Annotated in this window: 107 protein-coding genes and 1 tRNA gene (1 of these 108 cut by a window edge); 49 read left to right on the forward strand and 59 right to left on the reverse strand. The window is 35.3% G+C overall.

Going from position 1 to position 115,343, the window contains the following annotated elements; genetic code table 11:
• Both AAC069_RS03660 and gdhA read right to left on the reverse strand, forming a co-directional pair.
• Window positions 1-689 carry the beginning of a T9SS type A sorting domain-containing protein gene (locus AAC069_RS03660; RefSeq protein WP_339919148.1) on the reverse strand. It extends 1,600 nt beyond the left edge of the window, so the window shows 689 of its 2,289 coding nt (coding positions 1-689); the start codon lies at window positions 687-689; its stop codon lies off the left edge, out of view.
• A gap of 136 nt (window positions 690-825) precedes the next feature.
• A complete protein-coding gene (gdhA, locus tag AAC069_RS03665) occupies window positions 826-2,169 on the reverse strand; it encodes an NADP-specific glutamate dehydrogenase (protein ID WP_339919149.1) in 1,344 nt (447 codons plus the stop codon).
• Between the two features lie 276 nt (window positions 2,170-2,445).
• Between gdhA and AAC069_RS03670 the strand changes: the two genes are divergently transcribed.
• The gene (locus AAC069_RS03670; RefSeq protein WP_339919150.1) at window positions 2,446-3,249 is read left to right on the forward strand and encodes a glutamate dehydrogenase; all 804 of its coding nucleotides are present in this window, start codon (window positions 2,446-2,448) and stop codon (window positions 3,247-3,249) included.
• Between the two features lie 94 nt (window positions 3,250-3,343).
• Here the strand turns inward: AAC069_RS03670 and AAC069_RS03675 are convergent, their stop codons facing one another.
• Window positions 3,344-4,486 (reverse strand): cystathionine gamma-synthase, encoded by a 1,143-nt coding sequence (locus AAC069_RS03675; RefSeq protein ID WP_339919151.1) that lies wholly within the window; start codon window positions 4,484-4,486, stop codon window positions 3,344-3,346.
• Window positions 4,487-4,588: 102 nt separating this feature from the next.
• Here AAC069_RS03675 and AAC069_RS03680 point away from each other — a divergent pair, with 102 nt between their 5' ends.
• Both AAC069_RS03680 and AAC069_RS03685 read left to right on the forward strand, forming a co-directional pair.
• Window positions 4,589-5,332, forward strand: a complete 744-nt coding sequence (locus AAC069_RS03680) for a DUF3298 domain-containing protein (protein ID WP_339919152.1) — start codon at window positions 4,589-4,591, stop codon at window positions 5,330-5,332.
• Between the two features lie 94 nt (window positions 5,333-5,426).
• On the forward strand, window positions 5,427-5,870 hold the full coding sequence (locus AAC069_RS03685; RefSeq protein ID WP_339919153.1) for a hypothetical protein: 444 nt from the start codon (window positions 5,427-5,429) through the stop codon (window positions 5,868-5,870).
• Window positions 5,871-6,125: 255 nt separating this feature from the next.
• On the opposite strand, the gene AAC069_RS03690 is transcribed toward AAC069_RS03685, so the two are convergent.
• On the reverse strand, window positions 6,126-6,581 hold the full coding sequence (locus AAC069_RS03690; protein ID WP_339919154.1) for a DinB family protein: 456 nt from the start codon (window positions 6,579-6,581) through the stop codon (window positions 6,126-6,128).
• 77 nt (window positions 6,582-6,658) lie between these two features.
• On the opposite strand from AAC069_RS03690, the gene AAC069_RS03695 reads away from it, so the two are divergent.
• The 5 genes from AAC069_RS03695 (at window position 6,659) to nadD (ending at window position 10,332) form a co-directional block, all read left to right on the forward strand.
• On the forward strand, window positions 6,659-7,015 hold the full coding sequence (locus AAC069_RS03695; protein ID WP_339919155.1) for an arsenate reductase family protein: 357 nt from the start codon (window positions 6,659-6,661) through the stop codon (window positions 7,013-7,015).
• Window positions 7,008-7,931 (forward strand): EamA family transporter, encoded by a 924-nt coding sequence (locus AAC069_RS03700; RefSeq protein WP_339919156.1) that lies wholly within the window; start codon window positions 7,008-7,010, stop codon window positions 7,929-7,931. The genes AAC069_RS03695 and AAC069_RS03700 overlap by 8 nt, the downstream gene beginning before the upstream one ends.
• Before the next feature lie 173 nt (window positions 7,932-8,104).
• Window positions 8,105-8,965 carry a YicC/YloC family endoribonuclease gene (locus tag AAC069_RS03705; RefSeq protein ID WP_074720573.1) on the forward strand — a complete coding sequence of 287 codons (861 nt, stop codon included), beginning with the start codon at window positions 8,105-8,107 and terminating at the stop codon, window positions 8,963-8,965.
• A gap of 102 nt (window positions 8,966-9,067) precedes the next feature.
• A complete protein-coding gene (gmk, locus tag AAC069_RS03710) occupies window positions 9,068-9,640 on the forward strand; it encodes a guanylate kinase (RefSeq protein ID WP_339919157.1) in 573 nt (190 codons plus the stop codon).
• A gap of 110 nt (window positions 9,641-9,750) precedes the next feature.
• A complete protein-coding gene (gene nadD, locus AAC069_RS03715; RefSeq protein ID WP_339919158.1) occupies window positions 9,751-10,332 on the forward strand; it encodes a nicotinate (nicotinamide) nucleotide adenylyltransferase in 582 nt (193 codons plus the stop codon).
• On the opposite strand, the gene AAC069_RS03720 is transcribed toward nadD, so the two are convergent.
• Window positions 10,333-11,229 (reverse strand): LysR family transcriptional regulator, encoded by an 897-nt coding sequence (locus tag AAC069_RS03720; RefSeq protein WP_339919159.1) that lies wholly within the window; start codon window positions 11,227-11,229, stop codon window positions 10,333-10,335.
• Window positions 11,230-11,316: 87 nt separating this feature from the next.
• On the opposite strand from AAC069_RS03720, the gene AAC069_RS03725 reads away from it, so the two are divergent.
• The 4 genes from AAC069_RS03725 to AAC069_RS03740 all read left to right on the forward strand — a co-directional run bounded on the left by AAC069_RS03725 (window position 11,317) and on the right by AAC069_RS03740 (window position 15,419).
• Entirely contained in the window at window positions 11,317-12,087 is a 771-nt protein-coding gene (locus AAC069_RS03725; protein WP_339919160.1) for a type 1 glutamine amidotransferase domain-containing protein, read from the forward strand.
• Window positions 12,088-12,176: 89 nt separating this feature from the next.
• Window positions 12,177-13,334 (forward strand): iron-containing alcohol dehydrogenase, encoded by a 1,158-nt coding sequence (locus AAC069_RS03730; RefSeq protein WP_339919161.1) that lies wholly within the window; start codon window positions 12,177-12,179, stop codon window positions 13,332-13,334.
• A gap of 287 nt (window positions 13,335-13,621) precedes the next feature.
• The gene (locus AAC069_RS03735; RefSeq protein ID WP_339919162.1) at window positions 13,622-14,617 is read left to right on the forward strand and encodes an NAD(P)H-dependent glycerol-3-phosphate dehydrogenase; all 996 of its coding nucleotides are present in this window, start codon (window positions 13,622-13,624) and stop codon (window positions 14,615-14,617) included.
• Window positions 14,618-14,666: 49 nt separating this feature from the next.
• Window positions 14,667-15,419 carry a DUF6503 family protein gene (locus AAC069_RS03740; RefSeq protein WP_339919163.1) on the forward strand — a complete coding sequence of 251 codons (753 nt, stop codon included), beginning with the start codon at window positions 14,667-14,669 and terminating at the stop codon, window positions 15,417-15,419.
• Window positions 15,420-15,540: 121 nt separating this feature from the next.
• Here AAC069_RS03740 and AAC069_RS03745 read toward each other — a convergent pair whose 3' ends face one another.
• The 3 genes from AAC069_RS03745 to AAC069_RS03755 all read right to left on the reverse strand — a co-directional run bounded on the left by AAC069_RS03745 (window position 15,541) and on the right by AAC069_RS03755 (window position 17,593).
• Window positions 15,541-15,948, reverse strand: a complete 408-nt coding sequence (locus AAC069_RS03745; protein WP_339919164.1) for a hypothetical protein — start codon at window positions 15,946-15,948, stop codon at window positions 15,541-15,543.
• 155 nt (window positions 15,949-16,103) lie between these two features.
• Window positions 16,104-17,123, reverse strand: a complete 1,020-nt coding sequence (gene pheS, locus AAC069_RS03750; protein WP_339919165.1) for a phenylalanine--tRNA ligase subunit alpha — start codon at window positions 17,121-17,123, stop codon at window positions 16,104-16,106.
• A gap of 113 nt (window positions 17,124-17,236) precedes the next feature.
• On the reverse strand, window positions 17,237-17,593 hold the full coding sequence (locus AAC069_RS03755; RefSeq protein ID WP_339919166.1) for a hypothetical protein: 357 nt from the start codon (window positions 17,591-17,593) through the stop codon (window positions 17,237-17,239).
• 226 nt (window positions 17,594-17,819) lie between these two features.
• On the opposite strand from AAC069_RS03755, the gene AAC069_RS03760 reads away from it, so the two are divergent.
• A complete protein-coding gene (locus tag AAC069_RS03760) occupies window positions 17,820-18,335 on the forward strand; it encodes a CvpA family protein (protein ID WP_339919167.1) in 516 nt (171 codons plus the stop codon).
• Between the two features lie 36 nt (window positions 18,336-18,371).
• Here the strand turns inward: AAC069_RS03760 and AAC069_RS03765 are convergent, their stop codons facing one another.
• From AAC069_RS03765 to AAC069_RS03800, 8 genes are all read right to left on the reverse strand, one after another.
• A complete protein-coding gene (locus tag AAC069_RS03765) occupies window positions 18,372-19,115 on the reverse strand; it encodes a tetratricopeptide repeat protein (protein ID WP_339919168.1) in 744 nt (247 codons plus the stop codon).
• 39 nt (window positions 19,116-19,154) lie between these two features.
• Window positions 19,155-20,903, reverse strand: a complete 1,749-nt coding sequence (locus AAC069_RS03770; RefSeq protein ID WP_339919169.1) for a BatD family protein — start codon at window positions 20,901-20,903, stop codon at window positions 19,155-19,157.
• An 87-nt stretch (window positions 20,904-20,990) separates the two neighbouring features.
• A complete protein-coding gene (locus AAC069_RS03775) occupies window positions 20,991-21,770 on the reverse strand; it encodes a tetratricopeptide repeat protein (RefSeq protein ID WP_339919170.1) in 780 nt (259 codons plus the stop codon).
• Window positions 21,771-21,823: 53 nt separating this feature from the next.
• Window positions 21,824-22,858 carry a VWA domain-containing protein gene (locus tag AAC069_RS03780; protein WP_339919171.1) on the reverse strand — a complete coding sequence of 345 codons (1,035 nt, stop codon included), beginning with the start codon at window positions 22,856-22,858 and terminating at the stop codon, window positions 21,824-21,826.
• A gap of 146 nt (window positions 22,859-23,004) precedes the next feature.
• Window positions 23,005-24,006, reverse strand: coding sequence for a VWA domain-containing protein (locus AAC069_RS03785; RefSeq protein ID WP_339919172.1), 1,002 nt, complete (start codon window positions 24,004-24,006; stop codon window positions 23,005-23,007).
• The gene (locus AAC069_RS03790; RefSeq protein WP_339919173.1) at window positions 24,006-25,634 is read right to left on the reverse strand and encodes a hypothetical protein; all 1,629 of its coding nucleotides are present in this window, start codon (window positions 25,632-25,634) and stop codon (window positions 24,006-24,008) included. The genes AAC069_RS03785 and AAC069_RS03790 overlap by 1 nt, the downstream gene beginning before the upstream one ends.
• A 95-nt stretch (window positions 25,635-25,729) precedes the next feature.
• Window positions 25,730-26,593 (reverse strand): DUF58 domain-containing protein, encoded by an 864-nt coding sequence (locus AAC069_RS03795; protein WP_339919174.1) that lies wholly within the window; start codon window positions 26,591-26,593, stop codon window positions 25,730-25,732.
• Window positions 26,594-26,675: 82 nt separating this feature from the next.
• The gene (locus tag AAC069_RS03800) at window positions 26,676-27,680 is read right to left on the reverse strand and encodes a MoxR family ATPase (protein ID WP_091091272.1); all 1,005 of its coding nucleotides are present in this window, start codon (window positions 27,678-27,680) and stop codon (window positions 26,676-26,678) included.
• Between the two features lie 212 nt (window positions 27,681-27,892).
• Here AAC069_RS03800 and AAC069_RS03805 point away from each other — a divergent pair, with 212 nt between their 5' ends.
• The 5 genes from AAC069_RS03805 to AAC069_RS03825 all read left to right on the forward strand — a co-directional run bounded on the left by AAC069_RS03805 (window position 27,893) and on the right by AAC069_RS03825 (window position 32,804).
• Window positions 27,893-28,765, forward strand: coding sequence for an aldo/keto reductase (locus tag AAC069_RS03805; RefSeq protein ID WP_339919175.1), 873 nt, complete (start codon window positions 27,893-27,895; stop codon window positions 28,763-28,765).
• Between the two features lie 75 nt (window positions 28,766-28,840).
• The gene (locus AAC069_RS03810; protein WP_339919176.1) at window positions 28,841-29,593 is read left to right on the forward strand and encodes an SDR family NAD(P)-dependent oxidoreductase; all 753 of its coding nucleotides are present in this window, start codon (window positions 28,841-28,843) and stop codon (window positions 29,591-29,593) included.
• 76 nt (window positions 29,594-29,669) lie between these two features.
• Window positions 29,670-30,809 (forward strand): ATP-binding protein, encoded by a 1,140-nt coding sequence (locus AAC069_RS03815; protein WP_339919177.1) that lies wholly within the window; start codon window positions 29,670-29,672, stop codon window positions 30,807-30,809.
• Window positions 30,810-31,532: 723 nt separating this feature from the next.
• Window positions 31,533-32,258, forward strand: a complete 726-nt coding sequence (locus AAC069_RS03820; RefSeq protein WP_339919178.1) for a metallophosphoesterase — start codon at window positions 31,533-31,535, stop codon at window positions 32,256-32,258.
• A 48-nt stretch (window positions 32,259-32,306) separates the two neighbouring features.
• On the forward strand, window positions 32,307-32,804 hold the full coding sequence (locus AAC069_RS03825) for a DUF6646 family protein (RefSeq protein WP_339919179.1): 498 nt from the start codon (window positions 32,307-32,309) through the stop codon (window positions 32,802-32,804).
• An 85-nt stretch (window positions 32,805-32,889) separates the two neighbouring features.
• On the opposite strand, the gene AAC069_RS03830 is transcribed toward AAC069_RS03825, so the two are convergent.
• From AAC069_RS03830 to AAC069_RS03840, 3 genes are all read right to left on the reverse strand, one after another.
• Window positions 32,890-34,443: an aldehyde dehydrogenase family protein gene (locus AAC069_RS03830; protein WP_091091289.1), complete on the reverse strand. Its 1,554-nt coding sequence runs from the start codon at window positions 34,441-34,443 to the stop codon at window positions 32,890-32,892.
• Between the two features lie 284 nt (window positions 34,444-34,727).
• Entirely contained in the window at window positions 34,728-35,267 is a 540-nt protein-coding gene (locus tag AAC069_RS03835; RefSeq protein WP_339919180.1) for a 3-hydroxyanthranilate 3,4-dioxygenase, read from the reverse strand.
• Between the two features lie 177 nt (window positions 35,268-35,444).
• Complete coding sequence (locus AAC069_RS03840) at window positions 35,445-36,554, reverse strand: endonuclease/exonuclease/phosphatase family protein (RefSeq protein ID WP_339919181.1); 1,110 nt, start codon at window positions 36,552-36,554, stop codon at window positions 35,445-35,447.
• Window positions 36,555-36,721: 167 nt separating this feature from the next.
• On the opposite strand from AAC069_RS03840, the gene AAC069_RS03845 reads away from it, so the two are divergent.
• The 3 genes from AAC069_RS03845 (at window position 36,722) to AAC069_RS03855 (ending at window position 38,864) form a co-directional block, all read left to right on the forward strand.
• Complete coding sequence (locus AAC069_RS03845) at window positions 36,722-37,723, forward strand: LD-carboxypeptidase (RefSeq protein WP_339919182.1); 1,002 nt, start codon at window positions 36,722-36,724, stop codon at window positions 37,721-37,723.
• Window positions 37,724-37,728: 5 nt separating this feature from the next.
• Window positions 37,729-38,088 (forward strand): YraN family protein, encoded by a 360-nt coding sequence (locus tag AAC069_RS03850; RefSeq protein ID WP_339919183.1) that lies wholly within the window; start codon window positions 37,729-37,731, stop codon window positions 38,086-38,088.
• 119 nt (window positions 38,089-38,207) lie between these two features.
• Window positions 38,208-38,864 (forward strand): aspartate kinase, encoded by a 657-nt coding sequence (locus AAC069_RS03855; protein WP_091091305.1) that lies wholly within the window; start codon window positions 38,208-38,210, stop codon window positions 38,862-38,864.
• Window positions 38,865-38,920: 56 nt separating this feature from the next.
• Here AAC069_RS03855 and mfd read toward each other — a convergent pair whose 3' ends face one another.
• Window positions 38,921-42,295 (reverse strand): transcription-repair coupling factor, encoded by a 3,375-nt coding sequence (gene mfd / locus AAC069_RS03860; protein WP_339919184.1) that lies wholly within the window; start codon window positions 42,293-42,295, stop codon window positions 38,921-38,923.
• The gene (locus AAC069_RS03865; protein ID WP_339919185.1) at window positions 42,288-42,899 is read right to left on the reverse strand and encodes a hypothetical protein; all 612 of its coding nucleotides are present in this window, start codon (window positions 42,897-42,899) and stop codon (window positions 42,288-42,290) included. Before AAC069_RS03865 ends, mfd begins: the two co-directional genes overlap by 8 nt.
• A 315-nt stretch (window positions 42,900-43,214) precedes the next feature.
• Between AAC069_RS03865 and AAC069_RS03870 the strand changes: the two genes are divergently transcribed.
• Window positions 43,215-44,165 carry an L-threonine 3-dehydrogenase gene (locus AAC069_RS03870; RefSeq protein ID WP_339919186.1) on the forward strand — a complete coding sequence of 317 codons (951 nt, stop codon included), beginning with the start codon at window positions 43,215-43,217 and terminating at the stop codon, window positions 44,163-44,165.
• Window positions 44,166-44,401: 236 nt separating this feature from the next.
• On the opposite strand, the gene AAC069_RS03875 is transcribed toward AAC069_RS03870, so the two are convergent.
• The 5 genes from AAC069_RS03875 to AAC069_RS03895 form a co-directional block, all read right to left on the reverse strand.
• The gene (locus tag AAC069_RS03875) at window positions 44,402-45,655 is read right to left on the reverse strand and encodes an NAD(P)/FAD-dependent oxidoreductase (RefSeq protein WP_339919187.1); all 1,254 of its coding nucleotides are present in this window, start codon (window positions 45,653-45,655) and stop codon (window positions 44,402-44,404) included.
• A 251-nt stretch (window positions 45,656-45,906) separates the two neighbouring features.
• Entirely contained in the window at window positions 45,907-46,170 is a 264-nt protein-coding gene (locus tag AAC069_RS03880; RefSeq protein WP_339919188.1) for a hypothetical protein, read from the reverse strand.
• A gap of 29 nt (window positions 46,171-46,199) precedes the next feature.
• Window positions 46,200-48,071 carry a M1 family metallopeptidase gene (locus AAC069_RS03885; RefSeq protein ID WP_339919189.1) on the reverse strand — a complete coding sequence of 624 codons (1,872 nt, stop codon included), beginning with the start codon at window positions 48,069-48,071 and terminating at the stop codon, window positions 46,200-46,202.
• 60 nt (window positions 48,072-48,131) lie between these two features.
• On the reverse strand, window positions 48,132-49,757 hold the full coding sequence (locus AAC069_RS03890; protein ID WP_339919190.1) for a S8 family peptidase: 1,626 nt from the start codon (window positions 49,755-49,757) through the stop codon (window positions 48,132-48,134).
• Window positions 49,758-49,830: 73 nt separating this feature from the next.
• Window positions 49,831-50,691, reverse strand: a complete 861-nt coding sequence (locus AAC069_RS03895) for an MBL fold metallo-hydrolase (protein WP_339919191.1) — start codon at window positions 50,689-50,691, stop codon at window positions 49,831-49,833.
• Between the two features lie 259 nt (window positions 50,692-50,950).
• Between AAC069_RS03895 and AAC069_RS03900 the strand changes: the two genes are divergently transcribed.
• From AAC069_RS03900 to sufD, 5 genes are all read left to right on the forward strand, one after another.
• The gene (locus tag AAC069_RS03900; protein WP_339919192.1) at window positions 50,951-51,280 is read left to right on the forward strand and encodes an iron-sulfur cluster assembly accessory protein; all 330 of its coding nucleotides are present in this window, start codon (window positions 50,951-50,953) and stop codon (window positions 51,278-51,280) included.
• A gap of 111 nt (window positions 51,281-51,391) precedes the next feature.
• On the forward strand, window positions 51,392-52,840 hold the full coding sequence (sufB, locus tag AAC069_RS03905) for a Fe-S cluster assembly protein SufB (RefSeq protein WP_339919193.1): 1,449 nt from the start codon (window positions 51,392-51,394) through the stop codon (window positions 52,838-52,840).
• Window positions 52,841-52,916: 76 nt separating this feature from the next.
• Window positions 52,917-53,306, forward strand: a complete 390-nt coding sequence (locus tag AAC069_RS03910) for a four helix bundle protein (RefSeq protein ID WP_339919194.1) — start codon at window positions 52,917-52,919, stop codon at window positions 53,304-53,306.
• Between the two features lie 43 nt (window positions 53,307-53,349).
• On the forward strand, window positions 53,350-54,102 hold the full coding sequence (gene sufC, locus AAC069_RS03915) for a Fe-S cluster assembly ATPase SufC (protein ID WP_339919195.1): 753 nt from the start codon (window positions 53,350-53,352) through the stop codon (window positions 54,100-54,102).
• Window positions 54,103-54,181: 79 nt separating this feature from the next.
• Window positions 54,182-55,498: a Fe-S cluster assembly protein SufD gene (sufD, locus tag AAC069_RS03920; protein WP_339919196.1), complete on the forward strand. Its 1,317-nt coding sequence runs from the start codon at window positions 54,182-54,184 to the stop codon at window positions 55,496-55,498.
• A gap of 263 nt (window positions 55,499-55,761) precedes the next feature.
• Here the strand turns inward: sufD and AAC069_RS03925 are convergent, their stop codons facing one another.
• The gene (locus tag AAC069_RS03925; protein WP_339919197.1) at window positions 55,762-57,108 is read right to left on the reverse strand and encodes a serine hydrolase; all 1,347 of its coding nucleotides are present in this window, start codon (window positions 57,106-57,108) and stop codon (window positions 55,762-55,764) included.
• A gap of 157 nt (window positions 57,109-57,265) precedes the next feature.
• Here AAC069_RS03925 and AAC069_RS03930 point away from each other — a divergent pair, with 157 nt between their 5' ends.
• The 6 genes from AAC069_RS03930 (at window position 57,266) to AAC069_RS03955 (ending at window position 61,197) form a co-directional block, all read left to right on the forward strand.
• Complete coding sequence (locus AAC069_RS03930; protein ID WP_339919198.1) at window positions 57,266-58,480, forward strand: cysteine desulfurase; 1,215 nt, start codon at window positions 57,266-57,268, stop codon at window positions 58,478-58,480.
• Window positions 58,481-58,491: 11 nt separating this feature from the next.
• The gene (locus AAC069_RS03935) at window positions 58,492-58,935 is read left to right on the forward strand and encodes a hypothetical protein (protein ID WP_339919199.1); all 444 of its coding nucleotides are present in this window, start codon (window positions 58,492-58,494) and stop codon (window positions 58,933-58,935) included.
• Window positions 58,925-59,344 carry a SufE family protein gene (locus AAC069_RS03940; RefSeq protein WP_339919200.1) on the forward strand — a complete coding sequence of 140 codons (420 nt, stop codon included), beginning with the start codon at window positions 58,925-58,927 and terminating at the stop codon, window positions 59,342-59,344. The genes AAC069_RS03935 and AAC069_RS03940 overlap by 11 nt, the downstream gene beginning before the upstream one ends.
• Before the next feature lie 70 nt (window positions 59,345-59,414).
• Window positions 59,415-59,738 carry an SUF system Fe-S cluster assembly protein gene (locus AAC069_RS03945; protein WP_339919201.1) on the forward strand — a complete coding sequence of 108 codons (324 nt, stop codon included), beginning with the start codon at window positions 59,415-59,417 and terminating at the stop codon, window positions 59,736-59,738.
• A gap of 81 nt (window positions 59,739-59,819) precedes the next feature.
• Entirely contained in the window at window positions 59,820-60,326 is a 507-nt protein-coding gene (locus tag AAC069_RS03950; protein ID WP_339919202.1) for a DUF2480 family protein, read from the forward strand.
• Window positions 60,327-60,348: 22 nt separating this feature from the next.
• The gene (locus AAC069_RS03955; protein ID WP_339919203.1) at window positions 60,349-61,197 is read left to right on the forward strand and encodes a DUF3078 domain-containing protein; all 849 of its coding nucleotides are present in this window, start codon (window positions 60,349-60,351) and stop codon (window positions 61,195-61,197) included.
• Window positions 61,198-61,394: 197 nt separating this feature from the next.
• Here the strand turns inward: AAC069_RS03955 and AAC069_RS03960 are convergent, their stop codons facing one another.
• Window positions 61,395-62,285, reverse strand: a complete 891-nt coding sequence (locus tag AAC069_RS03960) for an SDR family oxidoreductase (RefSeq protein WP_339919204.1) — start codon at window positions 62,283-62,285, stop codon at window positions 61,395-61,397.
• Between the two features lie 121 nt (window positions 62,286-62,406).
• Here AAC069_RS03960 and AAC069_RS03965 point away from each other — a divergent pair, with 121 nt between their 5' ends.
• Window positions 62,407-62,562 (forward strand): hypothetical protein, encoded by a 156-nt coding sequence (locus tag AAC069_RS03965; RefSeq protein WP_339919205.1) that lies wholly within the window; start codon window positions 62,407-62,409, stop codon window positions 62,560-62,562.
• A 77-nt stretch (window positions 62,563-62,639) separates the two neighbouring features.
• Here AAC069_RS03965 and hflX read toward each other — a convergent pair whose 3' ends face one another.
• Window positions 62,640-63,890, reverse strand: coding sequence for a GTPase HflX (gene hflX / locus AAC069_RS03970; protein WP_339919206.1), 1,251 nt, complete (start codon window positions 63,888-63,890; stop codon window positions 62,640-62,642).
• Between the two features lie 257 nt (window positions 63,891-64,147).
• On the opposite strand from hflX, the gene AAC069_RS03975 reads away from it, so the two are divergent.
• Together AAC069_RS03975 and AAC069_RS03980 are read left to right on the forward strand one after the other, a co-directional pair.
• Entirely contained in the window at window positions 64,148-65,794 is a 1,647-nt protein-coding gene (locus AAC069_RS03975; protein WP_339919207.1) for a DUF6377 domain-containing protein, read from the forward strand.
• A gap of 276 nt (window positions 65,795-66,070) precedes the next feature.
• Window positions 66,071-68,185 (forward strand): glycoside hydrolase family 97 protein, encoded by a 2,115-nt coding sequence (locus AAC069_RS03980; protein ID WP_339919208.1) that lies wholly within the window; start codon window positions 66,071-66,073, stop codon window positions 68,183-68,185.
• Window positions 68,186-68,260: 75 nt separating this feature from the next.
• On the opposite strand, the gene AAC069_RS03985 is transcribed toward AAC069_RS03980, so the two are convergent.
• The 9 genes from AAC069_RS03985 to AAC069_RS04025 all read right to left on the reverse strand — a co-directional run bounded on the left by AAC069_RS03985 (window position 68,261) and on the right by AAC069_RS04025 (window position 78,603).
• Window positions 68,261-68,722, reverse strand: coding sequence for an FKBP-type peptidyl-prolyl cis-trans isomerase (locus AAC069_RS03985; protein WP_339919209.1), 462 nt, complete (start codon window positions 68,720-68,722; stop codon window positions 68,261-68,263).
• A gap of 100 nt (window positions 68,723-68,822) precedes the next feature.
• Complete coding sequence (locus AAC069_RS03990; protein WP_339919210.1) at window positions 68,823-69,206, reverse strand: hypothetical protein; 384 nt, start codon at window positions 69,204-69,206, stop codon at window positions 68,823-68,825.
• A 9-nt stretch (window positions 69,207-69,215) separates the two neighbouring features.
• Window positions 69,216-69,572, reverse strand: a complete 357-nt coding sequence (locus tag AAC069_RS03995; protein WP_339919211.1) for a helix-turn-helix domain-containing protein — start codon at window positions 69,570-69,572, stop codon at window positions 69,216-69,218.
• A 2-nt stretch (window positions 69,573-69,574) separates the two neighbouring features.
• On the reverse strand, window positions 69,575-69,868 hold the full coding sequence (locus AAC069_RS04000) for a type II toxin-antitoxin system HigB family toxin (protein ID WP_339919212.1): 294 nt from the start codon (window positions 69,866-69,868) through the stop codon (window positions 69,575-69,577).
• 184 nt (window positions 69,869-70,052) lie between these two features.
• Window positions 70,053-71,405 carry a DUF5689 domain-containing protein gene (locus AAC069_RS04005; protein WP_339919213.1) on the reverse strand — a complete coding sequence of 451 codons (1,353 nt, stop codon included), beginning with the start codon at window positions 71,403-71,405 and terminating at the stop codon, window positions 70,053-70,055.
• Between the two features lie 18 nt (window positions 71,406-71,423).
• A complete protein-coding gene (locus AAC069_RS04010; RefSeq protein ID WP_339919214.1) occupies window positions 71,424-74,261 on the reverse strand; it encodes a TonB-dependent receptor in 2,838 nt (945 codons plus the stop codon).
• A gap of 510 nt (window positions 74,262-74,771) precedes the next feature.
• On the reverse strand, window positions 74,772-75,986 hold the full coding sequence (locus AAC069_RS04015) for an MFS transporter (protein ID WP_339919215.1): 1,215 nt from the start codon (window positions 75,984-75,986) through the stop codon (window positions 74,772-74,774).
• Between the two features lie 243 nt (window positions 75,987-76,229).
• Window positions 76,230-77,270: a Gfo/Idh/MocA family oxidoreductase gene (locus AAC069_RS04020; protein ID WP_339919216.1), complete on the reverse strand. Its 1,041-nt coding sequence runs from the start codon at window positions 77,268-77,270 to the stop codon at window positions 76,230-76,232.
• Between the two features lie 265 nt (window positions 77,271-77,535).
• The gene (locus AAC069_RS04025) at window positions 77,536-78,603 is read right to left on the reverse strand and encodes an NADH:flavin oxidoreductase/NADH oxidase (protein WP_339919217.1); all 1,068 of its coding nucleotides are present in this window, start codon (window positions 78,601-78,603) and stop codon (window positions 77,536-77,538) included.
• A 351-nt stretch (window positions 78,604-78,954) separates the two neighbouring features.
• On the opposite strand from AAC069_RS04025, the gene rseP reads away from it, so the two are divergent.
• Entirely contained in the window at window positions 78,955-80,298 is a 1,344-nt protein-coding gene (rseP, locus tag AAC069_RS04030; RefSeq protein ID WP_339919218.1) for an RIP metalloprotease RseP, read from the forward strand.
• 103 nt (window positions 80,299-80,401) lie between these two features.
• Window positions 80,402-80,475, forward strand: a tRNA-Asn gene (locus AAC069_RS04035).
• A 244-nt stretch (window positions 80,476-80,719) separates the two neighbouring features.
• On the opposite strand, the gene AAC069_RS04040 is transcribed toward AAC069_RS04035, so the two are convergent.
• On the reverse strand, window positions 80,720-81,118 hold the full coding sequence (locus AAC069_RS04040; protein WP_339919219.1) for a DUF2452 domain-containing protein: 399 nt from the start codon (window positions 81,116-81,118) through the stop codon (window positions 80,720-80,722).
• 643 nt (window positions 81,119-81,761) lie between these two features.
• Here AAC069_RS04040 and AAC069_RS04045 point away from each other — a divergent pair.
• The 6 genes from AAC069_RS04045 to AAC069_RS04070 all read left to right on the forward strand — a co-directional run bounded on the left by AAC069_RS04045 (window position 81,762) and on the right by AAC069_RS04070 (window position 89,696).
• Window positions 81,762-82,286: a hypothetical protein gene (locus AAC069_RS04045; protein ID WP_339919220.1), complete on the forward strand. Its 525-nt coding sequence runs from the start codon at window positions 81,762-81,764 to the stop codon at window positions 82,284-82,286.
• A gap of 1,271 nt (window positions 82,287-83,557) precedes the next feature.
• On the forward strand, window positions 83,558-83,953 hold the full coding sequence (locus AAC069_RS04050; RefSeq protein ID WP_339919221.1) for a (deoxy)nucleoside triphosphate pyrophosphohydrolase: 396 nt from the start codon (window positions 83,558-83,560) through the stop codon (window positions 83,951-83,953).
• The gene (locus AAC069_RS04055; RefSeq protein WP_339919222.1) at window positions 83,946-87,380 is read left to right on the forward strand and encodes a DUF3427 domain-containing protein; all 3,435 of its coding nucleotides are present in this window, start codon (window positions 83,946-83,948) and stop codon (window positions 87,378-87,380) included. Before AAC069_RS04050 ends, AAC069_RS04055 begins: the two co-directional genes overlap by 8 nt.
• Before the next feature lie 174 nt (window positions 87,381-87,554).
• A complete protein-coding gene (locus AAC069_RS04060; RefSeq protein ID WP_339919223.1) occupies window positions 87,555-87,878 on the forward strand; it encodes a hypothetical protein in 324 nt (107 codons plus the stop codon).
• Between the two features lie 104 nt (window positions 87,879-87,982).
• The gene (locus tag AAC069_RS04065; RefSeq protein WP_339919224.1) at window positions 87,983-89,098 is read left to right on the forward strand and encodes a PQQ-dependent sugar dehydrogenase; all 1,116 of its coding nucleotides are present in this window, start codon (window positions 87,983-87,985) and stop codon (window positions 89,096-89,098) included.
• Window positions 89,099-89,240: 142 nt separating this feature from the next.
• Window positions 89,241-89,696, forward strand: coding sequence for a cytochrome c (locus AAC069_RS04070; protein WP_339919225.1), 456 nt, complete (start codon window positions 89,241-89,243; stop codon window positions 89,694-89,696).
• Window positions 89,697-89,938: 242 nt separating this feature from the next.
• On the opposite strand, the gene AAC069_RS04075 is transcribed toward AAC069_RS04070, so the two are convergent.
• Window positions 89,939-92,023 carry a TonB-dependent receptor gene (locus AAC069_RS04075; RefSeq protein WP_339919226.1) on the reverse strand — a complete coding sequence of 695 codons (2,085 nt, stop codon included), beginning with the start codon at window positions 92,021-92,023 and terminating at the stop codon, window positions 89,939-89,941.
• Window positions 92,024-92,336: 313 nt separating this feature from the next.
• On the opposite strand from AAC069_RS04075, the gene AAC069_RS04080 reads away from it, so the two are divergent.
• The 5 genes from AAC069_RS04080 (at window position 92,337) to AAC069_RS04100 (ending at window position 97,966) form a co-directional block, all read left to right on the forward strand.
• Complete coding sequence (locus AAC069_RS04080; protein ID WP_339919227.1) at window positions 92,337-93,362, forward strand: hypothetical protein; 1,026 nt, start codon at window positions 92,337-92,339, stop codon at window positions 93,360-93,362.
• Window positions 93,363-93,372: 10 nt separating this feature from the next.
• The gene (locus tag AAC069_RS04085; RefSeq protein ID WP_339919228.1) at window positions 93,373-94,227 is read left to right on the forward strand and encodes a polysaccharide deacetylase family protein; all 855 of its coding nucleotides are present in this window, start codon (window positions 93,373-93,375) and stop codon (window positions 94,225-94,227) included.
• A gap of 367 nt (window positions 94,228-94,594) precedes the next feature.
• Window positions 94,595-96,031 carry a circularly permuted type 2 ATP-grasp protein gene (locus AAC069_RS04090; protein WP_339919229.1) on the forward strand — a complete coding sequence of 479 codons (1,437 nt, stop codon included), beginning with the start codon at window positions 94,595-94,597 and terminating at the stop codon, window positions 96,029-96,031.
• Between the two features lie 31 nt (window positions 96,032-96,062).
• Window positions 96,063-97,016: an alpha-E domain-containing protein gene (locus tag AAC069_RS04095; protein ID WP_339919230.1), complete on the forward strand. Its 954-nt coding sequence runs from the start codon at window positions 96,063-96,065 to the stop codon at window positions 97,014-97,016.
• Window positions 97,017-97,021: 5 nt separating this feature from the next.
• Complete coding sequence (locus tag AAC069_RS04100) at window positions 97,022-97,966, forward strand: transglutaminase family protein (RefSeq protein WP_339919231.1); 945 nt, start codon at window positions 97,022-97,024, stop codon at window positions 97,964-97,966.
• Between the two features lie 81 nt (window positions 97,967-98,047).
• On the opposite strand, the gene AAC069_RS04105 is transcribed toward AAC069_RS04100, so the two are convergent.
• From AAC069_RS04105 to AAC069_RS04195, 19 genes are all read right to left on the reverse strand, one after another.
• Window positions 98,048-99,337 (reverse strand): peptidoglycan DD-metalloendopeptidase family protein, encoded by a 1,290-nt coding sequence (locus AAC069_RS04105; RefSeq protein ID WP_339919232.1) that lies wholly within the window; start codon window positions 99,335-99,337, stop codon window positions 98,048-98,050.
• A 23-nt stretch (window positions 99,338-99,360) separates the two neighbouring features.
• Entirely contained in the window at window positions 99,361-100,131 is a 771-nt protein-coding gene (locus AAC069_RS04110; protein WP_339919233.1) for a DUF4292 domain-containing protein, read from the reverse strand.
• A 7-nt stretch (window positions 100,132-100,138) separates the two neighbouring features.
• The gene (locus tag AAC069_RS04115) at window positions 100,139-101,482 is read right to left on the reverse strand and encodes a tetratricopeptide repeat protein (RefSeq protein ID WP_339919234.1); all 1,344 of its coding nucleotides are present in this window, start codon (window positions 101,480-101,482) and stop codon (window positions 100,139-100,141) included.
• Window positions 101,483-101,559: 77 nt separating this feature from the next.
• Window positions 101,560-102,576, reverse strand: a complete 1,017-nt coding sequence (locus tag AAC069_RS04120) for a sugar phosphate nucleotidyltransferase (protein WP_339919235.1) — start codon at window positions 102,574-102,576, stop codon at window positions 101,560-101,562.
• An 88-nt stretch (window positions 102,577-102,664) separates the two neighbouring features.
• Window positions 102,665-103,099 carry a dUTP diphosphatase gene (dut, locus tag AAC069_RS04125; RefSeq protein ID WP_339919236.1) on the reverse strand — a complete coding sequence of 145 codons (435 nt, stop codon included), beginning with the start codon at window positions 103,097-103,099 and terminating at the stop codon, window positions 102,665-102,667.
• Between the two features lie 143 nt (window positions 103,100-103,242).
• Entirely contained in the window at window positions 103,243-104,700 is a 1,458-nt protein-coding gene (locus AAC069_RS04130) for an oligosaccharide flippase family protein (protein ID WP_339919237.1), read from the reverse strand.
• A 38-nt stretch (window positions 104,701-104,738) separates the two neighbouring features.
• Window positions 104,739-105,236 carry a hypothetical protein gene (locus AAC069_RS04135; RefSeq protein ID WP_339919238.1) on the reverse strand — a complete coding sequence of 166 codons (498 nt, stop codon included), beginning with the start codon at window positions 105,234-105,236 and terminating at the stop codon, window positions 104,739-104,741.
• Between the two features lie 10 nt (window positions 105,237-105,246).
• Entirely contained in the window at window positions 105,247-105,651 is a 405-nt protein-coding gene (locus AAC069_RS04140) for a GNAT family N-acetyltransferase (RefSeq protein ID WP_339919436.1), read from the reverse strand.
• A 150-nt stretch (window positions 105,652-105,801) separates the two neighbouring features.
• Window positions 105,802-106,245 carry a DUF547 domain-containing protein gene (locus tag AAC069_RS04145; RefSeq protein WP_339919239.1) on the reverse strand — a complete coding sequence of 148 codons (444 nt, stop codon included), beginning with the start codon at window positions 106,243-106,245 and terminating at the stop codon, window positions 105,802-105,804.
• A gap of 203 nt (window positions 106,246-106,448) precedes the next feature.
• Window positions 106,449-107,309 (reverse strand): ATP synthase F1 subunit gamma, encoded by an 861-nt coding sequence (gene atpG, locus AAC069_RS04150; protein WP_339919240.1) that lies wholly within the window; start codon window positions 107,307-107,309, stop codon window positions 106,449-106,451.
• Between the two features lie 84 nt (window positions 107,310-107,393).
• Window positions 107,394-108,971, reverse strand: coding sequence for a F0F1 ATP synthase subunit alpha (atpA, locus tag AAC069_RS04155; protein WP_331580502.1), 1,578 nt, complete (start codon window positions 108,969-108,971; stop codon window positions 107,394-107,396).
• A 38-nt stretch (window positions 108,972-109,009) separates the two neighbouring features.
• A complete protein-coding gene (gene atpH / locus AAC069_RS04160; protein ID WP_339919241.1) occupies window positions 109,010-109,543 on the reverse strand; it encodes an ATP synthase F1 subunit delta in 534 nt (177 codons plus the stop codon).
• 4 nt (window positions 109,544-109,547) lie between these two features.
• A complete protein-coding gene (locus tag AAC069_RS04165) occupies window positions 109,548-110,048 on the reverse strand; it encodes a F0F1 ATP synthase subunit B (protein WP_091085691.1) in 501 nt (166 codons plus the stop codon).
• 85 nt (window positions 110,049-110,133) lie between these two features.
• Window positions 110,134-110,325 (reverse strand): ATP synthase F0 subunit C, encoded by a 192-nt coding sequence (gene atpE / locus AAC069_RS04170; RefSeq protein WP_074720412.1) that lies wholly within the window; start codon window positions 110,323-110,325, stop codon window positions 110,134-110,136.
• Window positions 110,326-110,359: 34 nt separating this feature from the next.
• A complete protein-coding gene (gene atpB, locus AAC069_RS04175) occupies window positions 110,360-111,514 on the reverse strand; it encodes a F0F1 ATP synthase subunit A (protein WP_091085840.1) in 1,155 nt (384 codons plus the stop codon).
• A 119-nt stretch (window positions 111,515-111,633) separates the two neighbouring features.
• Window positions 111,634-112,026 (reverse strand): hypothetical protein, encoded by a 393-nt coding sequence (locus AAC069_RS04180; RefSeq protein ID WP_339919242.1) that lies wholly within the window; start codon window positions 112,024-112,026, stop codon window positions 111,634-111,636.
• A 66-nt stretch (window positions 112,027-112,092) separates the two neighbouring features.
• Entirely contained in the window at window positions 112,093-112,320 is a 228-nt protein-coding gene (locus AAC069_RS04185) for an AtpZ/AtpI family protein (RefSeq protein WP_091085685.1), read from the reverse strand.
• Window positions 112,289-112,696 (reverse strand): polymer-forming cytoskeletal protein, encoded by a 408-nt coding sequence (locus AAC069_RS04190; RefSeq protein WP_339919243.1) that lies wholly within the window; start codon window positions 112,694-112,696, stop codon window positions 112,289-112,291. The genes AAC069_RS04185 and AAC069_RS04190 overlap by 32 nt, the downstream gene beginning before the upstream one ends.
• 2 nt (window positions 112,697-112,698) lie before the next feature.
• Window positions 112,699-115,332, reverse strand: coding sequence for a tetratricopeptide repeat protein (locus AAC069_RS04195; protein ID WP_339919244.1), 2,634 nt, complete (start codon window positions 115,330-115,332; stop codon window positions 112,699-112,701).
• Between the last annotated feature and the right edge of the window lie 11 nt (window positions 115,333-115,343).

The following is a 115,343-nucleotide window of genomic DNA, read 5'->3' on the forward strand; positions in this document are numbered from 1 at the left end:
TTTACATTTCCCGAATTATTAACTGCAATTAGCTCCGTTCCAAAAACTTCTATACCAGACCAACTTCCGGTTGTCACCAACTCCCATTGCTTGTAGTCATTTAAATTTTTACTTGAAATTGCAGCACGTCGAACGCCATTATCAGTGGCAGCATAAATAGATCCGTTATGAACTGCCGTTTGTCTGACACTTATTTCTGCACCTTCATCGCCAATGAAATAGGTATCACCAAAAAGCATACTTTTTAAATCAAATTGAACAATACCAAAGTCACAGGAAACATATACAATCCCATCAAACTCCATGAAATGATTTACTTTTTTCATGTTTGCAGGAAGTTGTTTATTGATAATATCAACCACTTTCAACATGCTACCATCAGATTCATTGATCACGATCATAAGTCCGTTTTCATAACCGATTAATGTTTTATTAAAAATAGCGCTATAGTAAAGAGAGCTTATCGTTTGGCCTGAAAGCCCATCAACTGTATTGGTTGTTTTTATTTGATTGTCAGTTGTGTTTTTCGAAAACAAAGCATTTTCTGAGGCAGCAAAGATTGTAGTAGAAGAGGCTGAAACATCTTTAATCTCATTATATGAAAAATAGCCCTGCCACAACAAATTATTTTGGGAAAAACCCATTTGGGTGAGTAGTAAAATTAGAAGGCTATAAAATATTTTTTTCATTATAAATGGTACTTATGATTCACAAATATAGCACAAACGAAAGTATTCGGTTTTTGTTCTAATCAAAAAAAATGCCTTCTACCCAATCTCGAAGTATCGAGATGGCAGAAGGCATTTAATTTATTTAAAAAAAGATTTATACCACTCCTTGAGCAAGCATAGCGTCAGCTACTTTTACAAATCCAGCAATGTTAGCTCCTTTTACGTAGTCAACATATCCTGAAGCATCCTTACCGTACTGCACACATGAAGCATGAATAGCAAGCATAATTCCTTTTAATTTTTCATCTACTTCTTCAGAAGACCAGCTTAATCTTAAAGAGTTTTGAGACATCTCTAAACCTGAAGTTGCAACTCCACCTGCATTAGATGCTTTTCCTGGAGCAAATAACAATTTAGCATTTTGAAACACTAAAACAGCATCTGGTGTTGTAGGCATGTTAGCTCCTTCAGCCACACAAATACATCCGTTTGCCACTAAAGCTTTAGCTTCGTCTTCGTTCAATTCATTTTGAGTTGCACAAGGTAATGCAATATCACATTTCACTTCCCATGGACGTTTCCCTGCGAAATATTTAGCGTTTGGATATTTAGTAACATAGTCACTAATTCTTCCTCTCAATTCATTTTTAATTTCCATCACGTGTGCTAGTTTATCAGCATCAATACCGTCAGCATCGTAGATGTATCCAGCCGAATCCGACATAGTTACTACTTTACCACCTAATTGAGTTGCTTTTTCAGTAGCATATTGTGCAACGTTTCCTGAACCAGAAACAACAACTGTTTTACCTGCAAAACTATTTCCTTTCGTTTCTAACATACTTTGTGCAAAATAAACTGCTCCGTATCCTGTAGCTTCAGGTCTGATTAATGAACCTCCGAAAGAAATTCCTTTACCAGTTAAAACTCCTGTAAATTCATTTCTTAGTCTTTTATATTGACCAAACATGAATCCAACTTCTCTTCCTCCAACACCGATATCACCAGCAGGTACATCCGTATTTGCTCCAATATGCTTAGACAATTCAGTCATGAAACTTTGGCAAAAACGCATTACTTCATTATCTGATTTCCCTTTTGGATCAAAATCAGCTCCACCTTTTCCACCACCCATTGGCAATGTAGTTAAGCTGTTTTTAAAAGTTTGTTCGAAAGCCAAGAACTTCAAGATGCTTAGGTTCACAGAAGGGTGAAAACGAAGTCCTCCTTTATATGGTCCTATAGCAGAGTTCATTTGAATACGGTATCCTCTATTTACTTGAGTAGCCCCTTTATCATCAATCCAAGCTACACGAAACATAATGATTCGATCAGACTCAACCATTCTCTCCAAAAGCATTTTGTTTTGGTATTTTTTATTTTCTTCAATGAAAGGAATTACTGTTTCAGCAACTTCTAAAACTGCCTGCAAAAATTCTGGCTCGTTTGGGTTTTTTTTAGTAACCTCTTCAATAAAAGTAGTAATACTTTGTGACATGATTCTTAGATTATTAACGTTTAAGAAAACGTTTTCGTTAGTGACAACAAAGATACGAGTTCTTAGAATATTTCTTAATAATATTTCACTATATCTTGGTGAATTATCTTTTTATCAATCATTCTTTAAAAAATCAGGATTTGAAGTTGCCTTTTATTGAAAAACGTTGTACTTTTCTTAAGCAATTTAGCTTTTAATTATTTATTTTTAAATTTATTTTTAAGGGATGAATGATGTTTTTTATATATTTGTCAGGACTTGAAATTTTAACCAAAAATGCTCAAACACCTCTCTATTTTTTTATTTGTCTTATTTGGCTTTTCATTTAATTCAAATGCGCAATTCGGATTTTCGCATGAAGTAGGGATTATAGCTGGTCCAGTAGCTTTTCAATCGGACTATGGACAGCGATATGATTTAAATACAAATGCCGGGAATACCGGTATAGGAATTGGGATTATTCATTATATAAATTTTTCCTATACAGCAGAATGTAACTGTTATACCCCTGAAACATATTTTAACGATCACTTCAAACTTAGAAGTGAATTGTCTTATAATAAAACTAGCTTAGAACATTTTGGAGAATGGGTAACTCCCGATCGCACTAGTCTTGGCGCAAACCAATTGAGAGCGATGAAAGGAAGCACAGCAGTTACTAATATAGGTATGCAACTAGAGTATTTTCCGTTTAGTATTCGCGACTTCACCTCAAGAATAGGTAGTTTGGGACCGTTTGTAAGTCTTGGAGGTCAATTTAGCTACTACAATGCCGAAGCCCATTCTACATTAGGACCTTTAGGTACACCGCTTACTACATTTCCAAAATATTTAACTCCAACTGACAATCGCCCTTATGGATTTTCGACCGAAGGTGGTACGGTTTGGTCTGTCGTTACCAGTGTAGGGACCCGTTATAAATTAACCCCATTACGAGATTTAATGATCGATTTGAGATTTCAATATTTTTTCTCCAACTGGGTAGATGGTTTAAATCCGAATCCTGCTATTTACAAAGAAAACAAAGCCAACGACTGGTTAGTCTGGCTTAATGTTGGATACATTTACTACTTGCAATAGCCATAAAGCATTTATAAATAAAAGCCCAATTCTAAATTTTAGAATTGGGCTTTTATACTTAACACTCGGCAACTACGAAGAACTAGTCTAGAATTTATGCTAGTGCTCGTTTTAAGTCTTCGATTAAATCGTCTGCATCTTCAATACCTACGCTTAATCGAACTAAATCATCAGTAATTCCAATTTCCTTTCTTTTGTCTTCCGGAATCGATGCGTGGGCCATCATTACCGAGTAATTTGCCAGCGACTCTACTCCACCTAAAGATTCCGCCAAAGTGAATATTTTTATTTTTTCAAGAAAATCAATTGCATCTTCTTTTTTACCTGATACAAAATTGAAAGAAACCATTCCGCCAAAACCACGCATTTGCTTTTTAGCAAGCTCATGAAATGGATTAGTTGTCAAGCCAGGGTAATACACCGTTTTAACTTTTGGATGATTGTTCAAAAATTCAGCTATTTTTTCTCCATTTTCACAATGTCTTTGCATTCTTAAATGCAATGTTTTTATTCCTCTCAGTACTAAAAAGCTATCCATGGGCCCCAATGTAGCTCCAGTTGCAAATTGTTGAAAATGCATTTGTTTCCCTAATTCTTCGTCTTTCATAATCAAAGCTCCCGCCATAACATCAGAATGTCCTGCAAGGTATTTTGTTGCTGAATGCATAACGATATCTGCACCTAAATCCAATGGATTCTGTAAATACGGTGTTGCGAAAGTATTATCAACGGCAAAAAGCACTTTATTCTGTTTTGTGATTTTAGCAATTGCTTCGATATCTACCAATTTCATCATAGGATTCGTTGGCGTTTCAACCCAAACTAATTGAGTGTTTTCATTAATCAATGACTTGAATTTTTCCATGTCATTCATATCTACAAAATGGAATATTATCCCTGAATCTCTATATATTTTTGTAAACAATCTATAAGTTCCTCCGTACAGGTCATCCATAGCAATAACTTCATCACCTGCTTTCAATCCTCGCATCAAACAATCTGTTGCCGCTAACCCAGATGAAAAAGCTAATCCTCTTGCACCATTCTCTAAACTCGCCAAAGCATTTTCTAAAGCCGACCTTGTAGGGTTTGCAGTTCTACTGTATTCATAATCCCCAATAGGTTGCCCCGGACTTGTTTGTGCAAATGTAGTCGTTTGATATACTGGTGGCATAACCGCCCCTGTACTTGGATCATGCTGCTGCCCGCCGTGTATTGTTTTAGTATTGAATTTCATGTCTTTTAATTTTCAATTTTGATGGTTTTACAAACTTACCCATTAATTTATTCTTAGAAAGGTGCAAGTTGCTACCTTTGTATTTAATTAACACATTTTGAGATGAAAAACTACATCCTTTTTGCATCCGTATTCTTTCTTTTTGCCCGTTGTGAAAAAGAACTGGTTTTTGAAAATCAGACTTTTGAGAAAAAAACACGTTTGGCCTGCAAGGATAATTGTCCTCATATCAGTGTGCGAATTCCTATTGCCAAAGACGTCCCAATAGTCGCCGACAGCATCAATAAAAAAGTATTCTCTGTTTTAAAACAGATCGTGTACTTTGGAGAAAAGCCTTACACTTCGACTGACTACAAAGGATTAGTCAGTTCGTTCATCGATTCGTACGAGCAATTACAAAAGGATTTTCCAAAAGATTCCTTTGGTTGGGAGGCGAAGATTGATGGCGAAGTAAAATATGTGTCTGAGAGCATCATTAATATCGAAATTAAACACTACACCTATACGGGCGGAGCTCATGGCTATCAAGGAATCCGTTCTTTACTGTTTGACCCTAATACCGGGAAAACAATCTTGCAGCATCAGTTATTTAAGGATAGAAATGCCTTTAAGGCTTTCGCCGAAAAGGAATTCAGAAACAAATATAAAGTTCCCGAAAAAGGATCTATTAATCAAACGGGATTAATGTTTGAAGATGATACTTTTCATTTACCTCAAAACATATTTTATACCGATAAAGGACTGCTTTTATTTTACAATCCCTATGAAGTTGCCTCTTATGCTGAAGGAACAAAAGAATTATTGTTGACTTATAAGGAAGTCAATGACTATTTGAATTTGAAATAATTTACGTTTTAATACTTGGTTTTAAAGTTATTGGAGGAATGAAAAAACACAAACTTGAAAGGTTTCGAGCTCTTAGAAATTAAAACAAAAATCTATGAGAAAAAGTTTGTTTAAGATATTGCTTATTGTACTGAGTCTCTCAATATTTGTTACATCGTTGACTTTCGATGCGTTTTCATATAAATATCAAGGTGTACAAATTATGACGTCATTATCGTGCTTTTTGATGGGCAGTATTGCTATTTTAGGTGGCGGTCTCCTAGAGTGGATAATTTGGCTGGCAAATCCTTTATGTCTTATCACAATGTTTTGTTTAATAATGGATAAAGCTATAGCTGTAAAATTCGCTTTTATAGCAGGGTTTCTTGCGATTTCATTCTATTCTTGGGATTCTATACTTGCAGCAGAAAGCGGGACTTCTGGAAAAATTTTATCAATTAGGCAAGGTTACTACATTTGGGTCGCAAGTATAATTGTCTTAGCATCTGGAACTTATATCTATTTTAAAAAGTATAAAGAAATAAAATATACTGACTAAGATACGTACCCCGAACATTTATTTGTGATTTTAGCAGTAAACAGCACCAATATTTTATTACGTTTAATTTCCAAATATCCAAAACACGAAACTCCCACAAAACACCTAGCCCCGATTGAAGTGGAAACCCTCTTGCACTCCGCCCTATTTTATCTGGTAGAAAAGAGCGACCAGCGGAAGCTCCTTTTATAGCTTAGAAAAAAAGGGTGGAGCGTGAGAGGTTGTAATGAAAAGCGGGATTAGCTCCTAATTCTCCTAAATAAATTTACGGATGCTCATTATAATTCCAATGTGCAGCCCTTCGTGAAAGTCGTTGAAAGCGATCGCATCTGAAGCGCTTTTTAGCACAATCCCGGCAGATGTTGGGTATTCCTGATAATTGATAAAGATTTTACTTTCTAAATCGGTTTCCGTTTGATTGATGGTTTCAAGAAGTAACAGCTTGAGTTCATCGACCTCAGCTTGAGTTGCTATATGTTCTGGCTTGCTTCCTTTTTTATATTTCTCAACCATTTCGTCTGAAATCATCATAGGAATTCCAGATAGTTTGTAAACCAACATCTGTTGAACGACAACTACATGGGCAATATTCCAAATCAAGTTATTGTTGTATCCTTCCGGAATTTTATTCAATTGTTCCAATGTATACCCCCCCAGCATTTGAGAAAGTATGTTTCTACTTGTTCTGGTAACGTCTAGTGTTTGCTGCATTTTTCTAATTTTTTGATAAAAATAATCATTTTCCGTCTCAAATGAATTTTCTTTGCACAAAGAAAATGCATCTTATTATGAACAAAATATATTACATCGCTTCCTGCGATACTTGTAGAAAAATTATAAAATCATTGCCAAAAGGAAATGACCTTGTGTTTCGTGACATCAAACAAGACCCACTAACAACAGACGAACTAGAGGAAATGTACCAACTTTCAGGAAGTTACGAAGCCTTGTTTAGTAAAAAAGCCCAATTGTATAAGTCGATGAATTTGAAAGACAAATCCTTGACTGAGGAAGATTATAAAAAATACATTTTAGAACATTACACTTTTTTGAGCCGACCTGTTTTTGTCATTAACAATGCTGTTTACGTGGGTGGAACTCAACAAAACATGCTTCAAGTAATGAAAGCGTTGGCTAATGTCTAAAAGGAATGTAGCGCTGTTTGGCGCTACCATTGTTTCCGTAATTTACGGGGTTACTTTTACCATAGCAAAAGACGTAATGCCACAGTACATCGATGCTTATGGTTTTATTTTATTAAGAGTAAGTGGCGCTATGCTTTTGTTCTGGCTTTCTTGGCTTTTTATGCCAAAGGAAAAAATAGCCTTTAACGATTTTCCGCGTATTATTGCTGCTGCATTCTTTGGGGTTGCCTTTAACATGCTTACTTTTTTCAAGGGATTAAGCCTTACTTCTCCTATCTCGGCATCTGTAATAATGGTGACCACCCCAATGATTGTACTCGTTCTTTCGGCTATTATCATGAAAGAACGTATGCGAAAACGCATGGTGATAGGGATTATTTTAGGATTGATAGGAACGGGATCTCTTATATTATACGGCCGTTCCATTGGTAGCGCTACAAATGCAAGTCTCGGTAATATACTGGTTTTTGTAAATGCCGTTTCCTATGGTTTTTACTTGATAATCGTAAAGAAATTAATGGATAAATACAATGCGTTCACCTTTGTGAAATGGATTTATTTATTCGGTTTTTTAATGGTATTGCCTTTTGGCTGGAGCCAATTTGAAGCAACAGATTGGGCAGTAGTACCCACATTGGTGTATTGGAAAATAGGATTTGTAGTGGTCATCTCCACCTTTATTACCTATTTGCTAAACCTAATTACCATGAAAGAATTGAAACCAACAACCGTTGCTGTTTTTATTTATCTCCAACCGCTTTTTGCTACGATATTTGCCATTGGTTTAGGTAAGGACGAATTGAGTCTGGTGAAAATAATTTCGGCGCTATTGATATTTGTGGGTGTATATATGGTGACGTCCTCCCCCCAGCCCCCTCCGAAGGAGGGGGAGACTAAACTTGAAAAAATTGGGTAGAAATAATTCCCTACATAATTACAGCTATTTTTAAAAATAAAACTGCCTTTTCATTAAGATCTGAAATCTATATTTTTACATCTTGAAAAACCAAATGGTTACAGCGCTCGGATTCCCCCTTCGGGGGTTAGGGGGATTTTTTTTACTACCTTTGAACTCTTTTAGAAAAATATATGATACAATCAATGACAGGTTTTGGTAAAGCAACTATTCAATTACCAACCAAAAAAATAACAGTAGAAGTAAAATCTTTAAACAGTAAAGGTTTAGATCTAAACGTGAGAATGCCTTCTCTTTACCGCGAAATGGAATTGGGTTTACGCACTCAAATTGCGTCTACGCTTGAAAGAGGAAAAGTAGATTTTTCTATTTTTATCGAAAGTACCGCTGAACAAACAACTACCAAAGTGAATGTGCCAATCGTAAAAGCATATATCAATCAATTGAAAGCCGTTTATGCAGATGCTGATGAAACAGAGTTGATGAAAATGGCAGTGAGAATGCCGGATGCTTTAAAAATTGAGCGTGACGAAATTGATGAAAATGACTGGGCTCAAATTAAAATCGTAATCGAAGAAAGCTTAAATAACATTAAGACTTTTAGAAGAGACGAAGGGCTTTCACTAGAAAAAGAATTTCAATTGCGCATCGGGAACATTCGTCAATATATGACTGAAGCTTTAGCATTAGATCCAGAACGCGTTCAAGCTATAAAAGACCGTTTACAAACTGCTATTGATGAGTTGAAAGTAAATGTAGATGAAAATCGTTTTGAGCAAGAATTAATCTATTATTTGGAGAAACTAGATATCACAGAAGAGAAAGTACGTTTGACAAATCACCTAGATTATTTCTTAGAGACTATAAACGGAACGGAAGCTAACGGTAGAAAACTAGGTTTCATTACTCAGGAGATGGGGCGTGAAATTAATACGATGGGATCTAAATCCAATCATGCACAAATGCAGAAATTAGTCGTTCAGATGAAAGACGAATTAGAAAAAATCAAGGAACAAGTTTTGAACGTGTTGTAATATTCAATTCTAGAGAATCGATATAACAGCTCTCGATTTACAACGTTAAATTATACCTGCAAGGTTTTTTAAATCCTTTCAGGAAAGCATAAAAATAGTACAATGAACAAAGGAGGAAAATTAATCGTGTTTTCGGCACCTTCAGGATCCGGAAAAACGACCATCGTCAGACATTTATTAAACCAAGAAGGTCTGAATTTAGAATTCTCAATTTCAGCAGCTTCTCGTGATCCTAGAGGCGAGGAAGTAAGTGGAAAAGATTACTATTTCATGTCTACTAAAGAGTTCAAACAACACATCAAGAATGACGACTTTCTGGAATGGGAAGAAGTATACAGAGACAATTTCTACGGGACTTTAAAAAGTGAAGTAGATCGCATCTGGGCCAAAGGAAAAAATGTAATTTTTGATATTGATGTCGTTGGTGGACTTCGTATTAAACACAAATTCCCAGAAGAAACACTCGCTGTATTCGTAAAACCTCCCAGCGTAGATGAATTAAAAAGAAGACTAAAAGAACGCTCCACTGAAAGTGAAGATAAAATCAATATGCGAATCGCTAAAGCTTCCGTTGAGTTGGCTACTGCCCCGCAATTTGACGTTATTATAAAAAACTATGATTTGGCTATTGCTCTTGAAGAAGCAGTTGAGCTAGTACGGAATTTTGTAAAATAAAAACTATTACGCAGAGACTCACAAAGAAAAAAAAGAGACACGCTAAATAGTATCTTTTACTTTGTGCGTCTTAGGGAGTACTTTGCGATTCTCTGTGAAACAAAATATTTATGAAAATAGGATTGTATTTCGGAACTTTTAACCCCATCCATGTTGGGCATCTAATTATCGCCAATCATATGGCTGAAAATGCCGACTTAGATCAGGTTTGGTTAGTTGTTACCCCACATAACCCTTTGAAGAAAAAAAGCACCTTGCTTGATGACTACCATCGGCTACAAATGGTGCATCTTGCTACCGAGGATTTTCCCAAATTGCAACCCTCTGATATTGAATTCAAATTGTCGCAGCCTAATTATACGGTAAACACACTAGTTCACCTGGAAGAGAAATTTCCCGATCATGAATTTTCATTGATTATGGGAGAGGACAACTTAAAGTCCTTGTATAAGTGGAAAAATTACGAAGTCATTTTGCAAAATCACGCCATCTACGTCTATCCACGTATTTCATCTGAACCTGAAAATCTAGAACTGAAAAATCACCCGAAAGTACAATTAATCAATGCTCCTATAGTTGAGATTTCTTCTACTTTTATTCGAAACAACATTAAAGAAGGCAAAAATATTCAGCCCCTTTTACCCGCTAAGGTTTGGGAATACATTGATCATAATAATTTTTACAAGAAGTAATCACTCCAATACCTTTTTCAATTCTGCTTCAATAATTTGAAAAGCGGCAGTAAGAGTATCATTTTTACCCGATAACAAAAAAACTTCCGTAGCGGGCATTTGCTTACTATCCCATATCTTTTGTAATTTTTTATCGTAAATAAATGCCTTCGCATTGCAATTCCACACTACTGAAACTCCTGTGTTTTTTGAAAGCGCTTCCATCATCTCATATTCAGAAGGAACAATGTAATTAGGAATCATCGATGGCCGCTTCTTGTTAAAAACATATAGCCAAAATAACTTTATATGCGGGATCCCCGAATCATGGCTGTACCACTTTTGTTTGTTTAACCAATGCTCCACTTCAGTGAAATCTTTGACTTTGATTTTAGACTTTACTTCTGAGACATCAATATTTGGAGAACCTATGATTATCTGTTTGATCTCTCCCAACTTCTCCTGAACGGTATCGAAGGTGTCGTACTTTTTAGTTACAACTGCAAAATTTAGTTTTTTTGTATCAACCAATTCAAAAAGCATTTCGTTTTCATGAAAACTAAAATCAATATAATCAAATTTAGAAAGTAATGAACTTCCTACGCTACTGAATAGGTGTTTAGAAATCCCTACAGATATTAACTGATTCGTGTTCACTGCTTTGGCTCGAAAACCATTTTCCACATTTTCTAGCCGGTCTAAAGCTTCAATGATTAAGTTATTGAGTAACTTAGCGTATTCTGTTGGCTCCACCCCCTTGGACTTTCTGTTAAACAATTTATAACCGACATGCGCCTCCAGCATTGACATTTGTTGACTAACAGCTGGTTGACTAATAAAAAGTTCTTTAGCAGCAAGAGAAAAGTTTCCGTTTTTATAAACAGATTTGAACGTTCTGTACCATTCTAGATTAACCATGATATAAATATATTTATCACAAACATAATTTAAATTATTTTTACTAATAACATATTCGCCGTAAATTTGTATAATCAAAATAACAAAATGAAAAAAGTCGCATTATTTGCATTAATAGTATTAACGGTAGGTTGTTTTACAGCAACTGCGCAAAAAACAAAAAAAACAAAGATGAAAAAAGTATTATTCGTTCTAACTAGTCATTCAGATTTAGGGAACACGGGAGAAAAAACAGGATTTTGGGTTGAAGAATTTGCAGCACCATATTATGAGTTAGCAGATAAAGGAGTTGTAATTGATATTGCGACGCCACTAGGAGGTCAGCCACCAATTGACCCTAAAAGTGATGACCCATCTGCAGCAACAGAAGACACTAAAAGATTTGACAAAGACACAGAGCTTAAAGCAAAATTAAGCAAAACGCATAAATTAACTGAAGTAAAAGAGTCTGATTATGATGCTGTATTTTACCCTGGAGGTCACGGACCATTATGGGATTTAGCAACAGATAAAACTTCAATTGATTTAATTTCTGCTTTTTATTCTAATAAAAAACCGGTAGCATTTGTTTGTCATTCACCTGCAGCGCTTAAAAATGTAAAAGTGAACGGAGAATTCTTAGTAAAAGGAAAAAAACTGACTGGTTTTTCTAATACCGAAGAAGCAGCAGTAGGATTAACAGACGTTGTTCCGTTTTTATTAGAAGACGCTTTACAAGCAAACGGAGCTACGTATTCAAAAGTAGAAGATTGGCACCCTTACGCAGTAGAAGATGGTTTATTGATTACAGGTCAAAACCCAGCTTCCTCTAAATTAGTTGCTGAAAAATTATTGCAACAATTGAACACAAAAAAATAATTAACAATTAAATTATAAGGCTCTAATTGACCATGATTCTAATTTAGAACGCTGGTTTTAGGGCCTTTTAATTACTTAAAACAAGTAAGATGTTAAACTTCGAATTATATAACCCTACCAATTTAGTTTTTGGAAAAGGACAAATAGAAAAGTTAGGAGATCTTGTACCAAAAGGAGCTAAAATATTATTAGCTTACGGTGGTGGAAGTATCTTTAAAAACGGAATTCACGAACAGGTAATCAATAACCTTAAAGGACACGAAATTGTAGAATTTAGCGGAATTGAAGCTAATCCACATTTTGAAACTTTAATGAAAGCGGTTGCTATTGTTAAAGAACAAAAAATCGATTTCATCCTTGCAGTAGGTGGCGGATCTGTAATTGATGGTGTGAAATTTATTTCTGGAGCCGTTAATTATGATGGAGATCCGATCGAGATTTTACAAAAGCGTATCTTGATTAAAGAAAATGCAGTGCCTTTTGGAACAGTATTAACTTTGCCTGCAACAGGAAGCGAAATGAATTCTGGAGCGGTTGTTACAATCGAGTCTACTAAAGAGAAATTAGCTTTTGGTGGTTCTGCTTTGTTTCCAAAGTTCTCTATTTGCGACCCAACAGTAATTCAATCTTTACCAAAAAGACAATTACAAAATGGTGTTGTTGATGCGTACACACACGTTATGGAGCAATACTTGACTTATCCACACGAAGGATATTTACAAGATAGAATTGCAGAAGGAATTCTACAAACTTTAATCGAAGTTGGTCCTAAAGTCGTTGAAAACCCAAAAGATTATGCTTTAGCATCTAACTTTATGTGGAGCTGTACTATGGCATTAAACGGATTGATTCAAAAAGGAGTTCCAAGTGATTGGGCAACGCATATGATTGGTCATGAGTTGACTGCTATGTACGGAATTGATCATGCACGTACTCTAGCAGTAATTGCACCTAGTTTATACAAAGTTATGTTTGAAACCAAAAAAGGAAAATTGGCACAATACGGGAAACGTATTTTCAATTTAACCGGAACTGAGGACGAAATAGCAAACGAGGCAATCAATAAAACAGTTGAATTTTTCCATACTATGGGAATGGATACTAAATTATCTGATTATACAAAAGACTATGATAAAACCGCTGATTTTATCGTGAATCGTTTTGACGAAAGAGGTTGGAAAGGTTTAGGCGAAAAGCAAAATATTACTTTAGATAAAGTAAAATCTATTGTTGAAATGAGTTACTAGTTACATAGGGTGAAAATCCAGCTTAAAATAAAAAGGCGTTCTTGAATTAAATTCATAGGACGCCTTTTTCATAACACCAAAACAAAACTAACTAATTCCAAATTCATAAATAACTTAATTAATAGTAAGTTACAACGTTAAAAAAATAGCTATATTGTATTAAATTATAAAATATTTAATTTTTTTATAATTTTTGCTTTTTTTACTTAACAAAACTTTAGTATCAATACTTATTTTTTGTTTAATTAATCCATTTTTAAGTACTTTTGGTTAAATTTAATAAACAGATGAGCGGGAAAATAAAATTTGCAGTTATTGGTGGTGGAAGCTGGGCAACAGCGATAACAAAAATGTTATGTGTCAATCTTAATGAGGTTTCTTGGTATATGCGAAATGAACAAGCGATTGAACATATCAAAACATACAAACACAATCCGAATTATTTAAGTTCCGTTGAATTTGATACAAAAAAATTAAAGTTAACAAGCGATATTAACGAAGCTGTGGCTTATGCCGACTACATTATCTTCGCTATACCATCCGCTTTTTTAAATGGCGAATTGGAAAACTTGGCTGTTTCCTTAGAAAACAAAGTGATATTCTCTGCAATCAAAGGAATTGTTCCTGAAACGAGTATGATAGTAGGAGAACATTTTCACTTTAAATATGATATCCCTTATCATAACATTGGTGTAATTACAGGTCCTTGTCATGCTGAAGAAGTAGCTTTAGAGCGCCTATCTTATCTAACAATTGCTTGTGGTGATGCCGAAAAAGCTAAAGTAGTAGCCGAACATCTATCTGGAAATTACATTAAAACGAAGATTACTGATGATATCATTGGAACTGAATATGCCGCGATGCTTAAAAATATTTATGCCATAGCAGCAGGAATTGCCCATGGCTTAGGTTATGGTGATAATTTCCAATCGGTATTAATGAGTAATGGAATACGGGAGATGAAAAAATTCATCAAGAAGGTCCATAAAATGAAGCGTAACATTAATGACTCAGCTTATTTGGGTGATTTATTGGTGACTGGATATTCTGTTTTTTCAAGAAATAGGATGTTTGGAAATATGATCGGAAAAGGATACACCGTAAAAAGCGCCATGATGGAAATGAGCATGGTTTCTGAAGGATATTACGCTACTAAAAGTGCTTATAAACTAAATCAAGGTTATGGCGCTAAAACGCCTATTATCGATGCCGTTTATGAGATTTTATATGAAGGAAAAGATGCTAGAGCCGTTTTCAAGAAATTGACGGACCAACTGGATTAAAACCGATTTCTTACTCTTCTAACCCAACTCCATTTAGCACTATAAGAATATGACAAGAAGTTTTCCTAAAGCAAGTATATCTTTTGTTAGCAGCACTATACTTTCATTATGCCTTTTAGTATTCTGCAAGACTTCTGCTCAAGAAATTAGCGCAAAACAACTATTGGAACGAGCGATTCATTATCACGACCCGCAGGGCAACTGGGATCGTTTTGCAGGAAAACTAACTGTAGCTATGACCATGCCAACAGGTACTGAACGCTTAAGTGAAATAACTATTGATTTTCCAAATCAGCATTTTAAACTTAGTACTATTAAGAACGACAAAACTGTTGAATACAGTGTCACTAATAGTAAATTTTTATTGAGTCTGGATGGTAAAAGTAACTTTACTGAAGAGGAAATAAAAACTTTTAACCTTACCGAAGCGCGAACTAAATTCATGCAAAACTACTATACTTACTTATATGGTTTACCTATGAAGCTTAAAGACCCCGGAGCCATTATTGATTCAGTAGTTGAGAGAAGAGAGTTCTTAGGAAAAGAGTATCTTGTTTTAAAAGTAAAATATGAAGAAGGCGTAGGTAAAGATTCCTGGTTCTTCTATTTTGATCCTACAACTTATGCTTTAAAAGTATATCAGTTTTACCATGATGAAACTAAAAAAGACGGTGAATATATCCTTCTGAGTGACGAAGAAACTTTTTATGGAATCAAAATACCTAAAGTTAGAGCTTGGTACGTCAACAAAGACGGAAGCTATTTAGCTACAGATACCCTTACAAAGATTAGTAAATTATAAGAAAGTCAGCTGCTATTTTCACCAGTACAACTTTCCCCCCAGCTAATTTTAAAAATAAAAAGCAGCTATCTCCTTTAAATTAGGGCATAGCTGCTTTTTTTTATTGTTATTTAAGAAACAGTTATCTAACGATAACACCATCTACAAATAAAAGAGGAACTTCTTCAACATCCTTTTCAGTAATAGAATTAGCTTTAAAGATAAATTTCTTATCGAATAATTTATTTCCAATGAAAAAGGTCACCATGAACTCATTGTTGAGCACTAAAACACTTTTTTCTAACATTTCGATTTTCACCACCGAAACCGGAGGCACTTCCACAAAAGCATGGCGCAACAATGATGTTTTTTTCATTTCACCATCGATAGTTCCAAATGCTTTAGAAACAACCATAACACTTTCAATAAGAAAATCACTGTCGTTTACTAAGTAAGCGTACCAAACCTTTTCCATAAAGTCGTCACTCCATTCTTGGACTGCGGCCACGAAAACGTTCTCTACTTCAGGGATTATAATGTCTTTTTTCATTGCTAATTTTTTGCCTCGATATCTCGAAGCACTTATATTGTATAATTCAGTATTCCTAGCCCAGATAGAAGTGAAAATCCTTTTCTTGTTTTTCTTTAAAACAAGAAAAGACTGTAACGAATAGCTGGAAATAGCTCCAAATTCTTCTTTTAATTTTAAATAGTAGCTTTAAATTGCTCTAAGAAACGAATGTCATTTTCATAAAACATACGAATATCACCAATTTGGTAGTTCAACATAGCGATTCTTTCAATTCCCATTCCGAAAGCGAAACCAGTGTATTCTTCTGGGTCGATACCACAATTTTTAAGGACATTAGGATCTACCATACCACAACCACCAATTTCTAACCAACCGGTTCCTTTGGTAATTCTATAATCAGTTTCGGTTTTTAAACCCCAATAAATATCAATTTCGGCACTAGGTTCCGTGAACGGAAAATAAGACGGACGCAAGCGTATTTTTGATTTTCCAAACATCTCTTGGGTGAAATGCAATAAGGTTTGTTTCAAGTCGGCAAAAGAAACATCTTTATCAATGTACAAGCCCTCTACTTGGTGAAATATACAGTGAGAACGCGATGAAACTGCCTCGTTACGAAAAACTCTTCCCGGAGAAATCGTTCTAATAGGTGGTTTGTTTTCCTCCATGTAACGCACTTGTACAGATGAAGTATGCGTACGCAACAAAATATCTGGATCAGTCTGAATGAAAAAAGTATCTTGCATGTCACGTGCCGGATGGTATTCCGGAAGGTTTAATGCAGTGAAATTATGCCAGTCATCTTCAATTTCCGGCCCTTCAGAAACATTAAAACCAATATTAGAAAAAATATCAATAATCTGGTTTTTTACTAATGAAATAGGATGACGGGAACCAATTGTTATTGGTTCAGACGAACGTGTTAAATCACCATAAAAACCTTTAGTTTCTTCTTTGTTTTCGAATGCTTCCTGAATGCTTTTTACTTTTTCTTCTGCCGAAGTTTTAAGTAAATTGATTACTTGTCCAAATTCCTTTTTTTGGTCATTAGGAACATTCTTAAATTCGGCAAAAAGCTCTTTTAAAAGACCTTTACTTCCAAGAAATTTAATTCTAAATGTCTCTAATTCTGCTTTATCTTGTGTTGAGAATGCTTGCGCTTCCCCAATATATTCTTTTATCTTGTCTATCATTTTCATCCAATAATTGAGAGTGCAAATTTACAAAAATTTGTTTCAGGTTTAAAGTTTAAATTTCAAAGTTTAGCCTACAGCTTATTAATTCATGTTTTTTTATCAAAAAGTGATTACTCAATCAACTGTCTTTCGATAAAATAACTCACGATAGCTTCTTTCATTAACACTGATTGCTCTCCTGCTTTAAGTGTTGGCAGCTCCTCTTTAACGCGATAATGCGGCCAACCTTCATCATCGAAAAATTCGAATTCATAGAATCCATAAGGCTCTAATAACCGGCAAATCGCGATATGCATTAGGTTTAATTTTTCGTCTTTTTTATATTCACGGTGTACTTTCCCGAGTTCTTGTACCCCAATCAAATAAATGATGGCGTCTAAATCTAGGTCTTCTCCTTGTGAAAATTGATTGGAAAGTATATCTACAAGCTGTTCCCAGCGTTCTTTAAGTTGGTTGTCTCTTGACATTTTTTTAGAAAATAAAATAAAGAATAAAGAGAAAAGACTTCATTCTTTGAGTTTGAAAAATTTGATTTTGACAAAGATAGCAACTACGTTTTTGACTTCGGGATTTTCTATTCTCTATTTTCTTTATTCTTTTAATGACTTTTATCTTTTGCGTTCTTTTATCTCTGTTCTTCCCTCTATTTTCTATATTCTTCTATCTTTGCTTAATTCTCTTTATTCTTTAACTATGAGTTTTTTAGATATTGTTTTGGGTGCATTACTTCTATATGCTTTATTCAAAGGCATGAAAAATGGGCTTTTTATTGAACTGGCTTCGTTAATTTCACTTATTTTAGGAATCTACATGGCTATAAAATTCTCTTATATGATAAGAGCAATGCTTGCCAATCACGTTTCTTGGTCACCAAAATATATTGAAATAATCGCTTTTGGCCTCACTTTTATTGGAGTAGTATTGGTTGTTCATGTATTGGCAAAAGTTCTGACCGGCATTATGGACTTTGCGTTCTTAGGTATATTCAATAAACTGGCTGGAGGTGTTTTTAGTATTCTAAAAACCATTTTGCTTTTAAGCGTTGTAATTAATCTTTTTCAGAAAATCAATATAAACAACATGATTGCAAAAGAAGAGACGCTCAATAAATCATTGTTTTACAATCCCATTCAAGACGTTTCAAAATACATTTACCCTTCCTTAGAAAAGTGGTATACTGATTTTAGAGAAACGAAGAAGTCAGAGTAGTATTTGACTTTAAAGTATTTGAGTAGTACAGGAAAACTACTTCACTTCTTTGATAGCACTATTTTCAATCCAACCTTCGGTACCGTCCGTTAACTGGACTTTTTTCCAACTGTCTACTTTTTCTTCTACGTACACTTTTGTTCCTTCATGAAGTACAAAAATAACGGGACTTCCTTTTTGTGGTTCACTTCTTACCTCTGCAATTTCGGCAAAAACAATCGCTGGCTTTTCATTATCGTAATGGCTTTTTTCGAAAACAGCAGCTGCAACTACTATGAAAATGAAAACAACAAGTGCAAACATGACAAAAAACGAAACCCTTTTTACTACCGTAGTTTCGGAAAAATAATACCCTAAGAAAGCAAGCAAAAATGAAATTGCTAATCCTACAGCAATCCAAGCCCAGGTATTGTAATGGTAAATTGCGGTGAAATCACGAAGCAATTTTGCAAACCCCACTTTTGGAACCACCTTTACTTCATCAATGGTTCGTTTTTGAGCAAACCTAAGGTTATTTTCAACCATACGGTCATTTGGACTCAATACTAAAGCTTTCTCGTAGCTGTAAATTGCCGGCGCTACCTTATTCAATTTATAGTAGCAGTTCCCAAGGTTAAAATACAATTCTGAAGAATGCTGGTTCGTTTTCAGCACACTTCCATAAGCATCAATAGCTTGCTCGTATTTTCCTGCTTTGTATAAATCATTCCCCATTTCAAAGCCATTTTGAGCAAAGAAAACTTGAGTTGTCAGTAATAATATATAAAAAATATTCTTCATTTTTCGGATGGTCAATTACAAATTATTTGTTGTCAATTTTTATATCTGCTTTTCCAAATCAGAAATTATCGACACTGCTTTATCATAATCTTTTTGGATGGTAGCACTTGATGAAGGTGCATATCGCGCAATTTCACAATTCTCAGTCAACGCGATAAAATCATCCACCGCAACAGGGTTTGCATTCCTTGTCAACAAAAGTTCTTTGATATTATCTTTACTCATCTCTGAAGTTTCAATATGTAATTTGGCTTTCAAAAAGTTGTGCATTGCCTTTTCAAGGGCAACATAAAACGGCTCTTTATTATTAATCTGCTTTTTAGCTTCTGATAAATATTTCTTTGCCAGTTTATTATTTCTTCTTATCCTATTCCCTACTACATCTCCATCAATTGCTTCTTTTTTCTTCTTAAGCAATACAATTATCGGTAGCATCAAGAAAGGAAAAAATAATAATCCATAGAACAATTGAGAACCAAAGAAATCATCCTTAGCAACCGCCACCAGATTTGTCTTTAATTTAATAAACTTAAACTGCTCTGTAGCTGAAATTTTATTTTTACCGTTTTCTGAATTCGAAGCAGTGGCGTCAGTCGCAGTGGGCCCATCTAAAATAGTAATCATAATCTCCGGAGAGCTTATGGTTTTGTACTTTCCTGATCCAAGGTCGAAATAAGAGAACTGCATTGGTTTTATCGGATAATTTCCTTTGTACTGCGGTATAATCGCATAACTGTCAGAAATTTTTCCCGATGTTCCCGCCAATGTGGTGTTCACGTTTTCACTGTGAACTGCATCATACATTTCTAATGCATTTGGAACAACCGGTTTTGGCAAATTAAACAACTTCATATTCCCTTTTCCAGTAACACTTACAATCAAGTCAAGGCTTTCCCCATTTTTCAAACTTGTTTTTGTTGGCGTCACTTTAAAATCAAAATTCCCTACAGCGCCTGAAAAATCAACTGGCTTCCCTGCTTCAGGAAGTGCTTTTACATTTATTGTTTTAGCACCTGCAGATACTCTTTTACTATCATCCGCTATAATAACACGGCCATAAACGTCCCTGCGGTTCGTAGGTAACTGCACATCGATATCCAATGACAATGGCTCTATAGTTAGCTTACCTGATTTTTGTGGGTATAAAACTGCTTTTTTAAGTACAATATAACGATAACGTTCCCCTTTGAACATTCCTTCTTCGGCGACTAATTGTTTAATCTCAATATTTTGACTCCAAAAATCATTGTATTTTGGTTTGTTCAGCTCTCTAAAATTGCTTATCCCAATATTATTACTGAAATACAGTTTATAAACTACCGTTATAGGCTCATTTACATAAGGATTTGTCTTAGAAATATCAGCAATTAAATACAAATTATTGTCTGCAGAAATACTGGTATCGTTAGGGTCTCTAGGCTGTTCAACCGCAGCGGTAACATTTATTTTTACTGGAGTAGTTTTATAAACCTGTCCATTGTATTCAATAGTAGCCTGCTTGATGGTAAGGTTTCCTTTTTGATTGGGTACAAGGTAATATGAGTATACCTTTTCAAAAGTACTTCTTCCGTTTATCCATGACTGACTCACTTGTTGACTCGGCCCTGCAATAACTCTGAATCCGTCAAAAGAAGGTTCATTAAAATTATCTCCATCGATGTTCATAGCAAAATCAACCCGCAGTCTTTCGTTTAGGCCGAGCGTGGTTTTACTCACTTTAGTCTCAAATTGTACTTGAGCTATAAGTGCTTGAAAACTTAACAGTATTAAAATTAAATATCTTTTCATCTTTTATCCAACCCTTATCTTTCCTTTCGGATTTATTTTATTCTCTGTTTTATTGTTGTAATTTATTCTTCCTTCAGATAAATTTAATTACCAGTCTTTTTCTGTTTTCACTGGTTTTCCTTGCACTTTTTGGGCATTAACTTTATCCTGAATTTTCTTTTCTTCATTATTCACTGCATCCAAAAGATTTTCTAATCGTTGTTTAGAAATCCCACCAGGTTGCGGTTTTGGTTTCTCCTGATCTTTGGGTTTATCATCTTTATTATTCCCATCTTTTTTATCCTTATCCTTGTCATCTCCCTTGTCATCTTTCTTATCCTTATCTTTATCTCCTTCTTTCTTGTCTTTGTCTTTCTTGTCCTGATCCTTTTTGTCTTTGTCCTTTTTATCTTTATCGTCTTTATTCTTATCGTCCTTAGGCGGATTTTCTTTCAGCATTTTTTTTGCCAATGCATAATTGTATCTTGTTTCGTCATCAGAAGGATCATTGCGTAGCGCATTTTTATATGCCTCAACAGCCTCGGTATAATTTTTTTCTTTCATAAATACATTCCCTATATTATGAAAAGCTTTGTGTTTCTGAGGTCTTGATTTAGTACTTTTAATAGCTTTGGCGTAAGCGAACTTAGCTTCAGATACTTGATTTTGCTTATAAATGGCGTTTCCTAAATTATAAGGTGCAACAGTCCTATTTGGGAATTTTGAATTTGAAATTCGATAATCAGCTTCTGCATCTACAAATTTACTGTCTGCATATTCTTCATTTGCCTTAGCTAAACTTTTATCTTTCTCTTGTGCAAATACGCCTCCCAACCCTAAAAAGAGAACTGAGAAAGAGATAAATATGTATTTTTTAAGATTCTTCATTTTTATTAAATTATGCTATTCCTTACAAGTTGAATCCCTGAAAGAACAGACATTTATTTTTCTTCATTAAATAAATTCAATTTCTTCACCCAGCTCGTTTTCTTTTCCAACAAAAACAAATCTAAAAACAGCAACACAAAAGCGAATCCTAGAAACCATTGAAACTGTGATTGGAAATCGGCCATTTGCGTGGACTCAAATTCGGTTTTTTGAATTTTATCTAAGGTGTTCTTAATGTATGCTATCACTTCTTTAGTATTATTCCCATTGATATAGCCGCCTTTGGTCGCTTTAGCGATCGTTTCCAGACTGGCACGATTCAATTTTGTCACAACAACTTCATCATTGTTGTCTCTTTGATAACTTTCTACAATACCATTTTTCTTCAAAGGAATCGTTCCTCCTTTTTCGGTTCCTATCCCTATAGTAATGATTCTCATTCCCTGCTTATTCGCTTCTTCCGCCGCCGCTTGGGCACCTTCAGAATGGTCTTCTCCGTCAGAAATTAGAATCAGCAACTTAGAGGTTTTGCTCTTATCGTCAAAATAGGTTGAAGACAGTTTTATCGCTTCATCTAGCGAAGTTCCTTGTGAAGACACCATTTCAGTGTTCATACTTTGCAAAAACATTTTTGCAACACTGTAATCCGTAGTAATTGGCAATACCGGAAAAGCGCTACCTGCGTAGGCCACAATCCCTATTCTATCATTCCCTAATTGATTGATAATTTGCGAAACAATCTGCTTACTTTTTTCTAATCTACTCGGAGCAACATCTTCTGCAAGCATACTTTTGGATACATCCATCGCAAAAACGATATCAATTCCTTCTCGTTTTACCGTTTCCATTTTAGTTCCAATTTTTGGATTTACCAATCCAAAAATCAATCCCGTCAAAGCCAAAATAATCACAACCAGTTTAAAAACAGGTTTAAAAACGGAAGATTCCGGACTCAATTTTTTTATTAATTCCAGATCCCCAAATTCCTTTTTCTTTTTTCTTTTCCAATATAAATTGAAAAGGAACAATACCACCACTAACGGCAGTATAAAAAGTAAGTATAAATATTTTATTTCGTCTAATTCCATTTTTAATATTCAGTTTGCAGTATTCAGTTTGCAGTTCCCAAAAAGTGATAATCATTCACTTTTATCCTCTAAGCAAATTAGTAATAGTTACTCTTTAATTAAATTCCAGCTTTCACATCCAGTCAACCTCTCCTTCGGAGTGGATCCTATATAAAGCTTTTGTAAACTGTATTCCTTAATCCGATCTCGGCTAATAATAAGAAACCCGCAAGCCAAACAAAAGGCCTGTATTTCTCATCGTAATCATAGAATTTTAATTCCTCAATTTCGGTTGTCTCCAGTTTATTGATTTCGCCATAAATTTCAGCCAACTTGCTATTACTTGTTGCTCTAAAGTAACGTCCCTCCGTTTTATTTGCGATACTTTTCATCAATTTTTCATCAATTTCGACTTTCATCATTTTGAATAAAAATTGACCGTTTGGTCCCACCGCGTATGGAAATTCTGCCATTCCGTTTGTCCCAATACCTATTGTATATACTTTTATACCATATTGTTTAGCTATATCTGCTGCTGTTTCCGGTTCAATAAAACCTGAATTATTTACACCATCTGTCAGCAGGATAATCACTTTACTTTTGGCTTTACTGTCTTTCAAACGGTTAACCGCTGTAGCCAGTCCCATTCCTATTCCTGTCCCATCCTGTAAAACCGTATCGTATTTTATACTCTTGATGGCCTCAAGAACAACGGCTTTGTCGCTGGTAACTGGAGTTTTTGTATAGGCTTCAGAAGCATAAACTACAAGCCCTATTCTGTCATTAGGCCTTTCATCTGCAAAATCAGCTGCCACTCTTTTCAACGCTTCCATTCTGTTAGGCTTCAAATCTTTGGCAAGCATACTTCCTGACACATCGACTGCCATAACGATATCTATCCCTTTTGTAGTTTTAGTTTTATTGCTTATGTCAACCGTTCTAGGTCTAGCCATAGCCACAATCAAAGAACTCAATGCCGCTAACCTTAATACGCTCAAATAAGGTTTTAGCTTTGCTAATAAAGATTCAGAAGATTTAAATCCCTTAATTGAACTTATTTTTAAGGTCGCTGATTGATCGTTCCTTTTCACAAATAGCCAGACTATAGCTACTGGAATTAAAAGAAACAACCAGAAAAACTCAGGATTTAAAAATGTGATATTTCCCATTATTTACTTAATTGTATTAATTCGACAGAGCTCAAAACTCGGTCTGATATTTCATTCGCATACGAATCCCCTTCTTCATGGAAAATCATGATTTGTTGTAATCCGCCTTCTTGACTGAATAGCACTATTTCATAATAGAGCTTTTCGCTACTTTTAGAATTGACATTGAATCTTGAAAATGTTCCGTATGATTTTAAACCCGTTACACCTTCTTTAGTGTCAAAATCTTCTTGTTTCACAATCATATTTTGCGCACCTTGAGACTCCAATGTCTGTAAGGTAACCTCCATCGATTTTTTCAAATCAATTTCTGCTTCTTGTTTGTATTTAATGGTAGAAACCATCAGGTAAAAATTATCAACAAAACTACCGTAGGCAAAAGATTGCATTTCTTTAACTAGCTGCAGACCGTTTTTAGGGAGCGATTTTGTTAAATCAATTCTTCTAAGCACTTTTGGAGTTTCGATAGTAACTCCGGGATTTCCGTAGGTACTTCTTATCCATTCGGCTTCAAGTAATTCTTTTGTAGGGTGTCCAATAATAGTATCTTTTACAAAGTCGAATCCTTTAGTAACAATGAAATAAGTTGTCGTTGCTAGCAATAAGAAAACAACCGAAGCGACTGCAATAAGTATTCGTCTGCTTCTCTTCTTCTTTAATTGAATTTGAATCTGTTTTTGTTTTTGTGCCTCATTCAATAAAGTATCCTCTTCAATTTCAACTTCCACAGGAATAGAGCTGTCCAGCGTAAGAATCGCTTTTTGTATTTTATTTCGATCTGCTGTAATTTCGTACTCTACCGGTTTAGATTTGGCAAATTTTACTAAATCGGCTTGTTTTAAAACACGTTCCAAATTCTCTATCGTCTCTGGCGAAACCGTCATTTTCTTTCTCACAGAAGCTGCTCTAAGACCCAGGATCAACTCCGAAGTAGTGCTTTCCATCGCCGGAATATCTATCGCCTCTTCAATATAATTACGAGCAATATCCGTCAATTCACTATAGTAAGCTTTCACTTCTCCTTTTTGCCAAAGTTCCTTTTGTTCTAAGGTATTCAGTAAGCTGGTTGCTTTTTCTATTGGTGTTTTGTAAACCTCTTCTTCAATTTTTTTCTTTTGTTGTTTTTTAACAAACCAATACACTAATACTCCTATCCCAAGAATTAGCGCTAGTATCAAAAGGTATTTCCACCAATCGCCAATCGAACTCTTTACGGGAACGATGTCTTTAATGTCGTACATCTTTTGTTTTAAAGTGTCTACCTGAACATTGGCCACTTCAACCGAAATTGAATCCGTCCTGTACGGCTTGCTGTTGATCAGAATCTTTATACTCGGAATCGTATATTTTCCAGAATCAAACTGTGTTAACCCATATTTTTTTATTAATTCATACCGATCATTATTTTTGATCGTGTCAATAGGATAAGACCGAATTACTTCGAGAGCTCCAATGTTTTTAAGTTTTGGAAAATCAACTTTAGACAACGTATCCACTGACGTTTTTACCGTTAATTTAAACTCAGCGCCAATTTTGTTCTTAGTTGTATCTATACTAGTTACCACTCGTTTTTGCTGAGCAAAAAAAGCAGTGGAAAAAAGCAATAATAGTAGGTAAACTTTATTCATTTTTTATTTTCAGTTTGAGGCAAATAATTTTTGATTTCAGATTAACGATTTATGATGTTTTACACTTAGAATTAAAATTCCAAAACCGTTAATGATTACCTCGATTTAAAATAGCCTAATAATTTGGTTACATAACTTTCGTCGACTCTGGTATTTACGACTCCAGCACCTGACTTACTGAATGTTTCCTTGAAATAAACTAATTGGTCATTATAATATTTCTCGTAGTTGAATCGAACCGTTTTCGAACTAGTGTCAACCAATTGTGTTTCTCCTGTTTCAGCATCGATCATTGGTACCATTCCTATATTCGGCATTTTTTGTTCCCGAATATCATACACCCTAATTCCTGTGATGTCATGTTTTTTAGATGCGATTTTCAACGTATGTTCATAATCTTCCGACATGAAATCAGAGATAACAAATACAATCGCTTTCTTTTTCTGAGTGCTGGATAAAAATTTTAAGGCTTGAGCTATATCCGTTTTGCGGCTTTTTGGTTCAAACTCTATCAATTCACGAATGATACGCAAGACGTGCGACCTACCCTTCTTTGGCGGGATATATAATTCAATTTGGTCTGAAAATAAAATCAACCCTATTTTATCATTATTCTGTGTTGCCGAAAAAGCCATGGTTGCAGCAATCTCCGTAACAATATCTTTTTTGAATTGGTTCTTAGAACCAAAACTTTCCGAACCTGAGATATCTACCATCAACATCATTGTCAACTCACGCTCTTCTTCAAAGACCTTTACATGAGCTTCATTGTAACGCGCCGTAACATTCCAATCAATATTACGAATATCATCTCCATATTGATATTGACGTACTTCGCTAAAAGTCATTCCGCGCCCCTTGAATGAGGTGTGGTATTCCCCTGAAAAGATATGATCGCTCAATCTTCGGGTTTTAATTTCTATTTTTCGTACTTTCTTTAAAAGCTCTTTTGTATCCATTCTATAATTTGTTTAAAGTTTAAAAGTTTAATGTTTCAAACTTGTCATTTAACAACCTGAAACTTTAAACATTAAACAAACTTTAAGGTACTTCAACTTCATTTATAATTTTATTGATAATATCAACAGAGGTAATATTTTCAGCTTCTGCTTCATAAGTAATACCAATTCTGTGACGCAATACATCATGAACAACGGCACGAACATCTTCTGGGATTACATAACCACGTCGTTTTATAAAAGCATAACATTTGGCCGCATTAGCTAAATTGATACTACCACGTGGCGAAGCACCAAAACTGATTAACGGTTTCAAGTCGGCTAGTTTATATTTCTCTGGGTAACGAGTGGCAAAAATAATATCAAGAATGTATTTCTCAATTTTCTCATCCATATAGACTTCACGAACCGCTTCTTGTGCACGTAGAATTTGTTCTACAGAAACAACTTGGTTTACTTTCTCGTAGCTTCCTTTTAAGTTTTGACGAACAACCATACGCTCTTCATCCATTTTAGGATAGTCAATAACCGTTTTCAACATAAAACGATCGACTTGTGCTTCCGGAAGTTGGTACGTTCCTTCTTGCTCAATTGGGTTTTGAGTTGCCAAAACTAAGAAAGGTCTGTCTAATTTAAAAGTAGTATCACCAATAGTCACTTGCTTTTCCTGCATCGCTTCTAATAATGCAGATTGCACTTTAGCTGGCGCACGGTTAATCTCATCTGCCAAAACGAAATTAGCAAAAATAGGTCCTTTTTTTATGGAGAATTCATTTTGCTTAATATTGTATATCATTGTTCCTACAACATCTGCTGGCAATAAATCTGGTGTAAATTGTATTCTACTGAATGATCCGTGTACCGCTTGGGAAAGCGTATTAATAGCTAGCGTTTTTGCTAATCCTGGAACACCTTCCAGTAAAATATGTCCTTGTCCAAGAAGTCCAATTAATAATCTTTCAACCATGTGCTTTTGACCCACAATCACTTTATTCATTTCCATTGTCAAGAGGTCGATAAATGCGCTCTCTCTTTCTATTTTTTCATTGATTGCTCTAATGTCTAAAGTCGATGTATTTTCTTCCATATCGTTATATTTAAAACCTTGAATTTAATGCCTTATATTTGAGAGTGCAAATTGAATTATTTTTTAGAGGTAAGATGTTAAAAAATGGTTAAAACTTCGAACAAAGCCCTAATTTTAAGGACGAATTATGATACAATTTTTATATTTTTAAGAACTTTGAAAAATATACTTTGAAATAAGAAAAATACGAGTTTCAGTAAAAAATAAAAACCATGAGCAAAACGACATTATCACCTATAATTGCAGGCACTATGAATTGGGGAGTTTGGGACAAAAACCTAACCCCAAAGGAAATGGAAAGTATGATCCATGTCTGTTTAGAAAATAAAATTACCACCTTTGACCATGCCGATATTTACGGTGGTTACACTACCGAATCCGACTTCGGAAAAGCATTTTCTTCGAGCAACGTAGCGAGAGAAAAAATCCAGCTTATTTCCAAATGTGGGATTCAAATGCTGGCTGAAAACCGAGACAACAAAATCAAACATTACGACTACTCTAAGTCACACATTATCTGGTCAGTTGAACAATCGTTAAAGAATTTACAAACTGATTATTTAGATGTATTTTTGTTACACAGACCTAGTCCGTTGATGCAAGCAGATGAAATTGCCGAAGCAGTAGAAAAACTAAAATCAGAGGGAAAAATAGTCGACTTTGGACTCTCTAATTTTACCAGTTCTCAAACTGAATTGATTCGTCAAAAAACAGAAGTGAGCTACAATCAGGTACAGTTTTCGGCAACAAATTTTGAACCTATGATTGACGGCAGTTTTGATTATATGCAACTAAATAAAATTCGCCCGATGTCTTGGAATCCGTTAGGATTTGTTTTCAGGAAAGATATCCCGCAAACACATCGACTAAAAAAAATATTGGCAACCTTGGTTTCAAAATACCATTTGGGTGCTGACACAATTTTACTTTCCTGGGTTTTACAACATCCAGCCAAAGTGCTTCCTATAGCAGGAACAGTAAATGTTGCCAGAATACAATCGTTGATGAAAGCAGTCGAACTAGATCTTGAAAAAGAAGATTGGTTTGCCATCTGGGCAGAAAGTATGGGAGAAGATGTGCCTTAATTTAAGTGCCAATTGTAGTTATAAAACAATAAAAATGAAATCCAACAATACTGATTTCGACACAAATAATAAACCATGAGTAAAACAGCCTTAATAACCGGTGCAACCAGCGGAATCGGTAAAGCGACCGCACAAATATTAGCAAAAAACAACTATAAAATTATCCTGTGTGGAAGACGCGAAGACCGAATGGCAGAACTCGAAAAGGAACTTTCAGAACTGACAGCGGTACATACTCTACTATTTGATGTGCGTGATAAAAAAGCGGTGTCAGAAAGCATAGCTTCTTTACCTATAGCTTTTTCTACTATAGACATTCTTATCAACAATGCTGGTAACGCACATGGATTAGACCCTATTCAAACTGGCGATTTAGACGATTGGGATGCCATGATCGATATCAACGTAAAAGGCTTGTTATATGTTTCGAAAGCCATCATTCCCCAAATGATCGAAAGAAAATCAGGTCATATCATCAATATTGGTTCCACTGCCGCAAAAGAAGTGTATCCAAACGGAAATGTCTATTGTGCCACAAAACATGCGGTTGATGCCTTAAATCAAGGCATGCGAATGGATTTAAACCCCTTCGGAATAAGAGTGGGCGCTATCCATCCCGGAATGGTGCAAACTGAATTTAGCGAAGTGCGTTTTAAGGGAGATACAGATAGAGCTGAAAAAGTATATCAAGGTTTCACACCCTTACAACCAGAAGATATTGCTGATATTATTCATTTCGTGGTATCCAGACCCTATCATGTTAATATTGCCGATTTAGTGGTAATGAGTACTGCACAGGCTTCTTCGACGATTGTAAAAAAGAATTAAAGCAACGCATGTAAGGCAATTAAATTTTAGTTTTTTAAAGATTTTTATCTAACGGGTCAATAAATAATAAAATAGAATGATCAATAAGCGCCTTTTAATTAAAAACCTGCTCGCTCAAAATGATGAGAGTAGCTTTTATGACAAAAAGCGCCAATTGAACTTGCATACTCGTGAAGGAAAAGCAAAGTTTTTAAAACACATTTGCGCTTTATCCAATTCCAACCCTGCCAATAATTCTTACATCGTGGTAGGAGTCGAAGATCAAGATAATGAAATCGTGGGGGTAGATTTTTTTGATGACAGCCATATTCAGAATTTAGTAAATGCCTATTTAGAAAACCCACCTAAGATTCAATATGAAAATGTCCCTTTCCCAAACTTACCAAAAGACAAGGTGATTGGATTAGTGACGGTAAAACCAAAAAATAACATCTCGTATTTTAAAAAAGGGATTCATACTATTCTGGTCAATAGCGTCTTTATAAGGCATGGCAGCAACACGATGCCGACGGAAGAAAAAATTAAAAAGAATTTTCAAAACTCAGAAACCGTAATTGGCATAGAGAATAATGCTCGAAACAACATCAAATACACCTTGGACGGCGTATTTGATTTTATGAATTTTCGCCACAAAGACATGGCACCCAAGTACAAGGTCTTCAAAGAATTATTTGTGATTTGCTGGGCCGGAACTCCAAAAAAAGTAAGAGATAAAACATTTTTGTCCCGTGTTGACATCGAACTGATAAATGAGCAAATTAAATTGTTTTATTCCGATCAAGATGTGGTTACCATTACTTATGATGAGGATACTTTTACCATTACTGAATATCTTTCTTTGGGCCTGAATGACAAGACGAGTTATTATCCCCTGGAGAAACAAACTATCTATTTTTATGAAAATGGGTACTACAAAATAGAAAACGAGATGCTTTTCCAACCACCGGAATTCAGCCGAAAAATGCTTTACCACATTTACAATTCTAATCTTGCTGTTTTAGCAAAACTAAAAAAAGGACTCACATTAACAGCGGGTGAACAAAAGGATCTGGAAAATGTGCCCTCGACATTTATGATTTGTTACCTCAACGGATTTGATGAGGCTAAAGAAAAACTAGAGGAAGCTAAGCCTTTTTTAAAACCTTTTCCTCACATTTATTTATCCTTTAAAGAAGCAATGCGAATTTTGAGAAAGATGAAGTACGATGTGAAGTAAAAATTAAGTCATTTTACAAAAACAAATATACCGTATCGTATTTAGATACTTGCGCCCTAAATACAGTGGTGATTTAAAAGCCTTTCTAATTTGAAAAAGTAAACTAGGGCTTGTAGGAAAACATCAGTAGTACTACTGATGCTTCTTTAAAAGGACTTCCTTCTATTGCTCCGTTTTAAAAATGACAGGCAGCCATAAAAAGGTCATTAATAAAGCTGGCTACCATTCGAATAATTAAAAGCGACAAGACGATAAGTGTATTCATTGTAGAAAGTTTTTTTGTAAAATTACTTCAAAATACCACAGCAAACAATCACTAAATTTAGTGATATTTACGCAATTCAAAAATAGCTATTTTATTTCAGAATCAACTCATTAAAAACAAATCTATCGTAAAATACAACTATTTCGTCCATGCAATTTAGCTAAACTTTTATGTTAGCCCGCTTCCTCCGTTTAAATTTTTATCGTTTACTATTGAGGCACGATTTACTCTCGCTAAAGATGGAAACCGTTGCATCTGCTACAAATTACGATAGCTCAATAAAATACTTCAAACACAATCAACGATCTTTTACTTGTTATACTGTTTTCTGCTCCACTTTAATTTTAAGATAAAAAAATAATTAAAAATTCTCTCTTCCCAACTCTTTTCCTTAATTTTATGGATTAGAAAAAAAACACTCTTGCTGTTTTTTATAATCCCGATTGACCAAACACAAAATGAGAACATTAGTTATAGGAGATATACACGGAGGCTTACGTGCACTGCACCAAATCATGGAAAGAGCCAAGGTAACTGCCGAAGATTCCTTGATTTTTTTAGGGGATTATGTAGATGGCTGGAGCCAATCTCCACAAGTCCTCGATTACTTAATTGAATTGAATAGCACAAACAATTGTGTCTTTATCCGGGGAAATCACGATGAATTATTATTGCATTGGTTAAAAGATAGTAAAGACAACCTCATGTGGTACAAGCATGGTGGCGAAGCAACTGTACTAGCTTATGAAAAAGTAGATGCCGTTACAAAACAATTGCATGTTGACTTTTTACTTTCGTTAAAAGACTACTATTTAGATGAGAAAAACCGCCTTTTTGTTCATGCCGGATTTACAAACATGAATGGAGTTGCTTATGAATTCTTTCCAAAATTATTTTACTGGGATAGAACCTTATGGGAAACTGCTCTGTCATTAGACCGAAGTATCAAACCCAATGACATGCTCTATCCGAAGCGATTGACTTTGTATGACGAAATCTACATAGGCCATACGCCAGTGACTCGCATAGGTAAAACAGAACCGGTACAAATGGCTTGTGTCTGGAACGTGGATACAGGAGCTGCTTTTAAAGGTCCTTTGACCATAATGGACGTAAATACAAAAGAATTCTGGCAAAGTGAGCCCTTGAACGCTTTGTATTTTGACGAAAAAGGGAGAAATTAAAATTTAATAAACTAATTTTGTCTCAATAGTTTAAAAATATTGACACATATGAAAAAAGTAATCACATTATTATTACTATCGTCCGTTTGGCTTACAAATGCACAAGCCTTTAAAGGAAATGGAGATGTGAAAGGTCAAGTAGGTCTAAATCTACAAGACGGAGGAACAGGAATTTTCATTTCTTCTGATTTTGGAATTGGCGAAAACATGTCCTTAGGGCTTACGGCTAATTATTTATTATCTGTTAACGAAGACGAATTGGGAAATATTCCAGATTTTGGTCAACGGGTAGATTTTAAAGCACGATTTAACGCTAATTTAGGAAATGTATTGAAAATGGAGCCAAATATGGATATTTATCCAGGCTTGGATTTAGGTTTACATAACTTTGGCGCACATCTTGGTTTCCGTTATTTCTTTACCGAAGGTTTTGGATTATTTGGTGAAGCTGGAGTACCAATAGCTAAATACGACAAAAACATAACTGGATTTGACCATTTGAACAATCAGTTTGTTTTCAATATTGGAGCATCGTTTAATTTGTAGCACAATACAATTACTACATTTTTACAATAAAAAAAGGCAATTTGAAATTTTCAAATTGCCTTTTTTAGTTTATGTGTTTTAAGTACTACAAATCAAATTTGATTCCTTGTGCCAAAGGCAAAGAAGTTCCATAATTGATTGTATTGGTTTGACGACGCATATACACTTTCCATGCATCTGAACCTGACTCACGCCCACCACCTGTTTCTTTTTCTCCTCCAAAAGCACCACCGATTTCAGCACCAGAAGTCCCGATGTTTACATTGGCAATACCACAATCTGACCCTGCAACAGATAAGAAATGCTCTGCTTCTCTTAAATTGTTAGTCATAATCGCAGAAGACAATCCTTGTGCTACTCCGTTTTGAACGTCAAGCGCATTTTCTACAGTTCCTGAATATTTCAATAAATACAATACTGGAGCAAAAGTTTCGTGTTGTACGATTTCAAATGAATTGTCCGCTTCTGCAATTGCAGGTTTCACGTAACATCCACTTTCGTACCCTTCTCCTGAAAGAACACCACCTTCAACAAGAATTTTACCACCTTGTTCTACTACTTTAGTCAACGCTCTATTGTACATTTCAACCGCATGCGTGTCGATTAGTGGTCCAACGTGATTGTTTTCGTCTAATGGATTTCCGATGCTTAGTTGCTTGTAAGCTGCCACAACAGCGTCTTTTACTGTATCATAAATACTTTCATGAATAATTAAACGGCGAGTTGAAGTACATCTTTGTCCTGCAGTTCCTACTGCTCCAAAAACAGCACCGATAACTGTCATTTTTATATCAGCATCTGGCGTAACAATGATTGCATTGTTTCCACCTAATTCCAATAATGATCTTCCTAAACGACCTGCTACTGTTTGCGCAACGATTTTCCCCATACGAGTAGAACCTGTTGCAGAAATTAACGGTACACGTTTGTCATTAGTCATCATTTCACCTACTTTGTAATCTCCGTTGATTAAACAAGAGATTCCTTCTGGAAGGTTATTTTCTTTAATTACCTCAGCAATTATGTTTTGACAGGCGATTCCACAAAGTGGTGTTTTCTCTGATGGTTTCCAAACGCAAACATCACCAGCGATCCAAGCCAAAGCGGTATTCCAAGCCCAAACAGCTACTGGAAAGTTAAACGCTGAGATAATCCCAACAACTCCCAATGGATGATATTGCTCATACATTCTATGTTGTGGACGCTCAGAATGCATTGTTAAACCATGCAATTGACGAGAAAGACCAACTGCAAAATCACAGATATCAATCATCTCCTGAACCTCACCATATCCTTCTTGTAATGATTTCCCCATTTCGTAAGAAACCAATTTACCTAAAGCATCTTTATTTTCACGTAATTTTTCTCCAAACTGACGCACGATTTCACCACGTTGCGGTGCTGGCATCAATCTGAATGTTTTGAAAGCTTCAGTAGCGGACTGCATTACTTTTTCGTAATCTGCCGCTGTCGAAGTTTTAACTTTCGCTATCAATTGACCATCTACAGGAGAATAACTTTCAAGGATTTCTCCATTTGAAAAATGATTTAATCCTGTTGAAGTTCCTTCATTTATGTCCTTTATGCCCAATTGTGCCAAAGCCTCTTTCATTCCGAATTGATTTGCTATTGTTATCATTGTAACTTTTTTGGTTAAAATTGTTATATTATTTTTTTGTAAAGATATTGTTTAAAGACTTACTATACAAAATTCATCCTGTAAAATATCGTTAAGAATAGGGTATTATTGTTAAAAACCAGATCCTTTATGCAATTCTTCGCGATTAAAAAAAATAGATTTATGTGTACGTGATTTCATAGCCCCGGTAGTAGCGGCATCCTTTTGTGGATTTCTTTAGGCCACAAAAGATAAAGCGAATGACGGGAAGTGGCTCCTAACTAAAAGAGAATCCTTTATATACTTTACTCTTTAGTCATAAATCGAGGGTCCGTTTCCATCACTGTCCCGCATTTTTCGCAGGTTCTCAGTGCTTCTGATTTATAGAAACTATCAAAATGAGGCATAAAGTCTTTTTCGATATCGTTTAGCTCAAAGTACACTTCATGTAATTTATGATTGCAGCTCTCACAAAACCATAGCAAACCGTCCGTATAGCCTTGCCCTGCCCTTTTTCGTTCAATAACCAAACCTATAGAGTCCTCTGAACGCACTGGAGAATGAGGGACCTTTGCAGGATGTAGGTACATATCACCCGCATGTAACTCCAATACATTACGCTCGCCATCCTCTTGTGTAATGACTTTTATCGAACCTTCTAATTGATAGAACAACTCTTCAGTCTCGTTATAATGAAAATCTTTTCGGGCATTAGGGCCCGCAACAATCATGACAATATAATCACCGGAATCCCTATATAAATTTTTATTTCCAACAGGCGGTTTCAGCAACTGACGGTTTTCATCAATCCATTTAGTAAGGTTGAAAGGTTTTGAAATTGCCATTTTATTTGAGTTGTTAAATTAATGTTGCGCTAAGTTACTAAAAAGTCTCAAGCAGTAAAGTTTATAAAATCATAAACTATGGGCATAATTACGAAATGGATCTGCTAATGTTAATGGGGACGAGAATTCTATTCTCAAAATTGGGGCTGAGCCTGCAAGATATCAACTACCTATCCTTTATTTCACCTCTTTTATTAAGTAAATATAAACCGGAAAATGATCACTGAAACCAATTTCCGTAGCCGAATGACGTTTTGGATATCCCTTATACTGACCAGAAGTTTGTATTAAAAAAGACTTGTTATATATCCCCGCTTTCCAATAGTTAAAAGAAGAAAAATTATTCTGAATCAGCGATTGCGATACCATTATTTGGTCAAAGATATCCCATGAATCCCGAAATGCGATTGTCCCTAAACCTTTCTTAGCCATATCCTCAAAGGGGTTATATATTCCTAATGGAGGAACATCTGCTTTATTGGCTTTAGCACCAAGGGCAATTTTCACACTTCTATTATAAGGTCCATCATTTAAATCTCCCATGGTCAACACCTTTGCGTTTGGATTTATCCGCTGCAGAGAGTCTATTATTTTTCTATTTAATGCTCCTGCTGCTTCGCGAAACGGACTTGATTTTTTCTCTCCACCGGAGCGTGACGGCCAGTGATTGACAATAATATTAATTTCTTCTCCATCCAAAAAACCCGTGACTAATAGCTGATCTCTCGTAAAGACACGATTATTATAATTGCTTATTTGTAAAGTGTCATCCGTTTTTTCTTCCACTTCTAATTTGGCACCCACTTTTTTAACGACTTCTTTTCGGTAAACGATTAGCGGGATATTGGTATAAGTTGTAGGACGGAAATATTGTTTTTGATACAATAACGCAACGTCGATTCCTCTTTTGTCTGGCGAATCAAAATGGATGATTCCGTACTCTTTATTAACAATTTTTGATTCTTTGATTAAATCTTCCAGAACGCCTCTATTCTCAATTTCAGAACAACCAATGAATGTAGGTGAATTTGTATTTTCCGCCGAGCCGATTTCCAGTAAAACCCGAGAAAGATTCTGCAGTTTTTGATTGTACTTTTTGGAAGTCCAATGCTGTGCTCCTTTGGGCGTCCATTCATCGTCATTTGTAGCGGGATCGTTTATGGTATCAAAAAGATTTTCAAAATTATAGAATGCAACGGTATGTATCGCATATTTTTTTTGTTGGCAAAATCCATCAACTACAGGTACAATAAAAAATAACACTAAAATCAATCGCGTAACTCTCATATTTGACCTCTGAAAAATTAATTTTAATCCTCAATACCAGCAACTCTTTGAGTAAAAATACTTCATTTTAAGAACAAACTTCAAATTATTTTTGAAATTCATTATCTTTGATTTTTAGTCAATTTGATTGACTTCCATTATTTTACACATCCTCGAAAAACAAAAATATGCATACTACCCGATTTTGGTCTATAAAAAGTAGTTTTGGTTTTTATAAAGCCCTACTTTTATTTTTTGTTTTACAATCATTCAACAGTCAAGCCCATACACCAATGACAACACCACCCATTTTACAAAAAGGAGATACGATTGCAATTTTGGCAACAGCCAGAAAAAATATTGATGACAACTTGCAACCTGCCATAGATTTATTACATAGCTGGGGACTAGAAGTTGTTATTGGAAATACAATTGGCTTAGACGACAATCAATTAGCGGGCACTGATACCCAAAGAGCAGCCGATTTTCAGAAACAATTAGACAACCCAAATATTAAAGCAATCTGGTGTGTAAAAGGAGGTTATGGTACGGTTCGAATCATTGACTTATTGGATTTTACCAAATTTAAACAAAGCCCAAAATGGATTGTTGGTTTTAGCGACATCACCGTTTTACACAATCATTTAAATACAATGGGATACAAAACCATTCATGGAATTATGCCTGTCACTTATCCACGAGCAACTACGGAGGCAGTTGAAAGCCTAAAACTGGCATTGTTTGGCAATCCCATCCGTTACGAGATTGCTCCCGACCCTATGAATCGCTTCGGAACCGCTTCAGGCGAATTAGTAGGTGGAAATTTATCAATCTTGTATAGTTTGTTAGGTTCTAATTCAGCTATAGATTGTACAGATAAAATCTTGTTTATAGAAGATTTAGATGAATACTTGTATCATATTGACCGCATGATGATGAATTTAAAACGCAATGGTTGTCTCGAAAGTATAAAAGGTATAATTGTGGGTTCTATGTACAAGATGCGAGACAATGATATTCCCTGGGGAAAAAATGCCCTTGAAATCATAGAAGATGTCACTAAGCAATACAAAATTCCCGTTGTCTATAATTTCCCGGCAGGACATATCCGCGACAATAGAGCGTTAGTTTTAGGAAGTGTTGTTCATCTTGAAGTTACTGCTAAAAAAAGTGTTTTACAATTTGACTAAAAAAGATGGCTGAACACAATGAATTAGGGAAACTTGGGGAAGAATTAGCTGTATCCTATTTGCAGAAAAACGGATATACCATTATGGATACCAATTGGACTTTTCAAAAAGCAGAAATTGATATCATTGCCAAAAAAGAAAATACCCTTGCTATTGTTGAAGTAAAAACCCGTTCCTCATTAGAGTTTGGTTTGCCGCAGGATTTCGTGAAACCTAAAAAAATTCAGCTTCTCGTAAAAGCCGTTGACGCCTATGTCAATGAAAAAGACCTAGATATTGATGTCCGTTTTGACATCATTGCTATCCACAAAGAAGGCAAATCTTTTGTTATTGAACACCTTATCGATGCGTTTTATCATTTTTAAGTAAATTTTATCGATGTTATATTTGTAACAAAATGTTTTTTATTTATATTTGCATACGTTTTTAACACAACTACTAAATCAACTAACTACTAGATCTAAGTAAAAACATCTAATTTATTATGAAAACTGTTTCATCAATTGTCGAAAATTACATTAAAACAAAGCCCTTTCTATTAAACGCACTCTCTCTTGGAATTATTAATCTGACGTCATTATCTAGAAATATAATGTCCGAATTAGAAAGCGAGTTTGGCAAAGAAGTAAAACAAGGTGCTGTTGTAATGTCGCTAAAGAGACTTACCGAAGAATTGGATTTTAGATTAAATCACAAAATTAATAAAGTAATAAAAAATATAGGTGAAATAACTGTACGTTCTGCTTTGACTGATTATACGTTCTCTGTTTCTGAAACGGCTTTCAACAAACAGTCCCAACTAATATCAGACATCAATGCCTTACCTGATGTGTTTTACACCTCATCCAGAGGAGTAAATGAAATCAATATTGTAGTAAGCAATAGTGTAAATCACTTGGTTGACAAGCATTTTGTAAGTGAAAAACTGATTCAAAAACTGGACAATCTAGCATCGATTACCGTTAAATTACCAAAAGAAAACATTGTTGTTCCTGGTATTTATTATTTCATCTTTCAGCGTTTAGCCTGGGAAGGGATTATCATTAATGAAGTAATCTCGACTTCTAATGAATTCACTATTTTAGTAAGTGAAGAACAAGTAGATGTTGCTTTTAAAGTAATCAAAGATTTGAAAAACTAAAATAAACAATTACGGTTATAGCTGAGCTTCCCTCTTTCAAAAGACGGAAGCTTTTTTTATGCTTCTTTCCCTCCCAACATCTCCATCAACTCTAATGCTTTTCTTGTTGATTTTGCATTATCGAAAGTGATTAGCAGACGCAAGCCATTTGGCGTTTGTTTCTCTTTCATTTTACAAAGGTCAGTGTGTTTTTGAACAAACTGCAGCACCGCTCTAAAACGTTGCGATTGATAATAATCAGATTGCTGATCAGATACAAAATAACAAATCATCTTGCCTTGTTTCATCACTAGTTTCTCAATTCCTACTTGAGTCGCAATCCACTTGATGCGAATACTGTTCATTAAAGCAATTGCTCGTGGAGGCATTGGGCCAAAACGGTCAATCAATTTAGTCTGAAATAGTTGTAATTCTTCTTCATTTTTTACAGCCGCTAATTCGCCGTACAAACTCAATCGCTCGCTGATGTTATTGATATATTCATCGGAGAACAACAACTCAAAATCAGTGTCGATTTGCAGGTCTTTTACGTACTCCTTCGTTTCTATATTATTCTCTGTAGGATACAAATCTTTAAATTCATTTTCTTTTAATTCCTCAATGGCTTCATTCATGATTTTCTGATAGGTATCAAAACCTATTTCGTTGATAAAACCACTTTGTTCCCCACCTAATAAATCTCCAGCACCACGAATCTCCAAATCTTTCATCGCGATATTAAAACCGCTTCCCAGATCACTAAATTGTTCCAATGCCTGAATTCTCTTTCTAGCGTCATCGGTCATGGCTGAATACGGCGGACAGATAAAATAACAAAAAGCTTTTTTATTGCTTCGGCCCACACGTCCACGCATTTGATGCAAATCAGACAAACCAAAATTATTAGCGTTATTGATAAAAATCGTATTAGCATTAGGAACGTCTAATCCGCTTTCGATAATAGTGGTAGCTACCAATACATCAAATTCCCCGTTCATGAAAGCCAACATCAATTCTTCCAGCTTCTTCCCTTCCATTTGTCCGTGGCCAATTCCAACTCTGGCATTGGGTACCAAACGCTGAATCATTCCGGCGACTTCCTTTATATTTTCAATTCGATTATTGATAAAAAACACTTGTCCGTTTCGTTGAATCTCATACGAAATCGCGTCCCGAATCATCTCTTCACTAAAACCAACAACATTAGTTTCAATAGGATATCTATTGGGTGGCGGAGTCGTAATTACTGATAAATCACGTGCTGCCATTAAGGAGAACTGCAAGGTCCTCGGTATTGGCGTGGCGGTCAATGTGAGCGTATCCACGTTAGCCGCAATGGTTTTCAATTTATCTTTTACGTTTACTCCAAATTTCTGTTCTTCATCAACAATAAGCAATCCTAAATCTTTAAAAACAACGTTTTTATTAACCAATTGATGCGTTCCTATGACGATATCTAGTTTTCCTTCCGACAAATCTTTTAAAGTTTCAGCTTTTTGTTTAGCACTTCTAAATCGGTTTAAATAACCAATGGTAACTGGCATGTCTTTCAATCGCTCAGTAAAAGTACGGTAATGTTGATAGGCTAAAATAGTCGTCGGAACTAGAATAGCGACTTGCTTCCCATTGTCTACCGCTTTGAAAGCAGCACGAATGGCAACTTCCGTTTTTCCAAAACCTACATCACCACAAACCAACCGGTCCATAGGGCGATCGCTTTCCATATCGGCTTTTACTTCCTGAGTAGATTTGGTTTGATCCGGTGTGTCCTCATATATAAAAGAACTTTCTAATTCATTTTGCAAATAACTGTCAGGTGCAAACTGGAATCCTTTATCCAATCGCCTTTTGGCATACAGCTGAATCAAATTGAATGCTATGTGTTTTACTCTTGCCTTGGTTTTTTGTTTTAAAACTTTCCAGGCATTCGAACCTAACTTATAAATTTTAGGCGGTGTCCCGTCTTTACCGGTATATTTTGAGATTTTGTGTAGTGAATGTATGCTCACATACACAATATCATTATCAGCATAAACTAATTTTATAGCTTCCTGCGTTTTGTTTTCGACCTGTATTTTTTGTAAACCTCCAAAACGTCCAATTCCGTGATCGATGTGTGTTACATAATCCCCAACAGACAGCGTTGTCAATTCTTTTAAAGTGATATTTTGCTTTTTCGAATAGCTGCTCTTAATGTTGAATTTATGGTAGCGTTCAAAAATCTGGTGATCGGTATAACAGGTAATTTGGTTTTCCTCATCAATAAAACCTTGGTACAAAGGCATAACAATCGTATTGTATTGTTTGCGAATATTCTCTGAATTGGATTCGTCTAAACTTGCAAAAATATCATGAAATCGTTTTGCTTGTCCCTCATTCGAACAAAACAAATAATTTTTATAACCGTTAAACTGGTTTTCACTCAGGTTGTTCAGTAACAAATCAAATTGCTTGTTGAATGACGGTTGTGGCTGAATGTGAAATTCGAACTTCTTGGCGATTTTAAAAATTGGTGTTGGACTCAACTCTACTATCGAAAAATCTAAAGCTCTTTTTATAAAAGTCTTTTGGTTTAAAAACAGTTGATCCGGCGTGGCATGTTTGATGTCAGTTGATAGCTTTTCAAAAGCTTCTTCTGCCCTCGCAAATTGTTTATCCAACTGCGAAAAAAGGTCTTCGGTATTTTGAATAAACAACACCGTTTTCTCTGAAATATAATCCAGGAAGCTTTCTCTATTTTCCTGAAAAACTTTGTTCTCCACATTTGGAATTATCGTGATTTTCTTTTGGATTTCGATAGACAACTGGGTCGCTACATCAAAGCTACGAATGCTTTCAACTTCGTCTCCAAAAAACTCGATACGGTACGGATTATCATTCGAAAAAGAAAACACATCGACGATACCTCCACGAACAGAAAATTCTCCCGGTTCTGTTATGAAATCGACTCTTTTAAATTCATATTCGAATAAAACCTCATTGATAAAATCAATTGAAATCTTATCCCCAACGGACACTTTTAAGGTGTTTTTTTCCAAATCTCTACGTGTTACCACTTTTTCAAAGAGGGCTTCGGGATAAGTCACGATTACAGCCGGTTTCTTTCGAGAATTTATTCTGTTGAGTACTTCGGCACGCAACAAAACATTGGCATTATCAGTATCTTCAATTTGGTACGGACGACGATAAGAACCTGGATAAAACAGCACATCCTTATCACCTATCATTTGTTCCAAATCATTTAAATAATAGGCCGCTTCCTCTTTATTGTTTAAAACGATGAGAAATGGAGCATCTGCTTTTTTAAATAACGCGCGTATGACAAAAGATGTCGCTGATCCCAGCAAACCATCAAGATGTAATTTCGGTTGATTATTTTCCTGCAAACGTTCAACGATTTGTTGAATTTTAGGCGAATTATCAAAGATGTTATATAGGGCAGTTTTACTCAATTTGAGGAAGGTTTGGGTTGTTTATTGTCGGATTACTATTTGGAATGGCTCTGGACGCATCCATCATTTTTATTAAATCAGATTCTCCTTCTTCCACGGGAATTTTACTTTTTTCAACAATTTTATCCATTTGCCTCTGTAATGAAGCTAATTCAACATTGATTTCAGCAATCAAGTGAACCACCTTTTTATCTGGAATGTTATCTAAATGAATATACAAATCAAGCAAACGCACTTTAGTGATTAGTGTTGAAATTCTGCTTTTAATTTGTGGTTTATCAAACTGGTAAGGCAAATTTTCATTCAATGCCGTTGCTTTTTTAGAAATGGCTGTCGCTTTTTGTTGAAATGCTCCAACGGTCTTTTTCGGTTTTTGTGCTAGTTCAGCCAAAAACAGACGAAGCTCATTCCAAGTGGCAACACTTTCTTCGGCAGTAGTATTTATAGGTGTATCATAAAAAACCCACCCTTTATTTATATTCGAAAAAATGACTTCCTTTTTTTTGGCGTCCTTTTCGTTTTCTGCGATCCTTTTTTGATTATCATCTTTACAGGAAGAAAGGATTATAATCAGAAAAAGAAAGGATACTATTTTATATTTCATAGGGATGTTCTCTGTTACTTTTTAATTTCCAATGTAATTTTCTACACTTCTTTCTTCTCGCCGTCGAGATTCTTTTATGCTCATTTCATTGCCATTACAAGGAAGCACAAAGTTACAAAGTAAATTTATAATTACAGATTCGAATATGCAAATTCCAATTCAACTGCAAACACTACATTTATAGCATAAAAAATGCCAAAATAGCGAACAGAAAATTATCATTCCAGCTGTTTTCATATCGGATTTATAATCCCGAAGTAACACTGCAAAAATATTTACGAAAACGTTATCTTTGCGATTCAAAAATTAGTCAATATGAGTACAAAAATATTAATTATAGGCGCTTGTGGACAAATAGGTACCGAGTTAACCCATTCTCTAAGAAAGATCTACGGAACTGACAATGTAATCGCTTCCGATATTCGAAAACTAAATAACGATGTTGTTAATTCAGGTCCTTTTGAGGTAATAAACGCATTGGATTTCAATCAGATTGAGCATCTTGTAGAAGTTCATAAAATTGACGAAATCTATCTGATGGCAGCATTACTATCAGCAACAGCAGAGAAAAACCCCGCTTTTGCCTGGGATTTAAATATGAATTCTTTATTTCACGTTTTGAATTTGGCTAAAGCCAAAAAAATAAAAAAAATATTCTGGCCATCGAGCATTGCTGTTTTTGGTCCAACAACACCAAAAGAAAACACACCTCAATATACCATCATGGAACCGTCCACGGTATACGGAATCAGTAAACAATCTGGTGAAAGATGGTGTGAATACTACCATAATATATTTGGTGTGGATGTGAGAAGCATCCGTTACCCAGGATTGATCAGTTACTCCTCTCCTCCCGGTGGTGGAACAACGGATTATGCTGTAGATATTTTCCACAAAGCACTTTCTGATAAAAAATACGAATGTTTCCTTTCATCGGAAACTAAAATGCCGATGATGTATATGGACGATGCAATTGCAGCGACTATAAAAATTATGCAAGCTCCAAAAGAAGAAATCAAAATTCATTCTTCATACAACCTTGCAGCAATGAGTTTTACACCGACAGAAATTGCAGCAGAAATCAAGAAACATATTCCAGAATTCACGATTACTTACGAACCAGACTTCCGCCAGAAAATTGCTGACAGTTGGCCTGCAAGTATCGATGACCACCAAGCAAGAGAAGATTGGGGTTGGAATCATAAATATAATTTAGAATCGATGACCGTAGATATGCTGGAAAATCTAAGTAAATTAGAAGAGTAATTAAATTGTTATCATTGTCTTTATTTGAAGCAGAAATGAATTTCTCGTCAAGACCACCCACCCGTCATTCGTTTTATCTTTGCTTTTTTAAAGAACAAAAGCAAAGGATATCACTACTACCGGGGCTAAAAGACAACAAATGTATTTTACAACAAATAAAAAAACAGAAGCCGCTTTTACAAAAGTTGCTTCTGTTTTTTTTTAGCCATAAAAAGTTAGTCGATAGTTTTTAAAAATTACTTCTTATCGTGCTCTGCTATTATCAACTCTGCCACCAAACGTCCTGACTTTATAGCAGCGTTTATGGAACCGTTTAATAAATGGTCGCCACAACAATATAAATTGTCGTTGATTTTCATATCAGAAATTGTCAAATCATCTTTAAGAACAGTGAGATTTGGCAATGCATATTTAATTTTATAGGTTTTCAAGTGTGCCCAATCTTCGACTTGTTTTCCAAACCAAGGTTCTAGTTCCTCTTTGATTTTTTTAGCTAATTCCTGGTCCTCTAAATCTAAAATACCATTACAGGATATCGAAATTAAAACTTTCCCTTCTGGAGCATACGCTTTACTAACGTTTGTCATTACCGTCAAGTTATTTACCACTTTTTTCTTTTCAGAGGCGTTTAGAATGACTACCGCTTTGTTTGAAGGTGCGACAATAGCTTGAAAGTACACATTAGTAACAGAATGATGTTGGGTCTCAACATTATTTTTTAATTTCGAAATAAGATCATTCGCCTCTGTAGCAACTATAATAACATCCGATTTTATTTCAGCACCCGAATTAGTGAAAATAGTATTTTCGAGAATGTCGACTACTTTAGTATTGTACAAAAAAGAATCCGCAGGTAATTGATTCGCTAGTTGTTTTGGAATTTCTTCCATACCTAATGCGGGAAGCGCAGCATCACCTTCTGAAAACATTTTCATGACAAAATCAAACATCCTGTTAGGTGTTGTTAGATTGTTTTCGAGAAAAATACCAGAGAAAAATGGTTTGAAAAAACGGTTAATCATTTTAGAACTGAATCCGTAATTTTTCAATTGCTCTAAGCTTGACTTTTGCTCTTGCAAAAAAATTCCTTTGATTGATTTATTGATTAATTTTTGCTTCAATAAAAAAGTATTGAATTTGTCTTTCAAGGACCCAACTGGTGCAAAAACAGTAGCCAATAAAGCTGCAGGTCTTCGAAACGGATCGGCAATTTCAAATTGACCACCGTCATAAAGTACAGTTGCTCCTGGTAAAAAAGTTTTAAGTTGTAATGCCTCGTAATCCAATAGCCTTTTCGCTTCTGGATAGGAAGTAAGCAAAACCTGAAAACCGCGATCAAGCCTAAATCCATCGATACTATCTGTCTTTATTCGCCCACCTGCCCTATCACTAGCCTCTATTATTTTTACAGAAAAACCCTGACGATGCAAATGCAATCCTGCTGAAAGCCCCGAAATTCCTGCGCCAATAATTGTTATAGTTGGATTCATATCGTTTTTATAAAATCGTTTGTTACAAATTTAGTGTTTCCTTTCGTCGAACACAATACTCTCTTTTTCCTAAACATAAAAAAGGTCGCAAATATATATTTTGCGACCTTTTGCTTTTATTGTAGAATTCCGTTTTTTGTAAACATCGTACGCAATTTGGTAAATTCTGATTCTGATTTTACTTCTAATAAATCACGGGTTTTTCCGTTCTTTAATTCTATAAAATATTTTTTTCTTCCTAAAAAAATCCGCTAATTCAATCCTTTTATTTGATCGATTGGTATTTTTTCTCTTGTTGATTTTTTAAAAATAGAATTATAAAGTATCACAATTGAAACAACTCCTAACACCAACCATATCATTTTCATGAAACCAAAACTTGCTTCTACGTCAGATAAATTTAGAATCGCATTCAGTAGATTTAAAATCATCAGAAAGTTCAATAAAAAGACATAGTTTTTAAGTCCATCCTTAATCTCGATTGATTTTTTAGATTCGTTATAGTTAATGTTCATGAACCACTACTTAAATTTAGTACTACTAATTATTGTTTAAAAACATTATTTTCCTGTTTCACATCAGCCATTAATCCGCTTGGATCGATAGTGATTTTCTTGATCGTACTTTTTGCTTTAGCAATAGTAAAATCATAATTAGATTGTGCCCAAGTCCAGTCGTTCAATACCGTTCTTTTTACTTCAGGATTCGGATTTGCTTTTTCGAAACTCATCAAACGTAAGGGAACATAAAAGCTTTCAGTAGTCCCATCAGTATACTCTACTAGTAAGTCAATAGGCATTGGCATTCTACCAATTCTTTCTAAACTTACAGTCGTTTTGTCGCCATTATCCGTTACCGCTTTGATACCATAATCGATCGTATTCAACGTTTGTGTCCAGTCTACTAAATACCAATCTAAATTAGCGCCCGAAACACGTTCAGCGGTTCTTTTGATATCATTAGGTGTAGGATGTTTGAATTTAAAATCATGGAAATACCTTTTGATGGTTTCTGCTGTTTTATCTTTTCCTATCAAGTAGTTTAATTGTGACAAAAACATACTTCCTTTTACATAAGACGAAATACTATACGGTCTGTTTTCATCATAACGATCCCCATGGGTAGTTTGCGGTTGCTCTTTCCCTGAATTCACTAAACTATAATAAGCCTTGTAATTTCCTTCAAAAGGGTTTGCCACTTTTTTATCAGAGAATTCATTTTCCGCTAAATCTGAAACATAGGTTGTAAACCCTTCGTCCATCCATGGATGCTTAGACTCATTTGAAGCCAAAACGTGTTGGAACCAAGAATGTCCCATTTCATGCGTAGCCGTTCCAAAAATCCCTTCAAGAGTTCCATTTCCTAGCATCAATGTACTCATGGCATATTCCATTCCGCCATCTCCCCCTTGGATAAATGAATATTGTTTGTACGGATAGTTCCCAATATTTTTATTGAAAAAATCCATTACATTGACCATCATAGGCTGCAATTTTTTCCAATTTTCAATAGTTTTCGGATAGTTTTTATAAAGGAAGTGTAAGTCAACATCATTTGGTCCTTTTACGATGTCGTGCATGTAGTTTTTGTCAGCAGCCCAAGCAAAATCATGAACCATTGGCGCTACGAAATGCCAAGTCAACATTTTTAGTTTCTTAGGATAGTTTACGTTAACACCCGCATCTTCGTATCCGTGTCCAATTTCATTTTGGTTTTGTAAATACCCTGAACCTCCTAAAGTATAGTCTTTGTCAATTGTAATATTTACATCAAAATCTCCCCAAACACCGTGAAATTCTCTAGCGATATAAGGATCAGCATGCCAACCTTCAAAATCAAATTCGGCCATTTTGGGATACCATTGTGCCATCGACAATTCAACTCCTTCTGAATTATTTCTACCAGAACGACGAATTTGTACTGGAACCTGTCCATCAAAATCTAAGGTAAAAGTAGTTTTGCTATTTGGCAGAATTGGCTTAGCCAAAGTAACTTCAAGAATTGTACTTACTGTTTTTGTTTCAGCGGCAACACCATCTTGTTTAAAGTTGGTAATATTTAAGTAACCTATTTCATTTGGCTTTAGCCCTTCAATACGACTTACTTTAACCTCTTTACCATCTACTTTTACTTTGTTCACCATTCTTCCGTCAGGATCTTTGATGCTATGTAGTCGTGCATCCATTTCACTTCCTGGTTGAAATGCATTATTGAATAAGTGATAATACACTTTTCTCAAAGTATCTGGCGAATTATTAGTATACACTAATTCTTGCTTCCCTTTGTATTGATAGTTTTTAACGTCCATCGCAACGTCCATCTTGTAGTCAACATGTTGTTGCCAATAAGCCGTGCTTTGTGCAGAGATAGCTCCTACATTGAAAGTAATAAAAGAAATTAACAGCAGTTTTTTCATGGTATTTAAATAAAAAATGGAAGGACAGTTGTCCTTCCATTGGGTTTCTAACTATTCTATTTATTTTCTCGACATCTTATCCGCCATTAATAAGGCGTTGTATGCGTTCACTATTTTTCCTGATTGAGACAAAGTCGTAAAAGAACGACTGTCTTTTGGATTCCCTCCTACAACGACAGTTTCACTAATCGCTACACCTGAATCCATCAAAATGTGTTTTACTTGTGATGCCGTTAATGTTGGGTAATACGAACGAATTAGAGCGGCAACTCCAGCAACGTTTGGCGCGGCCATTGAAGTTCCTTGCAAATATTTGTAAGTGTTATTTGGCGTTGTAGCATAAATTTTTACTCCTGGTGCAAAAACATCAACATTCACTTTTCCAATGTTAGAGAAACGCGCTACCACTTTATCACCATACTCAAAATTCAAAGCACCGATAGTGATCATATTGTCTGCAAACTCTGTTTTTTTATCATCAGAATCGTTAGGAAAATTATCGTAACCGTCAATATCTTTTGCATCATTCCCGGCAGCGTGAACAATTAACACATCTTTCTTTTCAGCATATTTAATGGCATCATACACCCATTGTTTGTGAGGAGAAAAACTTTTTCCAAAACTTCCGTTGATTACTTTCGCTCCGTTATCAACTGCATAGCGTATTCCAAGTGCAATATCTTTATCATATTCGTCTCCGTCTGGCACAGCACGAACAGTCAAAATTTCAACATTATTTGCAATTCCGTCACCCCCAATAGTGTTGTTTCTAACTTGAGCAACGATTCCTGCAACGTGAGTTCCGTGAAGGATTTTTTCCTTGTCTGGTCCCATTACGTTATTATTTCCGTATTTCGTGTCCGATAAATCATTTGGGTTATCACCAACAACGTCTCTGTAATTTTGTTTTAGATTGTCTCCATTAAGAAGGGCAGACATTTCATCAATATCACCTTGAATTGCTTTTTCTAGATCAACTATACTCATTCCATAAGAAAGCATTCTTTGCATTGTTACTTTACTTTCTAATATTGAAGTGTCTTTTGAATCAATTGCATTTACTTCGTCAATAGTATAAACACGCTTCGCTAAAACCTTTTCGATAACAGCATCAGCACTTGCTGTACTAGTTAGAAGTCCCTCTAAACGCGTCTTCCCTGCTTGTGCTTTAGCTATTTTTTCATCATTAATTTTCTTCGCTTCTTGATACGTTACTTCATCTACCAAGTTTTTGTCCTTGATGATTCTTTCGTATTCTAAATTTTCTTTAGTGATGTCTCCAAGGAAATTCCAACCATGAATATCATCAACATATCCATTTTTATCATCATCAATTCCGTTACCCGCAATTTCTTTTGAGTTGGTCCAAATTACTGATTTTAAATCCTCATGTTCAATATCAACACCTGAATCTACAATTCCAACAATAACTTTTACTCCTTTTTTATCTTTCAGAAGTTCTGCATAAGCTCTGTCAACACTCATTCCAGGAATTGTATCATTTACGATGTCTAAATGACTCCAACGTTTTAATTCATTTTCTTTTAAAGCGGCAGTTTTTTTAACATTTAAAGGGGCAGTAATTGCCGTTAAAGAACTAAAACTTGAAACTTGTTTTTGAGCTCCACATCCAGCCAAAACCAAAACGGCAAAGGCAGAAAGGCAAATCGGTTTAATACTATTCATTGATAATTTCTTTATGAGTTGTAAATATTTGTCTAAAATAATTTATTTTGTTACATAATAAAAACGATTAACACTATGTTAAGATTTCGTCCGCTTTAAAAACTTCCTTCAATCGCACTCCTTTTTCAGTATGTTGTACGGTAATAATCTCATTATGCGCATCGTGTTCCAGAAACAAATAATAATCATTGTCAGCAGCGGCATTTAAGAACTTCGTTTTTTCAGGCATCGTTAACAACGGCCTTGTATCGTATCCCATTACGTAAGCAACTGGAATGTGTCCGGCTGTCGCCAATAAATCTGCCATGAAAACAATTGTCTTGCCTTTGTATTGAATGTGCGGAATCATTTGCTTCTCGGTATGACCATCAGCAAAGAAAATTCCAAACCCTAATTCTGATTCCTCCAGAAAATCGCCTTCGGGTCTTTTGATAAAATTCAATTGCCCACTTTCTTGCATTGGTAAAATATTTTCCGACAAGAAGGATGCTTTTTCTCTAGGATTAGGTTTTGTAGCCCATTCCCAATGATTTTCATTAGACCAAAATTTGGCATTTTTAAAAGCTGGTTCGTAGCCTGTTTTGTCCTTGTTCCATTGCACACTTCCACCACAATGGTCAAAATGCAAATGCGTCATAAAAACATCGGTAATGTCATCACGGCTAAAACCATGTTTTGCCAATGATTTATCCATAGAATGAGAACCCCAAAGCGAATAGTAACCAAAGAATTTCTCTGATTGCTTGTCTCCCATTCCGGTATCGATTAAAATTAATCGGTTACCATCTTCAATAAGCAGGCATCTTGCGGCGATATCGATCAAATTATTAGCATCGGCTGGATTGGTTCGGCTCCAAATGGTTTTTGGTACAACACCAAACATTGCGCCACCATCTAATTTAAAATTTCCGGTCTCTATAGGATATAGTTTCATTTTTTTGAATTGAAAGATTAAAAATTTGAAGAATTAAAAGATTCTAATTAGATCGCCCTATCCATTAACAAATAAGAGATTTTCCTTTAAATCTTCGTCTTTTCCATAATTAGATTGCAATTTATGAAAATTGATCTGCTTTAAATGAAATCACATCGACTTTTTCTATTTTGCTATTAGTTATAAAAATGTTATCGGTTATGGAAAAAGGTTTTTATATAGTACCTTTGTGGTTAATTTAGACAAAATCAATATAACAATGATAAAGGTTTCAGATACTGCCAAAAAGAAAATCATCGATTTGATGAAAGAGGACGGTTTTGATGCTGCTACAGACTACGTAAGAGTAGGCGTTAAAAGTGGCGGATGCTCCGGTTTGTCTTATGATTTAAAATTTGACAAAGCCAAAAGCGAAGACGATAAAATATTCATAGACAACGAAATAACAATTGCAGTGGAGAAAAAATCTTTTCTTTATTTAGCTGGAACAATTCTAGAGTTCTCTGGCGGAATAAACGGAAAAGGGTTCATTTTTAACAATCCCAATGCAAATAGAACATGTGGATGTGGGGAAAGTTTCTCACTTTAATTACACATTGATTAAAAACATAAATTTCACACTATATAGAAATTAAGAAAATGAAGCGCATACAACGCCCAAATGAAACTTAATTCCTAAATGGTTCTAATTAGAAAAAAAATGTCAAAATACACAGAAGACGATTTAAAACTCGAACTCGAAACTAAAGAATATGAGTACGGATTTTACACCGAATTAGAATCGGATACATTTCCTATTGGCTTAAACGAAGATATCGTTCGTGCTATCTCGCTCAGAAAAGAAGAACCACAATGGATGACCGACTGGCGTCTAGAGGCTTTTCGTGCTTGGCAAGAAATGATCGAGCCAGAGTGGGCTAACGTACATTATACAAAACCAGATTTCCAGGCTATTTCTTATTATTCTGCGCCAAAAGCGGTAGACCCTAATAAAACATTAGACGATGTAGATCCGGAACTTTTAGAAATGTATAAAAAGTTAGGTATCTCTGTCGATGAGCAAAAGATGATGAATAATGTAGCAATGGATATCGTAGTTGACTCAGTTTCAGTCGCTACAACATTCAAGAAAACATTAGGCGAGAAAGGAATCATCTTTATGAGTATTTCTGAAGCTATTAAAGAGCATCCAGAATTAGTTCGTAAATATCTAGGAACTGTTGTCCCTCAAAAAGATAATTTTTATGCTGCATTGAATTCAGCTGTTTTCTCTGACGGTTCATTCTGTTATATTCCAAAAGGTGTTCGTTGTCCAATGGAACTTTCAACATACTTTAGAATAAATCAAGCTGGAACAGGTCAATTTGAAAGAACATTACTAATTGCCGATGAAGGTAGTTATGTAAGTTACCTTGAAGGTTGTACTGCACCAAGTCGTGATGAAAATCAACTACACGCAGCTGTTGTTGAACTAATTGCTTTAGACGATGCTGAAATTAAATATTCCACAGTACAAAACTGGTATCCTGGAAATAAAGAAGGTAAAGGTGGAGTTTTTAACTTTGTAACTAAAAGAGGAATCTGTGAGAAAAACGCAAAAATCTCTTGGACACAAGTAGAAACTGGTTCTGCAGTAACTTGGAAATATCCATCTGTTATATTAAAAGGAGACAATTCAGTAGGTGAGTTTTACTCGATTGCTGTTACGAATAACTTTCAACAAGCCGATACTGGAACAAAAATGATCCATTTAGGGAAAAACACTAAATCGACTATTATTTCTAAAGGTATTTCAGCGGGACAATCGCAAAATAGTTACCGTGGTTTGGTTCGAATTTCACCAAATGCAGATAACGCAAGAAACTTTTCACAATGTGATTCATTATTAATGGGTAACAACTGTGGAGCGCATACTTTCCCTTATATCGAAAGCAAAAATCCATCAGCAAAAATTGAACATGAGGCGACAACAAGTAAAATTGGTGAAGACCAAGTTTTCTATTGCAACCAACGTGGAATTCCAACTGAGAAGGCAATTGCTTTAATCGTGAATGGATTCAGTAAAGACGTATTGAATAAGTTACCAATGGAATTTGCTGTAGAAGCACAGAAATTATTGGAAATATCTCTCGAAGGATCTGTAGGTTAAAAATTAGTTTAAAGTTTAAGGTTTAAAGTTGAGCAACTTATCAATAACTTTAAACATTAACTTTAAACAAAAATAAATGGCAACAATTACACGTTTTGAAGATTTAGAAATTTGGAAAGAAGCCAGGAGACTAGCCAAAGAAATTCATTTTATTGCTGTGGAAACAGATCTAAAAAATGATTTTAGGTTTAGAGATCAAATAAAAGCCTCATCTGGTTCAGTAATGGATAATATTGCAGAAGGATTTGAAAGAAATGGAAATTTAGAATTTAGACAGTTTTTGTCTATTGCAAAAGGATCCGCTGGAGAAACAAGGTCTCAATTATACAGAGTGCTAGATTACAATTATATTAACGTAGAAAAGTTTGAAATATTAAAAACTGACTTCGAAAATTTAAGTGGAAAAATAAATAATTTTATATCATATTTAAACAAGAAAGATTTTAAAGGGACGAAGTTTCAGTAAACACGAGAACTTTAAACTTTAAACTTTAAACAACTAAAAAAAGATGTTAAGCATAAAAAATTTACACGCCTCCATTGGAGATAAAGAAATATTAAAAGGAATTAATCTTGAAGTAAAAGCAGGAGAAATTCACGCGATAATGGGACCAAACGGTGCCGGAAAAAGTACGCTTGCGTCAATCATTGCAGGAAATGAAAACTATGAGGTAACCGAAGGTGAAATCTCTTTAGATGGAGAAGATCTTAGTGAATTAGCTCCAGAAGAAAGAGCGCACAAAGGAGTATTCCTTTCTTTTCAATACCCTGTTGAAATCCCAGGAGTATCGGTAACGAACTTCATCAGAACAGCAATCAACGAGACTCGTAAAGCAAACGGACAGGAAGAAATGCCTGCTAACGAAATGCTAAAAGTGATTCGTGAAAAATCAGAATTATTAGAAATCGATAGAAAGTTTCTTTCTCGTTCTCTTAACGAAGGATTTTCAGGTGGAGAGAAAAAACGTAATGAGATTTTCCAAATGGCGATGTTAGAGCCAAAATTAGCCATTCTTGATGAAACTGATTCTGGATTAGATATCGATGCGTTACGTATCGTTGCTAACGGAGTTAATAAATTAAAAAGCGACAAAAACGCAATTGTAGTAATTACGCATTACCAACGTTTATTAGATTACATCGTTCCTGATTTCGTTCATGTTTTACTTAACGGTAAAATTGTGAAATCTGGAGACGCTTCTTTGGCTTTAGAGCTAGAAGAAAGAGGATACGACTGGATCAAACAAGAACAAGAAGCATAAAATTTGTTTAAAGTCTAAAGTTCAAAGTTCCCACAACAACTTTAAACTTTTAAACCTTAAACTTTAAACAACAAAGAAAATGGATTTGAAAGAAAAATTAATCTCGTCTTTTATGGCTTTTGAAGAGCGCCTTGATGTTCACACTGAACTTCACGATGTACGTACTTCGGCTATGAAAAACTTTGAAAATAAAGGATTCCCAACTAAGAAAGATGAAGCTTGGAAATATACTTCGCTAAATGCTCTCTTAAAAAACGACTTTACCGTTTTCCCTAAAAAAGAAAACAGTATTCAATATTCTGATGTAAAAAAATATTTTTTACATGAAGTAGACACTTACAAAGTAGTATTTATTGATGGTATTTTCAGTTCGTACTTATCGTCTACAACCCACGAAGGAATCGATGTTTGCTTAATGTCTTCGGCATTGAATAAACCAAAATACAAGATGATTATTGACAATTACTATAATCAAATTGCCAACAAAGAGGAAAGTTTAACTTCATTGAATACGGCTTTCGCCACTGAAGGAGCTTACATCAACATTCCAAAAAGCAAAGTCGCTGACAAACCTATTGAAATCATGTATTTCTCAACAGGAAATGAGTCTGCGCTTATGGTACAACCAAGAAACTTGGTAATTGTAGGTGAAAATTCACATGTTCAAATTATTGAACGCCACCAAAGTTTGACTGAAAATCCAGTATTAACCAATTCGGTTACTGAGATTTTTGCTCAAAAACGTGCCATAGTGGATTTCTATAAAATTCAAAACGACAAGCTAACTGCTAATTTGATTGACAATACTTACGTGTCGCAAAAACAAGAAAGTAGTGTTGCTGTTAATACTTTTTCTTTTGGTGGAAACCTAACTAGAAACAACTTGAACTTCTACCATTTTGGAGAAAGAATAGTAAGTTACTTAAACGGAATTACGATTATTGGAGAAAAACAGCACGTAGACCATTATACTTTGGTACAACATGCTACTCCAAATTGTGAAAGTCACCAAGATTACAAAGGAATCTTTTCTGACCGTTCGACCGGTGTTTTCAACGGGAAGATTTTCGTAGAAAAAGAGGCACAAAAAACCAACGCATTCCAAAAAAATAATAATATTCTATTGAGTGATAAAGCGACCATAAACGCCAAACCACAATTAGAGATTTTTGCTGATGATGTAAAATGTTCACACGGTTGTACCATCGGACAATTAGATGAAACTGCTATGTTCTACATGCAACAACGTGGAATTCCACAAAAAGAAGCCAAAGCTTTATTGATGTACGCATTCTCGAATGCTGTTATCGAAAGCATCAAAATACCGGAATTAAAACAAAGAATTACTAAAATTATCGCCAACAAATTAGGTGTTAAAATTGGATTTGATTTGTAATAATTAAGGACTTAAAACATTTAACCCTTTCAGAGTTTTGAACTTTGAAAGGGTTATTTTTTTGGAGCTATTTCCCGCTATCCGCTACAATCTTTTTTTTGGTAAAAACCTTAAAAAGGATTTTCACTTCTATCGGGGCTAAAAAAAGTAGACGTAAAAATTGGAATTTGATTCGTAATGATCACAATTGATTATATTTTTTTTAAAGCCCAAAGTAGTTTAGTTACAAATCACTCTTGCCATTGGATCGTACTATTTTCGTATTACTTCTTAAAGCTCCCAAGAATCCCTTTCAACATTCCGTTTACATCAAATTTACCATCTTCAGTCAAACCCATTCTAACAATTACTAAATCATGCGACGGAAGAATAAATACTTTTTGCCCTTGAAAACCATTAGCCGAGTATAAATCCTTTGGTGCATCAGGGTAACGACCTCCGGCATTTAACCAAAAGTGGGCTCCATAATCTCCTTTTGATCCTTTGGTTGGTGCTGCCACATATTCAGCCCAACCAGCATCAAACAACTGCTCACCATTCCAGTTCCCTTGATGTAAATACAGCAAACCAAATTTTGACCAATCTCTCGTAGTAGCCCAAGAATAAGATGATCCTACAAAATTTCCTGCCATATCCGTTTCAACCACCATCGATTTCATTCCTATTTTATCAATCAACGCCGAATACCAAAAATCCAGATATTCTTGATGGGTCTTAAACTGATTTCTCAAAATATAAGATAGCAAGTTTGTTGTTCCAGAGGAATAATTCCAATGCGTGTTGGGTTTAAAAGCTACTGGTTTTTCGAGTTGCACCCTTCCCATGTTCTCCGCTTGAAATAGCATTTTAGTTGCATCACAAATCGTGCTGTAATTCTCCTCCCAAGCCAATCCGGACTTCATGTGCAACAAATCACTGGTTGTAATTACTTTACGATCATCATTCTTCCATTCAGCAATGGGAGCCCGTTTATTAACATTGTATTTTCTTTCTTTAGCTAGAATTCCAAATAAGGTAGCTGTAATACTTTTGGTCATAGACCAACCTAGAATTTTACTGTTTTTATCAAAACCCGTGTCGTATTTCTCGGCAATGATTTTGTCTTTATAAATCACTAATAACGATCTTGTTCGTTTGTCAACTATCCCTTTTGCATCAAACGCATTGGCAACAGCGGAATTCAATTTAGCATAATCAACATTGGCAAAAACTGTATCTTTTTGCTCCATATCTCCGTACGGAAAAGCTAGATCATTTACTGTTTTATTTCGTTTTGGAGTATCATACGGTTTATTGACATCAAAATTATCATCAATTAAAGTAGCACCTAAACCTTCTCGGTAAATTGCTTTTCTTTCTTTCAAACCATAAACAGAAGCCGTCGCAAATTTTCCTGCCTCATTGATTTTGTTTTTGGCCAAGTCAATCAATTTTATATCATTATCTCCTTTTTCAATCATTTCTTGCGAACGATGATCTATAAAATGTCCAGAGGCAATACTTTTGGCTGAAAAGCCCGAAATTAAATCCAATTTAGGATAAGTCGTGAATCCGATATAGAAAACAGCTAGTAGTAAAGCAAAACCAATGACTTTGAAGAATTTTTTCATGTGATACTATTTTACTGCAATTTAGTAAAATTTCTCCTTATTAATTCAATAGGATATTTCTATGAAAGCATAAGAAACAAACATAAAAAACAGCAAATTAGCACTGAAAACAGATTGGATTTTAGTACTTTTGTATTTAGAACTTTTCTAAATAATTATGCTAGACATTCAAAAAATAAGAGCCGATTTTCCGATACTTTCGCAAAAAGTTAACGGAAAACCTTTAGTTTATTTCGACAACGGAGCCACATCGCAGAAACCACAAATTGTGATTGATGCTATTTCAAAATATTACCAGGAAATTAATGCCAATATTCATCGCGGAGTACATACTTTGAGCCAATTGGCTACTGATGCTTATGAAATTTCACGTGGTAAAATTCAAAATCACATCAACGCAAAATTTTCCCATGAAGTGCTATTTACTTCCGGAACTACTTTTGGAATCAATTTAGTAGCTAACGGATTTGCAGCTATATTGAAACCGGGTGACGAAGTGTTAGTTTCGGCATTAGAACACCACAGTAATATTGTGCCTTGGCAAATGTTGTGCGAGAAAACAGGCGCTACCCTAAAAGTCATTCCTATGAATGAAAAAGGGGAATTGATCATGGCCGAATATGACCAGTTATTATCCGAAAAGACAAAGATTGTTACAGCTAATCATATATCAAATGCACTTGGGACAATCAACCCAATCAAGTATATGATTGATAAAGCACATGCTGTTGGCGCTGCCGTTTTAATTGATGGTGCGCAAGCCGTTCCCCATTTAAAGCCAGACGTTCAAGAACTCGATTGTGATTTCTATGTTTTTTCAGGACATAAAATATGTGGCCCTACAGGAATTGGAATTTTATACGGAAAAGAAGCGTGGTTGAACAAACTTCCTCCTTATCAAGGTGGTGGCGAAATGATCAAAGAGGTAACATTCGAAAAAACAACTTATGCTGAACTGCCTCATAAATTTGAAGCGGGTACGCCAAATATTGCCGGCGGAATCGTTTTAGGTACTGCTATCGATTATATGAATGAAGTTGGATTTGAAAATATTCAAAAACAAGAGTTGGAATTGTTAGAATACGGAACCAAACGTTTACTAGAAATTGAAGGATTGAAAATTTTTGGTACTTCAAAAGAAAAAACTTCCGTAATTTCGTTTAATATTGAAGGCATTCATCCATACGATATTGGCACCATAATTGACAAATTAGGAATAGCGGTTAGAACGGGGCATCATTGCGCGCAACCGATTATGAATTATTTCAATATTCCGGGTACCATACGAGCTTCATTTTCTTTTTACAATACCAAAGAAGAAATTGACGTTATGGTTGAAGCAGTAAAAAGAGCAACACTAATGTTATCCTAACTATTTAAACGATGAGAATACTATCTTTATTATTACTGACTATTTTTCTTGGAAAAAGCTGTGAAGGCCAAAACAAACAAGATTTAGAATCTGCTGTTATTGAGTACACCGCAAATTCTAGAGGGTTTTACCAAAAGATAACGGTTCAAAATCAAATGGTCACAATTTCAAAAGATAGAAGCGGACAAGACAAAGCCGTGGCTACAAAAATAGCATCCGAAGACTGGGAAGAACTAGTAAACTGTTTCAAAAAAATGGAATTGGATAGCTTAGGAAAACTGAAAGCACCAACTGAAAAACGTTTGTATGACGGTGCAGCTATTGCTAATTTTAAAGTCACGTTTCAAGATAAAACCTACGAAACAACTAGTTTTGACCATGGTTTTCCACCAAAAGAAATTAAAAAATTCGTAAATAAAATAAATTCATTTGCAAAACAAAACGATGAAAATTAAAGAAATACAAGATGAAATAGTAGACGAATTCTCCATGTTTGACGACTGGATGGAGCGCTATGAATACATCATCGAATTAGGAAAAAAGCTTCCGTTAATCAAAGAAGAATTTAAAACTGAAAGTAATTTGATAAAAGGCTGCCAATCGAAAGTATGGTTGCAAGGAGAGCAAAACGATGACAAAGTGGTCTTCACCGCCGATAGTGATGCGATTTTGACTAAAGGAATCATCGCCATTTTGATTCGTACTTTTTCAAATCAAACTGCCTCAGACATTCTCGAATCCGATATGGATTTTATTGACGAAATAGGGTTAAAAGAACATTTATCACCCACACGAGCTAACGGATTAGTATCAATGATTAAGAATATAAAAATGTATGCTTTGGCATTCAACTCACAAAAATAATTCCAACATATAAGCAGACTAGATTAAGAAACTTATATGGTCCAAAAATTAAAGTAAAACAGAACAAGATATGGAACAAGATATAGACACCAATGAATTAGGAGAAGCGATCGTAAAAAAATTAAAAACAATTTATGACCCTGAAATCCCTGTAGATATTTATGAATTAGGATTGATTTATGACGTAATGGTAAATACCGATTACGAAGTAAAAATCCTGATGACACTAACCTCTCCTAACTGTCCGGTTGCGGAAAGTTTACCAAGAGAAGTAGAAGAAAAAGTAAAATCAATTGAGCATGTAAAAGACGCTGAAGTAGAAATCACTTTTGATCCGCCATGGAGCAAAGACTTAATGAGTGAAGAAGCAAAATTAGAATTAGGAATGCTTTAAAAAAGAGTTTAGAACTTAAGGGTTTAAAGTTGTCAATCTAACTTTAAACCCTTAAGTTTTTCTTACCTTTAAACTAAGAATATGGAAGAGATAATTAATAAAGTAGCAAATAGTGCTTTGGAAGTATTCGATTTAGAAGATTACTATCCAAAAGGTATCCGATCTCAGGTTGACATTTCACAATGGCTTCTGGAAGGCTTTTTATTGAAAGAAAAAGATTTTAGGGAACATCTTAAAAATCACGATTGGACACAGTATCAGGATCAGTTTGTGGCAGTCAATTGCAGTACGGACGCCATTGTTCCGGCATGGGCTTCCATCTTAGTTACAATCCAACTTGCTCCTTTTGCCAAAAAAGTAATAAATGGAAACATCGACGATTTAAATGCCGCTTTGTATGAAGAATTACTAGCTAAAATTGACTACTCGGCGTATGCTAATAAAGCAATTATTATAAAAGGCTGTTCGCAAAAACCGGTACCTATGCGTGCCTATGTTTTGGCTGCGCAGAACTTGCAACCCTTCGCCCGTAGCATTATGTATGGTGAAGCTTGCTCTGCCGTTCCCTTATATAAAGCAAAAAAATAGGATTATTTAAAAACACTGAAACATGAAAAAATCACTACTTTCCATTGTTTTTATTCTAGCTGTACTTGTTGGAAGTGCTCAGCAAACTCAACAAGACACTACCAAACTTTGGACAAAAAAAGGAAATCTTTCGTTGCTTTTTAACCAATCTGCTTACAACAGACAGTGGCTCGGTGGAGGAACATCGAACATAGCAGGGAATTTTGGCGTTAACTACGACTTTAACTATAAAAAAGGGGCTGTTGTTTGGGATAATAAATTTATCCTTGCTTACGGCTTAAGTAAAATTAAAGGCGACAATAAAACAGCCAAAACTGATGACCGTTTAGAGCTAAATTCAATTTGGGGTAAAAAAGTAAAAGGCGATTGGTACTACTCGGTATTTTTTAATTTTAAAACGCAGATGGACGTTGGTTACGATAAAAATGATGCGAATATATCCCATTTTTTCTCTCCGGCTTATTTCCAATTGGGACCTGGGATGCTATGGAAGAAAAGCAATAACCTAAGTGTCAACTTTTCTCCAGCTACATCAAAACTAATTTTGGTACACAATCACTTTACTGACTTTGGCCCGTCTTTTGGTGTTTTGCAAGGCGACAACTCTAGATTTGAATTTGGAGCTAGTATTTCAGCCTATTATAAGTTGAGTGTAATGGCGAACGTTTCTATAGAGAATCGTCTGAATCTATATTCTAATTATTTAAGTGACCCACAAAATGTCGATATAGATTACCAAATGAACGTGGTAATGAAAATCAACAAATACCTATCGGCAAATGTCGCTTTACAAACTATATATGACGATAACTCCGTTCAAGCAGTACAAGTAAGAGAAGTCTTTGGAATAGGTGTGAATTATGGTTTGTAGAAACCAAGCATAATAAGAATCTAAAAAGCCCTTTTGAAAATTTTTAAAAGGGCTTTTGATTTGGAGATTCACTGTTGCGGAGAAAGTACATAATTCTTTTTTTTGTGAGCTTAGATCCCGCACTAATCTTATTAACCTAAATAGTTCCTCCTTGCAAACGAGAACCAGAGAGAATATTTAACTTCCATATCAGAATTTTAATACTCTAATTCTGTTTTATGTTTCTCTATAAAATCGATCCATTTTGTAGGCTGTTTACCTGTGATTTCATGAAAATTTTCAAATGTACTATCGGCACCAGGAATAGTCCCTGCAGCATAACGTTTCCAATGGTCATATACACATCCCATGTACGCCATTTCTGCACCTGAATCAATCATTGACTGAAGAAACACATCAGGGGAGAGCGGGTTATAACGAAAAGGCTTGCCAACAATTGAAGTCATCAGAGCAGCTATCTCACTAAAATTTTTTGCATCATAGCCAAGTCTGTACGTTTTGCTGGTATGCAATTCTGGAAACGCTAAAGTGAGAGCAGCCACTTCCGCTACATTATCCACATCGACCCAACTCAGTCTGGCATCCGAAACATAATGATCAAGTACCCCATCTGCTATTACTTTTTTGCCGCCATAACTCAGTAGATTCTGCATAAAATCTTGAGGTCGCAAATGAGTAAAAGAAAAACCGGACCATTCTATATAACGCTCCACAAACTGGTGCCACGCCCAATGCCCAATAGTGGTCTCGTCTGGACCGCAAGCGCCAAGGTGCACTATGTGTTTGACTCCTGCTTTTTTGGCATTATCCAATAGCGCTTTACTTTGGCGAAGCATGTCTACGGTATATCCAGTAATAATAAAGACACGATCAATGTTTCTAAAAGCAGGGATATGTGTACTTTCATCATCAAAATCTAGAATAACTGTTTCAATTCCTCTATTGGTAAAGGGAACTGCTTTTTTAGCTGTTCTTACAGCGGCTACAATTTCTATGGAAATATTTGATAAAAGAAAGTCGATTGTTTTGCCACCGACCTGACCGGTAGCTCCTGTAATAAGTATTCTTGGCTTTACTATGTTTGACATAAAACTGGCTGATTTTTGTAATTTATAAACTAAAATTAATTGAACACAAAGTTACCAACTATAAGATTTCAAACACTTGACTTAAGATAAGAAATAACTAAGTCTATAACCATTATTTCCAATGCGCAATATTCTTCTCAATGGGCTGAAGTTAGCAATGAAAATCAACAAATACTTATCGGCAAATGTCGCTTTACAAACTATATATGACGACAACTCCGTTCAAGCAGTCCAAGTAAGAGAAGTCTTTGGAATAGGCGTGAATTACGGTTTTTAATTAAACCATATTGACAAAAAAATCCCTTTTGAAAATTATTCAAAAGGGATTTGGTGTTTTATAATGACCGGATTGAATTATTCATCCTCATTGTCTTCATCTACTTCTTTCTCTACCGCATCTTTATAATCAGGATATAAAAACTTATTGTAAGGAAAACGGGTAATATGAATTTGTCTTACCACTTCATAAAGACGCTCTCTTAATTCTTCAAAATTTTCTTTGTTTGTAGCCGAAATGAATAAGGCATTTTCTTCTCCTACTCGACTCATCCAAGTGGACTTCCACTCTTGAAGTGTATTGTGTCTTGGTGTTTTTTCGGTCATTAAATCATCTTCATCAATCGTCAAATGGGTGTAGGCATCAATTTTATTGAAAACCATAATAACCGGTTTGTCACTTGCTTTGATATCCATTAACGTTTGGTTCACCGATGCAATATGATCTTCAAATTCAGGATGTGAAATATCAACTACATGCAACAATAAATCCGCCTCACGAACCTCATCCAGCGTACTCTTGAAAGAATCTACTAGTTGTGTAGGTAATTTTCGAATGAAACCTACCGTATCAGAAAGCAAGAAAGGCAAGTTCTTAATTACTACTTTTCTAACTGTGGTATCCAAAGTTGCGAAAAGCTTGTTTTCGACAAAAACATCGCTTTTTCCAATGGCATTCATCAACGTTGACTTTCCTACATTGGTATAACCAACCAAAGCAACACGAACCATAGCTCCGCGATTACCGCGTTGTGTACCCATTTGTTTGTCAATCGCCTTGATTTTATCTTTCAATAAGGCAATTCTATCACGTACAATACGTCTGTCTGTTTCAATTTCTGTTTCTCCAGGCCCACGCATTCCAATTCCCCCTTTTTGACGTTCCAAGTGAGTCCACATTCCAGAAAGCCTAGGTAAAAGGTATTGGCATTGTGCCAATTCTACTTGAGTTCTAGCATAGGATGTCTCTGCTCTTTGCGCAAATATATCCAGGATAAGGTGTGTCCTGTCGAGAATTTTGCATTCCTCTATTACTTTAGAAATATTTTTTTGTTGCGAAGGAGTCAATTCATCATCAAAAATCAATGTTGAAATTTCATTCTCTTTTACATACTGATGGATCTCTTCTATTTTCCCTGTTCCTACAAATGTTTTAGGATTTGGTCGTTCCATTTTTTGTGAAAAACGTTTGACTACTTGTCCACCTGCCGTAAAGGTTAGAAACTCTAATTCGTCAAGATATTCTCTAAGCTTCTCTTCACTTTGATTTTGAGTTACAATCCCAACAATGGCTGTTTTTTCGAAATTTATTACTTCTTTTTCTAACATATCTTTGTATAAGCTACAAATTTAATGATTTGCGCGCTACTTATGGAATATATGTCTTTATAAAAAGCGAAAGCCGTGAAAAATGATAGTATTTATGGGTTTTCAACAACAAAACACTGTCACTGTTAGCTATCGACAGTTTAAAAATTCTCGCTTCTCTTTGGTTATAACCAAAAACACCACTATTTATTTAGCATTAGGAAACAGAGATTCCTTTGTATTTTTAGTTATTTTTACCCGACCTTAATTCCCTTTTAATGAATCGATTTTTGCCATTCTTCTTTGTTCTTCTTATTCCAACATTGCTTTTGGCTCAAGAGAATTCAGCCTCTTTGCTAAGGGATTTGGATCAGACAATCGAGAATCATCAATTCTACTCAAACCAAAAAGAGCATACCATTGATTCCCTAAAACAGCTTTTAAAACCTACTTTGAGCGACCTTCAAAAACAGAAGGTTTACGGTCAACTTTACGAAGAATATCGAGTTTACAAATCGGATTCTGCTTTGGTTTTTGCTCGAAAAAGTATGCAAATCGCAATTCGTTTGAATGATCCTAAAAGAAGTGATCAAGCCGCGCTTAATCTCGCTTCCATAATGGGTACTTTAGGAATGTACAAAGAAGCTACCGACATTCTTACAAAAAATCCTGGGAATCGTTCTCCGGAATTAAAGGGTTCTTACTATGTTGTAAACCGCGTGCTTTACGGTTATATGTACGATTATGCGACCTCTATTTATGAAAAAGAAAAATATGCTGCATTAACACAAAAATACCGTGATTCCACGCTTCAATATTTCCCCAAGCAGTCTCGCCAACACCTAATTATTCAAACGGAGCAATTAATTAAAAATGGACAAGAAGACGAAGCACTACAACGGCTCCTCAGTGTTTTTCCAACTATTTCTCTTTTTGATTCCGAACGCGCCATTTTTGCCTACATCATTTCTCATGCCTACCATCAAAAAAAAGACAGAGATTCTGAGAAAAAATGGCTGGCCATTTCTGCCATTTCCGACTTAAAGTTGGCCAAAAAAGAAAATATTTCGCTGCGAAATCTTGCCTTTTTACTATACGAAGAAGGCGACATTGATAGAGCCTACAAATACATACAACGCTCTCTAGAGGACGCATTGTTTTGCAACGCACGTTTAAGAACCTACGAGATATCTAAAATGATGCCCATCATCAGTGAAGCTTATGAACATCAGAATCAAACAAACCAAAAACAACTCTGGTTGTTTCTAGTTAGTGTGAGTCTATTGACTGTAATCTTATTAATTGTCCTGATTCTACTTTTCAAGCAAATGAAAAAATTGAAGGTTGCTCAAAAAGATCTGAACACCGCAAATTCACAATTGTCAGAACTAAATGTTGCCTTACAAGCCATTAATTTAAAACTAAAAGAGACGAACAGTACGCTTACGGAAGCCAACCTTGTAAAAGAGATTTACATTGGTAAATACATGGATCAATGTTCGGACTATATTGGCAAATTAGAAGGTTATCGCCGAAAACTGAATGTGATGGCAACCGCAGGTAAAATGAATAACCTCATCAGCGCCATCAAATCAAAACAGTTTATAGAATCCGAATTAAAAGAGTTTTACACGAATTTTGACAGAACTTTTTTACTGCTTTTTCCTGACTTTATCAACGAATTTGAAGCTTTGCTTATAGATACTGAGTTGACCCAACTGAAAGACGGAGAGTTTCTGAACACCGAATTAAGAATTGTGGCACTGATTCGTTTGGGTATTAAGGACAGTGCTAAAATTGCTGTTTTTCTTCGCTACTCTGTATCCACTATTTATAATTATCGTTCCCAAATCAAAAACAAAGCAGCAGGTCCTCGTGAGGAATTCGAGGCTAATGTCATGCGAATAGGAACGGGTATAAAATAACGAAACTTACATACTACAAGTACATTTGATCGTTAAAACAGTCTGGTCATTCCCTTTTTAGATTAAAAATCCACTACTTTTTTTTATTACAAAATAATTATAAATACTTGTTTAATAGCTATTTACGAGTTTTAAAACATCGTACAATCTACTTTTTAAAAATCACAAAAACATTCAAGGTATAAAGGGCATATATTTACTATATCGAACTTATATAAGACCAACAAAAAATATAGTACGATCAAAAAAATAGTAATCATTAATTTATTCCAAAAAATGAAACATTTAATTTTGACTTCACTTATCTGGCTTGCCTTATTTAGTGGTGCCCATGCGCAACAATTAAAATCCCCGAATCAAGCCTTTACAATGGACTTTTCGTTACAATCTGACGGAACTCCTACATATGCTTTAAAATACAAAAACAAAGAAGTCATAAAAACCAGTAAATTAGGTTTAGAGCTAAAAGGCGATGAAAAATCATTGCTAAATGACTTCACAGTAGTGGATACAAAAACGGCGACGTTTGACGAAAACTGGAAACCTGTTTGGGGTGAAGTAGCCGAAATTCGCAATCATTATAATGAACTTGCTGTTACGTTAAACCAAAAAGGAACAGACAGACAAATCGTAATTCGTTTTCGTTTATTTGACGAAGGTCTAGGTTTCCGCTATGAGTTTCCGACGCAAAAAAATCTTGTTTATTTTATAATCAAAGAAGAAAGAACGCAATTTGCAATGGCAGGTGATCATACCGCATTTTGGATTCCTGGAGATTACGATACACAAGAATACGATTTTACCACTTCTAAATTATCTGAAATTAGGGGTCTAAGTGAAAAAGCTAAAACTGCCAATGTCTCTCAAACTTCGTTTTCAACGACGGGAGTACAGACTTCATTAATGATGAAATCGGCGGACGGATTATACATCAACCTTCACGAAGCTGCATTGATTAATTATTCTTGTATGCACTTGAATTTAGATGATAAAAATATGATTTTCGAATCTTGGTTAACTCCAGATGCAATAGGAGACAAAGGATACATGCAAGCTCCGAATACTTCTCCATGGCGTACCATTATGGCAAGCGATGATGCCCGAGATATTTTGGCTTCTAAAATGACATTAAACTTAAACGAACCATGTAAAATCGAGGATACCTCTTGGATTAAACCTGTTAAATACGTTGGTGTTTGGTGGGAAATGATTACTGGAAAAAGCTCTTGGTCGTATACTAATGAATACCCTGCTGTTCAATTAGGAGTAACTGATTTTTCTAAAGCAAAACCGAATAGTACTCATGGAGCGACAACTACAAATGTTAAAAAATATATTGATTTTGCTGCTGCAAATGGCTTTGGTGGTGTTTTAGTCGAAGGTTGGAATGAAGGATGGGAAGACTGGTTTGGTCATTCTAAAGATTATGTTTTTGACTTTGTAACTCCTTACCCAGACTTTGATGTGAAAGGAATTCAAGCGTATGCAAAATCTAAAGGAGTTAAAATGATTATGCATCATGAGACTTCAGGATCTGTTCGCAACTACGAGCGCCACCTAGACAAAGCCTACCAATTCATGAATGACAATGGATATGATGCTGTAAAAAGTGGTTATGTAGGGAATATTTTGCCGCAAGGAGAAAATCATTACAACCAATGGGTTGTAAACCATTACCAATATGCATTAGAAAAAGCAGCCGAATATAAAATTATGGTCAATGCGCATGAGGCTGTTCGTCCTACTGGAATATCCAGAACGTATCCTAACTTAATCGGGAATGAGTCAGCTAGAGGAACAGAGTACCAATCTTTTGGAGGTTCTAAACCCAACCATGTTACTTTATTGCCTTTTACACGATTAATTGGAGGTCCAATGGATTATACACCCGGGATTTTCGAAATGGATTTGAGCAAATTGAATCCTGACAATCATTCGCATGTAAATAGTACAATTGCAAACCAATTGGCTTTGTATGTTACCATGTACAGTCCGTTACAAATGGCAGCCGATTTACCTGAAAATTACAATCGCTTTTTGGATGCTTTTCAGTTCATTAAAGATGTGGCCATCGATTGGACAGAAAGCAAATACCTTGAAGCAGAGCCAGGACAATACATTACTGTCGCTCGTAAAGCTAAAGGAACTAACAACTGGTTTGTAGGGAATGTAAACGGAGAAACTCCACGTACCTCAAATATTAAATTTGATTTCTTAGAGAAAGGAAAAAAATACACTGCGACTATCTATGCCGATGCTAAAGATGCGCATTACAAAACAAACCCACAAGCCTACGTCATTCGTAAAGTAGTTGTGACTAGCAAGTCTAAGCTATCTCAATTGAGTGCACCAGGCGGAGGTTATGCCGTTAGCATTATTGAAATTAAATAACAATTACTTTATAAAACCAGAAAAGGCTGTCTAAAATTTTAGACAGCCTTTTTTAATTTCTATAGTGAACTTAAGCTAATTCACTTTGATTAATTTAACATCAAAAAGAATAACGGCACCTCCTGGAATTGGTCCGCTACCATTGCTTCCATAACCCAAAGCAGATGGAATTAATAGAATACCGCTACCTCCTTCTTTAAAATAAGGAATCCCTTCTGTCCATCCTTTTATAACTTGATTTAAACCAAAAGATATACCTTCATCACTACTTTTATCAAATACATTTCCGTTAGTATAATACCCTTTATAAGCTACAGTTACGTTAGATGATGCAGTAGGTTGAGCTCCAGTTCCAGCCTCATTAATTACATAATACAAACCTGTGCTGCTTTTTTGCGCAATTAATTTGTTTGCCGCAATATAGTCGACAATTTCTTTTTCATTTTGAACTGTATAATCAGTATTAGATGGTTTTTCTGTATCTGATAGACAAGAAACAAATAATAAAGAAACAAGTGATAGTAAAATAGATTTCATAATTTGATTTGATTTATAGAGCTGCAAATATATAAAATTACATGTCCAAGCGATGTAAAATTAAGAGACTTTATAACTCGCTATAATGACATTATATACGCTACTTATCACTTATTAGAAATAAAATTAAAAATGTTAACGGAGCAATTATAAAGTATGAAGTGCTTAAATAATAAATCAATTCATGATAAATTGAAATTATCTTATTATTTTTCATTCTATAAGCGAGGAAAATCATAATAAATGGAGCAATAAGAACAAGGTATAAACTTCCAAGAGAGGCTAAACCTGACCATTGCCAGAAAAGTGTGGTAATCGCAACTATTAGAAGTCCGCCATAGGTTGCAAACAAAATAAAAAACTCTGCAATTGGAGGATCGGCAACTCTTTCTTCCTTAATTTTTTTTCTCAAAAACAAGAAAAATAGTAATCCAATTAAAGGAACAATCACATGAATTACGATTGCCAGAAAAATGTTCTTCATTATGCTTTATTAATAGGTTTGAATTAAAACATCGGTCGGGATATGTAGTGCTTCATGTAGTTTTCTAATCATTTCGAGAGACAACTTCCTTTTTCGGTTTAAAATTTCGCTAGCATGGCTTTTTAGACCCACAATTTTGGCTAAATCATTCTGGTTATATCCCATTTGTTCCATTCTAAATTTAATCGCTTCGATAGGATCTGGGAAATCTATAGGGAAATTTTCGTTTTCATAGCGATCAATCAAAATTCCAAGAACCTCAAGTTCGTCACCTTCGGGAGTGTCCTTTTTGGCGTCAAAAATAAGTTCCAATCTTTCAAGGGCTTGATTGTAATCTTGTTCTGTTTTTATAGGTTTAATTTCCATTTTTAAATTTCGTTGGCGTTAATGTCATCATATTCTGAATGGGTTCCAATAAAACGAATCCAAACCATTTGATACTCATAATTTATTTTTACAATCAATCGATACTTGTTTCCTTTTATATTGAAAACAACTCTGTTATCGTTCAAAATACTTGCACTTGGATATTCCTGTTTTATTTCATTAGGATTTTTCCATTCCGTCCTACTTGATTCCTGAAACCACGATTTTAATTGCTGCTCACAATCAGCATGAGCTTCCCAAAATTCCCGAAGTGTTTTTTTAGCAATTATTCTCAAGTATTTTATATTTATACAAAGTTAATAAAGGTTCCCAATATGGGAATTATTTTTTCGTTTATTTATTACGACTCCTAAAAACGTAAATTATCATTATAACTGTTTCCTCTTTTTACATTAAAATTTGCAAATTTCCGGTAAAAAACTATCGCATAACAAAAGGATTCTTACTTTTTAAAACCCCTTACTTACCAAAAACCTGCACATCATCCACCTGAAAAGCTCCGTCTAAAGCCAGATTTTTTCCGGAACCAGTGTACTTAAAAGCGATATTGATTTTACCAGTGTAGGTAGACAAATCCACTCCGCCGGAACCCACAAACTGATACCAAGGCGTAGCCTGTTTTGGCAAAATTACTTTGAGCGGTATCCAAGTTGCCTTCGTGACATTCAAGCCATCAAAATTAGACGAGATGTATACTTCAAGCGAATTCAGCGGAGAATCCACATCCAGATGATGTTGTGCAGTTCTAAAAGTTAGTATTTCATTAGTATGTGTATCCATATCAATTTTGGGCGAAATCAACCAGGCGATATTAGACAGCACTTTGGCTCCCGTTGTATTAAACTCGGCATATCCATTCCCGGAATACACGGTTCCTTTCCAGAATATCGTGCCACTCTGAACGATATTGGCCCATCCCGGAAGACTCAGATTGGTTTTATCCACTACCGTCTGAAAATCTTGAGAGAAAAAAGGAACTATTCTTGGCGCAGTCATTACCACGTCTTTTTCGGAACGAGCTAGCAACTGATAATCTGAACCAAATTTAGTCAAAACCCCTCTTACCTTTCCGTTACCGCCGGGAACCATACTTTGAGCAAAATCAGCATAGCTACTGGTTCTAAAAAGCACCTGATTCCCAAATTTATCTATCAAACTCCAGTTGGTCGCACCACCTACATTATTTGTCGCTTCAAAATAGTGTCGGCCAATCGCTGCCTCGGTAAACTGAACATCAGACAATTCTACCAACGTATTTATATTGGCATCAGAAACCAAATCTGGAATCGTAAGACGTCGAACTAAAAGATCTTCTCCCAAAGTTGTACAGGAAGCATGTAAAACATTTTTATAATCGTTTTGCGAAAGTCGTCCCACCGCACCTTCATTGTAGGAGTTAACATAAATACCACCTATACGCAGGCTTCCATAATTGATATCAGTGTACTGGTTTTTTAACTTCACATATACTCTATTTCCCACTCTGAAATCAACATAGGTATTAGTCGCATCGACAGGAACGCTAAACCCTACCGCAGGAGCTGTCGCAGTTCCAATAGTCTGCAAAGAAATAGCTTTGAAAAAATTACCGTTTTCATCACTAGAAACCACGTAGGCTTCAATGATATCGTCATATGTGTATTGTGTAACGATGGCACCGGCATTAGTGCGGACTTCCGCTACCGTTTTATTTGTTGTAAAATCTGGTTGGGTACAGCGCAGTTTTGGCACCTCAACCGCATCATTTGTACAACTCGAAAAAACAGTGACAAATACCATTAACATAAAGAAACTATAAAAAGTAGATTTCATAAGATGTGTTCTTTTAATTTAAAAACTGAAGTAGAGATTGACGAAATACGTTCTTCCGTAGCCGTAAAAATATTTGTTACCAAAAGAGGGTGTTCCACTTGAAACATCCTGATTGAGTTGTCTGAAATTAGCATTTCTTGCTTGCTCGTAGCCACCCGTTTTATAGTTACTGTCGAGTACATTATTCACGCTAACAAAAAGTCCCAAGTATTTCCCTTTAATTCTCCACGATTTGCCTCCTATAAGATTAAGCAACACCACCGGATCGAATTTTTCTTGGCTCAATAATTCCCTCGCTCGTTCTTCTGTAGCTTCTGGAAAAGGAAATCCGCTGGCAGGATTAGTATAAAAACCGTCCGTTCTTGCTATTGGCGAAACATCAATATAGTTATCGGCCAAATAATTAATATTGGTTCCTATCCACCAGTACTTGGGATCACGGTATTCAATCCCTAGACCATACGCCTGTTGCGGCATACCGGCTTGTTTGTAGTTTTTTAAAAGTGCCGTTCCAAAATCGAATGAAGGCTTGGTGTTTTCTACGGTAGCCAATGCATCGTTATTAATACTCACATTAGGATTACTATCATAAGTAAACTGACCGTATCCCGCGGAAAAACTGCCTTTTATTGTACTCGTGATTTGGTATTCAAAACTAAATTCTCCACCAATATTCTTTCGGTCTAGCTGGGTTAATGTTTGGCTCACAAAAGCGTTCGTATTCGTATATCCGGCGCCATTGTCAAAAATACCTTCTGCATAAAAAAAGGAAGTTTTAGTGGCGTTTTTTATCGTCGAATAATAAGCCGTTAATCGTGCTTTTAGCTTTGGCGAACGGAAAACATAGGTCGCGTCAAGGCTATTTATCGTTTCACTTTGTAGTCCGTCCACCACGGAATTATTAAGTCGGGAATTGGGAAACGTATTTCGGATTGTAGGTGCTTTAGACAAATGGGCTCCGTTGAAATTCAATGATTGTTTTCCCGAAATTTTAAATAGCATCCCGCCTTTAAACCCAAAGTTCTCAAATGGTACTTTCTCGCTTTTGCCAAAGGAAATCGTTTCATAAATTCCGTTTTTATACAATCCTTCTCTTTGATAATTCGTAGAGGAAAAAGACTGCGCCAAATAGAAGTCAATTTTATCATACGAAAATTTAAATTGGGTAAAAGCATCAAAAACATTAGCCGCATACTTATAATTGTAGCCATAAGCATCTCCTTTAACGACCTGCCTGTTCGGATTATTCAAATCAGACTGTGCTTGATTTCCTTTATAAAAACCATCAATATCCTCAAAATAAGCACCACCTAACAGATCCAAAACGTGTTGATAATTATGCGATTCTAATTTCCGAAATGAACCACCCACATTAAAAATCAAGTTTTCATTTAGTTGCGTATTGAAATTAGAAGAAGCTACCACAGTTCTATCGTCTGTGCGGTCTTCATATAAAACATAATGACTTTTGGCTGCTTCGTAGCCTGTGGTATTCCCATTAGAATCTATAATTGGTTTTTGGTTAGCCCGATACAGCGCATCCCAATCAATTTGAGAATTTGCTAGAAACTGGACGCGGCTCTTCTCCGCGTTTTCATAATCGGGTGTAAAAGCCCCTGAATATTCTCCCTCGTCTTTGCCGTATAGCGAACTATAATAACTGGGCAGTTTTCTAAAATAAGTTGGATCTGGACTATTGGCCTTTTGGTAATCGAGATTGCTGTTGCCTATTTTGCCAAACTGAACCATCACACTTGAATTAAGATTGCTATGATCGTTTAACTTAAAATAATGATTGAGCATTAAGATGGGCTCTTCGATGGTTTTTACTCTGGAGTTTCTCTTCTTTCCATCTTGATAGCCCCAATAGGAATTGTAGGTTCCACTGGTTAGTTCTGTTACCTCAGCAGTATTTGGCGAATTCTTCCCTCGACTATTTGGGGTATAAAAACCGGTGAAATTTAGGGAGTGACTCTCACTTAATTTCTTCTCGACACTCAGGAAAAGAGAATTTCCATCATAGGTAGTTCCATCAAAATAGCCTTCTTGAGCATATCGTCTTCCCGCCGAAATGACCAAGGCCCAACCGCTGTCGCTCATCCCTGAAGCGAAAGTCCCCATCATGCGCCAACTGTAATTCGTATTAGTTCCTGACACTGTGATTCTAGTTCCTGTTCTATAAATGGAAGCACGAGTATTAATTTCCTGAGTTCCTAAAATTCCGCCGAAAGTATAATCAGATGGCGCGGTACCGACCGTAAATTCCTGATTTCGTGTGGCGTCGTTGAGCCCGCCCCAATTGCCCCATTGTGGTCTACCGTCATAGGATTTATTCATGGATACACCATTGATCATGGTTGTCGCATTCTCACTGTCTAGTCCCCGAATCCGGAAACGTGCTTGACCCCAATTGAAAGCGGCGGCTTGCTGAAAAGCATCTTTGGAAGACTGTAGCAATCCCGAAGTATTCTCTGAACCGCTATTGTCATCGGTTAAATCATTTTCGAAAAGCCTTATCAAGCTCCTTTGCTGGTCTGAAATTTCATCTTCCTCCAGCATTATCGTGCCTAAATCGAGCAGTTGACCTGCTTGAATCGTCACCGGAAACAAAGCATCTTTGTAACCCTGACTGTGGAAAAGGACCAATTGATCGCCCAGAATTAAGTCGTCGAAAATAAATTTTCCGTCGGTCTCAGTAAGCTGCATCGCATTAGTGTTTTGGACAGAAACAACTACAAAGGCTAAAGGCTGTTGTGTTTTGGCGTCCAAAACAGTTCCTGAAATTCCCGTTTTATTTTGTGCGAAAGCAAACCCTATTTGTAATAGAACGAAAAATATCAGCCCAACTTTTTTCATAGATTCCTTTTTTTATATAACCGCAATTGGTCCGCAAAGCGATTTGTGAACTTTTAATATAAAATAGGATTGACTTTATTTCCGAGCATAAAAAAATATCCAAAAAAGGATAAGGCATCGGTAATAAAAGAAAATTGTTTTTGGGAAATTTGGTTTAAAACCAAAATGGATTAATCTGATAACAGGACAAAAAGTGGTATTGAGAAACCTAGAGAACAATTCTATTCTTTAATTTCACATTATAAATGTAATTAAAATTTAATACCGTTGTTAATTTTTAATTAAATAATACTATTTAATGTTAATTTGATAATTTAATTAACATTAAAATGACCGTAACGCTGTGTTTATAGTAAAGAGAAGTGTTTTCATAGTTAAGACCACTGAACGCAATAAATAGCCCTGATCGTAGCGGCATCCTTTCATCTTGTTCTTAAAACGAGATGAAAGATATAGTGAAGAGCAGGTGGTACGTTCTTGAAAAATATAAAAAGTAGTGCTCCTAAAAATTTACTGAATGGCTTTGATTCTGCTCACCATTAAAGCGATTAAAACGCCGAAAACACCAATGAAAGCGAAAGAAAACCGTAAACCCATCAGTTCTGCAATATAGCCAATAACGGGAGGTCCCATTAAAAACCCAAGAAAACTGACACTCGAAACGATGGTTAAAGCCTCACCAGGGGGAACCGTTGGGTTTTTTCCTGCAAGGCTATATAAAGTAGGAACAATAGTGGAAACCCCAAGTCCAACTAACATAAAACCAAGAGTCGACGGAATTAAATACGGAAAAGCTACGGCTGTAAAAAGCCCTGTAGATATTAAAAGACCACTGGTTTGTATCACTTTTTTTCTTCCAAAACGAAGAATCAGGCCGTCACCTAAAAAGCGTCCGCTCGCCATCATGATCATAAAAGAAGTGTATCCTAAAATAATTAAAGGACCGGGTGCTTTGACTACATCTTTAAAATAGATTCCGCTCCAGTCAAACATAATTCCTTCACTCGCCATACACCCAAAACCTATGACACCCAGCCAAATCAAAGCACTATCCGGTTTTGCGAATAATTTTTTCTTCTCTACGGTTACCGGAGTTCTTTTGGCTTTTATCAGAAATTTATAATTAAATGCAATCAATGTAATCACAATAAGACCAACGATTAAAAAATGATGATACGGAGCAAGGTCTAATGAAAGCATAGCTAAACCAATCAGCGCACCAGTAAATCCTGCAAAACTCCAAACGCCATGGAAAGAAGCCATGATCGTTTTCTTGTATAGCTTCTCCGTGTAAACACCTTGTGTATTGATGGCGATATTATTCATATTTCCAAATAAGCCAAATAGGAATAAACCCAGTGCCAGTTGCCATGAAGTGGTTGCTAACCCCATATTACTAAGACAAAAAGCATACATTATTAATGAAAATACCCCGATACGGTGACTCCCAAATCGAGTAACTAATTTTCCCGAAAAAGGCATCATCATTAACTGTCCTACCGGAAGTGCGAATAAGATCGTCCCTAAATCAGCGTCACTTAAATGCAATGTCATTTTAATATCCGGAATTCTACTAGCCCAGGTTGCAAAACACAATCCCATCCCAAAGTAAAATGCCGAAACAGCCCAACGAATCCTTCTTAGATAAGAAAGTTTCGCGTTTTTGTACGATTTTTTGAGTTTTCCTTCGGTTTTAAAACGGTCTATAAAATTTAAATCTATCAAAGCAAGCTGTTTTACAATTTGAAAGGCACAAAAATACACAAAAGCCAGGCGAGGATTTTAGTAAAATAACTTCAGACCATAATTACAACGTTATTGTTTATAAAACACATAAACGGTAGCCTGTAAAGCACCGCTGTTTTTTGTGGAGAAGGTAAAAAAAGATGATTTTTAACCATTAATAATTTAAGGTTGACTAAGAATGAACACTTAACTTTTCTCAATTCGTTAATTGTTACCTAATATCTATAAATCAATTGCTTTTTTCTGAGTACTACTTTGTATTGCAGCTTCGATAATTTGCATGACCCTCAATCCATCTTCTCCAGTAACAGGTTCTTCTTTACCATTTACAATAGAATTGTAAACTCCATCAAAAAAGTCATAATAATTCCCTTGAAGCGTGGGGATTTTCCCGTGGATTATTTTACCATCCATTTCAGTGTGCAAAAGCCCTTCTTTTTCTATTGATTCTGCTCCCCAAGTATCCAGATTTGGTTTTTTACCTAATTTCAAATCGTCTTCTTGCACATCTCCACGAGGTTTCAGGAAAGATCCTTTTTTACCGTGAATAGTATAGGCCGGATTCGCTTCCCGAACAAAAAAGCCGGCTTTTAAGCGCACTCGGAATTCAGGATAATACAGTAAAATATCAATCCAATCGTCAACTAAGGAATTTTCTCGTGTCGTTCTAATATCGGCATATACAGTTTGAGGAAATCCAAATAAATACACCGCCTGATCTATTAAGTGTGGTCCTAGGTCTTTCAAAATTCCAGCCCCATCATTGGCCGTTTCTTTGTGTTGCTTCGGACTTAAAAGCGGATTGTAGCGATCAAAATGAAATTCAGCTTCAACGACCTCTCCCAATACACCATCCAAAAGAACTTGTCGTACGGTTTTAAGATCACTGTCCCATCTCCTGTTTTGAAAAACAGCCAGCTTCACTCCTTTTTCAGCCGCTAAAGCTACCAATTCCTTTGCTTCGGCTACCGTGGTGGTAAAGGCTTTTTCGACTACGGCATGTTTGCCTGCTAACAGTACTTTCTTGGCATATTCAAAATGGGTTCCCACCGGAGTGTTGACGATAATCAAATCGACATCAGATTCCAAAACATCCTCCAAGGTGGTATAACTTATTACATTGGGATAATCCTGTTGAATCAATTTTTTACTTCGCTCCCAAGATCCGAGCAGTTCAAAACCAGAGTGAAATTCCAGAAATGGTGCATGGAATACTTTTCCGGACATGCCGTAGGATAGTAAGGCTGTTTTTATTTTTTGCATTTTTTGTATTTTTTGTATTTTTTGTATTTTTTGTATTTGTTTGTCTAATGGAACGCGGATAACACGGATTGTTACAGATAAAAACGGATTTTTTTATCGTTTATATATCTGTATAATTTAAACATATGAATTTATTGAAGACATGTAATACGTCTACTCTATGGCTAATGGCACGCAGATAGCGCAGATTTAATAGTTTATTAAACATATAAGTCGCCTATGTAAAGAGACTCAAAACTTATATGACTTATATGTTTAACAAAATTTACTTTTTAGCTCTTTCGTACTGTTTTGGCCAAGCAATATCCTCTTTTAAATCTCTGGCAAAAGTCAATGCTAAATTAGGGTCTCTTAAAGACTCTCTAGCAAACAAAACCAAATCTGCTTTTCCAGCGCTAATAATTTCTTCTGCTTGATGTGCTTCGGTAATTAGACCTACAGCCCCCGTTAGGATTCCGCTTTCTTTTTTAATTTGTTCAGCAAAGGGTACTTGATAATTAGGTGCTACAGGAATCTGTTGATAAGGTACCAATGCACCTGATGAAACATCAATTAAATCAACTCCTTTTTCTTTTAAAATTGTAGAAAGCTTCACAGACTCTTCTGCATTCCAACCTCCATCTGCCCAGTCGGTAGCCGAAATGCGCACAAACAACGGCAAGTCTTTTGGCCATTCCGATTGTACTGCTTCTAGCACTTCAAGCGTTAGACGGATTCTGTTTTCAAAACTTCCTCCGTAGGTATCCGTTCTAAGATTGGATAAAGGAGAAAGAAATTGATGCAATAAATAACCATGGGCTGCGTGAATTTCCATCACTTGGTATCCAGCTTTCACTGATCTTCTGGTGGCCGCTTTAAAATCAGCGATCACTTTTTCAATTCCGGATTTGTCTAAAGCTACTGGCATCGTGTCTGTATCTTGAAACGGAATTGCACTTGGCGCCACGGTTTCCCATCCGCCTTCTGTGGCATCCAGTTTTTTATGGCCATTCCAAGGAGCAGAACTGCTTGCTTTTCTTCCGGCATGCGCCAATTGAATTCCGGGAACTGAATGCTGACTAACAATAAATTGATTGATTTGCACTAATTTCTCTATCTGCTCGTCTTTCCATAGACCTAAATCTTCTGGAGAGATACGCCCTTCTGGAGAAACACTGGTGGCTTCTTGAATTATTAAGCCCGCACCTCCTGTGGCACGACTGCCCAAATGCACCAAATGCCAATCATTGGCAAAACCATCGACAGCAGAATATTGACACATGGGTGAAATAGCAATTCTATTTTTAAGCGAAATACTTTTTAGTTGTAACGAAGTAAATAATTTTGAAGACATATATATGTGAGGTCTTTAAAGGTTAATATAATAAATGGAGAAATTGATCAAGCAACACAAGTCGTACCTGCTTTCGTATATTTTGCAAAAGCATTACAAAAAAAAGATACAAGCTGACAGTCAATACCTAAAAGCGGCATTTTCTAAAAGACGGGTATCTAAAAATGTTTTTCTTGGCTTGTGGGTACCTACCACACTTTTCTAAAAAGTAAAGTTAGGGGACATCGCCGAAACATAAAACTCAAATTCCATTAATTAACAAACTTTTAAACCCTTGTGGAACAATTATTGCAAATTATACAAATAGAAAACCTTACTTTTGTGGGTCATAAAAAGAATTAAAATTTAAAAATGGATCTATTTATCAAGCTTTCTCAATTTTTATTGAGCTTATCATTACTTATTATACTTCACGAATTAGGACATTTTATTCCTGCTAAATTATTTAAAACCAGAGTCGAAAAATTCTATTTGTTTTTTGACGTTAAATATTCCCTTATAAAAAAGAAAATTGGAGAGACTGAATACGGAATCGGATGGTTGCCGCTAGGTGGTTATGTAAAGATTTCAGGGATGATTGACGAAAGTATGGACAAGGAGCAAATGGCATTGCCACCGCAACCTTGGGAATTTCGCTCTAAACCAGCTTACCAACGATTGATTATCATGTTAGGTGGAGTTACGGTAAACTTCATTTTGGCTTTTATTATCTATATCGGAATGGCCTTTGCCTATGGTGATACTTATATTGCCAATTCAGATTTGAAAGACGGTATGTTGATTGAAAATCAAGCGATGATTAATGCCGGTTTTAAAACAGGAGATAAAATCATTTCGGTTGATGGTACAAAAATCGCAAAGTTCGACAATGATATCAACATGAAAATTATATTGGGAAAAGAAGTTCTTATCGAAAGAAACGGGACGCAGCAAACCATAAAAATGCCTGTTGATTTTGTAGATCAATTGTCTAAATTTGAAAAAGGAACCTTATTAGACATCAGAATGCCATTTGCTATTACTGGTGTTCCTGAGACTTCTTTAAACAAGACATTACAGCCTAAAGACATTGTGCTTTCACTAAACGGACAGCCAGCAAAATACTACGATCAAGTGATTCCTATATTAGAAAGCAATAAAGGAAAGACTATTACTGCAACAGTATTGCGCGATGAAAAAGAAGTACAAACCCAAGTTAAGGTCAACAGTGACGGAAAACTAGGTATTGAAATTGGCCGATTAAGTTTTGCTTCAATGGAAAAATTAGGCTACTACAAAGTGAGCAAACAAGAATTTGGCTTCATGGAATCGATTCCGGTAGGAATTACAAAAGGAAAAAACCAAGTAGTAGGATACGGAAAACAACTGAAATTGATTTTCAGTCCAAGCACAGGAGCCTACAAACAAGTAGGTGGTTTTAAAGCCATATTTGATATTTTCCCGAGTACTTGGAGCTGGGAAACGTTCTGGACTATCACCGCTTTGCTATCAATTATGCTTGGTGTTATGAACTTATTGCCTATTCCGGCACTAGATGGAGGTCATGTGATGTTTTTATTATATGAAATTGTTAGTGGTAAAAAACCAAGTGACAAGTTCCTTGAAAACGCACAAATGGTTGGTTTTGTATTACTTATAACGCTGTTATTATTTGCTAACGGAAACGATATTTACAAGGCAATTGTAGGGAAGTAAAAAAAATTAAAAAAAGTTTAATTTTTGTTTGCACAAATCAAATGATAGCCTATCTTTGCACCGCTTTACAACTGTAACACACGTTACAATTTATCGCTCAGTTTCCTTCTTAGCTCAGTTGGTTAGAGCATCTGACTGTTAATCAGAGGGTCCTTGGTTCGAGCCCAAGAGAGGGAGCGAAAAGCAGAAAGCCTTTACAGCAATGTAAAGGCTTTTTTTTTGCTTTAAACTGAAACGAACTATTGTTTACAGTATCATATTGAAAATAGTGCGTCCTCCTCACAACAACCTCAACCCGTTTTATTAATAAAAAGGTGCCTATCAAAAATCTCGAGGTCCTCTTCTAAAACAACATTGACGCGCGAATTATTTAGATCTAAATAATCGAAACATTCAGGATGAAAAAATTACCATTCTATTCTTACTGCAGAAATATCCATTTCTTATCACTGTTCAACTTAAAAGTGCCAATGTGCTCCTTATTCCATTCTTGCGGTCCTATCAGCGAAAGAAAATTCTCCCCTGACGCGTCACGATATAAATGATAGATTTCGCCCACCACGGGCTCAAATGAAAATTTAGAATTATAAACTAATTCATTCCACTCGTATTCCTCCATTAGATTTTGATATTGTGTTTTGAGTTCATTAAACTTATTTTCAAACTCTTTGTTTACATTACTAATCCCTCTACTTTTCCACGACACCACATCATCCATTCTAATTGCTGGCGCACCCACATTTGTAGCATAAGGCAATATATTGGCATTAAATCCTTCCTCTTCTGAAAACACAACGTTATCGGGTATTTTACTTTTCATGTTCTTTGTTTTATTTGAATACAACAAAATATTTATCAAGACCTAAAACATATTTTGTTTAACATATATTACGCAAAGTTAAACAAAAATAATTAGTTCGCTTTTGAGAAATTAATTATTTTAAAAAAAGAAATGATGTTTTGACGAAGATCAGTGTAACTCGGCAACAAAAACCACATCGATCTAATGTAAAACCAAGAGCATATTCCTATCAATAAGCAACAAGAAGTCCAATTCCCTCTGTAAAGAAATTGCTGCTCTAATAGCAATCTAAAAAGCCTGAATCACCACAGCGACAGGAAAACCTTTACAGCAACTCTCCTTTTATATAATGATGTACCCATCGAAATCGTTTCAGAGTTCTGGCTTATTCAAAAAAGCAAATCAAACTAGAGCGTTGCAGCAAAATAATTCGAAGAAAACCGAATAAGCGGATGAAAGAATAAAAAATAACACCAAATAAAAACCGAAATACCACTAAAAGCGAGTATTCCTTTTGCTACTGTTGATTAAATAAATAACTTGCTACATATTAAAACAAGCTCCTAACGGCAAGAACACACCTAATCTAGGTAGACAAAAGCCATATTGCGGATTGCATAGCTGATTTTCAGTACTTATAAGAACTATTAGACAAAACAAAATGACAAGATTTATACTTATTATCGCGCTTTCTTTATCCCTTTTTAGCTGCAATGATCAAAAAGCAAAGCAAGAAGAGTTAGTACTTAAGACAAAGGAATTGCAACTCAAAGAAAAAGAACTAGAGTTAAGAGAGAAAGGTCTACCAACAGAGGCGCTTGACACAACTCAATCTAGCCTGAACGAACAAGAAATCGGTGCAGAAACACAAACTCCTTCAACTGATACAAATAACAAAGAACAATCTAAAAACAGGAAACTACGATTTTTGTATTATTCTAAACTGGGCTTGCGTGCCTATTATAATGATGGAAGCGTCATAGATTGTCCAAGATGTGAATTAACAAAAGAAAACGTCCTGTCTCTTCAAAATAATACTAAAGAAAAAGGAGTTCAAACCTATGTAATCGAAAAGGACGGAAATTTACTCGTTGACGGTTGGAAACATGAATATCCAGTGGTGAATAAGAAAGAAAATTTTGAGGGCTGGGCCATGATCAATTATAAATGGTACGTTAAATATTAAACACACTACGGTCAACATTAGTTTGAACCAGCACATGATTTACTACTAATAAATAAATTCATCGTGTTGTATACAAAACTGGAAATTTATCCAGTTTAAACTAGCAGTTAGAATCCAACTCAATTAACGCGCTGCCCAATACAAAATCACATTTAAATTTCTACTTACCGCCAACGAATCAAAAAGGAGCAAATCATCTAAACAACCTATTGCCGCAATCTAAAAAACAGTAATAATCGCAACAAACGCAAAAGCCATCCTCCCAGATGGTTTTTTATTTGACTCTTTTTTCATTTCTCCGCATTCAAAAAAGCTAGTCTCCCCGCCCTCTAAAAGAAATTATCATCCTTTTTTGCAAACTATTTACAAAGAAAATCAGGCCTTTACGGGAAACCGTAAACTAAGACCAATAAACTCCCTTAAGTTTGTTCTCAGTAGCATACGATATTGCTTTGCAGCATCCATTATTCTTGTAGGTTTTTTGGATGCGTACACAAAGTGAAGAAAGGGCTATCGGTAACGATAGTCTTTTTTGCTACTATCGTTTTGGTTTTTTAGCGTCCTAAACAGTAGAAAACAGTCTCCTTTTACGGGAAACCAAGTGCAAAAACTGCCGCAGTCTGTTAGCTTTGATAAACATCAGAACTACAACTATAAAAAATAAAACTTTGGAGAAAGCACCTTGGAAAAGAGTGTTGGCTAAGGGAAGTTTCAATACCGCCTACATTGGCAACGCTGTTCTTGACTGCAACAGCAGCTTCTGGAGCCCGGCGGAATTTCCCACCAAAGTTTATCTCAAATGGCTTTGCCCCCTTAGGGATAGCGGTTATTCTAATTGGTTTTGGTTAAACAACTATCCTGAAGAAAGAGACCGTCGGTAACGATGGTCTTTTTCATTTTTAAACCGAAGACGATTTATATCCAGGAGCTTTATCCTGCCCTACGCTCCACTCTTATTGATGCCCTTGTTTTTTTCTACGGCCAAAAAGGAGCTTCCTCCGGTCGCTCTTTTGCCCAAAGAAAAACATACAAGGCCCTTGCATAAGGAGTTCCACTTCGGTCAGGGCTAGGGGATTTGATTTTATAGGAATAACATATATTCACCGCAAACAACTTAGTTTGTTGATAAATTGTTCAATATATTGCACTTTTTTACTTAGTGGTTTCGCTATATTTGAGAAAAACTAAAAGCACAATTTAACAGTAAAAAGCAGACGAAACATTGTAAAAATATTACAGGGTAAGTATTCAAAGTAAAACAGAGGTTAAGAATGAAAAAAATTGAGGTAGTAGCTGCAATAATATATTTTGAGAATAAAATTTTATGCGTCCAAAGACCTAAAAATAAAATCTTATATATCTCTGAGAAGTTTGAATTTCCAGGTGGGAAAATTGAACAAGGTGAAACGCAAGAAGAAGCTTTAAAACGTGAATTACTAGAAGAACTTGATATTATAACAGATATCAAATCTTTATTTCTCACAGTTACTCATCAATACCCAGATTTTGAACTGACAATGCACAGTTTTATTTGTGAAGCAACATCTAAAGAACTCATCCTAAATGAACATATTGCTCAAGAATGGTTACCTATTAGCGAACTAAGAAAGCTTGATTGGGCAGCGGCAGACATCCCGATTGTAAATAAATTAATAATGAATGGATAAGTTAATTCAAATTTTCAATTCCAGTTTACAAACTGGCTACGTGGATAAAAATGTTTTATCTGACGCAGCTTATCAACCAGAGTTGCTTGTCAATCAAAAAAATCCACCAAAAAAAGTACTTTCAACAATACTTCAAGAGCTTGAAAATTGCAATCAGTTTTATATCTCCGTAGCATTTGTTACAGCAAGTGGAGTTGCAACCATAATTAACAAACTAAAAGAATTAGAAAATCGGAAAATAACAGGTCAAATTTTAGTTTCTCAATATTTAAACTTCACACAACCTGAAGCATTAAAAAGGCTACTACAATTTAAAAATATTGATTTACGTATTGCTACAACTGGAAACGCGCATGCAAAAGGGTACATTTTTAAAAACAATGATCATTATAATCTAATTGTTGGCAGTAGTAATTTAACGGACAATGCATTATCGACAAATAAGGAATGGAATATTAAAGTCTCGGCCTTAGATGAAAGTGGTTTAGTTCATAATGTACTTGGTGAATTTCAAACTGATTTTGAAAAAGCAACACCAGTTACAACTGATTATATTTTTCGTTATGAAGAGATTTATAAAAAGCAATTTCTCACAAGTAAAACAGAGGAATTAAATGAAATTCTAACGAAAATAACTCCCAATACAATGCAAATAGAAGCATTGGGAAATTTAAAGAATTTAAGAAACGATAAAAAGAATAAAGCATTAATAATTTCTGCTACTGGAACAGGAAAAACCTATTTATCAGCATTCGACGCAAAAGCTTTTAATCCTAAAAAATTACTTTTTGTAGTACATCGATTGACCATAGCAAAAGATTCATTAAAAACATTTCGAAGAGTTTTCGGGAAGGATAAAACAATGGGATTATATTCTGGTGAAAAAAGAGAATTAGAATGTGATTTTGTGTTTTCGACAATTCAAACTATATCAAAATCTAGACATCTTGAGAACTTCTCAAAAGATCATTTTGACTATATCATCATCGATGAAACTCATAGATCAGGAGCAGATTCCTATTTGCGATTAATCGACTATTTTGAACCAAAATTCCTTTTAGGAATGACTGCCACTCCTGAAAGAACTGATGGGAATGATATATTTCAATTATTTGACCACAATATTGCTTACGAAATCAGATTGAACAGAGCAATGGAAGAAGAAATGCTTAGTCCATTTCATTACTATGGTGTCACTGATTTACTAATTGATAATAATGAGATTGATAACAAATCGACGTTTAACTTATTAGTTTCTAACGAACGAGTAAACAGAATCATTGAAAAAGCAAATTTTTACGGGAGTGACAACGGCATAACCAGAGGTTTGATCTTTTGTTCAAGAAAAAAAGAAGCAATTGAACTTTCCGCTTTATTAAATCTAAAAGGATATAGAACCATTGCCTTAACTGGTGATAGCACAGAAGAAGAAAGAGCGAAAGCGATTGAAAGATTAGAATCGGATAACTTAAATGAAAAGCTTGATTACATTTTCACCGTTGATATTTTTAATGAAGGGATTGATATTCCAAAAATCAATCAGATTATTATGCTTCGACCAACTGAATCAGCAATTATTTTCATTCAGCAATTAGGCCGTGGGTTAAGAAAAGTTGATGGAAAAAGCTATGTAACTGTAATTGATTTCATCGGAAACTACGAAAACAATTATCTAATCCCAATTGCATTATATGGCGACACTTCTTACAATAAGGATACTTTAAGGAAGTTAATTACAGAAGGCAGTAGGATGATTCCAGGTTCTTCGACTATTAATTTTGATGAAATTACAAAAGAGAAAATATTTCAATCCATTGATTCTGCAAACATGCAGTTATTCTCTGATTTGAAAAAAGATTACAACTTATTGAAATTTAAGCTTGGCAGAATACCAATGATGATGGATTTTATAGAACATGGTTCTAGAGACCCATATTTGTATGTAAATTACGTCAGTTCTTATTATAACTTCATTATCAAAGTTGAGAAGGACTTCGAGTCAGAATTATCTGCAGAAGAGATTAAACTTTTAGAGCTTTTTTCTAAAGAAATAAACAACTCCAAAAGAGTTGAAGAAAGCTTAATTATCAAATTATTAATTGATTACAAAACTCTCTCTCTTAATGACTTAAAAGAAGCTGTTTTAAAAAAATATCTTTACACTGTTTCTGATGAAACCATTCAATCTTGTATTTCAAATCTAAATTTTGAATTCATTAGAGAAAAAAAAGAAGGTAAATTAATTTCAGTAAAAGAGATCTATGCTTTTGACATTCTAAATAATGAAAATGGAAACCTATACTTTTCAAGTACATTTCTTTCATACTTAAAAAACAAAACTTTTAAGAAACACATTACTGATTGTACAAATTATTCTATTTACGAATTTGACAAACTATTTGTTCCTAACGATTGGCAGAAAGGATTTGTACTTTATCGAAAATACTCTCGTAAAGATGTTTTTAGAATTTTAAATGCTTCAGAAAATCCTGTAGCTCAAAATGTTGGAGGTTATTTAGTAAGTCTCGACAATACACATTGTCCTATTTTTGTTAACTATCATAAAGAAGATGATATATCTGAATCGACAAAATATGAGGATAGATTTGTAAACAATAAAGAATTTGATTGGATGTCAAAATCTAATAGAAAGATAAATAGTAAAGATGTTCAATCTATTTTAGGAAAAAACGGAGCTATTAGACTTCCTCTTTTTATCAAAAAAAATAATGATGAAGGACTTGATTTCTATTATATGGGAGAAGTAAATCCTGAATTGAATCAGGTTGAACAAACCACTATGAAAAATGATAGTGGCAAACAGGTTTCAGTTGTCAAAATTCGTTTCAATTTAGCAAACCCTGTTTCAACTTCTATGTATACCTATCTGGAACAAAAGGCAACAGTTAAGGTTAATAAACCTGAAAAGAAGGATGTGATTATTCCATTACAAGAAACTATAAATTTTGAACCAACAATAAGGAATCCAATTCCTCTTTATGATTTTTATGCAGCAGCAGGAACATTTAGTGAGATACAATCTGAAAGAGATTTCACTTTGATTGAAGGACCCGCAAACTCTAAAAACGAATATTTCGCATGTAAAATAGTTGGAGAATCAATGAATAGAGTCATTCCAAACGGTTCGATTTGTTTATTTAAACCTTATACAGGAGGCAGTAGAAACGGAAAAATAGTTTTAGTTGAAAACATTGATATTCAAGATCAAGATTTCAATTCTGCTTTTACGATTAAAACGTATTCAAGTGAAAAAGTAGTAACTGAAGAAGGTTGGGAACATACTTCAATTGTTTTGAGACCAAATTCCTTTGACGATTCTTATGAAAACATAATTATTAATGACGAGAATGGCACAGAAATGAGAGTTGTTGGAGAATTCGTTTCAATTATTACCTCTAATAGTTAAATAATGATTCGATCTCAAAATATTCATTTTAATATCGTAAACCAGCTTCCGCTCCCACAGATTTAACATCTTAGATTACCTTATAAACAAACTATTTACAAGAAAAACAGTGAAATATATTCACCTAAGTGATTTAATTTTTCACATTTCAAAACCATTCCTAATATTAAAAAAATGAATGAAAAAATAAAGGCTGAATTGATTTCATCCTGCATCAATAACACCCCTGAGTCCTTCTTATCTTTCTTGATGTCTGCAGATGTTCAAACTGAAGCGCCCAATAAAATGGATTTCTATCATTTTTTTAAAGGCATGCTAAACGAAGCTCACATTAGAGCAAAAGGAAAATTAACCCTAAAGATTGAAGAGTCAACAGACGACACAGACAAAGTAGTACTTGATTATAGCTTTTATGACAATATCCATAAACACTCGCTGCTTTTAATAAAGGTAAAGGAAAACAACAATCAAATCCTTTTAGACGTAATGCCATTTTAAAAAATAGCTTTTACAAAGCTTTCTAAATTAGATTGTTTCGCTTCTCTTCTTTTACTATCTTCGAATGTTAGGATTTATTCAAACCCGTTTTAAAAAAGAAAATCATGAACAAAATCATACTGTTGCTACTTCCTTTTTTTATACTGAGCTGCCATGCACAGCCCAATCCAAACGATGTCGCGCTTCAGGAGGAAGTAAAAAACTATACTTTGGAAACCGTTGTTGATGGAATTCCCATTCCTTGGGGAATGGCCTGGTTGCCGGACGGCTCCATGTTAGTCACCGAGAAAAGCGGCATTTTGTACCACGTAAAAAATGGCAAAAAAACCGAAGTGAAAAATGTTCCCATAGTCTATAATCGCGGTCAAGGCGGTTTACTCGATATTGTCTTGCATCCTGATTATACCAAAAATGGTTGGATTTACATCACCTACGCTTCCACAGAAGGCGAGGGAGAAGGCGGAAACACTAAACTCATTAGAGTCAAGCTCGAAAATGAAAGTCTCACCCAAATACAATCCCTATACAAATGTGAACCCAATACAACCAAGGGACAGCACTTTGGTTCCCGTATCGTTTTTGACAACGAAGGCTATTTGTATTTCTCGGCAGGAGAACGCGGAGCACATTTTGTCAATCCACAAGATATCACCCGAGATAATGGAAAAATTTACCGCCTGAACGATGACGGCAGCATTCCCGCAGACAATCCTTTTGTAGGGAAAGTAGGCGCCAAAGAGGCTATTTATTCTTATGGTCATCGTAATCCGCAGGGTTTAGTAAAAAACCCCGTTACAGGCGCTATTTGGGATCACGAACACGGTCCAAAAGGAGGTGACGAAATCAACATTATCAAAAAAGCCGCTAACTATGGATGGCCTGTGGTGACCTATGGTATAGACTATGACGGCACGAGCATTAGTAACATATCCCAAAAACCAGGTATGGAAGATCCAATATACTATTGGGTTCCTTCTATTGCTCCTTCGGGAATGACCTTTGTAACCGGCGACCGTTATCCAGAATGGAAAGGAGACTTACTCGTGGGTTCGTTGAAATTTCAATACCTCGAATTAGTAAAATTAGACGGAGATAAAATCACAGGCCGACAAAAAATAGCCACCGATATTGGTCGCGTACGTAACGTGGCGCAAGCACCGGACGGTTATATTTATCTCGCGGTAGAAGGAAAAGGAATTGTAAAAATTATACCTAATTAAATTACCTCGAGAAAAAGTCCAAATGGTATTAGTGAAATAATAGCTACAGATTAACAGATAGTAAAAATCATTTTTTAATCAGTGAATCTGTGGCAAAAAAATCGAAACAGCACTTTACGCAATTAAACCTAAAGAGATTAAAATGATAATCACAAAACTACACTTCGGAATCGCATTGTTTGCATCCGCTTATTTATACTATTCGAATCCAAGTGTTAGTTCAAAAACGAACTACCTCCCTATTTTAGTAATCCAACAACAAACGCCTTTACAAAAAAGCATCGCCGACGGAAAAGAAGTGTATGCTGATTTTTGTATGCAGTGCCACCTGGTAAACGGAAAAGGAGACGGAGTTAATTTCCCTACTTTGGACGGATCCAATTGGCTCACCGAAAAAAGAACCCAGAGTATTCACGCGCTAAAATTTGGATTAAGTGGTCCTATAGTGGTCAATGGCAAGAAATTTAAAAGTGCCATGCCCGCCATGGGACTCAGCAATCAAGAAGTAACGGATGTAATGAATTACATCATGAATTCCTGGAGCAACAAACAAAAAAAGAGTGTTAGCCTTGAAGAAGTAGCACTGGTAAAAAAGTAAGTAGGTTGAAATTATCAAAAACGTCAGTTAAGTTTATCTAAAACTTATTTCGGGAAGTGTTTTTTGTGCAATGACTGTCTTCAATGTCGCCTAAAACGAAAAACAGCCAACAGATGACAAGGATTTTATTAACTTCTTCAATTACAATCTGCGATAATCCGCTAAAATCCGTTTCATCCGCGTTCCATCATATATATTAAAAAATAACGGATGCAGCTCTACTTGGAACTAAACTCAAGCTTTTACTTAAAAAGATAGCTCAAGCTAATTCCTCCATAATAATTCCGCGGATTTCCGGGATAATAATACCTTGGTTTGGCCTGACCAAAACCCACTGCATTAGGCAATATACTAGCTGCATACTGCGTATTAATTGCATTGTTTATTCCCGTACTAAGCTCCGTTTTTAAACTTTTTAAAACCATAAAAGTATAGCTTGTTTTAAGATCTAAAAGAGAATAAGCTTGGGTGTATTTTGAGTTTTGATCGTTTAGCGGCATCGCCCCTACTTTACTAAAAGCAGTGTGCAGTTTAAATCCACTAGTAGTACTCAAATCCACACCCACATTCCATTGCGCATCCGGTACCGCCGTGAGTTGGTTTCCTGAATAATCATTTGTACCATCCACAAAATCCTTGAATTTAAAACGATTCACTGCCGCCGAAAAATAAGTTGACACTTGATACTGGCTTGTTTGTAAAAGTTGGTAATTGACAAGAAATTCCATCCCACTATGCGAACTCGCTCCGGCATTGATTCCTATATATTGATCTTCGGCGGTGCGTCTTGCTACCAATAAATTAGTAATTTGAGTACTAAAAAAAGTCAACTCCGTGTATAATTTATTGTTCAGTCCATGCGCCTTCAATCCCAGTTCATAGTTCCACCCTACTTCAGGCTTTAGGTTGGTATTAATTTGTCCTTCGGGAGTCAGTGTCTCCGCAACGGATGGAGTCGAAAAACCTTTACTTATCGAGGCATAAATTGTTTTGGTTTTGGTGAAACTATAGGAAAGTCCCGCTCTTGGTGATACTACTTCCCCAAAGGTGTAAGCTAGGTCTGGAATTGTTGCCGCTTCCGCAAAAAGATCCCGCAAGGAATAGCGTGTGGTATTAAACGCCAAACCAGTTTCTAAATGAAGTTTTGCCGACAATGAAAAATCAGCTTGTCCGAAATAATTTTGGTAACTGCTTTTCTGTTGCTTCTTGCTGAATTCGGCTCCAGCAACACTTCCTGGATTGGGTTGCGATGCATATAGATTTTTAAAAAGAGAAAAAGTATAATCGTCAAAAGCCACCTCCGTACCTAAACTCAACTCAAATGGCACCGAGAAAAGTGTGTTTTTATAATTCAAACTAGAACGGAAACCAATACTGCTACTTTCATCTTCCAAAATATTGAAAGGTCGTGGCTCGTAGGCTTTTTTAATATTCGAAAAAATACTGGATTTAAGAGACCATTTTGAGGACAATTGCTGACGGTAGCCCACGCCCATCATCCATTTATCATAAAATTCATAGCCTTGCGCCTGCGCCCAATTGCTTGCTGCTTTTTCGGGGTTATTGTTAAAATCGTCTTCGTTAATAGAACTGGGAATGTAGGCTTTGAGTTGGGTATACATTCCGATAAAGGATAATTCTCCTTTGGAATTTATCTTTTGTTGGCCTTGTAGTGTTAATGATTTTCGGTCATAAGAGGAATTTTGGCGAAAGCCGTCACTTTGTAAATGACTGTAATTAACGGAACCCATAGTGGAAGATTTACCATAATTCGCTGAAAAATTTTGTTTCAAGAGTCCGAAACTTCCAAAGGTTGTGATTGATTTAGCTTGGAATTCATCAGTAGGGATTTCACGAGCAAACAAATGGATAACACCTCCCAAACCCGAACCAAAACTCGTACTATTAGGTCCTTTAATGATTTCGATACTACCGATAGTTTCCAAATCAATATCTTCAATCGTCGATTCGCCTTCGGCAGTAGTTAACGGAATGCCTTCGAAATAGCCTTTTATTTTTTGGGTTCCATACTGCGAACGGGAACCAATTCCACGAATACTAATTTTAATGGTGTTCAAAGCGCCTTGTTGCATATACAACCCCGGAATTTTATTGAGTACCGAAGTCAAAATGATACCGTCGCTTTTATCGAGCTCCTTTCTGCTAATAACCGATATGGACGCAGCCGTGTTTTGAAGTGTGGCTTTTGTAGGAGAAGCTAATACGGCTACTGCAGCAAGTGCCGTGGTATCCTTAGTAATTTGACTAAAAACAGCGCCTTGCTGCAATAGCATAAATAGGGAAAAAAAATGGAGCTTATTGTACACCGACTTGATTTTAAATTAAGAGTAGAAAAGGGTTATAAAGTTAGGGTATTCTGCTTTGCAATCAAAAACTGACGTAGAATGAAATTTTTAATGATTTTATCTAAAAACTAATCCTTGTCCACGTCAATTTATAGTTTGTTTCCTGCAATTCTAATCCGCTTTACTAAGCTATACTTTTTTCAAAAAGCTACTATTAACCATCTCCACAACACTATCTGTGAATTATATAAAAAATAGGGCTTCAGAATACTTTTTTAATGCATACGCCGTTCATTTAAAACAATACCTTTGTAGTAAACCCAAGATTTATTTTATGAAAAATTACGCACTTGCACTTCTTATTCCTTCGCTTTTCATTTTTGTTTCCAGCTGCAATAAAAGCAAAGCTGCCGAAGAAAAAAATGAGCTTGAAAAAACAGCTGTAGTCGCCGTTGATTCTGTGAAGAAAAAAGCGGTCACTACAATCGATACTGCGGACTACAATAGAAGAATGCTGGCTTTAAGCAATAACGACACCACGGGAAGATGGCCGGTAAAAACGCCTTATCCATTACCGGGCGCATTATTGCCATACAATAGAATTATCGCCTTTTACGGAAATTTATATTCGACAAGAATGGGAATCTTAGGAGAAATCCCAAGAGCCCAAATGATCAAACAATTACAAGGAGAAGTAGCTAAATGGCAGGCCGCAGATTCTACTACGAAAGCAATCCCAGCTTTGCATTATATTGCAGTAACAGCACAAGGGTCGCCCGGAAGAGACAATATGCACCGCATGCGTATGCCATTCAAACAAATAGACACGGTTCTTAAATGGGCAAAACCCATTGATGCTTTGGTATTTTTAGATATTCAAGTAGGACACAGCACTGTTAAGGCAGAAGTGACTGAACTTGTAAAATATCTTTCTTTACCTAATGTTCACCTAGGAATTGACCCTGAGTTTTCACTAAAAAACGGACACGTTCCAGGAACTAAAATTGGTAGTTTTACGGCTGATGATATCAATGACGCCATTGACATTCTGGCTAAGGTCGTTCGCGAAAACAAGCTAACACCTAAAGTTCTTGTTGTACACCGTTTTACCCAAGGAATGGTAACTGACTATAAAAGAATAAAAAAGCTTCCTGAGGTGCAAATAGTGATGGATATGGACGGCTTTGGAAGCAAAGTCTTGAAAAGATCGACCTACCTGACTTATATTTATAGAGAGCCGGTGCAGTTTACTGGATTTAAATTGTTTTACAAAAATGACAATTGGAATAACTGGAAAATGTACACTCCTGAAGAATTGCTGAAATTCACACCAAAACCAAGCTACATTCAATTTCAATAAATACAGCACAATGAAAAATTATTTCGCCTGTCTGATTTTAGGACTTGTTATTTTAGAAGGCTGCCAATCAAAAGCAGAGGAAACTAACAAAGAAGCTCCACAGAAAATAACTGTGGTAAATGAGGTTGAACAAAAAGCCGAAGTACAAAAAGTGACCAATGATGCGGCGACCATCCTTTCCAAAAAGGAAGTGCCTATTTTGTGCTATCACAATATTAAGAATTTTGATGCTAGTGCTGGTCCTATGACCAAAGTCTATACGGTAAAACCAGTCGATTTTGCAGCGCAAATGAAAGCATTGTCAGCAGCAGGATATCATACGATATTGCCTGCGCAATTGTACGAGTATTTAGTACACGACGGCCCGCTACCTTCAAAACCTATCATGATTACCTTTGACGATACCCGCGGGGAACAATACTCCATTGGCGCAGCCGAAATGGAAAAATATGGCTTTAAAGGCGTGTTTTTTGTTATGACTGTTTCCATTAACCGTCCCAACTATTTATCTAAAGAACAAATCAAAGAATTATCAGATACTGGTAATGTTATCGCAGCACATACCTGGGATCATCACATGGTAACGAAATACTCAGGGGACGACTGGAATACCCAATTAGTAAAACCGAAGGCAAAACTGGAAGAAATTACAGGAACACCAGTGACCTATTTTGCATATCCTTTTGGTTTGTGGAATACAACAGCGATTCCTGAAATAAAAAAGAGCGGCTACCAAATGGCGTTTATTCTTTCGACCAAAAGAGATTCAATCGATCCCCTTTACACCATCAGACGTATGATTGTTTCCGGTACTTGGAATACGGAAGGAATGATGAAAGCTACGGAATCCACTTTCGCTAAATAATTTTATTGTCGTTTAAAACAACTCCTATTTTTTTCCTGATAATTCATAGCGTAGGATGTAAATCCCAAAACACTATTACTTATGTTGGGTTATTAAGTTGATTTCTTAATCATTACTGAACGGCACCCCCTATTATAAAAGGGGGTGTTCGAAATTCGAACCGTATTAAATGCTATTGAATCTTAAAAAAAAAGATAAAAAAATAATAATTCTTAAATAGAAAGCCAACTTTAAGCGAATAATATATTTGTCGTTAATTTTGCAATAAAAAACTTATTTGAAAGTATTAAAATCGTATTTTTAACTAAAAAATTACGGTTTGTTTGCTACAAACTCGTTTTTTATTAATTATTCAACAACAGAGAACATGGTAAAATTAACACCTAATTTAAACCCAAGGGGATGGGATGAAATGTTTTCTAAAGATGGGGTAAGAGACTCATACCGCCAAGTATTGCAAACATTAGAAGGTTTAAGTCTTGAAAGTTTAAATAAGAAACACAGTCTGGCTTCTGACATTTTTATGAACCAGGGAATCACATTTACTGTTTACAGTGATGAAGATCAAGGAATAGAAAGAATTTTTCCGTTTGATATAATCCCTAGGATTCTTACAAAAAATGAATGGGACGAAGTAGAAACAGGAATTACACAACGTTTAAGAGCCCTTAATCTATTTTTAGAAGACATCTACAATGAGCAACTCATTGTAAAAGAAGGCATTATTCCAGCAGCACTAATCACAACTTGTCCGCATTATCTTCCCGAAGTTCATGGAATTAAAGTACCTCATGACATTCATGTACATATAGCAGGTATTGATTTAATTAGAGGAGAAAAAGGCGAATTTTATGTCTTAGAAGACAATTTACGCTGCCCTAGTGGTGTAAGTTACATGCTAGAAAACAGAGAGATTACTAAGCGTATTTTTCCGGAAATGTTTACCGCTAACAATGTAAGCATGGTTGTTAACTACCCTATGATTCTTCATAATATCTTAGTGTCACTTTCTCCTAGAAACATTTCTAAACCTAATGTAGTTTTAATGACTCCAGGAGTATATAATTCTGCATATTACGAACATACTTTTTTAGCTCGACAAATGGGAATCCCGTTAGTTGAAGGAAGAGATTTAGTGGTAAACAATGGTAAGGTGTATATGAAAACAACATCAGGTCTTCAACAAGTTGATGTTATCTATAGACGCCTAGACGATGAATATTTAGATCCCTTAGTTTTTAGACCAGATAGCGCCTTAGGAGTCCCTGGTTTAATCAGTGCTTATAAATTAGGTACTGTAGCCTTAGTAAATGCCGTAGGGAATGGCGTTGCCGATGATAAAGCAGTTTATGCTTATGTACCAGATATGATTAAGTATTATCTAAACGAAGAACCTATTCTTAAAAATGTTCCTACCTACCAGATGGAAAATCTAGAAGAACGTGAATTTGTATTTGCCGATATGGGAAATATGGTAATCAAAGAAACCAATGGAAGTGGTGGTTACGGAATGGTAATGGGAAACAAAGCCTCCGAAAAAGAACTAGAAGATGCTAAAATTGCTATTGTAAAGAATCCACGAAACTTTATTGCACAGCCTATCATTCAACTCAGCACAGTGCCTTGTTTTATAGATGGAGAACTCAAGCTGAGACATGTTGATTTACGCCCTTACGCTTTATGTGGTCCTAATGGAGTGCAAATTGTACCTGGAGGTTTAACAAGAGTAGCCCTTACTGAAGGTTCACTTGTTGTTAATTCTTCTCAAGGTGGCGGAAGTAAGGATACATGGGTAATGAAATAGTCAATAAAATAGAACCAATAAAACAAACACTATGGAAGTAAATATGCTAAGCCGAGTTGCTGATGGGATGTTTTGGCTCAACAGATACATGGAAAGAGCAGATGGCATGTTGCTTACGCTCAACACACTTTATATCATGTCTTTTGATCAAGAAACAAATGACTATCAAGGGTATAAACCATTATTAGAAAACTTTACTAATTTACCTTCTGAGGAAATTTTAGCAGTACAACACAATACTAACTTTGTTCTAAAACACATTATATGTGAAGCAACAAACACGAGCTCTATTAAATGTCTTATCTCTAAAGCGAGAGAAAATGCACGAGGTTCTCAAGATAAAATAACCAAAGAGTTATGGGAACATATTAACTCTATGTATCATTTTATTAATGACCCAGAATTGCCCAAGAAACTAGAAACTCCAGAAGCAATGACCATTTTAGGTAAACTGAATAAAGATTTTTTACTGTACAATGGTATTTATCAAGTCACTATGCCTAGAGGTTTGGGTTGGTCATTTTCAAGAATTGGAAAACACATTGAAAGATGTTTACAAACCATTTCTATGACACAATCTTATTATGAGCCTATTAATTATAATCTAGATGGCAAAGAGGATTTACTCTATTGGAGAAAGTTATTGCTATCCCTTTCTGGCTATGAATTTTATCAAAAAAGCTATAGTAACATTGCTCACAATCGCAAGGTAGTACAACACTTAATCTTTAATAAGGATTTTGCTCACTCCGTAATCTATACTTTAACCTTAATAGAATCGTATTTAAATATCATTTTAAAAGACAATAATGCAAGCGAAGCGGTAACGATGCGCAACCAATTTGGTCGATTAAAAAGCTCGTTGGAGTTTACCGATTATCACCAACTTACAAATCAACAATTAGAAGATTTGTTGAATAATACAAGAACAGAAATAACTCAATTTTCGATAGATTTTTCTAAATTATTCTTCTCTTATTCCTAAAAAAAATGGCTGTTTTTAATATTGTACATATCACAAAATACCAATATAACTGGCCAATTAAAGAAAGTATAAATGAAATTAGATTGTTTCCGCATAATTTTGAAAATCAAGATGTATTGCAATTTCAGCTTTCGATTACAAAAAACCCAGAGGTAGCGATTTCTATGGATTACCACGGAAATCGCGTGGGTAATTTTAATATCATGGAGGCACACTCAGAAATGATTGTTAAAACTAAGCTGTTAGTACGCACTACACATTCACAAAAAATACCCGAAATAGACAATGTAAAAGTAGCCGACTTACTAACTAAACTAGAAAATGATATTTACTTATTACGACTCTCGTACCCCGAAACAATTACGAAGCAAATAGAAATCATCAAGATCTTAGAAGAAATTGATTACAGTGATAAATCGATTATTGAAATTGCACAACAATGCAACGAATATGTATTTACTAATTTTACGTATACCAAAGGAATTACAAATATCGAAACCACAGTAGACGAAATTTTAGAACATCGGAAAGGAGTTTGTCAAGATTTTGCCCTTGTCCTATTACAGCTTCTACGAACTGCTGGTATTCCGTCTAGGTATGTGAGTGGATACATATGTCCTAATGAAAGCGGGCTTCGGGGTGAAGGTGCAACACATGCATGGGTAGAAATTTATTCCCCTATACAAGGTTGGCTTGGTATAGACCCTACCAATAACATTTGGACTATGGACAATCATGTTAAGCTCTCTGTAGGCCTTAATTTTAATGAATGCACGCCTATTAAAGGAACGTTTAAAGGATTAGGATTAGCTAAGCAAACACTATCTGTATCCGTTTCTATAGGTTATGAAGACGGCAGGCATTTTGAAGAAGTAAACGATGTGCAACTGCAAGACGTATCTATTGAATTTCAAAAAGAACTAGATGATGCGGAACAACAGCAACAGTGATAACGAACTAACTCATAACAAAAAAAGCGAATCATATGATTCGCTTTTTTTGTTTATTACCCTAATGGAGTAACACAATAATTATTTATTCGACAACCATCCTTGCGGATTTGTGTAAGTCGTATTTTGCAGCAATAGAAATTTGATTACCGTTTTACCCGTATCTCCATTTGTTCTCACTCTACCTAAACTTTGTTTGATACTAATTTTATCTCCTTTACTTACAGACACCGAACTTAGGTTTTGATAGATCGTGAAATAATCCCCGTGTTGTATCATTACCGCTTTATTTACTGGTGACAGCACCATCACACTAGCTACTTCTCCACCAAAAACTGCTCTCGCCGTAGCACCTTCATTCGTAGTGATTTCGACACCACTATTGTGAATGACTAAGGTATTGTAAATAGGGTGTGCTTGATCTCCGTATCCTAATGATATAAATCCTTTCTCTACTGGCCAAGGAAGGCTTCCTCTATTTGCTTTAAAGCTATCTGCAATTAATTTGTCTTCTGGCGTAAGCTCAATTCTGGAAGAAGATACAGGCGCTTTAGCAACTGCAGCAGCAACCTCTTTTGGCGTTGCATTTGGTTTATCTGCTAATGCTTTTGCTCTTGCTTTCTCTAATGCTGCTTTTCTATTTGCTTCAGCAATCGCCTCACGAATCAAACGGTCAATTTGCTTGTCAATAGTTTTAGACTCGCGTTGTTTTTTTCGAATGTCAGATACGATTCTGTTTTTATCTTTCTTAATTGAATTTACCAGTTTTTCCTGTTCTTGCTTCTCTTTTTCAAGTGTCTCTTTTTCTTTCTTGTTTTCAACTAAGAGCTTTTGTTTGGCTACTTTTTGACCGTTTAATTTATCGTTAAAGTTAACTAGTTCCGTTGACTTAGTTTTTATTTCTTCTCCTTGGTTTTTTCTAAAGCTGGTGTATTGTTTCAAATACTGCGCTCTTTTATAAGCTTGTAAAAAATTCTCTGCAGACAAAATAAACATCGCCCTACTTTGTTCTGAACGGCTTTTATATGACTTCACTATCATCGTAGCATAATCTTCTTTGAGAACCAAAAGCTCTTTGTTGAGTTTGTTGATTTTCATTTGATTAATATACATATCATTCGCCAAAAGTTTAGTTTGCTTTTCGGTAGTATTGATCAAGGTTTCTTTCAGTCTGATTTTGTTTTTTTGGATCAAAAACACATTCATCGCCGATTTTTCCTTTGATTTAACGTTTTGCAACATCTTCTCATTTTCTCTAATCTCCTTTTGGATTTCGGCTTTTCGTTGTTCTAACTTTTCTTGTTGCGAAGACTGACTCCACATCATAGAAGTCATGCACATAAACAGTAGGCTAAGGAGAAATTTTGGCATCGTAAAAATATATTTTTGCAAATTTACTTAATTATAATTCTATTGTAACCATTTGGAACACTATATGGAAAAGAAAGTTCCTCATTAAACGTAATATTATTGTAATCTAAATCAATTACGGATTTCCCTTTGGGCTGATACGTATTAATCACCACATTGCCCGGCAACATTCCTTCTTTGTATTCCTTGATGTCTGCATAAGCAACCTGAATCATTCTGCCTTCAGCTGTTTGTGTGATTTCTTGTTTTTGCACACTAAAATTTGCTGCGTTGATGTAGAATGTCTTTTTGGTATTGTCATTTGCTAAATCATCTAATCGGTACAACTGTTCCACTAATGATTCTTTGTATTTCCCTTTTGACAAATCATCCAAGGCCTCCCCTAACAACATGTTTTGAATCTTATTAAAATCCAAATCAGTCCCAAGCCATTGACTCAAAGCGCTAAAATTACCTTCAAAATAAGTGCCTTTTATTTTTTCATAATAACTCACTGACGTTGGCGTAATACTTGCTTTTGCCATCGTTATTCCTAGAAAACGAATGCTAACTAAAATTTGCTCGTCTTTCTTAATCTTGATTTCGGCAGTAACATTCTGTGATTGTTGGTCATCTGAATATTTGGCATTAGCCTTTATATATAATGTAGAAAAGTCACTTTTATTGTTGTAGTGATTTGCAATTATTTTACTTGATTTTAAATAGGTGACCGGAACGGTGGCTTCGGTCACGATGGCTTTCGACTTGCACGAAACAAGAAGAACAACTGCCAGTAATGCTAAAAATTTATTCATTTTAATTTTATTTTTTTAATAATTGATTGGCTTTGGAAAAATAGAAATCTTTCTTCTTTACATCTCCTAAACCATTATAAGCTTCACCAAGTTGTATGTTGAAGTTTATTTCTAATGCGTTGTCATCTACCAGATAATCCAGTCCCATTTCCAACATTTCTTTTGCTTTTTTAAATTGGCTCAATTGATTGAAGGCTAAACCTGAGTAATAATAAAACTGCGGTTGCGCAGGGAAAATATCCACCATATCCATGGCTTTTTTTACTGCCTTTGTAAACTCTTTTGTTTCCGTATACGCTTGAAGCAAAAGTAAATTCGTTTCAATATCAGTCTCCGTGCTTTTGGCATTTGCCTTTTCATAATACCCAATGGCTTTATCCCATTGTTTCTTATTGTGATAAAACTTCCCTATTTCCTTAGACACATTCACTTCCGGGTCGTCATCAAAATAACTAACCGCTTTTTCTAAATCAGGAGCAAACTGCGGATTTGCATTTACATAAATCAAGAATTCATTCAGAATTCGGTGTTTTATTTTAGAATCTATTTTGCCACTGGCCAAAGCAATATTCATTGCATTAATCGCTTTCTCTCCATCATTATTTGACAAGTGATATTTGAACAAACTGACTTGCGCCCATTCGGATGTGGGTATTGCTGTTTCCAATTTTCGTGCCGTTTCCAACACTTTATCGGTTTCATTATTTTTAGAGTACAGATAAATTAGTGAAATGTAGTTGGATTCCTCTTTCGGGAACTTTTGTATTTGATCAATTAAATTAGTAATCTCTGCGTTTTGATATTTCCCTTGGGATAAAATTTGCATTTTATAGGACTCCCTGCGTTCTGATTTTCCAGAAGATTGATTGAGTTCATTGATAAGATCCAATGCTTTGTCAAATTGACTGGTGCTCATATAAAGCGAGGTCAGATCTTCTTTGAATTTAGCGTCAAAAGGGATGAGTTTGTTGATCGTTTTTATGGCGTTGACATAGTCTTTAGTTTCATAATCGACGTCATACATTCCTACCCAAAACCATTTGTTTGTGGGATCGATTTGTGTAGCACGCTCAAAAGAACTGTACGCATTTTTATAATTCTTTAAGGCCAGGTAATTTTTTCCCAATTCAAAATGAACAGTGGCGTTTTCAGGTTTGATTTTTAAACATTGCTCCAAAGCCAGAATAGCTTTATCGTAGTTTTCAATTGCTTTTTGCTTCAAGGACTCATAAAAATAATCCTGAAATTTGTCATCATTTAACCTTATTTCTTCCGGCTCCGTTTGTGCCAATAACAATGCTGAATTGCTTAGCAAAACAAGAAATAGAATCCATAAAGCCGATTTTTTCATTGACCCTTTTTTTAAAACGCAACAGCTTTGTTTAAGCTGTTGCGAAATAGCTTTTTATGCGTTCCAGGAAAAATTCGTTATTCTAATACCGAATAATCCCCAATACTTATGCTAGTAAAATCCCCGTCAAAACGAACATGATTTCCAATCATCGCATTGTCCAACTTTGCATTGCTGATGTGTGCATGCGTCTGAATTAAACTGTTTTTAATCACACTTCCTGTAACGTGGCTTCCTTTTCCTAAAGAAACATTTGGCCCTACAGTAGAATTAATTAAATACACATCTTCTCCAATATAACAAGGTGGAATAATTGTTGAATTGTCTATTCTAACATTTACTGCCACTAACGCTGTATCTTCCTTCTGTAAAAAACCCAGCATTCTGGAATTTGTTTCTACAGTCACATTTTTATTTCCACAGTCCATCCACTCGTCGACATGACCCGTTTTAAAGACTTTACCCTTGGCCATCATCGCTTTAATCCCATCATTAATTTGGTACTCTCCACCATTTTGAATGTTGTTGTCTAAAACATTTTGAAGCTCTTCTTTTAAAACACCTACCTCTTTAAAGTAATAGATACCAATAACGGCTAAATCGCTTACAAAGTCTTGAGGTTTTTCAACCAATTCGACAATTTCATTCGCGTCATTTAATTTTACCACACCATAGGCTTCTGGCTGATCTACTTGCTTAACCCAAATAACAGCGTCTGCTTCAGGATCTAAATCAAAATCAGCTCTAATAAGAGTATCTGCATAAGCAATTACGGCTGGCCCAGAAAGTGATTCTTTGGCACACATTATAGCATGACCTGTTCCTAAAGGCTCCAATTGGCGATAAATAGATGCTTTAGCACCTAAACTTTCTGCCAATTCTTCCAAACTTTTCACAAGATCATCTCCAAAAAAAGCAGGGTCTCCTAATATGAAAGCGACTTCGTCAATAGGCTCATCCAATATTTTGGCAATATCTTCTACTAATCGGTGTACAATTGGTTTTCCAGCAATAGGAATTAATGGTTTTGGAATGGTTAAGGTATGAGGGCGAAGACGTGAACCACGTCCAGCCATTGGAACTATTATTTTCATGTTTTTTTTATATTGAAAGATTAAATGATTGAAAAATTAAATGATTCTCTTCGAATTTTTAAATGTTTCAATCTTTAAATTATTAAATTTACTTTACTCCCGTGCTTCCGAATCCGCCTTCTCCTCGAGAAGTTTCAGATAACTCCTGAACTTCAATCCAGTCAGCGCGTTCATGTTTAGCGATAATCAGTTGTGCAATTCGTTCTCCGTTTTGGATCACAAAAGCTTCATTGGATAAATTTACTAAAATCACACCAATTTCACCACGATAATCTGCATCAACTGTACCGGGGCTATTCAGCACCGTTATTCCGTTTTTGAATGCCAGTCCGCTTCTTGGTCGTACTTGCGCTTCGTAGCCAATCGGTAATTCGATAAAAAGACCCGTTTTAACTACTGTTCTTCCTAAAGGTTGTAAGGTTACGGCTTCAGTAAGGCTTGCTCTTAAATCCATTCCTGCCGAGGCTATGGTCTCATAGTTAGGCAAGGCATGTTGTGATTTATTGATAATGTTTATTTTCATTTTTTTTATTTTAATTCAGTGACAGGTCTTGACTTGTTCTACTGATGTTTTTATTTATAGCCCTGATAGTAGCGGCATCCTTTTCTTGACTTTTTAGGAAAGAAAAGATATAGCGAATAGCAGGAAATAGCTCCTAACTATTTCTACCCTTTTATAATTTTCATCAGCGTTACTTTTTCATTGTGATAGATAAAATATAGGAACACGATTAATAAACCGACTCCAACATAATAATTCTCTCTAAATCCGTAAAAAGATACGGCTGAAAAAAGTATCGATAGCGAGAGATACCCTCCTATTTTCTTCAAATCATAAGGTATGGGATAATATTTGTTTCCCAGGTAATAGGAAATTGTCATCATGCTTCCATAAGCGGCAATTGTCGCTATGGCTGAACCGTAATAACTCATCGAGGGAATCAGTAAAAAATTAAGCACTAAAGTAATTACCGCACCTACAATGGAAATATAAGCGCCGATGTATGTCTTGTCGATCAATTTGTACCAAACAGAAAGGTTCGTATAAATTCCTAAAAAGAAATTAGCCAGAATAATCAACGGCACTACTTTCATCGCTTCCCAGTATGAACTGTCGCGAATCATTAGCAGTTTAAAAAGATCGGCAAAAACGATTACAGACAATAAAATAAAAGATCCGAAGATGACAAAATACTTGGTCACCATGGCATAAGTTTGAGGTGCGTTTTTATCGGAGGAATGACTGAAAAAGAAAGGTTCAATTCCTAAAGTATAAGCAGTCCTATACAACACCATAAACAATCCCAGTTTATAACAGGCAGAATAAACTCCAACCTCTGATTCAGCAATGTCAGCCGGCAATAATTTTGACAAAAGAATTTTATCGAACTGTTCGTTGATGGCAAACGCAATTCCTGCCACCATGATAGGCATTCCATAACGCATCATACGTTTCCACAAATCAGTATCGATTTTCCAGTTCAAGTAAACATAATCTGGGGACAGCGCCACAAAAGTCAATAAACTCGCAATAATATTAGCCAAGAATATATAACCAATTTGGAAGTTATCCACATAAACAGAACGCAAAAAACCATGCGGATTTGCTTCAATTAACAATGGGATATATAGTAAAAAAACAACACTCAGAATCAAGTTGACCAAGACGTTACCAATTTTTATTGCCGCATAGACCATCGGTTTCTGATCGACCCTTAATTTTGAAAACGGAATGATGACCAAGGCATCCAACACCAGAATCCAAATCGTATAGGTTATGTATTGGGAATCTATCCCAGACCAATCGGCCAAAGAAGTTCTAAATAATAGAGCGATTACTAAAAACGAAATGGTAGTCCAAAAAATTGAAACCATAGAAGTTTCAACCACTGCTTTTTTATTAGACTCTTTGTTATAAAATCTAAAGAAAGCCGTCTCCATTCCGTAAGCCAGAATAACATTAAAAAATATCATGTAGGCAAAAATAACAGACACTTTTCCGTACTCTGCTTTTGGAAGCAAATCAGTATAAAGCGGAACTAACAAAAAACTGAACATTCTCGGTAAAACTGTCGCGAGTCCGTATATGGCTGTCTGTTTAAAAAGTTTTTTATATAATCCCAAAATGGTACGTCTTATTAATATTTAGAGAACAAAAATAACTATTTCTTTGGTTTAATCCCTGATGGATTTAGAATCATTGGTCTTTCTTTTATTGACAAGATTTTATAAAAAAAAGTTTTCTCGCGTTTTCTATATTCTAATACTGCCTCAGTGGGCTGCAAATCAAATCTAAACTCCGTTATAATGGGTGCCTTATTACCGTATTCTTTTGTGGGGTCGCTGTGTAAAACCAAATCATGAACCGTTGAATCTTTATAAAAATGCGCTACAAAAGTATTGTCCCTTTCTATTTCAACTACTCCTATCTGATTTTGGAAATAGACCTTATCCAAAACAATTCCTTTGGCAAGCGGCCTCTCAAACTCGATATAAAAATCAGTACGAGATGCAACTTGCCCTTCACCGTTATTTACTTTTTGGAAATACACTGCTGCTATTTCTTGTGGAAAATTAATTTGATAAGTCTGCTTAGAGGCACAAAAAGAAAGACTGCCTGCAATCAAGATTAAGAATACTAATTTTTTTATAGAACCCATTGTACATGATTTAAGATAATCCATCTTCATTAATAATTTTTACAAAATGAAAGCCTTTCGGACCGTAACCTTGGTTGTAATAAAATCGATGCGCCGTGAAATTTCCTGTAAAAGCATCGAGAACAATCATACTACAGCCTTCTTCTTTTGCCTTTACATCAATGTAATCCGTCATCATTTTACCAAGTCCTTTAGATCGATGTTCAGGGTGAACAATAAAATTATCAATCTCAATGTATCTGCCCGACCATAATTTTGTTGCAGTCCAAAATCCAGTTACGGCAACGCAAATATCATTCTCATATACTGCCAATTGCTTGTAATTATGTGGAACCATGTCTTTGAGATAGGCTTCATATTTCTCAAACGTAAAGGTTGGATATAGAAATCGCATCAATTCAATATTATTAAGCATTTCAGCTACGGTGGTGAGTTCTCGTGTTTTCAATGGGGAATGGTTTATAAAACCATAAAAATAGTCAAAAAATGAAGTAGTGAATAATCCGAACAATTAAAGTTGTCATAAATATTTAAAAAAGGATTATTACAAGTAGTAGTATCGCCTTTAACTAACCTCTTTATTATTATGACTGGTACAACGTGTGGATCGGTTTAATATCAGTTGCCTGCTAAGGCCGACATTTGCTAAAGCTAACCCCTTTATAAAACTGGATGAAAATAAAACGGTTCTTAGTTTTTGGCTAAACCTATTATTATTACGTTTCAAAATCTTATATTCTATATCATCCAAGGATAAAATATTCTCACAAATCATGATTCTTTTGTATTTGTAAGCTGCTTTCATTTGCATGGCTCCCCCAGCTATAATTAAAAAAAATGCATTATAGATGTTCGTCCAAAACGTATTCTTTAATTCATCTGAATCCAAAAAACCTTCTAACATACTCAATTCAAGATATTGCAACTCTCTTCTTAAATATGTCGTGTCTTGTTTATTTTGTGCTTGAAACAGTATATTCTCTGATAAAGTAATTAAATAATTTTCCATGTTTACCTCAAATTTATTACCGGTCAAATCTAGGTTTTCCCTTATAAATTGGAATAGGTATATATACCTGAATAATCATTAATTTTTATGAAATACAACAAATAACTCAAAACGGTCTTCTTCTAATAAAATCGAAAGTTTCTATATATACATTAAAAAAGCCCCGCAATTGCGAGGCTTTTGTATATTGTGATGAACAAATATTATCCGTTCAACGCTTCTGCTCCACCAACAATCTCTAAGATCTCATTAGTAATAGAAGCTTGACGTGCTTTATTGTAAGTCAATTTCAATTGATTTCTCAACTCAGTTGCATTATCAGTTGCTTTGTGCATAGCAGTCATACGAGCACCATGTTCTGAAGCAAATGAATCTCTGATCCCTTTGTACAATTGTGTTTTCAATGATTTTGGAATCAAAGTCAAAACAATCTCTTCTTTAGATGGTTCAAAAATATAATCACCAACTGAAGCTGTTAAATCTGATTTTATTGGTGCCAATGGTAAAAACTGTTCAGTTTGAACAATTTGAGTTGCGGCATTTTTAAATTGATTGTATATCAATTCAATTTTATCATATTCTCCAGAAAGGAATTTCTCAGTTAAGGTATCTGCAATTACAGCTACATTATCAAAAGTTAAATCATCGAAAACTGCACTTTGATTGTCAATTACAGCACTAGTTTTAACTAAAACATCATTTCCTTTTTTACCTATAGCAAAAATATCCACTTGTTTTCCTGCATAATACTCAGAACGGTTTTTAGCTGCCTTAATTACATTCGAATTAAACGCACCACATAAACCTCTATTAGAAGTAATAGCAACAACCAATACTTTCTTTACTTCACGTTGTGTAGTAAACTCTCCTCCTGCATCACCTTCAAGTGTAGCAGAAAGATTTTGTAATAATTCCGTTAATTTTTCGGCATAAGGGCGCATGGCTGTAATTGCATCTTGTGCTTTCTTTAGCTTTGCTGCAGAAACCATTTTCATCGCTGATGTAATTTGCATCGTAGATGAAACGGAAGTAATTCTATTACGGATTTCCTTTAAATTTGCCATTTTATTATGGGTATAAGGTTGTTGGGTTTTGGGTATTAGGTTAAGAAATATCTATAACCTAAGACCCAAAACCCAGAAACCTAATTAGTTATATTTTGCTGAAATTTCTTTTGCTACAGTTTGGATTACATCTGTAATTTCATCTGTAAGTTTCCCTGCTTTCAAAGCATCTAAAGTTGCTCTGTGTTTGTTGTTAAGGAATTCTAAGAAATCTTTCTCAAATTCTTTTACTTTATTCACAGGAACATTTCTCAAAAGATTTTTTGAACCAGCATAGATAATCGCAACTTGATCTTCTACTGTGTAAGGATCATTCAAACCTTGTTTCAAGATCTCAACGTTTCTTCTACCTTTTTCAATTACGTTTAAAGTAACTGCATCTAAGTCAGAACCAAATTTAGCAAACGCTTCCAATTCACGGAATTGTGCTTGATCTAGTTTCAAAGTACCTGCTACTTTTTTCATTGATTTAATTTGTGCATTTCCTCCAACACGAGATACCGAGATACCAACGTTAATTGCAGGACGTACTCCAGAGTTAAACAAATCTCCATCAAGGAAAATTTGACCATCTGTAATCGAAATTACGTTTGTTGGGATATATGCAGAAACGTCACCAGCTTGAGTTTCGATAATAGGAAGTGCAGTTAATGAACCACCACCTTTTACGATTGGTTTCAATGAATCTGGTAAGTCATTCATGTTTTTAGCAATTCCATCATCAGCAATTACTTTACAAGCACGCTCTAATAAACGACTGTGTAAGTAAAATACATCTCCAGGGTATGCTTCACGTCCCGGTGGTCTTCTCAATAAAAGAGAAACCTCACGGTAAGCAACAGCTTGTTTAGATAAATCATCATAAACAATTAAAGCTGGACGACCTGAATCTCTAAAATATTCTCCAATAGCTGCACCTGCGAAAGGAGCATAAACTTGCATCGGAGCTGGATCAGAAGCGTTAGCTGCAACAATAATGGTATAAGCCATTGCACCTTTTTCTTCTAACATTTTTGCGATTCCTGCTACAGTTGACGCTTTTTGTCCAATTGCAACATATATACAAAATACAGGTTTTCCTGCATCGTAAAATTCTTTTTGATTTAAAATAGTGTCAATACAAACAGTTGATTTACCTGTTTGACGGTCACCAATAACCAATTCACGTTGTCCACGACCAACTGGTATCATAGCATCAACTGCTTTTATCCCTGTTTGTAATGGCTCAGTTACTGGTTGACGGAAGATAACTCCAGGAGCTTTTCTTTCCAAAGGCATTTCGTATAAGTCTCCACCAATTGGTCCTTTTCCATCAATTGGAAAACCAAGAGTGTTTACTACACGTCCTACCATTTGCTCTCCAACTTTAAGAGAAGCGATACGTTGTGTTCTTTTTGCTGTAGAACCTTCTTTGATACCTGTTGATGGTCCTAAAAGTACCACACCAACATTGTCTTCTTCAAGATTCAATACAATAGCCTCTAAACCATTGTCAAATTCTACTAACTCACCGTATTGAACATTCGAAAGCCCGTAAACACGAGCAATACCATCTCCAACTTGAAGTACTGTTCCTACTTCCTCTAGCGTTGCGCCAGATTCAAAACCTTCTACTTGCTTTCTTAATATTGCTGAAATTTCAGCAGGTTTGATTTCCGCCATCTTAATTTATAATTTAGACACTTAAATGTGCAATAAAACTAGTTACTTAATTCTCTTTTTAATACTTGTAATCTGTTGGCTATTGAAGCATTGTACTGCTTGTCGCCTATTCTCAAAATAAACCCTCCAATAATCGAAGAATCTACGTGATTTTCTATCGTGATTTTTTTATCTGATAAAGTAGCAATTTTAGCTAAAACTTTAGCTTCTAATGCTGCATCCATTGCGATGGCTGTAGTAACTTGAGCTACTTCAACACCATTCATGATATCAAATAATTTGCTGTATTCTACTGCAACAGCTTCCAAAATTTCAAATCTTTTGTTTTCGAATAACAAATGAAATAAACTTTTTGTTACGCTATTGGTATTTGCAAAAACTTCCAATAAGGCATTTTCCTTAACTTCTACTCTCAAAGTAGGGTTTTGGATAAAAGTGCTCAATTCTACATTTCCACTTATAGTTGAAGCGATAGAATTCATATCATCACTAACTGCTTCAGCCACTCCTTTAGATTGTGCGATCTCTAGAATTGCCTTTGCATAACGAATTGCTGCTCTTGTACTTGCCATAATATTAGTTTAGCTTTACGTCACCTAACATCTTCTCAACTAATTTAGTTTGAGCTTCTTTATTAGATAATTCGTCTTTCAATAATTTTTCTGCGATACTCAATGACAAAGTAGAAACTTGTAGTTTCAATTCAGCCATAGCTGCATTTTTTTCGCTTTCAATTGCTGCTTTTGCTTGTTCGATCATTTTCAGACCTTGAGCTTGCGCTTCTTCTTTGGAATCAGCAATCATTTTTTCTTTAATTTCACGTGCATCTTTTAGCATGTTATCACGTTCCATTCTTGCTTCTTGTAAAATACGTTGGTTGTCAGCTTGAAGGTTTTGCATTTCTTTTCTTGCATTTTCAGCAGAAAGCAAAGCATTTTTAATTCCTTCTTCTCTATCATTTACTGCATCAAGAATTGGTTTCCAAGCAAATTTTTTCAATAAGAATATTAATCCAACAAATATTAATACTTGCCAAAAGAACAAACCTAACTCAAACTGATGTATTAACTTTTCCATGTTATGTATCTATAATAATATTTAATTTAATAATAAAAACAATAGTTACAACCAACCGTTGCAACTATTGCTTTTTGAGTTTTAATTAAGCAGCAAATAATGCAGCGAAACCAATACCTTCAATTAATGCAGCTGCGATAAGCATAGCTGTTTGGATTTTTCCTGAAGCTTCTGGTTGACGAGCAATAGCGTCCATTGCTGAACCACCAATTCTACCAATACCTAAACCTGCTCCGATTACGATTAATCCAGCTCCTACATAATTTAAACCTTCCATAATATATATAATTAAAAATTAAACATTCAATTTATTAGTGCGCCTCCTCATGGTGGTGCTCTTCTACTGCTGAACCAAAGTACAGCGCTGATAGCAATGTGAAAATATAAGCTTGTAAAAATGCAACCAATATCTCTAAGATAGAAAGTGCAAACGACAATGCAAATGATAAACTACTTCCCAACCAGCTTTTGAAAATAAACATCAAACCAATAATACTCATCAATACAATATGTCCTGCAAAAATGTTTGCATACAAACGAATCATTAATGAAAAAGGTTTGATTATAACTCCTAGCAGTTCAATTGGTGCTAATACGATACGCATTACTTTTGGCACACCTGGCATCCAGAAAATGTGACCCCAATAGTTTTTATTTGCCGTAAGGTTTGTAATTAAAAATGTCATGATTGCTAATGCAAATGTAATTGTTAAATTACCCGTAACATTTATACCGAAAGGCATCAATCCAAAAATATTTAAGAACAATACAAAGAAAAATATAGTCAATAAATAACTCATATATCTCTTGTAGTGTTTTTCTCCAATGTTAGGAATAGCAATTTCGTCACGAATAAAAAGAACCACTGGTTCAAATATTCTTCCAGCTCCAGAAGCAATTCCTCCATTTTTAGAATAGGTCTTCGCCAAACCGGCAAAAATCAATACCATTAAAATAGCCGCAATGAATATAGACAATACTGTTTTTGTGATTGAGAAATCTAAGGGACGTTCATTTTCAGGGAAACCTGTTTTTTCGTCTTCTATTATTTTTCCTGAAGCATCCGTTTTGTATATTTTTCCATCGTGATGATTTATTGCATAGAAATTACCGTTAGATTCGGCAACTGCTTCTCCATGTTCGAATTCAGAAGATGAAAAAAGTTGCAAACCATTATCCCAAAGGATTACTGGTAATGAAAAACCATAATGTTTTCCTTCTACTTCATCAGAGAAAAAAGTAAAGTCATGAGAGTCTAAAACGTGATGACCAATGAATGCTTTGATTTTAGATTTTACATCTGTAGGTTCAGCATGAGCTCCTTCATGGCTTTGTTCTGTTGTTTCATGTGCAACTTCAGTATGAACTTTTACCGAATCCACTTCGGGATTTGCAAAAGTCATTAAAGGAAGACACGCTACTAAAGTCGCTATTATAAATCTAAGTGGTCTGTTTGAAATCACCATAACTGTTAAATATCTTAATTTTTTACGTTTCTGAAATTTGGTGCAAATGTACATTTTTTATTAATATCCAAAAGGATATAAAAACATATTTTTTTTAAATCCTTCATCTATTTGCGGATCTATTGCTTTTCTTTTAATATTCGTATCGTTAAAACGGTCTCCATTACTAAAAAAAGAATAAACATCCCAAAAAAATTAACTTTCTCTATTGTATTATCATATGTTGTAATGTGCAAGATAGGTTTTAAAATCAAATAACAAAAAACCATTTTGATACTTGTTCCTAAAAGAAAAGACATTCCTACATTATCAAAGCTTTTTTCTTTCACTTTTAGTAATACAATGAATATCAAAGTAGACATACCGAAAAACAATAAATAGAGCACTTCGATTGAATACTGGAATGCTACAACATCGATTTTCAAAACGTAGAAAATAATTTTATGTAACAAATAAGCCATCACGGCCAAAAGGGTTAAACTTAGAAGAGGTTTTTGATTTTTTAAATTCATGCTGTGTTTATTTTGTCGTCAAAGCACAATGACTTGAGACTTAATTTACTTTTATTAATTAAAATTTTATTGAGATTTATTTATTTCGTTCACTTGTCTAATAACATTGTACAGAGCAATAACGACACCTACCATGACTAGAATTTTATTGTAATATACTTTTGGGTTCGGGTAATTTTCATCAAGCCAGTTTCCGCCATACGCAAACAAAAAGATGATAACCCCCATTTGAATGGGTATATTAATTAACGCTATCCATTTGCTAGCTTGTTTTTTGTTGGGTTTCTTTTCCATCAGTTAATAAGAAATTTGCTTCATTAATCTTCATTATGCAGGACGCACTGAAATCAGCACCCGGTTCCACAGATAATTTCCCTACGGTCACTTCGCCGTTAATACTGGCTTTAGATTTTACGTTTAGGATTTCAGTAACATTAATGGTTCCTTCAAATTTTCCTTCTATATCTGCATTTTTACAATTAATATCACCCGTTATACTTCCGGCAGGACCTACTACTAATTTTCCGGTAGACTGAAAGTTTCCTATCAATTCTCCGTCAAGCCTAAAATCAGCTTGGGAAATAATATCTCCTTTTATTATTGTCCCTTCTACAATTCTATTCGTTTTTCCTAAAAGCTCCGTATAGGGCTTTGCTTTTCTATTAAACATTTTTATTCTTTTTTTAATCCTAAATAAACATCAAGATTTTTTTTAATTTGGATTACTTTATAGTTTTCATTGGTAAGAATAACAGCAGCTGTTGCTGTTTTAAAATCCTTATTATCTCGTAGAACGGTACTGATATTTCTAGCATACGCTTCTGAATTTATACCGTGAATCGTTATGAAATTTTCGGTATCACTATACCCATCCAAAGAATAATTTAAATCTTGAAAGGTAGTACCGGTAATGAGTTTTTTAATTTTTTCCTCCATTGCTTTTGCACCTTTCTCGTCTGATACCGGTACTTTGTAGAGTACTTTCCAGTTTTTAGTATCTGTAGTTGTGAAATCTAATTTTTCTAAAAACGGAATTTGGTCCTTCAGAATTTCTTGGGCTTTTTTACCCTCTTCACTATTTGGGTAATTATCCGCCACAAACTGCAATGCGTTTTTGTAAGCTTTTAATCCTTTAAGTTTTCCAATAGCATTCGCTTTCAAAAATTCGAATTTCGAAACGATTTCGTCCCCAGAAAACTGATTGATTAATCCATCAGACTGCTCTAAAACAGTCGTGAATTTTTCTTCTTCGTATTGTTTATATAAAGTGCCATACGCTCCTTCAGGAGTATCCTTGAATACTGTCCCAGCTGGATTTGTGTTGTTTATTATTTGAGCATAGCGAGAATTTGGAAATTGGGAATTAATCCTTTCTTTCATTGCTTGCGCCTTGCTGCTATCTGTAATTTGGTATATCTTATATAAATTATACATTGCAGGAAGAATCAATTTTTCTTCCGGACTATTTTGCAATAGTTGTTCCAGCTTGTTCGCTGCTAATTCATATTCTTTAAACTTTTCCTTATAAATTACCCCAAGTTGATAATAGGCTGTATTGCGTTCCTTTCCAATGCTGTCAATTGCTACTTTCGTACTTGGAAGTTGTTTTAAATAAAAACCTGCAGTATACTCTTCTATTATCGTGTTCTCTTCCTCTTTCAATTTGTCTTCCAACTGCGCTGCACCCGAATTCAAAGTATCTTTTGAAACCACATTCGTCTTACTAGTTGATGAAAGCCTCCAGTTGCCTGCTGAACTTCGATTTCCCCATATTTTTTTGAATTCTACTTTCCCAAAAGAAACAGTCGTAGGGTTATAAAAATAGAAAAGACTTGCAGCTGTATTAGAAGCGGTCATAGAAGGCGGACTAAGCGGCGAATTGCGTGCTGGTCGTCCTAAATTTTGAGCAGAAACGGCAGGGTCATTAGACGCTGTCTTACTATTTCTTTCTATATTTTCTTGCTTTTCTTTTAATTTCTCTTCTATAATTCTTTTAGCTTCATCCTTCTTTTTTAAGGTATCGATATAATTTTCGAAATAGGAAATTCTGCCAGCTTCTGACATCGAAACTACATGTAAAATACTGTCGTTTCTTGAAGCAATCGCTTCATACAAAATTACTTCATCTAAATCTTTTCTGATTTTTTGAATATGAATGAATTCCCTTGTTTTAATATCAAGATTCACTAAGGTGCTGTCGTAATACTTTGCGGCAACTGGATATGCTGCATTTCTAAAATACATATTACCTATATTCCTGTAATTGGAAGCTACTAAATACTGGTCGGCAGTAGTTTTTTTAAGTGAGGTATTATAAAAATCTAACGCTTTTTTCTGATTGTTCTGTTTGTCGTAAAAAACACCCATTTGATAGTTTAAGACATCTAAGAATGGTCTGTTCTCTCTGTCGGCAATCAGCTTTTTATAGTTTTTAACAAAGGCGGTCGTATCCCCATTTTGATAGTCAAACAACTGCGCTTTTCTAGCTTGTGCTTGAATAACGTATTTCCTTTCCGATTTTCGATTCATATTTATTACCGACTCATAGCTGTAAATCGCGCTATCTTTCTTGCCTAACTCTTCGTAAAGTTGACCAAGTATAAATCGGTATCTTGACTTTTCTTTGTTTTGTTTGGTAAATTTTTGGGCAATTTTTAATTTTATTAAAGCGGAGTCTTTTTCTTCTAAGTTCAAGTAGGCCTCAGATAAAAGAGCATTGACATCAGCAATAACTTGATTTTTAAGTTTTTGCTCATTCAAAAGATTGCTCATGTTTTTTACAACCAAAGCATCATTACCCAGTCGCATATTGGTTTTTCCACGCCAAATTTTAGCTTCATAAATCCTGCTGCTATTTGGGTATTTATATAGAATATAATTGAATGCGTCTAATGCGGGAACAAATCTTTGATCGTAGTATCTGGCTTTACCCAAAAGTAAATAAGCTTCATCAATTTGAGAGTTTCTTTCTCTTCCGTCAATATTCATGGAATGCTTTTGAATCGCTTTAGTCGCCTTGGTTTCGGCCAATTCAAAATCAGAATTTTTTGCTTTTTCATCTGACGTAACTTCATCTGTCACTTGCATCCTTTCGATAGGCAAACGTTTCCAGAAATTGTCTTTGCTATTGGCTTCTATACCTACCATTCCTTTGTCTAAGCCAATTCCACCATTGTACAAAATATTATATTTTGTACTTAGAGCATGAGAATTCCTAGACAAAAAACTGCTATTCCTAGTAGAACAGGCTACCAAAAAACACAGAAACCCTAATGGAATTGAATATTTTAATATATTGGTTTTCAATGGCTAACGTT

The sequence above is a fragment of the uncultured Flavobacterium sp. genome (assembly GCF_963974175.1).
In the GTDB taxonomy this organism is placed as follows: domain Bacteria; phylum Bacteroidota; class Bacteroidia; order Flavobacteriales; family Flavobacteriaceae; genus Flavobacterium.

What these genes read in the sequence shown, in the direction of transcription:
- AAC069_RS04010 (WP_339919214.1), bottom strand. Translation starts at nt 74,261, where the DNA reads ATGAAAAAAGTTGGGCTGATATTTTTCGTTCTATTACAAATAGGGTTT.
- AAC069_RS04140 (WP_339919436.1), bottom strand. Translation starts at nt 105,651, where the DNA reads ATGCTTAATAATATTGAATTGATGCGATTTCTATATCCAACCTTTACG.
- AAC069_RS03855 (WP_091091305.1), top strand. Translation starts at nt 38,208, where the DNA reads ATGAAAACTGTTTCATCAATTGTCGAAAATTACATTAAAACAAAGCCC.
- hflX (WP_339919206.1), bottom strand. Translation starts at nt 63,890, where the DNA reads ATGTTAGAAAAAGAAGTAATAAATTTCGAAAAAACAGCCATTGTTGGG.
- AAC069_RS03695 (WP_339919155.1), top strand. Translation starts at nt 6,659, where the DNA reads ATGAACAAAATATATTACATCGCTTCCTGCGATACTTGTAGAAAAATT.
- AAC069_RS03975 (WP_339919207.1), top strand. Translation starts at nt 64,148, where the DNA reads ATGAATCGATTTTTGCCATTCTTCTTTGTTCTTCTTATTCCAACATTG.
- AAC069_RS04190 (WP_339919243.1), bottom strand. Translation starts at nt 112,696, where the DNA reads ATGTTTAATAGAAAAGCAAAGCCCTATACGGAGCTTTTAGGAAAAACG.
- AAC069_RS03985 (WP_339919209.1), bottom strand. Translation starts at nt 68,722, where the DNA reads ATGAAATCTATTTTACTATCACTTGTTTCTTTATTATTTGTTTCTTGT.
- AAC069_RS04095 (WP_339919230.1), top strand. Translation starts at nt 96,063, where the DNA reads ATGGAAGTAAATATGCTAAGCCGAGTTGCTGATGGGATGTTTTGGCTC.
- AAC069_RS04065 (WP_339919224.1), top strand. Translation starts at nt 87,983, where the DNA reads ATGAACAAAATCATACTGTTGCTACTTCCTTTTTTTATACTGAGCTGC.
- AAC069_RS03785 (WP_339919172.1), bottom strand. Translation starts at nt 24,006, where the DNA reads ATGGGAAATATCACATTTTTAAATCCTGAGTTTTTCTGGTTGTTTCTT.
- AAC069_RS03835 (WP_339919180.1), bottom strand. Translation starts at nt 35,267, where the DNA reads ATGGCAATTTCAAAACCTTTCAACCTTACTAAATGGATTGATGAAAAC.
- AAC069_RS03740 (WP_339919163.1), top strand. Translation starts at nt 14,667, where the DNA reads ATGACAAGAAGTTTTCCTAAAGCAAGTATATCTTTTGTTAGCAGCACT.
- AAC069_RS03940 (WP_339919200.1), top strand. Translation starts at nt 58,925, where the DNA reads ATGAAAATTAAAGAAATACAAGATGAAATAGTAGACGAATTCTCCATG.
- AAC069_RS03805 (WP_339919175.1), top strand. Translation starts at nt 27,893, where the DNA reads ATGAGCAAAACGACATTATCACCTATAATTGCAGGCACTATGAATTGG.
- sufB (WP_339919193.1), top strand. Translation starts at nt 51,392, where the DNA reads ATGTCAAAATACACAGAAGACGATTTAAAACTCGAACTCGAAACTAAA.
- atpH (WP_339919241.1), bottom strand. Translation starts at nt 109,543, where the DNA reads ATGGCAAGTACAAGAGCAGCAATTCGTTATGCAAAGGCAATTCTAGAG.
- AAC069_RS04005 (WP_339919213.1), bottom strand. Translation starts at nt 71,405, where the DNA reads ATGAAATCTACTTTTTATAGTTTCTTTATGTTAATGGTATTTGTCACT.
- AAC069_RS03685 (WP_339919153.1), top strand. Translation starts at nt 5,427, where the DNA reads ATGAGAAAAAGTTTGTTTAAGATATTGCTTATTGTACTGAGTCTCTCA.
- AAC069_RS03670 (WP_339919150.1), top strand. Translation starts at nt 2,446, where the DNA reads ATGCTCAAACACCTCTCTATTTTTTTATTTGTCTTATTTGGCTTTTCA.
- AAC069_RS03800 (WP_091091272.1), bottom strand. Translation starts at nt 27,680, where the DNA reads ATGGAAGAAAATACATCGACTTTAGACATTAGAGCAATCAATGAAAAA.
- AAC069_RS03955 (WP_339919203.1), top strand. Translation starts at nt 60,349, where the DNA reads ATGAAAAAATCACTACTTTCCATTGTTTTTATTCTAGCTGTACTTGTT.
- AAC069_RS03960 (WP_339919204.1), bottom strand. Translation starts at nt 62,285, where the DNA reads ATGTCAAACATAGTAAAGCCAAGAATACTTATTACAGGAGCTACCGGT.
- AAC069_RS04060 (WP_339919223.1), top strand. Translation starts at nt 87,555, where the DNA reads ATGAATGAAAAAATAAAGGCTGAATTGATTTCATCCTGCATCAATAAC.
- AAC069_RS03810 (WP_339919176.1), top strand. Translation starts at nt 28,841, where the DNA reads ATGAGTAAAACAGCCTTAATAACCGGTGCAACCAGCGGAATCGGTAAA.
- AAC069_RS03815 (WP_339919177.1), top strand. Translation starts at nt 29,670, where the DNA reads ATGATCAATAAGCGCCTTTTAATTAAAAACCTGCTCGCTCAAAATGAT.
- AAC069_RS03760 (WP_339919167.1), top strand. Translation starts at nt 17,820, where the DNA reads ATGAGTTTTTTAGATATTGTTTTGGGTGCATTACTTCTATATGCTTTA.
- AAC069_RS04040 (WP_339919219.1), bottom strand. Translation starts at nt 81,118, where the DNA reads ATGAAAAGTAAAATACCCGATAACGTTGTGTTTTCAGAAGAGGAAGGA.
- AAC069_RS04110 (WP_339919233.1), bottom strand. Translation starts at nt 100,131, where the DNA reads ATGAATAAATTTTTAGCATTACTGGCAGTTGTTCTTCTTGTTTCGTGC.
- AAC069_RS03690 (WP_339919154.1), bottom strand. Translation starts at nt 6,581, where the DNA reads ATGCAGCAAACACTAGACGTTACCAGAACAAGTAGAAACATACTTTCT.
- AAC069_RS04070 (WP_339919225.1), top strand. Translation starts at nt 89,241, where the DNA reads ATGATAATCACAAAACTACACTTCGGAATCGCATTGTTTGCATCCGCT.
- AAC069_RS03745 (WP_339919164.1), bottom strand. Translation starts at nt 15,948, where the DNA reads ATGAAAAAAGACATTATAATCCCTGAAGTAGAGAACGTTTTCGTGGCC.
- pheS (WP_339919165.1), bottom strand. Translation starts at nt 17,123, where the DNA reads ATGATAGACAAGATAAAAGAATATATTGGGGAAGCGCAAGCATTCTCA.
- AAC069_RS04135 (WP_339919238.1), bottom strand. Translation starts at nt 105,236, where the DNA reads ATGGGTTCTATAAAAAAATTAGTATTCTTAATCTTGATTGCAGGCAGT.
- rseP (WP_339919218.1), top strand. Translation starts at nt 78,955, where the DNA reads ATGGATCTATTTATCAAGCTTTCTCAATTTTTATTGAGCTTATCATTA.
- dut (WP_339919236.1), bottom strand. Translation starts at nt 103,099, where the DNA reads ATGAAAATAAACATTATCAATAAATCACAACATGCCTTGCCTAACTAT.
- AAC069_RS04185 (WP_091085685.1), bottom strand. Translation starts at nt 112,320, where the DNA reads ATGGAAAAGAAACCCAACAAAAAACAAGCTAGCAAATGGATAGCGTTA.
- atpG (WP_339919240.1), bottom strand. Translation starts at nt 107,309, where the DNA reads ATGGCAAATTTAAAGGAAATCCGTAATAGAATTACTTCCGTTTCATCT.
- atpB (WP_091085840.1), bottom strand. Translation starts at nt 111,514, where the DNA reads ATGGTGATTTCAAACAGACCACTTAGATTTATAATAGCGACTTTAGTA.
- AAC069_RS04165 (WP_091085691.1), bottom strand. Translation starts at nt 110,048, where the DNA reads ATGGAAAAGTTAATACATCAGTTTGAGTTAGGTTTGTTCTTTTGGCAA.
- AAC069_RS04025 (WP_339919217.1), bottom strand. Translation starts at nt 78,603, where the DNA reads ATGTCTTCAAAATTATTTACTTCGTTACAACTAAAAAGTATTTCGCTT.
- AAC069_RS03700 (WP_339919156.1), top strand. Translation starts at nt 7,008, where the DNA reads ATGTCTAAAAGGAATGTAGCGCTGTTTGGCGCTACCATTGTTTCCGTA.
- AAC069_RS03880 (WP_339919188.1), bottom strand. Translation starts at nt 46,170, where the DNA reads ATGAACATTAACTATAACGAATCTAAAAAATCAATCGAGATTAAGGAT.
- AAC069_RS03870 (WP_339919186.1), top strand. Translation starts at nt 43,215, where the DNA reads ATGAGTACAAAAATATTAATTATAGGCGCTTGTGGACAAATAGGTACC.
- AAC069_RS03930 (WP_339919198.1), top strand. Translation starts at nt 57,266, where the DNA reads ATGCTAGACATTCAAAAAATAAGAGCCGATTTTCCGATACTTTCGCAA.
- AAC069_RS04180 (WP_339919242.1), bottom strand. Translation starts at nt 112,026, where the DNA reads ATGAATTTAAAAAATCAAAAACCTCTTCTAAGTTTAACCCTTTTGGCC.
- gdhA (WP_339919149.1), bottom strand. Translation starts at nt 2,169, where the DNA reads ATGTCACAAAGTATTACTACTTTTATTGAAGAGGTTACTAAAAAAAAC.
- AAC069_RS04090 (WP_339919229.1), top strand. Translation starts at nt 94,595, where the DNA reads ATGGTAAAATTAACACCTAATTTAAACCCAAGGGGATGGGATGAAATG.
- AAC069_RS04050 (WP_339919221.1), top strand. Translation starts at nt 83,558, where the DNA reads ATGAAAAAAATTGAGGTAGTAGCTGCAATAATATATTTTGAGAATAAA.
- AAC069_RS04020 (WP_339919216.1), bottom strand. Translation starts at nt 77,270, where the DNA reads ATGCAAAAAATAAAAACAGCCTTACTATCCTACGGCATGTCCGGAAAA.
- AAC069_RS03755 (WP_339919166.1), bottom strand. Translation starts at nt 17,593, where the DNA reads ATGTCAAGAGACAACCAACTTAAAGAACGCTGGGAACAGCTTGTAGAT.
- AAC069_RS03925 (WP_339919197.1), bottom strand. Translation starts at nt 57,108, where the DNA reads ATGAAAAAATTCTTCAAAGTCATTGGTTTTGCTTTACTACTAGCTGTT.
- AAC069_RS03775 (WP_339919170.1), bottom strand. Translation starts at nt 21,770, where the DNA reads ATGAAGAATCTTAAAAAATACATATTTATCTCTTTCTCAGTTCTCTTT.
- AAC069_RS03875 (WP_339919187.1), bottom strand. Translation starts at nt 45,655, where the DNA reads ATGAATCCAACTATAACAATTATTGGCGCAGGAATTTCGGGGCTTTCA.
- AAC069_RS03725 (WP_339919160.1), top strand. Translation starts at nt 11,317, where the DNA reads ATGAAAAAAGTCGCATTATTTGCATTAATAGTATTAACGGTAGGTTGT.
- AAC069_RS03950 (WP_339919202.1), top strand. Translation starts at nt 59,820, where the DNA reads ATGGAAGAGATAATTAATAAAGTAGCAAATAGTGCTTTGGAAGTATTC.
- AAC069_RS03995 (WP_339919211.1), bottom strand. Translation starts at nt 69,572, where the DNA reads ATGGAAATTAAACCTATAAAAACAGAACAAGATTACAATCAAGCCCTT.
- AAC069_RS03965 (WP_339919205.1), top strand. Translation starts at nt 62,407, where the DNA reads ATGCGCAATATTCTTCTCAATGGGCTGAAGTTAGCAATGAAAATCAAC.
- atpE (WP_074720412.1), bottom strand. Translation starts at nt 110,325, where the DNA reads ATGGAAGGTTTAAATTATGTAGGAGCTGGATTAATCGTAATCGGAGCA.
- AAC069_RS04100 (WP_339919231.1), top strand. Translation starts at nt 97,022, where the DNA reads ATGGCTGTTTTTAATATTGTACATATCACAAAATACCAATATAACTGG.
- AAC069_RS03780 (WP_339919171.1), bottom strand. Translation starts at nt 22,858, where the DNA reads ATGGAATTAGACGAAATAAAATATTTATACTTACTTTTTATACTGCCG.
- AAC069_RS03845 (WP_339919182.1), top strand. Translation starts at nt 36,722, where the DNA reads ATGCATACTACCCGATTTTGGTCTATAAAAAGTAGTTTTGGTTTTTAT.
- AAC069_RS03820 (WP_339919178.1), top strand. Translation starts at nt 31,533, where the DNA reads ATGAGAACATTAGTTATAGGAGATATACACGGAGGCTTACGTGCACTG.
- AAC069_RS03900 (WP_339919192.1), top strand. Translation starts at nt 50,951, where the DNA reads ATGATAAAGGTTTCAGATACTGCCAAAAAGAAAATCATCGATTTGATG.
- AAC069_RS04145 (WP_339919239.1), bottom strand. Translation starts at nt 106,245, where the DNA reads ATGGAAAATTATTTAATTACTTTATCAGAGAATATACTGTTTCAAGCA.
- sufC (WP_339919195.1), top strand. Translation starts at nt 53,350, where the DNA reads ATGTTAAGCATAAAAAATTTACACGCCTCCATTGGAGATAAAGAAATA.
- AAC069_RS03730 (WP_339919161.1), top strand. Translation starts at nt 12,177, where the DNA reads ATGTTAAACTTCGAATTATATAACCCTACCAATTTAGTTTTTGGAAAA.
- sufD (WP_339919196.1), top strand. Translation starts at nt 54,182, where the DNA reads ATGGATTTGAAAGAAAAATTAATCTCGTCTTTTATGGCTTTTGAAGAG.
- AAC069_RS04080 (WP_339919227.1), top strand. Translation starts at nt 92,337, where the DNA reads ATGAAAAATTACGCACTTGCACTTCTTATTCCTTCGCTTTTCATTTTT.
- AAC069_RS03790 (WP_339919173.1), bottom strand. Translation starts at nt 25,634, where the DNA reads ATGAATAAAGTTTACCTACTATTATTGCTTTTTTCCACTGCTTTTTTT.
- AAC069_RS03840 (WP_339919181.1), bottom strand. Translation starts at nt 36,554, where the DNA reads ATGAGAGTTACGCGATTGATTTTAGTGTTATTTTTTATTGTACCTGTA.
- AAC069_RS03980 (WP_339919208.1), top strand. Translation starts at nt 66,071, where the DNA reads ATGAAACATTTAATTTTGACTTCACTTATCTGGCTTGCCTTATTTAGT.
- AAC069_RS03795 (WP_339919174.1), bottom strand. Translation starts at nt 26,593, where the DNA reads ATGGATACAAAAGAGCTTTTAAAGAAAGTACGAAAAATAGAAATTAAA.
- AAC069_RS04115 (WP_339919234.1), bottom strand. Translation starts at nt 101,482, where the DNA reads ATGAAAAAATCGGCTTTATGGATTCTATTTCTTGTTTTGCTAAGCAAT.
- AAC069_RS03895 (WP_339919191.1), bottom strand. Translation starts at nt 50,691, where the DNA reads ATGAAACTATATCCTATAGAGACCGGAAATTTTAAATTAGATGGTGGC.
- AAC069_RS04085 (WP_339919228.1), top strand. Translation starts at nt 93,373, where the DNA reads ATGAAAAATTATTTCGCCTGTCTGATTTTAGGACTTGTTATTTTAGAA.
- AAC069_RS04045 (WP_339919220.1), top strand. Translation starts at nt 81,762, where the DNA reads ATGACAAGATTTATACTTATTATCGCGCTTTCTTTATCCCTTTTTAGC.
- gmk (WP_339919157.1), top strand. Translation starts at nt 9,068, where the DNA reads ATGAACAAAGGAGGAAAATTAATCGTGTTTTCGGCACCTTCAGGATCC.
- AAC069_RS03885 (WP_339919189.1), bottom strand. Translation starts at nt 48,071, where the DNA reads ATGAAAAAACTGCTGTTAATTTCTTTTATTACTTTCAATGTAGGAGCT.
- AAC069_RS03825 (WP_339919179.1), top strand. Translation starts at nt 32,307, where the DNA reads ATGAAAAAAGTAATCACATTATTATTACTATCGTCCGTTTGGCTTACA.
- AAC069_RS03705 (WP_074720573.1), top strand. Translation starts at nt 8,105, where the DNA reads ATGATACAATCAATGACAGGTTTTGGTAAAGCAACTATTCAATTACCA.
- AAC069_RS03830 (WP_091091289.1), bottom strand. Translation starts at nt 34,443, where the DNA reads ATGATAACAATAGCAAATCAATTCGGAATGAAAGAGGCTTTGGCACAA.
- AAC069_RS03720 (WP_339919159.1), bottom strand. Translation starts at nt 11,229, where the DNA reads ATGGTTAATCTAGAATGGTACAGAACGTTCAAATCTGTTTATAAAAAC.
- AAC069_RS04120 (WP_339919235.1), bottom strand. Translation starts at nt 102,576, where the DNA reads ATGAAAATAATAGTTCCAATGGCTGGACGTGGTTCACGTCTTCGCCCT.
- AAC069_RS03910 (WP_339919194.1), top strand. Translation starts at nt 52,917, where the DNA reads ATGGCAACAATTACACGTTTTGAAGATTTAGAAATTTGGAAAGAAGCC.
- AAC069_RS03850 (WP_339919183.1), top strand. Translation starts at nt 37,729, where the DNA reads ATGGCTGAACACAATGAATTAGGGAAACTTGGGGAAGAATTAGCTGTA.
- AAC069_RS04105 (WP_339919232.1), bottom strand. Translation starts at nt 99,337, where the DNA reads ATGCCAAAATTTCTCCTTAGCCTACTGTTTATGTGCATGACTTCTATG.
- AAC069_RS03765 (WP_339919168.1), bottom strand. Translation starts at nt 19,115, where the DNA reads ATGAAGAATATTTTTTATATATTATTACTGACAACTCAAGTTTTCTTT.
- AAC069_RS03865 (WP_339919185.1), bottom strand. Translation starts at nt 42,899, where the DNA reads ATGAAATATAAAATAGTATCCTTTCTTTTTCTGATTATAATCCTTTCT.
- AAC069_RS03935 (WP_339919199.1), top strand. Translation starts at nt 58,492, where the DNA reads ATGAGAATACTATCTTTATTATTACTGACTATTTTTCTTGGAAAAAGC.
- AAC069_RS03770 (WP_339919169.1), bottom strand. Translation starts at nt 20,903, where the DNA reads ATGAAAAGATATTTAATTTTAATACTGTTAAGTTTTCAAGCACTTATA.
- AAC069_RS03890 (WP_339919190.1), bottom strand. Translation starts at nt 49,757, where the DNA reads ATGAATAGTATTAAACCGATTTGCCTTTCTGCCTTTGCCGTTTTGGTT.
- AAC069_RS03675 (WP_339919151.1), bottom strand. Translation starts at nt 4,486, where the DNA reads ATGAAATTCAATACTAAAACAATACACGGCGGGCAGCAGCATGATCCA.
- AAC069_RS03945 (WP_339919201.1), top strand. Translation starts at nt 59,415, where the DNA reads ATGGAACAAGATATAGACACCAATGAATTAGGAGAAGCGATCGTAAAA.
- AAC069_RS04055 (WP_339919222.1), top strand. Translation starts at nt 83,946, where the DNA reads ATGGATAAGTTAATTCAAATTTTCAATTCCAGTTTACAAACTGGCTAC.
- AAC069_RS03990 (WP_339919210.1), bottom strand. Translation starts at nt 69,206, where the DNA reads ATGAAGAACATTTTTCTGGCAATCGTAATTCATGTGATTGTTCCTTTA.
- AAC069_RS03735 (WP_339919162.1), top strand. Translation starts at nt 13,622, where the DNA reads ATGAGCGGGAAAATAAAATTTGCAGTTATTGGTGGTGGAAGCTGGGCA.
- nadD (WP_339919158.1), top strand. Translation starts at nt 9,751, where the DNA reads ATGAAAATAGGATTGTATTTCGGAACTTTTAACCCCATCCATGTTGGG.
- atpA (WP_331580502.1), bottom strand. Translation starts at nt 108,971, where the DNA reads ATGGCGGAAATCAAACCTGCTGAAATTTCAGCAATATTAAGAAAGCAA.
- AAC069_RS03680 (WP_339919152.1), top strand. Translation starts at nt 4,589, where the DNA reads ATGAAAAACTACATCCTTTTTGCATCCGTATTCTTTCTTTTTGCCCGT.